113 protein-coding genes and 1 pseudogene (1 of these 114 only partly in view) are annotated in these 112,179 nt (G+C 64.3%); 54 read left to right on the forward strand and 60 right to left on the reverse strand.

Translation table 11 applies throughout. From position 1 onward, the window contains the following. Positions 1–38: 38 nt before the first annotated feature. A complete protein-coding gene (locus ACFWB0_RS08500) occupies positions 39–1,679 on the reverse strand; it encodes an ABC-F family ATP-binding cassette domain-containing protein (RefSeq protein ID WP_378489998.1) in 1,641 nt (546 codons plus the stop codon). Positions 1,680–2,128: 449 nt separating this feature from the next. On the opposite strand from ACFWB0_RS08500, the gene ACFWB0_RS08505 reads away from it, so the two are divergent. Then, a complete protein-coding gene (locus tag ACFWB0_RS08505; RefSeq protein ID WP_378489999.1) occupies positions 2,129–2,977 on the forward strand; it encodes an alpha/beta hydrolase in 849 nt (282 codons plus the stop codon). A 22-nt stretch (positions 2,978–2,999) separates the two neighbouring features. Next, on the forward strand, positions 3,000–3,845 hold the full coding sequence (ygiD, locus tag ACFWB0_RS08510) for a 4,5-DOPA dioxygenase extradiol (protein ID WP_378490135.1): 846 nt from the start codon (positions 3,000–3,002) through the stop codon (positions 3,843–3,845). A 44-nt stretch (positions 3,846–3,889) separates the two neighbouring features. Here the strand turns inward: ygiD and ACFWB0_RS08515 are convergent, their stop codons facing one another. From ACFWB0_RS08515 to catA, 5 genes are all read right to left on the reverse strand, one after another. Then, complete coding sequence (locus tag ACFWB0_RS08515; protein WP_378490000.1) at positions 3,890–4,873, reverse strand: alpha/beta hydrolase; 984 nt, start codon at positions 4,871–4,873, stop codon at positions 3,890–3,892. Between the two features lie 87 nt (positions 4,874–4,960). Further along, complete coding sequence (locus ACFWB0_RS08520) at positions 4,961–6,097, reverse strand: alkaline phosphatase family protein (RefSeq protein ID WP_378490001.1); 1,137 nt, start codon at positions 6,095–6,097, stop codon at positions 4,961–4,963. Between the two features lie 198 nt (positions 6,098–6,295). Further along, positions 6,296–6,577 (reverse strand): muconolactone Delta-isomerase, encoded by a 282-nt coding sequence (catC, locus tag ACFWB0_RS08525; RefSeq protein WP_378490002.1) that lies wholly within the window; start codon positions 6,575–6,577, stop codon positions 6,296–6,298. A 49-nt stretch (positions 6,578–6,626) separates the two neighbouring features. Next, positions 6,627–7,754 carry a muconate/chloromuconate family cycloisomerase gene (locus ACFWB0_RS08530; RefSeq protein WP_378490003.1) on the reverse strand — a complete coding sequence of 376 codons (1,128 nt, stop codon included), beginning with the start codon at positions 7,752–7,754 and terminating at the stop codon, positions 6,627–6,629. Between the two features lie 112 nt (positions 7,755–7,866). Then, on the reverse strand, positions 7,867–8,718 hold the full coding sequence (gene catA, locus ACFWB0_RS08535; RefSeq protein ID WP_378490004.1) for a catechol 1,2-dioxygenase: 852 nt from the start codon (positions 8,716–8,718) through the stop codon (positions 7,867–7,869). Positions 8,719–8,924: 206 nt separating this feature from the next. On the opposite strand from catA, the gene ACFWB0_RS08540 reads away from it, so the two are divergent. Then, a complete protein-coding gene (locus ACFWB0_RS08540) occupies positions 8,925–9,722 on the forward strand; it encodes an IclR family transcriptional regulator C-terminal domain-containing protein (RefSeq protein ID WP_378490005.1) in 798 nt (265 codons plus the stop codon). 19 nt (positions 9,723–9,741) lie between these two features. Here the strand turns inward: ACFWB0_RS08540 and ACFWB0_RS08545 are convergent, their stop codons facing one another. After that, the gene (locus tag ACFWB0_RS08545) at positions 9,742–10,677 is read right to left on the reverse strand and encodes an AraC family transcriptional regulator (protein ID WP_378490006.1); all 936 of its coding nucleotides are present in this window, start codon (positions 10,675–10,677) and stop codon (positions 9,742–9,744) included. A gap of 198 nt (positions 10,678–10,875) precedes the next feature. Between ACFWB0_RS08545 and ACFWB0_RS08550 the strand changes: the two genes are divergently transcribed. The 3 genes from ACFWB0_RS08550 (at position 10,876) to ACFWB0_RS08560 (ending at position 13,675) form a co-directional block, all read left to right on the forward strand. Then, positions 10,876–11,439 carry a flavin reductase family protein gene (locus ACFWB0_RS08550; RefSeq protein WP_378490007.1) on the forward strand — a complete coding sequence of 188 codons (564 nt, stop codon included), beginning with the start codon at positions 10,876–10,878 and terminating at the stop codon, positions 11,437–11,439. Positions 11,440–11,487: 48 nt separating this feature from the next. Further along, a complete protein-coding gene (locus ACFWB0_RS08555; protein ID WP_378490008.1) occupies positions 11,488–13,101 on the forward strand; it encodes a 4-hydroxyphenylacetate 3-hydroxylase family protein in 1,614 nt (537 codons plus the stop codon). Between the two features lie 91 nt (positions 13,102–13,192). Beyond that, entirely contained in the window at positions 13,193–13,675 is a 483-nt protein-coding gene (locus ACFWB0_RS08560; protein WP_378490009.1) for a hypothetical protein, read from the forward strand. 64 nt (positions 13,676–13,739) lie between these two features. Here the strand turns inward: ACFWB0_RS08560 and ACFWB0_RS08565 are convergent, their stop codons facing one another. The 3 genes from ACFWB0_RS08565 to ACFWB0_RS08575 all read right to left on the reverse strand — a co-directional run bounded on the left by ACFWB0_RS08565 (position 13,740) and on the right by ACFWB0_RS08575 (position 15,312). After that, positions 13,740–14,000 (reverse strand): Txe/YoeB family addiction module toxin, encoded by a 261-nt coding sequence (locus ACFWB0_RS08565; RefSeq protein ID WP_378490010.1) that lies wholly within the window; start codon positions 13,998–14,000, stop codon positions 13,740–13,742. 2 nt (positions 14,001–14,002) lie between these two features. Continuing rightward, positions 14,003–14,263, reverse strand: coding sequence for a type II toxin-antitoxin system Phd/YefM family antitoxin (locus tag ACFWB0_RS08570; protein ID WP_378490011.1), 261 nt, complete (start codon positions 14,261–14,263; stop codon positions 14,003–14,005). A gap of 122 nt (positions 14,264–14,385) precedes the next feature. Then, positions 14,386–15,312, reverse strand: coding sequence for an AraC family transcriptional regulator (locus tag ACFWB0_RS08575; protein WP_378490012.1), 927 nt, complete (start codon positions 15,310–15,312; stop codon positions 14,386–14,388). Between the two features lie 162 nt (positions 15,313–15,474). On the opposite strand from ACFWB0_RS08575, the gene ACFWB0_RS08580 reads away from it, so the two are divergent. The 11 genes from ACFWB0_RS08580 (at position 15,475) to ACFWB0_RS08630 (ending at position 29,433) form a co-directional block, all read left to right on the forward strand. Continuing rightward, a complete protein-coding gene (locus ACFWB0_RS08580) occupies positions 15,475–16,686 on the forward strand; it encodes a cytochrome P450 (protein ID WP_378490013.1) in 1,212 nt (403 codons plus the stop codon). Between the two features lies 1 nt (position 16,687). Beyond that, the gene (locus tag ACFWB0_RS08585) at positions 16,688–17,680 is read left to right on the forward strand and encodes a 2Fe-2S iron-sulfur cluster-binding protein (RefSeq protein WP_378490014.1); all 993 of its coding nucleotides are present in this window, start codon (positions 16,688–16,690) and stop codon (positions 17,678–17,680) included. A gap of 313 nt (positions 17,681–17,993) precedes the next feature. Beyond that, positions 17,994–19,373 carry a benzoate 1,2-dioxygenase large subunit gene (benA, locus tag ACFWB0_RS08590; protein WP_378490015.1) on the forward strand — a complete coding sequence of 460 codons (1,380 nt, stop codon included), beginning with the start codon at positions 17,994–17,996 and terminating at the stop codon, positions 19,371–19,373. Between the two features lie 14 nt (positions 19,374–19,387). Then, on the forward strand, positions 19,388–19,891 hold the full coding sequence (benB, locus tag ACFWB0_RS08595) for a benzoate 1,2-dioxygenase small subunit (protein WP_378490016.1): 504 nt from the start codon (positions 19,388–19,390) through the stop codon (positions 19,889–19,891). A gap of 33 nt (positions 19,892–19,924) precedes the next feature. Further along, positions 19,925–21,544 (forward strand): benzoate 1,2-dioxygenase electron transfer component BenC, encoded by a 1,620-nt coding sequence (gene benC / locus ACFWB0_RS08600; protein WP_378490017.1) that lies wholly within the window; start codon positions 19,925–19,927, stop codon positions 21,542–21,544. Next, positions 21,541–22,338, forward strand: a complete 798-nt coding sequence (locus tag ACFWB0_RS08605) for a 1,6-dihydroxycyclohexa-2,4-diene-1-carboxylate dehydrogenase (RefSeq protein WP_378490018.1) — start codon at positions 21,541–21,543, stop codon at positions 22,336–22,338. Before benC ends, ACFWB0_RS08605 begins: the two co-directional genes overlap by 4 nt. A 120-nt stretch (positions 22,339–22,458) precedes the next feature. Continuing rightward, positions 22,459–23,802: an MFS transporter gene (locus tag ACFWB0_RS08610; RefSeq protein ID WP_378490019.1), complete on the forward strand. Its 1,344-nt coding sequence runs from the start codon at positions 22,459–22,461 to the stop codon at positions 23,800–23,802. An 11-nt stretch (positions 23,803–23,813) separates the two neighbouring features. Further along, positions 23,814–26,501, forward strand: coding sequence for an AAA family ATPase (locus ACFWB0_RS08615; RefSeq protein WP_378490136.1), 2,688 nt, complete (start codon positions 23,814–23,816; stop codon positions 26,499–26,501). A 12-nt stretch (positions 26,502–26,513) separates the two neighbouring features. After that, entirely contained in the window at positions 26,514–27,776 is a 1,263-nt protein-coding gene (locus ACFWB0_RS08620; protein WP_378490020.1) for a benzoate/H(+) symporter BenE family transporter, read from the forward strand. A gap of 92 nt (positions 27,777–27,868) precedes the next feature. Next, positions 27,869–28,387, forward strand: a complete 519-nt coding sequence (locus tag ACFWB0_RS08625; RefSeq protein ID WP_378490021.1) for a polysaccharide deacetylase family protein — start codon at positions 27,869–27,871, stop codon at positions 28,385–28,387. Between the two features lie 38 nt (positions 28,388–28,425). Further along, on the forward strand, positions 28,426–29,433 hold the full coding sequence (locus tag ACFWB0_RS08630) for an NAD(P)H-dependent glycerol-3-phosphate dehydrogenase (protein WP_378490022.1): 1,008 nt from the start codon (positions 28,426–28,428) through the stop codon (positions 29,431–29,433). Positions 29,434–29,437: 4 nt separating this feature from the next. Here ACFWB0_RS08630 and ACFWB0_RS08635 read toward each other — a convergent pair whose 3' ends face one another. After that, on the reverse strand, positions 29,438–30,277 hold the full coding sequence (locus tag ACFWB0_RS08635) for an arylamine N-acetyltransferase (protein WP_378490023.1): 840 nt from the start codon (positions 30,275–30,277) through the stop codon (positions 29,438–29,440). 256 nt (positions 30,278–30,533) lie between these two features. Between ACFWB0_RS08635 and ACFWB0_RS08640 the strand changes: the two genes are divergently transcribed. Together ACFWB0_RS08640 and ACFWB0_RS08645 are read left to right on the forward strand one after the other, a co-directional pair. Continuing rightward, entirely contained in the window at positions 30,534–31,211 is a 678-nt protein-coding gene (locus ACFWB0_RS08640) for a nitroreductase (RefSeq protein ID WP_378490024.1), read from the forward strand. 81 nt (positions 31,212–31,292) lie between these two features. Then, positions 31,293–31,877: a sigma-70 family RNA polymerase sigma factor gene (locus ACFWB0_RS08645; protein ID WP_378490025.1), complete on the forward strand. Its 585-nt coding sequence runs from the start codon at positions 31,293–31,295 to the stop codon at positions 31,875–31,877. On the opposite strand, the gene ACFWB0_RS08650 is transcribed toward ACFWB0_RS08645, so the two are convergent. Then, positions 31,831–33,018: an AAA family ATPase gene (locus tag ACFWB0_RS08650; protein ID WP_378490026.1), complete on the reverse strand. Its 1,188-nt coding sequence runs from the start codon at positions 33,016–33,018 to the stop codon at positions 31,831–31,833. The two genes, ACFWB0_RS08645 and ACFWB0_RS08650, sit on opposite strands and share 47 nt — an antisense overlap. Before the next feature lie 126 nt (positions 33,019–33,144). Here ACFWB0_RS08650 and aztD point away from each other — a divergent pair, with 126 nt between their 5' ends. Both aztD and ACFWB0_RS08660 read left to right on the forward strand, forming a co-directional pair. Continuing rightward, positions 33,145–34,365, forward strand: a complete 1,221-nt coding sequence (gene aztD / locus ACFWB0_RS08655) for a zinc metallochaperone AztD (RefSeq protein ID WP_378490027.1) — start codon at positions 33,145–33,147, stop codon at positions 34,363–34,365. A 169-nt stretch (positions 34,366–34,534) separates the two neighbouring features. Continuing rightward, a complete protein-coding gene (locus ACFWB0_RS08660; RefSeq protein WP_378490028.1) occupies positions 34,535–35,446 on the forward strand; it encodes a hypothetical protein in 912 nt (303 codons plus the stop codon). 80 nt (positions 35,447–35,526) lie between these two features. Here the strand turns inward: ACFWB0_RS08660 and ACFWB0_RS08665 are convergent, their stop codons facing one another. Further along, positions 35,527–37,347: an NAD(P)-binding domain-containing protein gene (locus tag ACFWB0_RS08665; RefSeq protein WP_378490029.1), complete on the reverse strand. Its 1,821-nt coding sequence runs from the start codon at positions 37,345–37,347 to the stop codon at positions 35,527–35,529. Between the two features lie 142 nt (positions 37,348–37,489). Here ACFWB0_RS08665 and ACFWB0_RS08670 point away from each other — a divergent pair, with 142 nt between their 5' ends. Continuing rightward, on the forward strand, positions 37,490–38,767 hold the full coding sequence (locus ACFWB0_RS08670) for a transcriptional regulator (RefSeq protein ID WP_378490030.1): 1,278 nt from the start codon (positions 37,490–37,492) through the stop codon (positions 38,765–38,767). Between the two features lie 257 nt (positions 38,768–39,024). Further along, positions 39,025–40,263: a glycosyltransferase 87 family protein gene (locus ACFWB0_RS08675; RefSeq protein WP_378490031.1), complete on the forward strand. Its 1,239-nt coding sequence runs from the start codon at positions 39,025–39,027 to the stop codon at positions 40,261–40,263. Here the strand turns inward: ACFWB0_RS08675 and ACFWB0_RS08680 are convergent. Both ACFWB0_RS08680 and ACFWB0_RS08685 read right to left on the reverse strand, forming a co-directional pair. After that, the gene (locus tag ACFWB0_RS08680) at positions 40,233–40,562 is read right to left on the reverse strand and encodes a branched-chain amino acid transporter permease (RefSeq protein WP_378490032.1); all 330 of its coding nucleotides are present in this window, start codon (positions 40,560–40,562) and stop codon (positions 40,233–40,235) included. The genes ACFWB0_RS08675 and ACFWB0_RS08680 overlap by 31 nt on opposite strands. After that, entirely contained in the window at positions 40,555–41,253 is a 699-nt protein-coding gene (locus ACFWB0_RS08685; RefSeq protein ID WP_378490033.1) for an AzlC family ABC transporter permease, read from the reverse strand. Before ACFWB0_RS08685 ends, ACFWB0_RS08680 begins: the two co-directional genes overlap by 8 nt. 58 nt (positions 41,254–41,311) lie before the next feature. On the opposite strand from ACFWB0_RS08685, the gene ACFWB0_RS08690 reads away from it, so the two are divergent. Continuing rightward, positions 41,312–42,052: a M50 family metallopeptidase gene (locus tag ACFWB0_RS08690; RefSeq protein WP_378490034.1), complete on the forward strand. Its 741-nt coding sequence runs from the start codon at positions 41,312–41,314 to the stop codon at positions 42,050–42,052. Between the two features lie 50 nt (positions 42,053–42,102). Here ACFWB0_RS08690 and ACFWB0_RS08695 read toward each other — a convergent pair whose 3' ends face one another. After that, positions 42,103–42,543, reverse strand: a complete 441-nt coding sequence (locus tag ACFWB0_RS08695) for a thioesterase family protein (RefSeq protein WP_378490035.1) — start codon at positions 42,541–42,543, stop codon at positions 42,103–42,105. Between the two features lie 216 nt (positions 42,544–42,759). On the opposite strand from ACFWB0_RS08695, the gene ACFWB0_RS08700 reads away from it, so the two are divergent. Further along, entirely contained in the window at positions 42,760–43,452 is a 693-nt protein-coding gene (locus ACFWB0_RS08700) for an ArsR/SmtB family transcription factor (protein WP_378490036.1), read from the forward strand. A 20-nt stretch (positions 43,453–43,472) separates the two neighbouring features. On the opposite strand, the gene ACFWB0_RS08705 is transcribed toward ACFWB0_RS08700, so the two are convergent. Both ACFWB0_RS08705 and ACFWB0_RS08710 read right to left on the reverse strand, forming a co-directional pair. Next, positions 43,473–44,123: a cyclase family protein gene (locus ACFWB0_RS08705; RefSeq protein ID WP_378490037.1), complete on the reverse strand. Its 651-nt coding sequence runs from the start codon at positions 44,121–44,123 to the stop codon at positions 43,473–43,475. A 25-nt stretch (positions 44,124–44,148) separates the two neighbouring features. Beyond that, positions 44,149–44,964 (reverse strand): acyl-CoA thioesterase domain-containing protein, encoded by an 816-nt coding sequence (locus ACFWB0_RS08710; protein WP_378490038.1) that lies wholly within the window; start codon positions 44,962–44,964, stop codon positions 44,149–44,151. Between the two features lie 66 nt (positions 44,965–45,030). Between ACFWB0_RS08710 and ACFWB0_RS08715 the strand changes: the two genes are divergently transcribed. Both ACFWB0_RS08715 and ACFWB0_RS08720 read left to right on the forward strand, forming a co-directional pair. Beyond that, positions 45,031–46,119, forward strand: a complete 1,089-nt coding sequence (locus tag ACFWB0_RS08715) for a nucleoside hydrolase (protein WP_378490137.1) — start codon at positions 45,031–45,033, stop codon at positions 46,117–46,119. A gap of 34 nt (positions 46,120–46,153) precedes the next feature. Next, positions 46,154–46,555, forward strand: a complete 402-nt coding sequence (locus tag ACFWB0_RS08720) for an Lsr2 family protein (protein WP_378490039.1) — start codon at positions 46,154–46,156, stop codon at positions 46,553–46,555. On the opposite strand, the gene ACFWB0_RS08725 is transcribed toward ACFWB0_RS08720, so the two are convergent. Next, complete coding sequence (locus ACFWB0_RS08725; protein ID WP_378490040.1) at positions 46,494–47,984, reverse strand: FUSC family protein; 1,491 nt, start codon at positions 47,982–47,984, stop codon at positions 46,494–46,496. The two genes, ACFWB0_RS08720 and ACFWB0_RS08725, sit on opposite strands and share 62 nt — an antisense overlap. 70 nt (positions 47,985–48,054) lie before the next feature. Here ACFWB0_RS08725 and ACFWB0_RS08730 point away from each other — a divergent pair, with 70 nt between their 5' ends. Then, positions 48,055–48,567 carry a MarR family winged helix-turn-helix transcriptional regulator gene (locus ACFWB0_RS08730; protein ID WP_378490041.1) on the forward strand — a complete coding sequence of 171 codons (513 nt, stop codon included), beginning with the start codon at positions 48,055–48,057 and terminating at the stop codon, positions 48,565–48,567. A 96-nt stretch (positions 48,568–48,663) separates the two neighbouring features. On the opposite strand, the gene ACFWB0_RS08735 is transcribed toward ACFWB0_RS08730, so the two are convergent. After that, positions 48,664–49,137, reverse strand: a complete 474-nt coding sequence (locus ACFWB0_RS08735) for a hypothetical protein (protein WP_378490042.1) — start codon at positions 49,135–49,137, stop codon at positions 48,664–48,666. Positions 49,138–49,513: 376 nt separating this feature from the next. Between ACFWB0_RS08735 and ACFWB0_RS08740 the strand changes: the two genes are divergently transcribed. Beyond that, positions 49,514–50,101 (forward strand): HdeD family acid-resistance protein, encoded by a 588-nt coding sequence (locus ACFWB0_RS08740; RefSeq protein WP_378490043.1) that lies wholly within the window; start codon positions 49,514–49,516, stop codon positions 50,099–50,101. A 25-nt stretch (positions 50,102–50,126) separates the two neighbouring features. Here the strand turns inward: ACFWB0_RS08740 and ACFWB0_RS08745 are convergent, their stop codons facing one another. Together ACFWB0_RS08745 and ACFWB0_RS08750 are read right to left on the reverse strand one after the other, a co-directional pair. Then, positions 50,127–50,537 carry a pyridoxamine 5'-phosphate oxidase family protein gene (locus ACFWB0_RS08745; protein WP_378490044.1) on the reverse strand — a complete coding sequence of 137 codons (411 nt, stop codon included), beginning with the start codon at positions 50,535–50,537 and terminating at the stop codon, positions 50,127–50,129. A gap of 94 nt (positions 50,538–50,631) precedes the next feature. Beyond that, a complete protein-coding gene (locus ACFWB0_RS08750; protein WP_378490045.1) occupies positions 50,632–51,030 on the reverse strand; it encodes a PPOX class F420-dependent oxidoreductase in 399 nt (132 codons plus the stop codon). A gap of 205 nt (positions 51,031–51,235) precedes the next feature. Between ACFWB0_RS08750 and ACFWB0_RS08755 the strand changes: the two genes are divergently transcribed. Continuing rightward, positions 51,236–51,556 carry a GYD domain-containing protein gene (locus ACFWB0_RS08755; protein WP_378490046.1) on the forward strand — a complete coding sequence of 107 codons (321 nt, stop codon included), beginning with the start codon at positions 51,236–51,238 and terminating at the stop codon, positions 51,554–51,556. Here ACFWB0_RS08755 and ACFWB0_RS08760 read toward each other — a convergent pair. From ACFWB0_RS08760 to ACFWB0_RS08790, 7 genes are all read right to left on the reverse strand, one after another. Next, positions 51,535–52,689: a CoA transferase gene (locus ACFWB0_RS08760; RefSeq protein ID WP_378490047.1), complete on the reverse strand. Its 1,155-nt coding sequence runs from the start codon at positions 52,687–52,689 to the stop codon at positions 51,535–51,537. The two genes, ACFWB0_RS08755 and ACFWB0_RS08760, sit on opposite strands and share 22 nt — an antisense overlap. Beyond that, positions 52,686–53,915, reverse strand: coding sequence for an acetyl-CoA C-acetyltransferase (locus tag ACFWB0_RS08765; RefSeq protein WP_378490048.1), 1,230 nt, complete (start codon positions 53,913–53,915; stop codon positions 52,686–52,688). The genes ACFWB0_RS08760 and ACFWB0_RS08765 overlap by 4 nt, the downstream gene beginning before the upstream one ends. Beyond that, entirely contained in the window at positions 53,908–55,620 is a 1,713-nt protein-coding gene (locus ACFWB0_RS08770; protein WP_378490049.1) for an AMP-binding protein, read from the reverse strand. Before ACFWB0_RS08770 ends, ACFWB0_RS08765 begins: the two co-directional genes overlap by 8 nt. Beyond that, positions 55,617–56,492 (reverse strand): alpha/beta fold hydrolase, encoded by an 876-nt coding sequence (locus tag ACFWB0_RS08775; RefSeq protein WP_378490050.1) that lies wholly within the window; start codon positions 56,490–56,492, stop codon positions 55,617–55,619. The genes ACFWB0_RS08770 and ACFWB0_RS08775 overlap by 4 nt, the downstream gene beginning before the upstream one ends. Continuing rightward, positions 56,489–57,235 carry a hypothetical protein gene (locus ACFWB0_RS08780; protein ID WP_378490051.1) on the reverse strand — a complete coding sequence of 249 codons (747 nt, stop codon included), beginning with the start codon at positions 57,233–57,235 and terminating at the stop codon, positions 56,489–56,491. The genes ACFWB0_RS08775 and ACFWB0_RS08780 overlap by 4 nt, the downstream gene beginning before the upstream one ends. After that, positions 57,232–58,428: an acyl-CoA dehydrogenase family protein gene (locus ACFWB0_RS08785; RefSeq protein WP_378490052.1), complete on the reverse strand. Its 1,197-nt coding sequence runs from the start codon at positions 58,426–58,428 to the stop codon at positions 57,232–57,234. Before ACFWB0_RS08785 ends, ACFWB0_RS08780 begins: the two co-directional genes overlap by 4 nt. Positions 58,429–58,515: 87 nt before the next feature. After that, positions 58,516–59,118, reverse strand: a complete 603-nt coding sequence (locus ACFWB0_RS08790; protein WP_378490053.1) for a TetR/AcrR family transcriptional regulator — start codon at positions 59,116–59,118, stop codon at positions 58,516–58,518. Positions 59,119–59,243: 125 nt separating this feature from the next. On the opposite strand from ACFWB0_RS08790, the gene ACFWB0_RS08795 reads away from it, so the two are divergent. The 3 genes from ACFWB0_RS08795 to ACFWB0_RS08805 are packed head-to-tail and all read left to right on the forward strand — an operon-like array spanning position 59,244 to position 61,722. Next, positions 59,244–59,741: a nuclear transport factor 2 family protein gene (locus tag ACFWB0_RS08795; protein WP_378490054.1), complete on the forward strand. Its 498-nt coding sequence runs from the start codon at positions 59,244–59,246 to the stop codon at positions 59,739–59,741. Then, on the forward strand, positions 59,738–60,109 hold the full coding sequence (locus ACFWB0_RS08800) for a DUF485 domain-containing protein (RefSeq protein ID WP_378490055.1): 372 nt from the start codon (positions 59,738–59,740) through the stop codon (positions 60,107–60,109). Before ACFWB0_RS08795 ends, ACFWB0_RS08800 begins: the two co-directional genes overlap by 4 nt. Beyond that, positions 60,106–61,722 (forward strand): cation acetate symporter, encoded by a 1,617-nt coding sequence (locus ACFWB0_RS08805; RefSeq protein ID WP_378490056.1) that lies wholly within the window; start codon positions 60,106–60,108, stop codon positions 61,720–61,722. Before ACFWB0_RS08800 ends, ACFWB0_RS08805 begins: the two co-directional genes overlap by 4 nt. Positions 61,723–61,839: 117 nt before the next feature. On the opposite strand, the gene ACFWB0_RS08810 is transcribed toward ACFWB0_RS08805, so the two are convergent. Continuing rightward, entirely contained in the window at positions 61,840–62,370 is a 531-nt protein-coding gene (locus ACFWB0_RS08810) for a DinB family protein (protein WP_378490057.1), read from the reverse strand. 59 nt (positions 62,371–62,429) lie between these two features. Beyond that, a complete protein-coding gene (locus tag ACFWB0_RS08815; protein WP_378490058.1) occupies positions 62,430–62,612 on the reverse strand; it encodes a hypothetical protein in 183 nt (60 codons plus the stop codon). Between the two features lie 116 nt (positions 62,613–62,728). Here ACFWB0_RS08815 and ACFWB0_RS08820 point away from each other — a divergent pair, with 116 nt between their 5' ends. Then, entirely contained in the window at positions 62,729–63,187 is a 459-nt protein-coding gene (locus ACFWB0_RS08820) for an ATPase (RefSeq protein WP_378490059.1), read from the forward strand. Then, positions 63,174–63,512: an ArsR/SmtB family transcription factor gene (locus tag ACFWB0_RS08825; protein ID WP_378490060.1), complete on the forward strand. Its 339-nt coding sequence runs from the start codon at positions 63,174–63,176 to the stop codon at positions 63,510–63,512. Before ACFWB0_RS08820 ends, ACFWB0_RS08825 begins: the two co-directional genes overlap by 14 nt. A gap of 39 nt (positions 63,513–63,551) precedes the next feature. On the opposite strand, the gene ACFWB0_RS08830 is transcribed toward ACFWB0_RS08825, so the two are convergent. Then, on the reverse strand, positions 63,552–64,031 hold the full coding sequence (locus ACFWB0_RS08830; RefSeq protein WP_378490061.1) for a TspO/MBR family protein: 480 nt from the start codon (positions 64,029–64,031) through the stop codon (positions 63,552–63,554). Between the two features lie 112 nt (positions 64,032–64,143). On the opposite strand from ACFWB0_RS08830, the gene ACFWB0_RS08835 reads away from it, so the two are divergent. Continuing rightward, positions 64,144–65,139, forward strand: a complete 996-nt coding sequence (locus tag ACFWB0_RS08835) for an MBL fold metallo-hydrolase (protein WP_378490062.1) — start codon at positions 64,144–64,146, stop codon at positions 65,137–65,139. On the opposite strand, the gene ACFWB0_RS08840 is transcribed toward ACFWB0_RS08835, so the two are convergent. The 3 genes from ACFWB0_RS08840 to ACFWB0_RS08850 form a co-directional block, all read right to left on the reverse strand. Next, positions 65,136–67,496 (reverse strand): FdhF/YdeP family oxidoreductase, encoded by a 2,361-nt coding sequence (locus ACFWB0_RS08840; protein WP_378490063.1) that lies wholly within the window; start codon positions 67,494–67,496, stop codon positions 65,136–65,138. The genes ACFWB0_RS08835 and ACFWB0_RS08840 overlap by 4 nt on opposite strands. A 261-nt stretch (positions 67,497–67,757) precedes the next feature. Further along, on the reverse strand, positions 67,758–68,444 hold the full coding sequence (locus ACFWB0_RS08845) for an NAD(P)H-binding protein (protein ID WP_378490064.1): 687 nt from the start codon (positions 68,442–68,444) through the stop codon (positions 67,758–67,760). Beyond that, the gene (locus tag ACFWB0_RS08850; protein WP_378490065.1) at positions 68,441–69,325 is read right to left on the reverse strand and encodes an alpha/beta fold hydrolase; all 885 of its coding nucleotides are present in this window, start codon (positions 69,323–69,325) and stop codon (positions 68,441–68,443) included. The genes ACFWB0_RS08845 and ACFWB0_RS08850 overlap by 4 nt, the downstream gene beginning before the upstream one ends. 91 nt (positions 69,326–69,416) lie before the next feature. Here ACFWB0_RS08850 and ACFWB0_RS08855 point away from each other — a divergent pair, with 91 nt between their 5' ends. Continuing rightward, positions 69,417–69,914, forward strand: coding sequence for a CGNR zinc finger domain-containing protein (locus ACFWB0_RS08855; RefSeq protein ID WP_378490066.1), 498 nt, complete (start codon positions 69,417–69,419; stop codon positions 69,912–69,914). Positions 69,915–70,307: 393 nt separating this feature from the next. Continuing rightward, positions 70,308–71,180 (forward strand): aldo/keto reductase family oxidoreductase, encoded by an 873-nt coding sequence (locus ACFWB0_RS08860; protein WP_378490067.1) that lies wholly within the window; start codon positions 70,308–70,310, stop codon positions 71,178–71,180. A 102-nt stretch (positions 71,181–71,282) separates the two neighbouring features. Here ACFWB0_RS08860 and ACFWB0_RS08865 read toward each other — a convergent pair whose 3' ends face one another. From ACFWB0_RS08865 to ACFWB0_RS08875, 3 genes are all read right to left on the reverse strand, one after another. Then, positions 71,283–71,942: a tellurium resistance protein gene (locus ACFWB0_RS08865; RefSeq protein ID WP_378490138.1), complete on the reverse strand. Its 660-nt coding sequence runs from the start codon at positions 71,940–71,942 to the stop codon at positions 71,283–71,285. A gap of 91 nt (positions 71,943–72,033) precedes the next feature. Next, positions 72,034–73,119: a DUF475 domain-containing protein gene (locus ACFWB0_RS08870; RefSeq protein ID WP_378490068.1), complete on the reverse strand. Its 1,086-nt coding sequence runs from the start codon at positions 73,117–73,119 to the stop codon at positions 72,034–72,036. Between the two features lie 115 nt (positions 73,120–73,234). Further along, a complete protein-coding gene (locus ACFWB0_RS08875) occupies positions 73,235–73,810 on the reverse strand; it encodes a TerD family protein (RefSeq protein WP_378490069.1) in 576 nt (191 codons plus the stop codon). Between the two features lie 240 nt (positions 73,811–74,050). Between ACFWB0_RS08875 and ACFWB0_RS08880 the strand changes: the two genes are divergently transcribed. From ACFWB0_RS08880 to ACFWB0_RS08910, 7 genes are read left to right on the forward strand one after another with little or no spacing between them, the layout of a single operon-like run. Continuing rightward, on the forward strand, positions 74,051–75,172 hold the full coding sequence (locus ACFWB0_RS08880) for a hypothetical protein (RefSeq protein WP_378490139.1): 1,122 nt from the start codon (positions 74,051–74,053) through the stop codon (positions 75,170–75,172). A 29-nt stretch (positions 75,173–75,201) separates the two neighbouring features. Next, on the forward strand, positions 75,202–76,359 hold the full coding sequence (locus ACFWB0_RS08885; RefSeq protein WP_378490140.1) for an HpcH/HpaI aldolase/citrate lyase family protein: 1,158 nt from the start codon (positions 75,202–75,204) through the stop codon (positions 76,357–76,359). After that, a complete protein-coding gene (locus tag ACFWB0_RS08890; protein ID WP_378490070.1) occupies positions 76,356–77,651 on the forward strand; it encodes a phosphoribosyltransferase family protein in 1,296 nt (431 codons plus the stop codon). The genes ACFWB0_RS08885 and ACFWB0_RS08890 overlap by 4 nt, the downstream gene beginning before the upstream one ends. Beyond that, positions 77,648–78,754 (forward strand): cysteine protease StiP family protein, encoded by a 1,107-nt coding sequence (locus ACFWB0_RS08895; RefSeq protein WP_378490071.1) that lies wholly within the window; start codon positions 77,648–77,650, stop codon positions 78,752–78,754. Before ACFWB0_RS08890 ends, ACFWB0_RS08895 begins: the two co-directional genes overlap by 4 nt. A gap of 38 nt (positions 78,755–78,792) precedes the next feature. Beyond that, a complete protein-coding gene (locus ACFWB0_RS08900; protein WP_378490141.1) occupies positions 78,793–79,590 on the forward strand; it encodes an HAD family hydrolase in 798 nt (265 codons plus the stop codon). A 48-nt stretch (positions 79,591–79,638) separates the two neighbouring features. Further along, the gene (locus tag ACFWB0_RS08905) at positions 79,639–80,856 is read left to right on the forward strand and encodes a TerD family protein (protein WP_378490072.1); all 1,218 of its coding nucleotides are present in this window, start codon (positions 79,639–79,641) and stop codon (positions 80,854–80,856) included. 2 nt (positions 80,857–80,858) lie between these two features. Next, positions 80,859–82,382, forward strand: a complete 1,524-nt coding sequence (locus ACFWB0_RS08910; protein ID WP_378490073.1) for a TerD family protein — start codon at positions 80,859–80,861, stop codon at positions 82,380–82,382. Between the two features lie 13 nt (positions 82,383–82,395). Here ACFWB0_RS08910 and ACFWB0_RS08915 read toward each other — a convergent pair whose 3' ends face one another. The 3 genes from ACFWB0_RS08915 to ACFWB0_RS08925 are packed head-to-tail and all read right to left on the reverse strand — an operon-like array spanning position 82,396 to position 84,277. Beyond that, positions 82,396–83,514 (reverse strand): CaiB/BaiF CoA transferase family protein, encoded by a 1,119-nt coding sequence (locus ACFWB0_RS08915; RefSeq protein ID WP_378490074.1) that lies wholly within the window; start codon positions 83,512–83,514, stop codon positions 82,396–82,398. Beyond that, complete coding sequence (locus ACFWB0_RS08920; protein ID WP_378490075.1) at positions 83,511–83,948, reverse strand: nuclear transport factor 2 family protein; 438 nt, start codon at positions 83,946–83,948, stop codon at positions 83,511–83,513. Before ACFWB0_RS08920 ends, ACFWB0_RS08915 begins: the two co-directional genes overlap by 4 nt. Beyond that, positions 83,945–84,277, reverse strand: a complete 333-nt coding sequence (locus tag ACFWB0_RS08925) for a nitroreductase family protein (protein ID WP_378490076.1) — start codon at positions 84,275–84,277, stop codon at positions 83,945–83,947. Before ACFWB0_RS08925 ends, ACFWB0_RS08920 begins: the two co-directional genes overlap by 4 nt. A gap of 100 nt (positions 84,278–84,377) precedes the next feature. Here ACFWB0_RS08925 and ACFWB0_RS08930 point away from each other — a divergent pair, with 100 nt between their 5' ends. Both ACFWB0_RS08930 and ACFWB0_RS08935 read left to right on the forward strand, forming a co-directional pair. After that, a complete protein-coding gene (locus ACFWB0_RS08930; RefSeq protein WP_378490077.1) occupies positions 84,378–85,112 on the forward strand; it encodes an IclR family transcriptional regulator in 735 nt (244 codons plus the stop codon). A 165-nt stretch (positions 85,113–85,277) separates the two neighbouring features. Beyond that, positions 85,278–85,898: pseudogene (locus tag ACFWB0_RS08935) on the forward strand (alcohol dehydrogenase catalytic domain-containing protein); the annotation flags it as partial. A 149-nt stretch (positions 85,899–86,047) separates the two neighbouring features. On the opposite strand, the gene ACFWB0_RS08940 reads toward ACFWB0_RS08935, so the two are convergent. The 3 genes from ACFWB0_RS08940 to ACFWB0_RS08950 form a co-directional block, all read right to left on the reverse strand. Next, complete coding sequence (locus ACFWB0_RS08940; protein ID WP_378490078.1) at positions 86,048–87,277, reverse strand: DUF222 domain-containing protein; 1,230 nt, start codon at positions 87,275–87,277, stop codon at positions 86,048–86,050. Positions 87,278–87,359: 82 nt separating this feature from the next. Beyond that, positions 87,360–87,824, reverse strand: a complete 465-nt coding sequence (locus tag ACFWB0_RS08945; protein WP_378490079.1) for a MaoC/PaaZ C-terminal domain-containing protein — start codon at positions 87,822–87,824, stop codon at positions 87,360–87,362. A 76-nt stretch (positions 87,825–87,900) separates the two neighbouring features. Beyond that, positions 87,901–89,445, reverse strand: a complete 1,545-nt coding sequence (locus ACFWB0_RS08950; RefSeq protein ID WP_378490080.1) for a class I adenylate-forming enzyme family protein — start codon at positions 89,443–89,445, stop codon at positions 87,901–87,903. Positions 89,446–89,557: 112 nt separating this feature from the next. Here ACFWB0_RS08950 and ACFWB0_RS08955 point away from each other — a divergent pair, with 112 nt between their 5' ends. Further along, a complete protein-coding gene (locus ACFWB0_RS08955; RefSeq protein WP_378490081.1) occupies positions 89,558–90,256 on the forward strand; it encodes a TetR/AcrR family transcriptional regulator in 699 nt (232 codons plus the stop codon). Between the two features lie 140 nt (positions 90,257–90,396). Here the strand turns inward: ACFWB0_RS08955 and ACFWB0_RS08960 are convergent, their stop codons facing one another. From ACFWB0_RS08960 to ACFWB0_RS08975, 4 genes are all read right to left on the reverse strand, one after another. Further along, entirely contained in the window at positions 90,397–91,260 is an 864-nt protein-coding gene (locus ACFWB0_RS08960; RefSeq protein ID WP_378490082.1) for an SDR family NAD(P)-dependent oxidoreductase, read from the reverse strand. Between the two features lie 62 nt (positions 91,261–91,322). Next, the gene (locus ACFWB0_RS08965; RefSeq protein WP_378490083.1) at positions 91,323–92,120 is read right to left on the reverse strand and encodes an enoyl-CoA hydratase-related protein; all 798 of its coding nucleotides are present in this window, start codon (positions 92,118–92,120) and stop codon (positions 91,323–91,325) included. Between the two features lie 34 nt (positions 92,121–92,154). After that, a complete protein-coding gene (locus ACFWB0_RS08970) occupies positions 92,155–93,795 on the reverse strand; it encodes a class I adenylate-forming enzyme family protein (protein WP_378490084.1) in 1,641 nt (546 codons plus the stop codon). Between the two features lie 119 nt (positions 93,796–93,914). Then, complete coding sequence (locus ACFWB0_RS08975; protein ID WP_378490085.1) at positions 93,915–94,367, reverse strand: MaoC family dehydratase; 453 nt, start codon at positions 94,365–94,367, stop codon at positions 93,915–93,917. Between the two features lie 294 nt (positions 94,368–94,661). Here ACFWB0_RS08975 and ACFWB0_RS08980 point away from each other — a divergent pair, with 294 nt between their 5' ends. Beyond that, positions 94,662–95,816, forward strand: a complete 1,155-nt coding sequence (locus ACFWB0_RS08980; RefSeq protein WP_378490086.1) for an acetyl-CoA C-acetyltransferase — start codon at positions 94,662–94,664, stop codon at positions 95,814–95,816. Positions 95,817–95,828: 12 nt separating this feature from the next. Then, a complete protein-coding gene (locus ACFWB0_RS08985) occupies positions 95,829–96,977 on the forward strand; it encodes an acyl-CoA dehydrogenase family protein (protein ID WP_378490087.1) in 1,149 nt (382 codons plus the stop codon). Positions 96,978–97,052: 75 nt separating this feature from the next. On the opposite strand, the gene ACFWB0_RS08990 is transcribed toward ACFWB0_RS08985, so the two are convergent. The 12 genes from ACFWB0_RS08990 to ACFWB0_RS09045 form a co-directional block, all read right to left on the reverse strand. Beyond that, complete coding sequence (locus tag ACFWB0_RS08990) at positions 97,053–98,126, reverse strand: ABC transporter ATP-binding protein (protein ID WP_378490088.1); 1,074 nt, start codon at positions 98,124–98,126, stop codon at positions 97,053–97,055. A 39-nt stretch (positions 98,127–98,165) separates the two neighbouring features. Next, complete coding sequence (locus tag ACFWB0_RS08995; RefSeq protein WP_378490089.1) at positions 98,166–98,603, reverse strand: h domain protein; 438 nt, start codon at positions 98,601–98,603, stop codon at positions 98,166–98,168. A 95-nt stretch (positions 98,604–98,698) separates the two neighbouring features. Then, the gene (locus ACFWB0_RS09000) at positions 98,699–99,301 is read right to left on the reverse strand and encodes a hypothetical protein (protein ID WP_378490090.1); all 603 of its coding nucleotides are present in this window, start codon (positions 99,299–99,301) and stop codon (positions 98,699–98,701) included. Between the two features lie 14 nt (positions 99,302–99,315). Then, a complete protein-coding gene (locus tag ACFWB0_RS09005; protein WP_378490091.1) occupies positions 99,316–100,536 on the reverse strand; it encodes an MCE family protein in 1,221 nt (406 codons plus the stop codon). Beyond that, positions 100,533–101,687, reverse strand: a complete 1,155-nt coding sequence (locus ACFWB0_RS09010; RefSeq protein ID WP_378490092.1) for an MCE family protein — start codon at positions 101,685–101,687, stop codon at positions 100,533–100,535. The genes ACFWB0_RS09005 and ACFWB0_RS09010 overlap by 4 nt, the downstream gene beginning before the upstream one ends. Beyond that, entirely contained in the window at positions 101,684–102,793 is a 1,110-nt protein-coding gene (locus ACFWB0_RS09015) for an MCE family protein (protein WP_378490093.1), read from the reverse strand. Before ACFWB0_RS09015 ends, ACFWB0_RS09010 begins: the two co-directional genes overlap by 4 nt. Then, positions 102,793–103,782, reverse strand: coding sequence for an MCE family protein (locus ACFWB0_RS09020; RefSeq protein ID WP_378490094.1), 990 nt, complete (start codon positions 103,780–103,782; stop codon positions 102,793–102,795). The genes ACFWB0_RS09015 and ACFWB0_RS09020 overlap by 1 nt, the downstream gene beginning before the upstream one ends. Before the next feature lies 1 nt (position 103,783). Next, on the reverse strand, positions 103,784–104,791 hold the full coding sequence (locus tag ACFWB0_RS09025; RefSeq protein ID WP_378490095.1) for an MCE family protein: 1,008 nt from the start codon (positions 104,789–104,791) through the stop codon (positions 103,784–103,786). Then, the gene (locus tag ACFWB0_RS09030) at positions 104,788–105,969 is read right to left on the reverse strand and encodes an MCE family protein (protein WP_378490096.1); all 1,182 of its coding nucleotides are present in this window, start codon (positions 105,967–105,969) and stop codon (positions 104,788–104,790) included. The genes ACFWB0_RS09025 and ACFWB0_RS09030 overlap by 4 nt, the downstream gene beginning before the upstream one ends. 4 nt (positions 105,970–105,973) lie before the next feature. Next, a complete protein-coding gene (locus ACFWB0_RS09035; protein WP_378490097.1) occupies positions 105,974–106,852 on the reverse strand; it encodes an ABC transporter permease in 879 nt (292 codons plus the stop codon). Between the two features lie 25 nt (positions 106,853–106,877). Then, complete coding sequence (locus ACFWB0_RS09040; protein ID WP_378490142.1) at positions 106,878–107,627, reverse strand: MlaE family ABC transporter permease; 750 nt, start codon at positions 107,625–107,627, stop codon at positions 106,878–106,880. Between the two features lie 288 nt (positions 107,628–107,915). After that, complete coding sequence (locus ACFWB0_RS09045; protein WP_378490098.1) at positions 107,916–108,464, reverse strand: TetR/AcrR family transcriptional regulator; 549 nt, start codon at positions 108,462–108,464, stop codon at positions 107,916–107,918. A gap of 146 nt (positions 108,465–108,610) precedes the next feature. On the opposite strand from ACFWB0_RS09045, the gene ACFWB0_RS09050 reads away from it, so the two are divergent. The 4 genes in view from ACFWB0_RS09050 to ACFWB0_RS09065 are tightly spaced (at most 34 nt apart) and all read left to right on the forward strand, a layout consistent with a single transcriptional unit that may run on beyond the window. Further along, the gene (locus ACFWB0_RS09050; RefSeq protein ID WP_378490099.1) at positions 108,611–109,012 is read left to right on the forward strand and encodes an SCP2 sterol-binding domain-containing protein; all 402 of its coding nucleotides are present in this window, start codon (positions 108,611–108,613) and stop codon (positions 109,010–109,012) included. A 29-nt stretch (positions 109,013–109,041) separates the two neighbouring features. Further along, positions 109,042–110,310, forward strand: coding sequence for a cytochrome P450 (locus tag ACFWB0_RS09055; RefSeq protein WP_378490100.1), 1,269 nt, complete (start codon positions 109,042–109,044; stop codon positions 110,308–110,310). Between the two features lie 34 nt (positions 110,311–110,344). Then, on the forward strand, positions 110,345–111,136 hold the full coding sequence (locus ACFWB0_RS09060; protein ID WP_378490101.1) for a coniferyl-alcohol dehydrogenase: 792 nt from the start codon (positions 110,345–110,347) through the stop codon (positions 111,134–111,136). 12 nt (positions 111,137–111,148) lie between these two features. Next, on the forward strand, positions 111,149–112,179 hold the 5' portion of the coding sequence (locus tag ACFWB0_RS09065; protein WP_378490102.1) for an aldehyde dehydrogenase family protein. It continues 376 nt past the right edge of the window; the window shows 1,031 of its 1,407 coding nt (coding positions 1–1,031); it begins with the start codon at positions 111,149–111,151; its stop codon lies beyond the right edge, outside the window.

Below are 112,179 nucleotides of genomic sequence, written 5' to 3' on the forward strand. Positions count from 1 at the left end.
GCCCGGAATAGCGGATTCCGGGCTCGACTCCACACCGTTCACGGGAGCGCCAAGGTCGGCCACTCGGCGATGTCGCGTCGCAGTTGCCGGTCGTGTGTCGCGAGCACCACCACCGCGTCGGTTGCCCCGAGTGCCTCGGTCAACTCGTCCACGAGCGTGATCGACAGATGGTTGGTCGGCTCATCGAGAAGCAGGACGTGCGGGCGGGACGCGAGTACCAGCGCCAGATCGAGCCTGCGCTGCTGCCCCATCGACAGATCTCGAACTCGTTGGTCGAGATCATGATCGGTGAACAGACCCAGATCTTCGAGTGTCACCGATTCCCCCTCCGGCACAACGCCGGAGGACGCGAGCACTCCCACGTGCCTGTCGTACACCTCGCGCACACGTGCCCCCGAGGGCGCGGGTGACTCCTGCGCGAGCCGTCCCACCCGCACGAGCTCCGCGATATCCACATCGCCGGAGGTGGGCTCCAGTTCACCTGCCAGCACAGCGAGGAACGACGACTTTCCAGCACCGTTGGGCCCGGTGACCGCAAGCCTCGCGCCCGCGCCGAGCGAGAGGGACACCGGTGCGATGAGCCGACCCGACACTTCGACATCCGCCGCTCGGATCAACGGCGCATCGGGATCGATCCCGTCCAGTGCGACACCGAGCGCAGGCATCGAGAACCGTAGGGGTGGTGGTGGAGTGGTCACCGCATGTTCGTCGAGTGCTTCCTGTCGCCGGTGCACCGACTGCACGAGCGCCGGTGCGCGAGTCGCGCGCTGATGCTTGCCGGTGCCCTTGCCCGGCCGCCACCCCGTGACGAGCCGGTCTTGCGCCGCCTCCAGATCGACGGCGAGACGCGCATGCTCGACCTGCTGTCGCGCGTATTGATCGACCCATCGATCATATTCGGCGACACGACCTTTGCGATATCCGGCGTACCCTCCGCCGTACAGGCGAGGGCGACCGTCCACGCTGGGATCCAAATCGAGGATCGACGTCGCGACATCCGTGAGGAGCGCCCGATCGTGGCTGACAAGCACGACACCGCTGCGGGTCTGCTGCAGCCGTTCGGTGAGATATTCGAGCCCCGACGCATCCAGGTGGTTGGTCGGCTCGTCGAGGAGCAGGAAATCGTGCTCTGCACCGAGCAGCGCAGCCAGCCGGACGCGATAGCGCTGCCCCACCGACATCTCTGCGAGCAAACATGATCGGTCGGTGACCGCACCCAGCGCCTCGAGTGCGGTATCGACGCGCCGGTCGGCGTCCCACGCATCGAGTTGTTCGGCTGCATCCAGGGCGTCGGCATACGCATCCGCAGCACCGGGCTGTTCCTCGGCGAGAGCCTCTGTTGCCTCGTCGAGCAGGCGCAACGCCTCACGGACATGGACGAGTTCGATGTCGATGAGATCGCCGACCGTGCGACTCTCGGTGACTGCCATTTCCTGCTCGGCAACACCGAGCGACCCGAAGCACCGCACCGTGCCCTGATCGGGTTCGAGCCGGCCCGCCAGCACATCGATCAGCGTCGTCTTACCGCGACCGTTGTCGCCGACGACTCCGAGCCGGGATCCGGGCGTCACGGCAAGGTCGACGCCCTGCAGCACGGGACGACCACCGCGTGCGATGTGCACGTCGATCGCGCCGAGTTGCGCCCGAGCTCGTTGGGGCAGGGTCATAGTGATGGACATTCTTCCTCCGAATGGAGGCGCGTCGTCCACGAATGGTGGAGGACTGCGCTTCTGACGAACAGCCGGATGAACGGCCTCTGGACACACGTCGGCCCCCGCCCGGCTACATCACGGGTTGCGGGGCCGGTGTCGTCAGTGGAAAAGAAGCGCTTGAATCACGTCGTCCAGGATACCGACGCCCCGGACGACGTCAATCGATTTGTTCACGGCGTCATGCGGACGCCTTGGAGCGCAGCGGTGAACCGCTCCTCGTAGGCCGCAGCGAGTCCGCCGAGTGCCGCACCGCAGTCGCCTTCGAAGGCCGGCGCATGCATCGGCGCGAGGGTGCGCGGTTGCAGGTCCGCGAGTGCGCGAATGCTCCTCGGGTCTCTTCCAGTCCACAAGCCCGCAGCGTGTCCTCGTGCAAGGATGCGGAGGACAGCAGGTCGACTACCCGGCAGGAGACGCCCATGCAGCACACCGAATCCTCGTTCAGCGGGGGCAACGACACTCGGATCGTGTACGACCTGTGGTCGCCCGACAACGCCGAGCTCGTCGGGGTGCTCGTGCTGTCACACGGGCTCGGCGAGCACGCGCGCCGCTACGACCACGTCGCTGAGCGCCTGACCGAGCTGGGATTGGTCGTGTTCGCACCCGACCATCGCGGTCACGGCCGTTCCGGCGGCAAGCGGCTGCACGCCCGCGCGATGTCGGAGTTCACCGACGACCTCGACGCCCTTTTCGATATCGCAACGCAGGCCTACCCCGGCCTGCCGGTGTTCCTGCTCGGGCATTCGATGGGCGGGGCCATCGCCCTGGCGTATGCACTCGACCACCAGGATCGTCTGACCGCGCTCGCGCTGTCCGGACCAGCGGTGGTCGTTACGTCCGGCACTCCGGGCATCGTCGTGGAGATCGGCAAGATAATCGGCCGCATCCTCCCGGACGTGCCGGTGCAGAAGCTCGACAGCAACGCCGTGTCGCGCGATCCTGCGGTCGTCGCGGCGTACCAGGCCGATCCGCTCGTGCATCACGGGTTGGTTCCGGCGGGGATCGCACGGGTATTGATCGACAACGAGCAGAGTGTGGCGTCGCGGCTGCCGTCCCTGACACTGCCGGTGCTGGTCCAGCACGGCACTGCGGACACTCTCGCAGACCCGGCCGGTTCACAACTGATCGCCGACCGTGCCGGCTCGGAAGATCTGACATTGAAGCTGTACGACGGGCTGTTCCACGAAGTGTTCAACGAGCCCGAGAACGACCGGGTACTGGGCGATCTCGTGGAATGGTTGCGCCCCCGCATCTCCCCTGAAAGGTGAGTGATATTCCATGACGACACGCATGCCTGTCGCGTTCATCGGCCACGGCAGTCCCCTCAATGCACTCGAATCGAACCGGTACACGCAGTCGTGGGCCGCATTCGGCCAATCGGTGTCTGTTCCCCGCGCGATCCTGTCGATCTCGGCGCACTGGTTCATCAATGCCACCGCGGTCACCGCGATGCCGTCGCCGCGCACGATCCACGACTTCTTCGGGTTCCCGCAGGAATTGTTCGACGTCGAGTATCCGGCACCCGGTCTCCCCGAACTGACCGAGGAGATCGCCGATCTTGCCCGACCGAAATGGGTGGGCGGCGATGTCGATTCGTGGGGAATCGACCACGGTACGTGGTCTGTGCTCACCCACATGTTCCCCGATGCGAACGTGCCGGTGGTGCAGTTGAGCCTCAACGCGTACAAGCCCCTCGAGTATCACGTCGAGCTCGGCGCTTCGCTCACCGCACTGCGGGATTCCGGCGTGCTGATCGTCGGCAGCGGCAACATCGTGCACAACCTGCGCAGCATGGACCCGTCGAAGCCGAGTGAAGGGTTCGACTGGGCCCAGCGTTTCGACGAGACCGCCGGCGAACTCCTACGTGACCGGCCCGGCGACGCACCCGCATTGCAGGAACATCCCGATTTCGCGAAAGCCGTTCCGACACCGGACCATTTTCTGCCGATGCTGCATTTCGCGGGCTTGCTCGCTGCATCCGGAGAGCAGCCCGACACTCTCGTCGGCGGGGTCGACTACGGATCGTTGTCGATGACCTCCTATACGGCGGGTGCGCAGTGCCCGCCCGGTGTCGAGAACGGCGACCGCGGTGCGGGCCTTCCCGATTCGACGGATCCGTTGAACACGAACCTGTAGTGGATCAAGCGGCCCTGTCGTACATCAAGCAGCACAGTAGTACATCAAGCGGCACGGTCGTCGTCGACTGCGACGACGGCACGCCGCGCGAACCGGGTGCTCAACCCGATGAGTTCCATCGCCTCGGGCAGGGCTCGGGCGAGGACCGGCCACGCGTGGATCTGCTCGCGCCACAGGTGCGTTTCCACCGTCTTACTCGCATCGGTGAGTCGCTCGGTCATGTCCTCGACGTCGGGTCGGGTCAGCTCGAATTCGGCTGCACACAGGAACATCGGAGGGAAGAGCGCCGGGTCGGCGTCGACCGGGTTCATCTCGCCCTCGATCGCTTCCTGCCCCGCCAGCCAGCGCGGTCGCAACTTTTCGAGGGCCTCGATCGGCAAATAGGCATCCTTCTTCATGTACTCGAGGTCGTGGCCGGAGTCGTCGAGGTCCAGACTCAGCAGCGGCGAGTAACCGATGACAGCGGCCGGTCGCTGGATGCCGCGCCTCGCCGCGATCTCGGCGACCTTGACGGCAAGATATCCACCGGCCGAGTCACCGCCCACGATGATCCGGGTGGGATCGACGGCCGTCTCGAGCAGTGCTGTGTACGCATTCATCGCGTCGTGGACCGATCCCGCGATCGGAACGACGGGGACCTGCCGATAATCCATCGAATACACGGGTGCACCCGAGTCGAGCGCAAGTTGCACGCACAGCTGACGGTGCGTCGAGGGCCCGCAGAAGATGAAGCCGCCGCCGTGGAAATACAGGATGGTGGCGTCTTCGAGCGGGTCGTCGACGGGTTTGGGCGAGATGATGCACTCGCCGGGCACCCCACCGAGATCGGTGTCGACGATCTGGACCGATCGCGGTCTGGGCGTGACCTTGTCGACCACCCAGGAGAGACGACCGAGGAGGCCGATCCCGAAGTCGTTGCTCGGCCAGATGCTCAGGATCGGCTTGACGAGGATCCGGACGACCCAGAGCAGGATCAACGCGATCCGACTCGTCCGATCGTGCCAGGTCACAGAAGCACTCGAGCTCATGTGCACACACTATGCGACAAATTCGGGCGCAGGTACGCGACATTGCACACGTCACGACCCCCTTTGCGGCTCACCACACTTGGCCTGTCACTGGAGATGCAGAAGTGGCACGAGTAGTTCATCATCGGTAAGCGCACCGTGTTGCCCGGGCAATTCCGACATCACACGCTCGCCGTCGGTGCGGATCACGGACGACTCTCCCCGACCGATGGCGACGATGTCGCCGATCCGGCCGACGAGCGACGGCGTAGGGTCGGGGCCGAACAGACCGGCGGTGAGCACGTCGTCGCGGGTGCCGACCCACATGTCGTCGCCGAGTTCGTTCCGCCAGCGTTCGAGCACCGCGCCGACGCTGCCGGTGTAGACGTGCCTGCAGCGCGGTTCACCGGCGATGACGCTCACCCCCTCACCGAGCCCGGGAGTGTGGTCGAAGTCGACGCGGCGCCCGCGCGAGGCGTCGACCATGCCGTGATCTGCGGTGACGAGCAGGCGGGCGTCGCGGGGAAGCGCTCCGGAGAGTTGCTCGACGAACCGGTCGACGATGGTGAGTTGCGCGAGCCACGCATCCGATTCGGGCCCGTACACGTGGCCGAGCGTGTCGACCTCGCCCAGATAGCAATAGACGAGACTGCGTTCGTCGGCGCCGATCGCCGACACCACGCGGGCGAGCAGGTCACCGTATGCGGAAACCCCGACGAACGCGCCGCCGCGGAGAACTGCGCGGGTGAGGCCACTGCCGTCGAAGAGTTTCGGCACCACGGTGGTGACAGCGACGCCTGCATCACTGCCTCGTTCGAATGCCGTCGGATGCGGCTGTACGTCCTCGGGAACGAAGTCGTCCCGTTTGTCTATGGAAGTGCCCGCGAGGGTCCAGCGCAGCCAGTTGACGGGTGCTTCGATCTCGTCGATGTACGACTGGTAGCCGGTGATGCCGTGGCGTCCCGACGGCAGACCGGTACCGAGCGACGCGAGGCTCACCGCAGTGGTGGTGGGAAACCCGGCCCGCATCGAATGTCCGGGGACGGAGGTGAGGAACGGTGCAGCCTTCCTGTTCCGTTGCAGTAGTTCCCACCCCATACCGTCGACGAGCAGGACGACGGTCCGGGAACACTCGGCAAGTCCGAGACGGTTCACCTCGCCGGCAACGCCGGCGGAGGCGAGCACCGACGGCAGGAGGTCGGCGAGGGTGGGCTCGGCATACACGTCGCGAAGCGGCAGGCTCATACCCCGAGTATGGCCCCGACCGCCGCGCTCTGTCCGCACCCGCACAGATTCTCGTCGTGATTGTCCTCGCGAGAACACCACCCGCTGCTGTCACGATCGAGCGTGCAGTTATTGTCGGTTTCAGTGAAGAAACACGTCAAGAACTGCACACTCGAAAGGATCTCGCGACGAACAAGCGGCGCGAATTGTGGGAGGCGACTACTTGACGTCCGACCCGTGCTTCGTCAGCGCCATGACCTCGATGTCCATGTACGGGAACAGCGGCAGATTGAACAGGATCTCGTGCAGCTCATCGGCCGAGTCCACGTCGAAGATAGAGATGTTGCTGTACTTTCCGACGATGCGCCAAATCTCGGGCCACTTTCCCGACCGTTGGAGTTCCTGGCTGTAGGCCTTCTCCTTGGCGAGCGTCTCGGCGCGCACTTCGGGGTCGAGGTCGCGCGGAATATTGACATCCATCCGAACGTGGAACAGTGCCATGGGGTTTCTCCTTCGAATCCAATGTGACTCTGACAAAAGGGGTGCGACGTCAGTCGCGTGCGTACTTCTTCACGACATCCATGTCGAGCTCGACGCCGAGGCCGGGGCCCTCGGGGAGATGTACCTGTCCTTCGGAGTATTCGAGCGGCTTCTTCAGTAACTCGACCGCGAACAGCTGCGGGCCGAACAGCTCGGTGCCGTAGTTGATTCCGGGCTCGGAGCACGCGAAGTGAATGGACGCGGCGGTGCCGATGGGGCCTTCGATGGACGTCGCGCCGTGGCAGCGCAACCCGGCAGCCTTCGCGACCGCAACTACTTCCTTGCTCCGCTGCAGGCCACCGCATTTCGTGGTCTTGAGGGCAATGACGTCGGCCGCGGCGAGCTTGGCGACCTCGTACGCGTCGTGCGGGGTCTGGACGGATTCGTCGGCCATCACCGGCGCGGAGACACGGCGGTTGATCTCGGCGAGGACGTCGAGCTGGTCGGCCGGGGTGGGCTGCTCGATGAGTTCGACACCGCCGTCGACGAGTTGCGGAACCTGACGCAGTGCGGTGAAGCGATCCCAGCGGGCATTGACGTCGATGCTGAATCCGACCTTGCCGTCGAACGCTTCCACGATCTTCACGACACGCTCGGTGTCGACAACGGGATCGAGGGCACCCATCTTGAGCTTGAAGGAGAAGTTGAGGCGCTGCTCCATCTTGTGGGTGACCTCGTCGACGATCTCCTCGAGAGGTGCCGCGCCGAGCGCCCAGCGCACGTCGACTCCAGTACGGAAAGCACCGCCGAGCAGCGACGCGACCGGGATACCGAGGCTGCGACCCCACGCGTCGTGCATGGCCACGTCGACCGCGGCCTTCGCGAAACGTGCATTCGCGACGATCCGTTCGATGTCGAGCATGACGCCGCTGATCTCGTCGACACCGCGACCGATGATGTACGGGCCGATGTAACGATCGACGATCTGCTTCATCGTTTCGACGGATTCGCCTCCCCACCACGGGCCTCCGGGCACGACGCCTTCGCCGTAGCCGGTGACTCCGCCGGCGGTGGTGACGGCGACGAACAGGATCGGCTGCACTTCCGAGGTCGTGGTCGCGAACTTGTGCGGACGAATCAGGGGTACGTCGACGATCGTCGATTCGACGGAGACGATCGCCAGATCGGGGTCGGACATCTTCGGTCAGCTCACAATCAGTTCTGGGTGTGACGGTCGATACGGCGCAGGTGCACTCGCGGCGAATGCCGGCGCCCCCTGCGGGACACCGGCATTCGAGGTCAGATGTGGATCACGCTTCGGGATCGAGGGCGAAGTTGTACGTCACCTCTGCGATGCCGTCGGCGTTCGTCTCCGGATCCAGGATCAGCTCCGGCTTGGTCGCGGTCGCGACATCGTTCTCGACCCATTCGCCACCCTGGAAGTAGAGCTGAGTGGTGACGGCACGCTTGCCCGGGGCCGACACCAGCAGGTGCAGGTGGGCGGGACGCCACGGGTGACCACCGTAGGACTTGATGAACCAACCGGTCGGGCCGTCGTTCGGAATCTGGTACGGCGCCGGCTTGAGCGTGGTGATCTCGTAGTTGCCGTCTTCGTCGACCTCGATGGTGCCGCGCAGGTTCCACTCCGGGATATCGGGGGCGAACTGCGAGTAGAAGCCGTCCTCGTCCGCGTGCCACAGTTCCACGGTGGCACCGGGGATGCCGTTGCCTTCGAGGTCGGTCACCTTGCCCTTGAAGATCAGCGGAGGCGCAACCTTGTCCTTCTCACGCATCGGCATGGTGCACTTCGACGGCAGCTTCGGGGCGTTCGGCACGTAGTACGGGCCTTCGATGGATCCCTTGGTTCCGGTGAAGTGCTTGCGGTTGTAATGCACTTCCTCGACCTCGTGCTCGAGGAAGACGTCCAGCCACAGCGGCCACTCGCCGTACTCGCCGACGTCGATCATCCACTGCTTGAGCACCCGGTACTCGTCGTACGTCACCTCGTGCTTGTGGACGATGCCGGCGAGAGCCTCGAGCACGTCCTTGTAGATCGCGGCCGCACGCTCGACGGACGTGTCGGACGTGGCCCGCTCGGACTTGAACTTGTCGGTGGCGGCGTTGCCGGAACCGTGAGCGGTGGGGTTCTCGGTGGTGGTCATGGACTCTCCTCGTCGGGGCTGAGAACGGTGTGGAAAGCAGGTAGCAAAAGCACTGGTCCGGTCGGTTCCGGGGCTGCGGACTGACCGAAAGTACGCTGTGCGTACTTGTGGATCGCTGTGCGTACACCACATACTGTGCGTGTTGTCACATCGCTTGTCAACACCGAATAGGGCAACATCGACAAGTCCCGCAGGTAGGAGATGCAATGCCGAGCACCGGCCTAGGCAACAACCGGAGTAACGACCGCGACTTCGTTCAGAGCATCGAACGCGGATTTGCGGTATTGCATGCCTTCGACGACAAGGATCCGAAACCGACGTTGGCCGAAGTTGCAACCAAGACCGACCTGTCACGGCCGGCAGTGCGTCGAATCCTGCTGACGCTGCAGCGCCTAGGTTACGTCACTTCGACCGGAACGCGCTGGTCACTGACTCCGCGCGTCCTGAGCATAGGGCAGCACTACACGGCTTCGCACACCCTCGTGGATTCTGCCCTGCCCAAATTGGTGGAGATCGCCGACCACACACACGAATCGGCGTCGCTTGGTGTGCTCGACGGGACCGAAGTCGTGTACGCGGCACGCGTACCGGTGCGACGGATCATGAGCATCAACGTCTCGGTCGGCACCCGCGTACCCGCATATGCAACCTCGATGGGTCGTGCCCTGCTCGCCTGGTCACCACGCGAACAGGTCGACGCCGTGATCGCGGAGACCCGATTCGAGAAACTCACCCCCACCACCATCGACAACGCCGACGCATTCCGCGTCGAACTCGCGGAGGTGCGCAGCCAGGGTTACGCCATGGCCTCTGCGGAGCTCGAGGAGGGATTGATCTCGATCGCAGCACCCGTATTCGATCCTGCGGGTCGCGCGGTCGGCGTGCTCGCATGTTCGACCTCGACGGGACGGCACACCCTCGACTCGTTCCGCGACCTGTGCGCGAAGCGCGTGATGGAGTGCGCGGAAACCTTGAGCGCCGAACTCGGATATCGACACCGCTGAACATCGCAGATACGCAGGATCAGGCGCGCAGCGTCGCCGACGGCGCTTCTCCGTACTTGCGCTTGTAGGCGGCCGAAAATCGGCCGGTGTGTGTGATTCCCCATTTCAGCGCCACATCGGTCACCGACAGATTCCCACCGCTTCCGGCAGAGAGTTCCTCGTGGATGCGCGACAACCGCAGGTCGAGCAGGTAGTCGCGAGGGCAGACACCGAGGTACTCCCGGAATCCCTCCTGCAGACGACGCACGCTCACCCCGGCGACCTCGGCCATGTCCGCCGACGTCCACGGCAGTGACGGATCGTCGTGCACTCGGTCGAGGACCCGCTTGATGATCCGAGGCCGCGCACCTCCCGTCGGGTCAGCGTCGTCGGGCATCACCGCGAGAATGAACGACGAGGTCAGGGCACCGGAGAGTTGATCGGCGACCAACGGATTACCCCAGAGCGACTCATCGGACTTGAGCTGCTCGATGATCGAACGCAGCAACGACATCCAACTCTGCCCCGCGTCGGTCGACAGGTCGACCTGAGGGGGAAGGCGCAGGTCGGGGCGCCCGAGGATACGGGCCATCTCCCGGTGCAGGTAGTCGCGCTCGAGCTTGACCCCGACGATCTCGCAGTCGCCACTCCACCGACGGATCGTCGCGTCGATGTCCGGCTCGAACACGGTTGCCTGCCCCACCCCGGACTCGGTCTCGACGCCACTGGCGATCGACTCGATCGTGCCCGACAAGGGAATGTTCACGGCATAGGCGCCCGGGTGCGAACTGTGCACCGACGCCTCGGCACCCCAGCCGATCCGGGCCAACCGGATCGGCCCCAAAGGCAATGTGCGCAGGTTCAGGCGAGGTTCGACCTTCTCGAGGGGAGTGAGGTCATGCGAGAAGTACGCATGCGACACCACCTCTTCCACCTCGTCCCAGTCGGACGGGTGTCGAGTCGAATCCTCTGCCATCTGTGATCCACCCTCGTTTTCGGATACCGGGGACCTTGATTCCAGTGTGATCAGGGACACGTCCCCTGGCAAACAAGGACTTTATACCTACCCGCCGCGCTAGGTGGATAGTGACCGCGCTCACTGGATCGCACATCCCCTCCAGTGTCCATATGGTCTGTGTCACACCAGATCGAACCGGACAGGGAGGACGCAGACATGGAACAGCGAGACCTGCGAAACATCTTCGGACAGTTCGCAAGTGGCGTCACCGTCATCACCTGCGCCAACCATGACGGCGAGCCGCACGGCGCCACCGTCACCGCATTCACCGCGGTCTCGCTCGAGCCCCGGCTGTGCCAGGTCACCTTGACCCGCACTTCCAAGGCCTGCGGATTCCTGTCGGGCGCGCCGTTCGCCGTGAACATCCTCGCCGCCGACCAGATCGATACCGCGATGCACTTCGCGGGCCGGCCGCAATCCCCCGAGCCCATGTGGGAAAACGGCCCCACCGCCCCCGTCCTCGCCGGCACCGCCGCAACACTCTCGTGCATCCCGTGGCGTGAATACGACGGCGGCGACCACGTCATCTACATCGGCGAGATCGTCGACGCCTCCAGCCGCGAGGTCGATCCTCTGCTCTTCTACCGCAGCACTTTCCATGATCTCGGAACTCCCAGCGCATCCGCCGCGTGGAACGGCTCGATGGACGACCCGCACAGCGGCTGGTTCGACGCCCAGACCAAGTTCACCCCACTTCACCTGGCCACATCCCCGGCCTGACACCACTGACACAGCGAATCCCTGCCCCACCGGACTAGGAGAAATTCCATGACCACCACCGAACCGCGTCCCGACACTCTCGACCGGTCCAAGGTCAACGTCGCCGCAGAGTGCGAAGCGAACCAGACGAAGAATTTCGCGACCCGCCCCATGACCGGCGACGAGTACATCGCCTCGATCGACGACGGCCGCGAGATCTTCCTGCACGGCGAGAAGGTCAAGGATTTCACGAACCACCCGGCGTTCCGCAACTCCATCCGGATGACCGCGCGCCTCTACGACGCGCTGCACACCGGTGAGCACGTCGACGCGCTCACCACACCGACCGACACCGGCAACGGCGGCGTCACGATGCCGTTCTTCCGCACCCCGAAATCCTCGGCCGACCTGGTCAAGGACCGCGATGCCATCGCCACCTGGGCACGCCTGACCTACGGCTGGATGGGCCGCTCCCCCGACTACAAGGCATCCTTCCTCGGCACACTCGGCGCAAACGACGAGTTCTACAACCCGTTCCAGGACAACGCGAAGCGCTGGTACCGGGAATCGCAGGAGAAGGTCCTGTACTGGAACCATGCGATCATCAACCCGCCTGTCGACCGCCAGCTGCCGCCGGACCAGGTCGGCGACGTGTTCATGAAGGTGGAGAAGGAGACCGACGCCGGCCTCATCGTCTCCGGTGCGAAGGTCGTCGCGACCGGCTCGGCCATCACCAACTACAACTTCATCGCTCACTACGGTCTGCCGATCAAGAAGAAGGAATTCGCGCTGATCTGCACGGTGCCGATGGACGCACCCGGCATCAAGCTGATCTCCCGCGCCTCCTACTCGGAAAACGCCAACATCGTCGGCTCGCCGTTCGACTACCCGCTGTCGAGCCGGATGGACGAGAACGACGCCATCTTCATCTTCGACAAGGTCCTCGTCCCGTGGGAGAACGTCTTCATGTACGGGGACGTCGAGAAGATCAACCAGTTCCTGCCTGGTTCCGGCTTCCTCCAGCGCTTCACGCTGCAGGGCTGCACCCGCCTCGCCGTGAAGCTCGACTTCATCGCCGGCCTGCTCATGAAGGCGCTCGACGCCACCGGCGCCGGCGGATTCCGAGGAGTTCAGACGCGCGTCGGGGAGGTCATCGGCTGGCGCAACCTGTTCTGGTCGCTGAGCGACTCGATGGTCAAAAACCCCGAACCGTGGATCGGCGACACCGTCATCCCGAAGCTCGAATACGGCCTGACATACCGGATGTTCGCAATGCAGGGCTACCCGCGCATCAAGGAGATTATCGAGCAGGACGTCGCCTCGGGCCTGATCTATCTGCCTTCGTCCGCCGCCGACTTCAAGAACCCCGAGGTACGCCCCTACCTGGACAAGTACGTTCGCGGATCCGACGGCATCCAGGCCGTCGACCGAGTCAAGGTCATGAAGGCACTGTGGGATTCGATCGGATCCGAGTTCGGTGGCCGCCACGAGCTGTACGAGCGGAACTACGCAGGCAACCACGAGAACGTCAAGGCAGAACTGCTGTTCGCCGCCGAGACCCGCGGTGACGTGGCCTCCATGAAGGGCTTCGCCGAGCAGTTCATGAGCGAGTACGACCTCGACGGCTGGACGGTGCCCGACCTCATCGGCAATGCCGACGTGAGCGCCTTCTACAAGAAGTAACACCCCACCCCACCACCGCGCGCGGGCGGACGCCCCCCCCTACCCGCCCGCGCGCGGATCCAACCACCTCTCACGCGAAGGAGCGTCCGAGATGTCCGCTGCCTCGAATTCCGTTGCCCCTGCCCCCATCCCGGAGTTCGACGCAGTGATCCTCGGGCGCTCCTTCGCCTCCCAGCGTGCGGCGATCCGCCTGCACGACGATCTGCATCTGTCCGTCTGCGAGTTGATCAGCGCAACCGCGGCCACGTACGACGACATCAACAATCGCTGGGAGATCCACGTCGGACGGTTCGTCATCGCCCGCGCCAAGTTCGTGATCGACGGCGACGGGAAGATCCACCTTCTGGGTCGTGAGGCCACCGATATCGATCCGGCTGCCGTGACGGCACACGGATTCCCCAACCTGTTCCGCCCAGCAGGCACCGATTCCGTCGGCTACACCGTGGCGTGCATCGAGTACATGCGCACACACGGCCACGACTACGTCGAGCGGCGGTTGCGGACACCTGTCGCCGACGACGACTATCCCGAGTTGTCCTTCGACCGCCCGACCCCAGCCATGTGGGTCGGGTAGGAGACAGTATTCATCCCGGACGGAATTCAGTTGCCGTCCGGGATACGTGTTGTTCCACGTGCGGTCAGCGCCCGTAGTGGTAGCGGCACGCCGCGATACGCACTTCGGTGCCGGTGACCTTGTAGACGAGGCGATGCTCGTCGGTGATTCGCCTGGACCAGTATCCGGCGAAGTCGTGCTTCAGCGGCTCCGGTTTACCGATGCCGTCGTTCCCGTGACGCACTATGTCCTGCGCGAGAGAGTTGATGCGCTTCAACACCTTACGGTTCTGACTCTGCCACCAGAGGTAATCCTCCCAGGCGTTGACATCCCACACCAACCGCATCGTCAGTCGTCACTGTCGATCAGCTCGTGCGGCTGACCCTCTCCGGCTTCGAGTCGCTCCATCGCGTCGAGCAGGCGTCGCGCATTTGCCGGTGAACGCATCAGGTAGGCGGTCTCGCGAAGCGACTCGAAATCCGCCAACGACACGATCACCACGGGTTCGTGGCCCGATCGGGTGATCACGATTTCCTCGCGGTCATTCACCACCGAGTCCAGAACTTCGGCGTAACGAGCACGGGACTCGCTGTAACTCATGGTCCTCATGACAACCTCCTGCGTGTACAGAAAATTGTACGTCTTATCGGGCATCGCAGCAATGACCACGACACACCGGCACCGATTCCGCCCAGACGCCCGCGATCGGCTCGAATGGCGCATTCCTGCCATCAGGAGTCGCGCAATGCTTGACTCGGCGTCATCCCGTACCGCTTCTTGAACGCCGCCGCGAATCGGGCGGGACTGCTGAAACCCCACCGGAACGCGACGTCGGTCACCGTGACGCCGGAGCCGCCGGCCGCGAGTTCTGCGTGCGCGCGGTCCAATCTGATGTCGAGCAAGGTGGCGGACGGACTGCTTCCCACATAGTCCGCGAACGTCTCCTGCATGCGCCGCACACTGGTGCCGGCGATCTCTGCCATGTCCGCAGCGGTCCATGGGCGTGACGGGTCGTCGTGCAACGCATCGAGGACCCGCCGGACCATCCCCGGCCTCGGCGCCGGAGCTGTCTCTTCGGACGGGGGAGACACCGCCAGCACGAACGCGGCGGTGACGGCACCCGCAAGCTGCTGCGACACAAGGGGGTTGGTGAGCGTCTCTGCACCTTCGAGCTGATCCGACAACGAGGCAACCAGGCGGCGCCAGTCACCGGCCGCCCCGGTGAGGTCGATCTGGTCGGGCAGCACGAGCCGGGACCGCAGCGGCGCACCCAGAATCCGGTCGGCCTCGCGTTCGAGGTGGTCGCGATCGAATTTGACACCTAATACGGAACACGTTGCATCCCAACGTGTGATCCGATTCGGTGTGTCAGCGCTGAACACCGAGGCCTGACCTGGACCGGAGACGACCGCACCGCCGTCGCCCCTGGATTCGAGAACGCCCGCGAGCGGGATGTTGATCTCGTACGACCCGGGATATTCGCAATCGATGGCGACATCGACACCCCAGGTGATCCTGCCGATCGTCACAGGACCGAAATCCACCGACGACAGCTGCAATTCAGGCCGATCGGTACCGGAGAGAACGGTCAATTCGTGCGGGAAATACACGTCGGCAACCACCCGGGAGGCGTCCTCCCAGTCCTCGAACTCTGCCACCTTCTCACCTCCCGACTCCTGCCCGGCGACATTTCCGCGCGATGCGTATCGACTCCGCGCAATCGGCGTAGAACTCCGAGTGACCTGGATCATATGGTCCTCATCACAGCGTACGGAAGGCCCCGCGAGACAGGGCCCACGACCCATCCCGAGGAGCATCCGATGACGAGCACTCTCTCCTGGATCGACGACATCACCATGACTGAACTCGAACGCAACCCGTACCCGGTCTACGAGCGACTGCGGGCCGAAGCACCCATCGCATTCGTGCCCGTGCTGGGGGCATTCGTCGCGTCGACAACGGAAGCGTGCCGCACGATCGCGAACAGTGACGACTTCGAAGGGATCATCACCCCGGCCGGTGGCCGCACATTCGGGCATCCGGCGATCATCGGTGTCAACGGCGATATCCACGAAGATCTGCGGTCGATGGTCGAGCCGGCGCTGCAGCCGAGCGAAGTCGATCGGTGGGTCGAAGACCTCGTCCGACCGATCGCCCAGCATTACCTCGAGGAGTTCGAAGCGGACGGGAGGGCCGATCTCGTCACCCAGTACTGCGAACCGCTCAGCGTCCGCGCACTCGGCGATCTACTCGGTCTGAAGGACGTCAGCTCCGCCACACTTCGCGAATGGTTCCACAAGCTGTCCGACTCGTTCACGAATGCCGCAGTCGATGCCGACGGCAACTTCACCGACCAGAAACGATTCGACGAGGGTGACGCCGCCAAGGCCGAGATCCAGTCGATCGTCGATCCGCTGATCGACCATTGGATCGAGCATCCGGACGACAGCGCCATCTCGCATTGGCTGCACGACGGCATGCCCGAGGGGAAGACCCGCGACCGCGATTACATCTACCCGACGCTCTACGTGTTCCTCCTCGGCGCCATGCAGGAACCGGGGCATGCCATGTCGTCGACACTGGCCGGCCTGTTCACTCGCCTCGAGCAGTTCGAGGCCGTCGTCGACGAACCCGATCTGATCCCCCGTGCCATCGCCGAGGGAATGCGCTGGACCTCGCCGATCTGGTCGGGAACCGCCCGAATCGCCAAGCGCGACACCGTGGTCTCCGGAACAGAGGTCGCCGAAGGGTCGGTCGTCATCCTCTCCTACGGATCGGCCAACCACGACACCGACACGTTCGAAGCCCCCACCGAGTACGACATGACGCGACCGCCGCTACCCCACCTCGCGTTCGGCACCGGCAACCACGCCTGCGCGGGCATCTACTTCGCGAACCATGTCTGCCGTATCGGGCTCGAAGAACTGCTCGAAACCATCCCCAATCTCGAACGTGACACGAGCGAGGACGTCGAGTTCTGGGGCTGGGGCTTCCGCGGTCCCACCTCGCTGCACGCAACCTGGGAGGTCTGACATGTCGTACACCGTCACTACCGGCGCCACATCGGTCGACTGCGGCCCCGATCAACCCCTTCTGGACGCGTTCCTGCGCAGCGGCGTGTGGATGCCCAACTCGTGCAACCAAGGAACATGCGGCACCTGCAAGATCAAAGTCCGATCCGGATCGGTCGATCACCGGGACTCGCCCGAGAACACGCTCTCGTCGGACGAACGCTCAGCCGGCTTCGCACTGGCCTGCCAGGCCACGCCCTGCAGCGATACCAGGATCGACCCGCCGATCGCAGAGGAGCTCACGTCCACGCACGTGCTACACGACTTCGTTGCCACAGTCTCCGAGGTGCGCGATATCGCCGCAGACACACGACGAGTGCTGCTGACGCTCGACGAACCCCTCACATTTTCCGCGGGGCAGTACGTCGATGTCACCGTGCCGAAGACCTCGACGAAACGCCAGTACTCCCTCGCCAACCCGCCGACGGAACCGAAACTGCTCGAACTGCACGTGCGACGGCAGCCCGGCGGAGTGGCCTCCGAGTGGCTGTTCGGATCGATCGAGGTGGGTGATCGAGTCGACATGACCGGCCCGTACGGCGATTTCACCTTCGACGAGGAGAGCACCGGACCGATGGCGCTACTCGGTGGCGGCACCGGTCTCGCACCACTCAAGGGCATCGTCCGTCATGCGCTCGCGCAGAATCCGGATCGGGAAATCCTGCTGTACCACGGGGTGCGTACCTGCGCCGATGTGTACGACGCCGATTTCTTCCGCGAGGTCGAGAGCAGGCATTCCGGGTTCCGGTATGTCACGTGTGTGAGCCGCGAGAACGGTGGAGACCGGGAAGGGTACGTCACCGACGCTTTCGTGGAGGACGTCGCGTCGGCGAAGGAATTCACCGGATACATCTGCGGATCGGAAAGGTTTGTGGAAGCGTCGGTGAAGTCGTTCAAGCGACGCCGCATGTCGCCTCGGCGGATCCGGCGGGAGAAGTTCACCGCCGCCAAGTAGGCTCCCGCTCGCCGAACGGCCGAATGGCACCTTCATGCGCCTCGAATGTATGAAGGTGACTTTCGGCCGTTCAGGGCTGCCCAGGGCTGTCCAGGGCACTTCGTCCCTCGGGCCTCGGGTCCTAGGTATCACTAGGCAATTGCCCGGTGTGACCGCGAACACAGCCTGTCAGGGTAGTAGTAATGCCGGACACTGCCCGTCCGAACCCCACCGGACACGGCATGTCTCCGAGTCCCGCACGACAGCCCGTCCGGGACTTCCTCGGACAGCAACCCTGTTCGTCCCGGGAACTACGCGACACTGGAGGATCCCCATGACCGACACCGTGGAACACGTGCGCAACAACCTCGAGGGCGCCCTCGTCGAAGACCCCGCAACCGGGCGCTACCAGGTCCGCCGCGACGTCTTCACCGACGAAGAGATCTTCGAGCTCGAGATGAAGCACATCTTCGAGGGCAACTGGGTGTACCTCGCGCACGAGAGTCAGGTGCCGAATGTCGGGGACTACTTCACCACCAACATCGGCCGTCAGCCCGTCGTCATCAGCCGCGACAAGGAAGGCGAACTGCACGCCCTGATCAACGCGTGCAGCCACCGTGGCGCGATGCTGTGCCGCCGTAAGACGGACAACCGCACGACGTTCACATGCCCCTTCCACGGCTGGACGTTCCGTAACAACGGCAAGTTGCTCAAGGTCAAGGACCCGCGCGACGCCGGCTACCCGGAGCAGTTCAACACCGACGGCAGCCACGATCTGACGAAGGTCGCCCGGTTCGAGAGCTACCGCGGGTTCCTGTTCGGTTCGCTCAACCCCGACGTCAAGTCGCTGGAAGAGCACCTGGGCGACACCACGAAGATGATCGACATGCTCGTCGACCAGTCCCCCGAGGGTCTCGAGGTACTGCGCGGATCGTCTACCTACACCTACGACGGCAACTGGAAGCTGCAGGCGGAGAACGGCGCCGACGGCTACCACGTGTCGGCGACCCACTGGAACTACGCCGCCACCACCGCACGCCGCGGCGCCGGTGAGTCCGCCAACGAGACCAAGGCGATGGACGCGGGCACCTGGGGCAAGCAGGGCGGCGGCTACTACTCGTTCGACCACGGACACCTGTTGCTGTGGATGTGGTGGGGCAACCCCGAGGACCGCCCGCTCTACCCGCGCAAGGACGAACTCGCGAAGGAGCACGGCGAGAAGAAGGCCGAGTTCATGGTGGGCGCGTCGCGCAACCTGTGCCTGTACCCGAATGTGTACATCATGGACCAGTTCTCGTCGCAGATCCGGCACCTGCGGCCGATTTCGGTCGACAAGACCGAGGTCACGATCTACTGCATCGCCCCGAAGGGCGAAAGCGCCGAGGCTCGCGCCAACCGCATCCGCCAGTACGAGGACTTCTTCAACGCCACCGGCATGGCGACTCCCGACGACCTCGAAGAGTTCCGATCCTGCCAGAAGACGTACATGGCGACGACCGCACCGTGGAACGACATGAGCCGCGGCGCCACCCACGTGCTCACCGGACCGGATCAGGTCGCGAAAGATCTTGGTATGAAAGATGTCCTGTCCAGCGGCGTGAAAACCGAAGATGAGGGCCTCTACCCGATCCAGCACAGCTACTGGCTCGAGACGATGCGCAAGGCCGTCGACACAGAGCTGGCAGCCGAGTCCGCCAAGACCACCGCGCACTGAGAGGAACCGGAACAATGACTACTGCAACAGAATTGACGCAGACCGACATCGAACAGTTCCTCTACAAGGAAGCGCGGCTGCTCGACGACCGCGAGTTCGAGAAGTGGCTCGAGTGCTACCACCCCGAAGCCGAGTACTGGATGCCTGCCTGGGACGACGACGGGCGGATCACCGAAGATCCACAGTCCGAGATCTCGCTGATCTACTACCCCAACCGGGGCGGGCTGGAAGACCGCGTGTTCCGCATCCGCACCGACCGCTCGTCGTCGACGTCGCTGCCCGAACCGCGCACCGGCCACAACATCACCAACGTCGAGATACTCGAGCGTCGCGGCACCGAGATCGACTTGCGCCACAACTGGTTCTCGCTGTACTTCCGGTACAACACGACGGACACCTACTTCGGTACGACGTTCATCACCCTCGACGTCTCGGGTGATCAGCCGGTGATCAAGAAGAAGAAGATCATCCTGAAGAACGACTACATCCACCACATCGTCGACGTCTACGTCGTCTAGCACCCCCGAATCACGAAAGGAGGCTTGGACACCATGACGTACCAGGTGGCATTGAGCTTCGAGGACGGGGTCACCCGCTTCATCAAGGTCAAGCCGAACGAGACCGTCGCCGATGCGTCGTACAAGGCGCGGATCAACATCCCGCTCGACTGCCGCGACGGCGCGTGCGGCACCTGCAAGGCATTCTGTGAATCCGGCACTTTCGACGGCGGCGACTACATCGAAGACGCGCTGACCGACGAGGAAGCCGAAGAAGGCTACTGCCTGCCGTGTCAGATGATGCCCGAGTCCGATCTGGTCGTGCAGATCGCCAGCACCTCGGAGGTCGCGAAGACCGCGGCCGCTTCGTACACCGCGACGATCACCGAACTGAATCGTTTCTCCGAGAGTGTCGTCGGGTTCACTGTGGAGATCGAGAACCGCGACGACCTGGTGTTTCTGCCCGGGCAGTACGTCAACATCGGGGTGCCCGACAGCGACGACGGCACCGGTAAGCAGGCGACGCGCTCGTACTCGTTCAGCACCGGCCCGCACGACAATTCGCTGGCGTTCCTGGTGAAGATCACCGAGGGCGGTCTGATGTCGGAATACCTGCGCGATCGCGCTCAGGTGGGCGACACCCTCGAGTTCACCGGCCCGTTCGGCAGCTTCTTCCTCCGCGAACGCAAGCGCCCGTCGTTGCTGCTCGCCGGCGGCACCGGGCTCGCTCCGCTGCTGTCGATCCTGTCGAAGGTCCAGAGCGAGGGCACCGACCATCCGGTGCACCTCATCTACGGTGTCACGTTCGATCACGACCTCGTCGAGCTCGAGAAGCTGCAGGAATACACGAAGGCGTTGCCGAACTTCTCGTTCGACTACTGCGTCGCCGACAAGGACTCGTCGGCCCCGAACAAGGGCTACGTGACGGGCCTGTTCGAGCCGCAGCACCTCAACGACGGAGATGTCGACATCTACCTGTGCGGACCTCCGCCGATGGTCGAAGCGGTGCGTAACCACCTGTCGGACAACGACATCACACCGGCAAACTTCTACTTCGAGAAGTTCAACACGTCGGCGACCTCGGGTGGCGCGACCGCACCGGCACCCACAGATGCCGAAAAGGCCGCCGCAGAGAAGGCTGCCTCCGAAACGGGACGGCCCGTCGCGCTCGAGACCCCCGCATCGCCGGGTAATTACGAGATCGGCGAGGAACACCCCCCGCTCGCGGAATCGGACGAGCAGTTCGACGCGCGCATGGCGCTCGAACTCGGCGTCCTCGAACTCACCATCGGCCGGCTCACCCCGGAGCAGCTCGTCGAGTTCCGGATTCTCGCGGAGGCATCCGGCGCATCCGTCGAAGGCGACCACTTCACCGACGCCGCGGCGTTCACCGACACGACCGCCGCGTTCCACGAGTTCCTGTTCCGCTGCTGCACCAACCCGGTACTGCTCGAGGCATACAACCGCCTCGAGGTGACGCAGCTGATGTACCAGGTCTTGCGCGATGCGCACTGGATCGAAGGGCACATCGTGGACGAGCACATGCAGCTCGTCGAGGCGTACGAGAAGAACGACAAGGCCGCGGCCCGCGAGCTGATGATCGCCCACGCAGGCCACGCCAAGGAGACCATGCGTCGGGCGATCGCCGAGGGCGCGACAGCAGGTGCGCGATGAGCGAGGCGAAGATCTTCCCCGGCCGATTCGACGGCAAATGCCTGACGATCACCGGTGCCGCGCAGGGCATCGGCCTCACGGTCGCGACCCGTGTCGCGGCAGAAGGCGGGGAGGTCGTCCTCGTCGACCGTGCCGAGCTCGTCCACGAGGTCGCAGAAACCCTGCGGGCCGATGGCGGCAAGGCCCATTCGGTGACAGCCGACCTCGAGACCTTCGAAGGCGCCGAGGAAGCACTCGCGTTCGCGGTCCGCGAAGCGGGTCGGATCGATGTGCTCATCAATGTGGTCGGTGGAACCATCTGGGCCAAGCCGTACGAGCATTACGCGCCCGACGAGATCGAGAAGGAGATCCGCCGGTCGTTGTTCCCCACTCTGTGGTCGTGCCGCGCGGCGGCTCCGTATCTCATCGGCCAGCAGTCCGGGACGATCGTCAACGTCTCCTCCGTGGCGACCCACGGCGTCAACCGTGTTCCGTATGCGGCGGCGAAGGGCGGCGTCAACGCAATCACCTCGGCACTCGCGCTGGAGCTGTCGCCGTACGGCATCCGCGTGGTGGCCACCGCTCCCGGCGGCACCGTCGCACCGGAGCGGCGGGTCGCGCGCGGGCCTTCCCCACAGTCCGAGCAGGAGAAGGCCTGGTACCAGCAGATCGTGGACCAGACCGTCGACTCCTCGCTGCTCAAGCGGTACGGCTCGCTCGACGAACAAGCCGCGGCGATCACCTTCCTGGCCTCCGACGAGGCCTCGTACATCACCGGATCGGTCCTTCCCGTTGCCGGAGGCGACCAAGGCTGACAGCCGGAACATTCCGACCGTCCCAACATCGCCGGGCCTCACCAGTGGGCCTTCCCTGCTGGTGAGGCCCCTTTTTTGCCCGAGAACATTTGTGACCCCTCACACAAACCGGAGCCCGCCATGACCCAAACCACACAGACCTGGGCCAGTCCACAGCACAAGCGAAGCGTCATCTGGATTGTCGCTCTCGCCACCCTCGCGATCATCTTCGACGGCTACGACCTCGTCGTGTACGGAACCGTCCTCCCGACCCTGATGGCCGACCCCACCCAACTCGGAGAGATCTCGGCTCAGCAGGGCGGTGCGCTCGGCTCCTACGCCCTCATCGGCGTCATGGTCGGCGCCCTCGTCACCGGCGCATTCGGCGACCGCGTCGGCCGCCGCCGGATGATGCTCATCAACATCGTGTGGTTCTCGGTCGGTATGGGCGCCGCAGCCTTCTCCACCAGCATCGCGACGTTCGGTGGTCTGCGCTTCTTCACCGGTATCGGTGTCGGCGGCCTCGTCGCCACCGCGGGTGCCGTCGTCGCGGAGTTCGCCCCGCCCGGCAAGCGCAACCTGTTCAACGCCATCGTCTACAGCGGTGTCCCCGCCGGCGGTGTGCTCGCCTCGCTGCTCGCGATCCTTCTCCGTGACGCCATCGGATGGCGCGGCCTCTTCCTCATCGGTGCCCTGCCGCTGGTGATCCTGCTTCCGATCGCGCTGGTCAAACTCCCCGAATCCCCGGCGTGGCTGGTGTCCCGCGGCCGCCTCGACAAGGCACAGACCATCTGCGATAAATTCGGTTTCCCGATGCCGACGGCTGCACCTACAGCTCCGACCGAGAAGATCGGCTTCCCTGCGCTCGCCACCAGGAAGTACGCACTCGGCACCGGCCTGCTGGGCATGATGAGCTTCGCCGGCCTACTCCTGACCTACGGCCTGAACACCTGGCTGCCGAAGATCATGGCCGACGCCGGCTACAACGCCGACGGATCGCTCGCATTCCTGCTCGTCCTCAACGGCGGTGCGATCGTCGGCGGTCTGATCGCCTCGAAGATCGCCGATGGCCGTGGTCCGCAATCCGTCATCGTGACCACCTTCTTCCTCGCCGCAGTCGCACTGGTGATGCTCACCCTCGGGTTCCCGCTGCCCGTGCTCCTCACCGCCGTCGCGATCGCCGGTGTCGGCACGATCGGCACCCAGGTGCTCGTGTACGGGTTCGTGTCCAACTACTACGACACTCCCGCTCGCGCAGCAGGTGTCGCATGGTGCGCCGGATTCGGCCGGCTCGGCGGCATCGTCGGCCCGATCATCGGCGGCCTGCTGATCGGCGCGGGTTTCGCAAACAACGTGAACTTCTACATCTTCGCGGTGATCGCCCTCGCAGGTGGGCTCGTCACGCTCTTCGTTCCCCGTCCGCTGCAGCACAACAGGCGGATCGACCTTCCGGCCGCTCCTAGCGGTACTACCGTGGATGCGTGACGGACAATTCGATGCTGGTCGGACGTGAACACGAGCTCTCTCAGCTCGATCGACTCCTCGACGGGGCGCGAGCCGGATCTTCCGCGCTCGCCCTCGTCGAGGGGCCGCCGGGCATCGGAAAAAGCTCACTCGTACGCGGTTTCACCGATCGCCACCGAGATCTGTCAGTACGCAGCGCCTCCGGTGCGACATGGGAATCAGGCCATCCCTGGGGTGTGCTCGAACAACTGATGCAGGCATCGGTGACAGGCGACGATGCCATCGACGCTGCACACACCTTCCTCGAGTCCGTCCACACGCCCACGATCATCGTCGTCGACGACGCACACTGGTCGGACACCGAATCCCTCCAGGCACTCTCGTCGATGATCAGGCGCGCACACCGGCATTCGATCCTGATGTTGTGGATCGTTCCGGATGTGTTTCCGGAGGGGGTCGTCGACGCCACCGTGCACATCCTGTCGTCGCACCGCGCCGATACCGTCTACGTGGGTGCGCTCGCCTCCGCCGACATCGCACAACTCGCACTGCTCCGTGTCGGAGTGGATCTGTCACCGTGGACCGCGCAGCGCCTGCGCGATCACACCCTCGGGAATCCGCGGGCCATCCTCCAATTGCTGGACGAGATTCCCCGCATCCAGTGGCAACGGTGGCAAGCCCGCTTCCCGGCACCGCAACAACACGCCACCACGGTCCGTCGAGCACTGATGGGCTGCACGGCCGAAACACGGTCCCTCGTCGAGGCAGCTGCAATCCTCGGCAGCGGGACACCGCTCGCTCCGGCCGCAGATCTCGCCGACATCGACGACCCCACACCACTACTCGACGAGGCCGGCGGCGCAGACCTGCTCATGATGCGCGAATATCGAGGAGTCGTCACCCTGTCGTTTCCCGATCCGATGACGGCTGCCGCGATCACCGACGACATCGGGCCTGCGCGCTGGCGCGAACTGCACCTGCGCGCAGCGGCCATCGTCGACGATGAGGGTGAAGCCCTGTTCCACCTGGTGTCGGCGACACCTACTGCCGACCGCACTCTCGCCGATCGACTCGATCAGTATGCGCGCCAACGTGCGAGGGACGGCGCGTGGTCGCAGGCGGCCGAGGGTCTCATCACAGCGAGTCGTATCACGCCCGAACGCGAACTTCGCACGTCGAGGCTGATCCGCGGGGTCGACGCACTCACCGGCGCTGCGGACCTCCCCCAGGCCCAGACCTTCATTCCCGAGATCGAAAGCGTCCCGGGTGGACCGAGGCGCAACGCGGTGCTCGGCTATCTGGCCATCCAGCGAGGACGCGCGGCCGAAGCCCACGATCTCCTGACCGAGGCATGGGACATGTTGGAGGATCCGGCATCCGACCCCGAACAGGCCGCGATGATCGCTCACCGGATGGTGCTCCACTCCCTGGCCCGGATGCGCGGTGGGGACCTCGTATGGTGGGCCGACCGCGCGTCGGAACTCGTACCGGAGAACACACCGGCGTCGGTGGAAGCACTGGCGATCCGTGGCCTCGGCTTGGGCATGACCGGGCAGATCGTCGAAGCGCGTGAGTCCTACGCCGCGCTGTCGGACCAGACTCGTCTCGGCGCACAAAGCCAACGAATCCGCATGGCGGAGGGGTGGCTTGCGCTCGCACTCGACGAACCCGACCGCGCCCGCACAGAATTGGAGGCCGCCGAACCCACAACCTTTCGCGGCGGGTCGTTACGGATCTCACTGTGGGCGCAAGCGTGGCTCGCGCGCACTCAGTTCACACTCGGGGCATGGAGTGACGCGATCAGGACTGTCGACCGTGCTGCGGCACAGTTGGATTCGACCGGCCTTGACCTCCTTCGGCCCCTCGTGCACTGGACCGGAGCTCAGGTCCAGGCGTTGCGCGGAAACTGGCCCGCCGCCGTCGAGCATCTGCGTCGCGGCAGGTCGGGCCCCAACGACTACTCGATCATGCTGGTGCCGTCCTGCATTGCAGCAGCACAGTGCGCAGAGGTTGCGGCCGACTACGAAGGTGTGCTGCGCCAACTGCAACCCCTCGTTGCGCTGCAGCACCGGGAGGCGGTCGACGAACCCGGCTTCTGGCCCTGGGCAGACCTGCACGGCAACGCTCTGGTCATGACGGGTCGCGTGGACGAAGCCGATGCCTTCCTCGTGCCCCACGAGGAGCGCGCCGCCGACCGGCAACACCGTTCGGCTCAGGCACGACTCGGATACGTCCGCGGACGCATCCACGGCTCGCGCGGCGACATCGATTCCGCGCGCGAGAGTTTCGAATCCGCGCTCGACAAGATCGCCACACTGCCGACGCCGTACGAGCGTGCGCGTATCAACTTCGCCTACGGGCAGACGCTCCGTCGAGCCGGCCGGAGGCGCGACGCCGACGCCGTGATCCGTAGCGCCCGCGAATTGTATTCCACGCTCGGCGCAACCTCGTACGTCGAACGCTGCGACCGCGAACTCAAGGCCGGCGGGCTGAAAGCAGGCGACAACGACTCCCCCCGCGGGAAGGCACACGTGTCGACGCTGACCCCTCAGGAACGCGCCGTCGCGACCCTGGTCGCATCGGGCCACACCAACAAGGAAGTGGCCGGGGAGTTGTTCCTGTCGGTGAAGACAGTCCAGTACCACCTGACCCGCGTCTACGCGAAGTTCGGCATCCGCTCACGCAGCGAACTCGCCGCCCGCTTCCGGCAAGAAGAATAAGGAGACAACCCGGTGACTGCCGTCGACGAAGCCACGCATCCCGATACGGATCTGTTCGAGCGACCGTCTCGGCCGTGGATCCGACCGTCGGAAGTGTTGCGCGACTTCGGACCCAAGTACGCATCGAACGGCCTCATCGGTCTGATCTTCTCGTGCACAGGCCCGGTTGCGGTCATTCTCGCCGCCGGCGCCGCCGGCGGACTGTCGCAGGCAGAGTTGGCGTCGTGGATCTTCGGGGTCTTCGTTCTCAACGGCATCCTCACGATCGCGATGAGCCTGGCCTACCGGCAGCCGCTGGGATTCTTCTGGACCATCCCCGGCACGATTCTCGTCGGTGGCGCCCTCACTCATCTGAGCTGGGCCGAGGTGGTCGGAGCCTTCTTCGTCACGGCCGCGTTGATCACCGTGCTGGGTGTAACGGGCCTCGTCCGCCGCGTCATGGAGGCGCTTCCCATGCCCATCGTCATGGCGATGGTCGCGGGTGTCTTCCTGTCGTTCGGCACGAACCTGGTGAAGGCACTGGGCTCCGATTTCGCGATCGCCGTGCCGATGATCGTGGTGTTCCTGCTACTCAGCGCCGTGGGTGCGCTCGGCCGGTGGATGCCACCGATTCTGGGTGCTCTCTTCGCAGGCGCCATCGCGGTCGCGTTCTCGGGCCGGTTCGAACCCGAACCCGGTAGCGGAAACGTCCTCGCCGCACCGGTGTTCACCGCACCGGTGTTCACCTGGTCGGCGATCGTCGAACTGGTTCTGCCCCTCGCGATCACCGTCATCGTGGTGCAGAACGGGCAGGGCGTCGCGGTGCTGCGGTCGGCCGGTCACAACCCTCCGATCAACATCTCCACGATCATGTGCGGACTGTGGTCGTTCCCCGCCGCGTGCGTCGGAGCGGTGTCGACGTGCCTGACAGGACCGACCAACGCGCTGTTGACCGCGTCGGGTGAGCGGTCCCGCCAGTACACCGCGGCGTTGGCATGCGGCGGGCTGGCGATCGTCTTCGGTCTGTTCGCGCCGTTGTTCGTGCGGTGGATGATCGCGGCACCCGCGTCGTTCGTGGCGGTGCTCGGTGGTCTGGCGATGCTCAAGGCCCTACAGGGCGCGTTCGTCGCAGGGTTCGGCCGCCGCTACACGATGGGCGCGCTCATCGCGTTCATCGTCACCGCGTCCGACGTGATGTTCTTCAACATCGGTGCAGCCTTCTGGGGGATCGTCGGCGGCGTGGCAGTGTCGTGGCTGCTCGAGCGCCAGGATTGGACCGATCCCCACGCCGCGTAGCGAATCGGGCTCTGGCACCATGCCCGCATGACACCGCGCGCACGAGTCAAGACGCCGATGTACCGGCCACCTTCTATGTGACGGGCCGTGAGATGACCGAGCAGCCGGAGTTGGGTCATGCGATCGTCGAGTCCGGTCATGAACTCGGCAATCACACCGAGACGCATCGCAGGATGGTATTCGTCGGAGGCGACACCGTCGCACAGGAGATCGAGAGCACCGACACCGCGATCCGCGCTGCCGGCTACGACGGAGAGATCACCTTCCGGCCTCCCTACGGGAAGAAACTCCTCGCGCTTCCCCGATATCTCGACTCGCACGACCGCACCACGGTGATGTGGGACGTCGAACCGGACTCGGCCTCGTCCGATACCGACGAGATCGTCCGCATCGCCCTGGACGAGACGCGTCCCGGCTCGATGATCCTGCTGCACGTGATGTATCCGTCGCGGGCGTCGTCGCTCGAGGCGATCCCCGGGATCGTCGACGGCCTGCGCGCCGCAGGGATACCGGTTCGTGACGGTGTCGGAACTACTCGGCCGGTGACAACACGCCGATGTTTGTCCGACACGGAGTCCGGCAATCATCCCGCACCTCGATACGGCAGGTGAGAGTCTGTTCTGAACATCACTGACGAAGGGATCACCCCATGGCACGCCCGGTTCGCGTCGTCGTACTCGGCTCAGGATCGTGGGGCACCACGGTCGCGGGACTCGCTGCGCGCAACACCCCGACCCTGCTGTGGGCACGTAATCCCGACACGGCTGCCGAGATCAACGAAACCCGCCGCAACAGCCGATATCTCGGCGACCGTGAGCTTCCGGAGGGGCTACGCGCAACGTCGGACATCGCTGAGGCCGCGCAGGAAGCCGACGTGCTGGTGGTGGGCGTGCCGTCGCACGCGGTCCGCACGGCGCTCGAGCAGATCGCCGATCGGCTACGCGCCTGGGTTCCGATCCTGTCGCTGGCGAAAGGTCTCGAACCAGGCACCCGATTGCGGCCTACCCAGGTGGTGGCGGAGTGCCTGCCCGGCCACCCCGTCGGTTTGTTGTCGGGACCGAACATCGCCGGCGAGATCGCCGACGGCATGGCGGCGGCGTCGGTGGTGGCGATCCAGGACGATTCGGTGGCGACTGCGTTGCAGCCGCTGTTCGCATCGAAAGTGTTTCGCGTGTACCGCAACACCGATGTGCTCGGATGCGAGCTCGGTGGCATCCTCAAGAACATCGTCGCGATCGCTGCGGGCATGGCCGAAGGTCTCAGGGTGGGCGACAACACGCGGGCGATGGTCCTCACCCGAGGGCTTGCCGAGATGACACGGCTCGGGGAGGCGATGGGCGCCGACCCGCGTACGTTCGCGGGTCTGACCGGGATCGGAGATCTGATCGCCACGTGCACGAGCCCAGCGTCGCGGAACCGGCGGGTGGGTGAGGCGCTGGCACGCGGCTTGACCCTCGACGAGGCACTCACAGAGCTCGGTCAGGTCGCCGAGGGCGTCAAGACCGCACCGACGGTGATGGAACTCGCGCGCGAGTACAACGTCGAGATGCCCATCGCAGCCGAGGTCGAGGCCGTGGTCGCGGGCCGTCGTTCGCCCGCCGAAGCGTATCGCGGGCTGCGCAGGGTTGCGGCCGGGCACGAACAGGACATCGTCTGACGTTTCACCCGTTCTTCCGCAGCCGTGTCACCACGGTGGTCAGCGCGTCGACCTCCTCCTCATCCAGCAGGATTCCGAGCTCGAGGACGGTGTCGACGACTTCGGCGACCGACAGTTCTGTGTGCTCGGTTTCCCTGCCCGGGGCTCGGACCGTGCGCGCGCTCTCGGTAAGTGTCACGTGGGCGTACGGCATGTGTCGCATCACCATGAGGTGATTCACGAACGGCGAATTCTCCTCACGCGACGTGACGAAATGCCCGGCCCTGACGTCGGCGGGATGCACCGGACTCTCGTCGGCGTAGTGCTCGGCCTTGCCGCCACGGTTGAGTGCCCAGACGGTGTTGCCCTGATCGGTGAGTTCTCGCATCCCGAACTCGCGATCTCCCTCGACGCGGACGGCACCGTCCTTCAACGCGATCGGCCCGGTGATGCTGAATCCAAATCCCGGGTCGCACAGCCATCTATCACCGGCAATCGTCACGATCACCGTCATGTGCGTGCGGGCGTTGCTCAGGGCGTGGACGCGGCCCAGTGACCGACGTACCGAGAACCCGAGGTGTTCGAGCGCCGCCGCGAAGATCTGCGAGTGCTCGAAGCAGTATCCGCCCCGACGTCGTCGAATCAGTTGGTTCTGGACGACGTCCGGCGCGACACCGGGGTGGGCACCCAGCAACACGTCGACGTTCCCGAAGGGAAAAGTACGAACGTGTTTCCCGTGTAGCTCCTCGAGTAGTTCGAGTGTCGGTTCGGCGGGGTGGACATCGACAGCGCTCAGATAAGCAGGGATGTCGAAGAGGTCCGTACGCCACGATTCCCCGAGAAGCGGCTGATCGGTCGTTCCCATTCCTGCAGTCTCACACGCCGGTGAGGCGACCGGTGTGGAGCATGACGATCAGCGGATTATCTCCATCTCTCGGAAAGCCACTAGAACGATGTAGAGAACACAATCCTGCTCGAATCGAGTCCCGTGCACCGTCGCGATATACGCATCGGGCGAACGTGGGCCGACGATGATCCGAAGGTCGGTGGCACGTCGGTGACGGACGTGGTGCACGCCCCTGAACGATCGCTAACTCCTGACCTGTGTCATTGTGATCTGCATGACCAGCAATGCAGAGATGTTGTCGACCCTCCTCGACTCCCGCTACAGCTGCCGCGGCTTCCTGGACAAGCAGGTTCCGCGCGAGGACATCGAACGCATGCTGCAGATGGGGCAGCGCACTGCGTCGTGGTGCAACTCCCAGCCGTGGCGTGTGCACCTGATCAGCGGAGATGCAATCGAACGCCTTCGTGAGGCACTCCACGCGCAAGCCTCGTCCGGCGAACTCGACCCCGACATCCCGGGACCGGTCGAATACCGGGGCGAGTACGCAGAACGTCGTCGTGGCGCCGGATATGCGCTGTACAACGCGCTCGGCATCGCCCGCGACGACTACGCGCGCCGCACCGAGCAGATGCTCGAGAACTACCGATTCTTCGGCGCACCGCACGTCGCCATCATCACCACCGACAAGGCACTCGGGGTGTACGGCGCGGTCGACTGCGGCGGCTACGTCTCGACCCTGTTGCTCGCCGCCCAATCTCTCGGGATCGCGGCTGTCCCGCAGGCCGCTGTACCGATGGCCGGGACCGCGTTGCGGCGCGAGTTGAACATCGGCGACGACCGCGACGTCGTCTGCGCCATCGCATTCGGCTACGCCGACGGCGCACATCCGGCCAACACCTGCCGCACCGATCGGGCATCACTCGACGCCACCGTGGAGTGGGTGGACGAATAACCCACCCGAGGGTCGGTAGTGCGCGGCCACTCCGCGGCGGAAGGTGGTGTGACATCCACACCACCCGAGAGGACCACCGCCATGGCCGACAAAGACACCGAACTCCTGCTCCGCCACTGGGTGCCGCGCGCCGTCGCCGGTGAACCGCACGCGATCGGCACCGTGGTGAGCTGTGTACGCCCGCACGTCCTGCAGTTCTGCACCGCACGCATGGACGAGCAGACCCGGGCGCACACACCCGCCGAGGACGTCGCACAGGAAACCTGTCTGGCCCTGGTCCGCGCGCTCCCCCGATACGACGATCGAGGTGGGTCGGTGCTGCGGTTCGCGTTCGCGATCGCGGCGAACAAGGTCGTCGATGCGCGGCGCAACGCCGTACGTCCAGTGGCGTCGGTCCACGAGATACACGAACCTGCACCCGACGAGGACATTCTCGACAGCGAACTCGCCTCAGCTGCACGCCGTTTCGTCGAACTTTTGCCAGAACAGCAGCGGCAGATCGTGATTCTACGGATCTTCCGCGGCTACAGCACCGAACGCACCGCGCTCATGCTCGGCACCACACCCGGCGCCGTGCGGGTGGCACAACACCGCGCATTGACGCGGCTACGTGCGCAGCTCAGTCTGTTTGAGCACGAAGGTACTTCCCGAAGTGCGGCACGGTGAATCCGATGGATCCACGTTCGGCCGAGTAGATCAGACCCTTCTTGATGAGGCCGTCGCGTGCCGGCGACAGCGACGCCGGTTTACGGCCGAGTTCCACCGCGATCTTCGCGGTGGGAACCGGGCCGTCGTCGCCGGAGAGTTCGGCCATCGCGCGCATGTATTCACGTTCGGCCGGAGTGGCCCGCTCGTAACGGGATCCGAAGAACCCGACGGCGAGTTCCTCTTCCGCGTCGGGCGCACCGACCCGCACGTCGTCGGGGGTGATCGGACTCGACGCGGCGACGTCCCACGTGGCCTTTCCGTATGCCTGCACGAAATACGGGTATCCGTCGGCCATTTCGTACAGCACGTCGAGTGCTTCCCGCGTGAACTCGACCTCTTCGCGTTCTGCGGGCGCTATCAGGGCATGGTCGGCGGCGGCGCGGTCGAGACGGTCGATGCGGTGGTAGGTGAACAGCCGCTCGGAGTACGACTTGGACGCCGACAACACGGCGGGCAGGTGCGGCAGTCCCGCGCCGACGACGATCAGCGGCGCGGCGTCCTGGCTCAGTTCGTGGCACGCGCCGCAGATGGCGGAGACGTCGTCGGGATGGAGGTCCTGCATTTCGTCGATGAACAGGGCGATGCCGACACCCACGTCGCGGGCGAGACCGGCGGCGTCGACGAGCAGTTCGACGAGGTCGATCTCGATGTCGCCGGAGTCGGCGCGACCCTTGACGGCCGGGGCGTCGATGCCGGGCTGCCAGCGTTCACGCATGCCCTTGTCCGCGGTGGCGCGCAGCGCGAACGACTTGAGTACGCCGAGGAAGTAGTCGACGGATTCCGGATCGGGATGTGCCGCGGCGATCTCGCGGACCGCCATGTGGAGTGCAGACGACAAGGGCCGGCGCAGGCCTTGATCGGGGCGGGCTTCTATCTTGCCGGTGCCCCAGCTCTTGGCGATCGCAAGGGAACGCAGGTGGTTGAGCAGCACGGTCTTGCCGACCCCTCGGAGGCCGGTAAGTACGACGCTGCGTTCGGGCCTTCCCCGCGCGATGCGTTCGAGCACCACGTCGAAGGCCGTGAGCTGCTTCTCGCGGCCTGCGAGTTCGGGTGGGCGCTGCCCCGCGCCGGGGGCGTACGGGTTGCGGACCGGGTCCATCGGTCGATGGTAACGACGATGTCAGGGGATTCTGAGTTCCTCTAGCGCGTGTCGTAGAGACACGAATGCAACAGTATGCATTATCTACTTTGACATTCATTTTCATTACTGGCTGAATTCCTCACCATGAAACCGATCCACCACGGCAGCCTCGCGCTGTCTGCAGCGCTCGCGGCCGCACTGGTCGCGGGATGCTCCTCGTCGACCCAGCCCTCCGATGCCGCACCGGCCAGCACACCGAAGGCAGCCGAGGTCACCTCACCCGAGCCGCGTCTGGCCCTCACCTACGACGGCGGCATCCTTGTCGTCGACGCGACCGAACTCGACGTCGTCGCAGATCTTCCCCTCAACGGGTTCAACCGTCTCGGCCCCGCAGGCGACGACCGCCACGTGTTCGTCTCCACCGCCGGCGGCTTCCGCGCCCTCGACACGGGCAGCTGGAGCGACACCCACGGCGATCACAGCCACCACTACGCAGGCGCACCCGCTCTCACCGACCTCACCTATTCCGCCGATAAACCCGGACACGTCGTCGTGCACGCCGGCACCACCGCGCTGTTCGACGACGGCACCGGAAACATCGCACTGCTGGACCCCGACGACCTCGACCCCGCCGGCCCGCTTCCCGAAACCGACACCTACACCACACCGGACGCCCATCACGGTGTCGCAGTGCCGATCGACGGCGGATCGCTTCTCGTCACCGAGGGCGACAGCGAAAGTCGCAGCAGCGTTGTCCTTCTCGACCAGAGCCGCAACGAAGTTGCTCGAACCGACGAATGCCCCGGAGTACACGGCGAAGCCGTCGCAGCCGATTCCGTGGTGTTCGGGTGCGAGGACGGCATGGTGATCTTCCGCGACGGCACCTTCACGAAAGTCACCGCGCCCGACCCGTACGGACGGCTCGGGAATCAGGCCGGCTCCGACGAGTCACCGATCGTCCTCGGCGACTACAAGACCGACCCCGACGCCGAGCTCGAACGCCCGGAACGGGTCGCGCTCGTCGACACTCGCACCGCACAACTTCGACTCGTCGATCTGGGGACGAGCTATACGTTCCGGTCGCTGGGGCGGGGGCCGCACGGCGAGGCCCTGGTACTCGGCACCGACGGCGCTCTGCACGTGATCGACCCGGAAACAGGTGACGTCGTCGACCGCATCGACGTCCTCGACCCGTGGACCGAGCCCGACGAGTGGCAGTCGCCGCGCCCGGCTTTGACCGTGGAGGGGCATACCGCGTACGTCACCGATCCGGCCAACGACGAGTTGCACGCCGTCGACCTCGAGTCGGGCGGGATCCGCACAGCCACCCTGCCGCGCACACCGAACGAGATCAGCACCTCCTGATCCACCGCAACCGCGCGGAACGAAGGCAGACACACCGCGTCGACCCGGTGTTCGTACCTCATTCCCGCGCGGTTGCAGGTTGTCCACAGGCGCACACTTCATCCACAGAATTGTCGCCCGGGCACGAAACCGCCGGAAGTCGGTGCAGTGGGCTGCGACGCTGCCAACCATGAACGAACCGAAACTGTTGATCCGCTCCGAACTCCTGGCGTCCGGAACGACCGTCGACGAGATCCGTCAGGCACTGCGAATCGGGGCATTGCGGCGTGTCGCGCGGGGTATCTACATCGATGGCACGACCGAGCTCGATCCTGTAGCCCTGCATCGCGTTCGGGTGCTCGGCTTTCGAGGCAACTTGTCCGATGGCGCTGCCGTCAGCCACGTCTCCGCTGCAGCGATGCACGGTCTGGCCCTCTGGGACGTCGACCTCTCTCGCCTCCACATCAGCCGCAATCGCGCGTCGGGTGGCCGACGCCTCGACACCGTGCACGTCCACACGACGTCCCTCCCACCCGACGAAGTCGTCAGTGTGGCCGGGGTACCCGTGACCTCCGTCGCGCGGACCATCGTCGATCTGGCACGAACGCTGCAGACCGATCACGCGGTGGTCGCGGGGGATTCGGCGCTGCGGATGTATCCCGACGCGCTACCGCTCCTGGCCGACGCGGTGAGCACCGCCCGCACGCGGACGGGTATCGCGGCGGCGCGTCGAACAGTGGAGTTTCTCGACGGGCGGAGCGAGAGCCCCGGCGAATCGCTCAGCCGCCTGCGAATCGCCGCCGCCGGGCTACCCACCCCGGAGTTGCAGTACGAACTGCACACCGATTCCGGAGCATTCGTCGCTCGGCCCGACTTCTACTGGAAGGACGTCGGTGTCGTCGGTGAGTTCGACGGCCGAGGCAAGTACGGGGCCGACGAACCCGGAGCGACCGCGGAGACCGTCCACAAGGAGAAGCTGCGAGAGGACGCACTTCGCGCACTGGGCCTCGAGGTCGTGCGGTGGACGTGGCCGGAGCTGTTTCGCTTCGACACCGTTCGAGTTCGCCTCGCGGCCGCGGCGGGGCGGGCACGTCGCCGATGACCGCGCGGTGCGCGGACAGGTACACGAGGTCGACCGACGGTATCTGCCCGCGCGCCGCGCGGTTGCGTAGCTTCCAGGCGTCAACTCAGGTGGTGGACTTCCTGAAGGCCGTAGACGGGGGTCGGAATTCCCTCGTACCGCGCCTTGAGCTGGAGAGCGAGGTAGAGCGAATAGTGCCGCGACTGATGCAGATTGCCGCCGTGGAACCACAACCCGTCCTGCTGCGTGGGCTTCCACATGTTGCGCTGCTCGCCCTCCCACGGGCCGGGGTCCTTGGTGGTGTCCGAGCCCAGGCCCCAGCATTTTCCGACCTTGTCGGCGACATCCTGACCGATCAGGTCGGCGACCCACCCGTTCATCGAACCGAAACCTGTTGCGTAGACGACGAGGTCGGCGTCGAGTTCGGTGCCGTCCTCGAGGATCACGGAGTTCTCGGTCAGCTCCCGCACATTGCCGTGCGCGAGCTTGACATCGCCGTTCGCGACAAGCTCCGAGGCACCGACGTCGATGTAGTAACCGGACGCGCGTCGCAGGTACTTCATGAACAGTCCCGACCCGTCGTCGCCCCAATCATGAAGAAAACCGGCCTTTTCCAGACGTTCGTAGAAGTCGGCGTCGCGTTCGGCGATCTTCTGGTACACGGGGATCTGGAACTCGTGCATGATCCGGTACGGCAGCGAGGCGAACGTCAGATCCGCCTTGTGTGTGGTCACTCCGTTGGCCAGGGCGCGTTCGGAGTAGAGGTCGCCGAGGCCGAGGTCCATGAGGGAATCGGATTTGACGATGTGCGTCGACGAGCGCTGCACCATCGTCACATCGGCGCCGACTTCCCACAGTGCGCCGCAGATGTCGTGGGCGGAGTTGTTGGCTCCGATCACCACAGCCTTCTTTCCGGCGTAGGCGTCCGGCCCGGGGTGCGCGCTCGAATGATGCTGGTCGCCCCGGAAGCGGTCCATGCCCGGAAAGTTCGGCACGTTGGCCTTGCCCGACATCCCCGTCGCGATCACCAGCTGCTTGGGCCGCAGCACGAGCGGTTCTCCGTCGCGCTCGACGTTCACGGTCCACTCGCCGGCCGCATCGTCGTACGACGCCGATGTGCACAACGTCTTCGACCAGTACGGCACTTCCATGATGCGGGTGTACATCTCGAGCCAGTCACCGATCTTGTCCTTCGGCGCGAACACCGGCCAGTTCTCGGGGAACGGCAGGTACGGGAGGTGGTCGTACCAGACCGGGTCGTGCAGGCACAGCGACTTGTATCGGCCGCGCCACTGGTCGCCGGGGCGGTCGTACTTGTCGAGTACGAGCGCCGGGATCCCGAGCTGACGCATCCGCGCGCCGAGCGCGATGCCGCCCTGCCCGCCACCGACGATGACGACGTACGGCTGTGTCTCGTAGCCGAGGTCACGCTCCTCTGCGTCCCGTTGTTCCGACCACGTGATGCGGTCGCGGTCGGCGCCGTGCTTCGTGCCGCGCGGGCGACGTTCCTTCTTCCCCTCCTCGTGCCCCTTCAGCTCCTGCAGCGTGGTGAGGAGGGTCCACGCGCCCTCATCGTTCAAACGCAGATGGCCCTCGCCGCGACCGACGGCTGTCTCGAATGCGATCCAGGCGCTGACCACACCGTCGTCCTCCGTAGGAGTCTCTGTGGTGCGGAAGCCGCTGGGGTCGGTGTCGTCGAGACGTTCGCGCAGCATCCCGGCGACGCCGTCCCGGCCCTCGACGGTCTTGAGGTTCCAGGTGAAGGAGACGAGGTCTCGCCAGAAGCTGTCGGTGGCGAACATGCCTGCCGCCGCCTCGACGTCACGGGCCGCGAGCGCTGCTTCGAAATCTCGCAGCCACACGTCCACACGCTGCTGCGGGTCGGTGGTGCGCTCGGTGGGCTGCTCGAGAATATCGGTCATGGCCGATCCCTTCCGGTCGTTGTTGTGATCCAGCACACACCGGGGGTGAGGGGGACGCAAGCGTTGCATCACGTTGCGTTGTGGCGCACGACACAGCGCTGGACCTATGCTGCGGAGACCAGCAGGGTGACACGGAGGGCCAGTGAGCACGTTCAGCGCGATCGAACCTGGCACCGACCTGTCCCGTCACGCCCGCAACCTGGTGCGGATGCACGACACGATCATCGGCGGCGGCACACCGACGATGCGGCCGCGCAGTGTCGTCGCCCGGTCCTGGTCGCGGGCACTGCGCACGGGTCTCGATCCGGCGGGCAGCAACGCGCGCGTGCCGTACTCGTTCGAAGAGATCGAACAACGTCGCAGGTCGTCGCCGCTCGCCGCGATCATCGGCGACCTCGAGCAAGTGATCTCGCCGGTAGCCGACGCATCGCAGATGCTGCTCGTCGTCACGGACGCGGACGGCGTCATCCTGTGGCGCAGCGGTTCGGCGCGTGTGCGGTCGCGGGCCGACACGCTGGGTTTCTGCGTGGGCTCCGTCTGGACGGAAGAGAAGGTGGGCACCAACGCGATCGGCACCGCACTGGCCGAGGCCGCACCCGTGCAGTTGTTCTCCGGCGAACATTTCGAACAGTCACAACACCCCTGGTACTGCACCGCGGCACCGATCCACGACCCGATCAGCGGTGATCTGCTGGGCATCGTCGACGTCAGCGGCCCGGCCATGACGCTGCATCCTGCGATCGGCGCGCTCGTCGACACCGCTGTGCGCCTCGCCGAGTCGCAGTTGTGGCGGCAGCACGAACACCGACTCGACCGACTGCGCACCGAGGCCGCACCATTGCTCGCGTCGGTGAGCGGACCGGTGCTGCTGGTCGACGACCACGGGTGGGTCGCGCACGCCTCCGGCGTCGCCGCGGCCCGTCGCATCGGATCTCCCCGCACCGATCGCGCCCTGACGGTGCCCGGACTCGGACTGTGCGTACCGGAACAGTTGTCGCACGGCTGGCTGATCCGGCCGTCCGAATCGGCGGCGACGATCCGGATGACGCTGCAGTTGTCGTCGTCGCCTTCGGTCGAGGTGACGGGCACCGGACGCCAGTGGCGCAGCGCCGTGACGGTTCGACACGCCGAGATCCTGCTGCTGTTGCACATGCGCGGCCGCGCCGGGATGTCGGTGACCGAGTTGAGTCACACACTGTTCGGCGATGCCGATCATGCCGTCGCAGTGCGCGCGGAAGTGTCGCGGTTGCGACGCGCTTTGGGCTCGGTGGTGGAAAGCCGGCCGTATCGACTGGCGGAATCGGTGGAGTTGACGCTGGATCTCGTTGGTGCCGAAGGTCTTTCCGAGTGCGCATTCGTGCAGCACTGCGCGAGTTCCGGCGTCCGAACCACGGCTTCAGGGCAATATTCCGGAATCTAACGTTTCTTCGATAGATCCGAATACCCATGGGTCGAACGTGCTCGATTCAGTTATCTACAGATATCTACCAGAATCCCAAGAGAGCGATATAGCTTCATGTGCACTGGACCGGGAAATACCCAAAAGGGATAAACAGCCGATTCTATCCGCAGAATGCGCTTCAGGACGGGCTACGCCGTACAACGTTTGTGTAACGTGACGACGGGTCGCCCCGACCGGGCCCCTGAAACGTTGCCGACCACCCGGAGGTCCCACCCGTGCTGTTGTCCGAAGTCCGCGCCAGGCCCGTGCACTCCGCACTGATCGCCATCGGACTACTGGTCACGGCATACGCGGTGGCAGGATACGTGCAGGACGCGTTCACCGAATACCTCATGGACCTCGACGTCTTCCGCGATGCCGGGTACGCGTTCCTCCATCACACCCCCCTCTACACAGAGGGCTTCTACACCCACTCGGGCTTCCGATTCATCTACCCGCCGTTCGCCGCATTCCTGTTCGCGCCGATGGCCCTGATCGGCAGCACGACACTGCAGGTGTTGTGGACTGCCCTCCTCATCGCACTCGTGTGGTGGATTCTCAAGGTCGTCTACCAGCGACTGGACGTCACCCGCGCAAGCCTCGTCGCCTCGGCGACCCTTGGCGTGGTGCTCCTGCTCGAGCCGTTCCGATCGAACTTCGCGTTCGGCCAGATCAACATCATTCTCATGGCGCTCGTCGTCGCAGATGTCCTCGGTGTGATCCCCGCGCGCTTCCGCGGCGTGGGTATCGCGGTCGCGGCAGCGATCAAGGTGACGCCCGCGGCATTCGGGCTACTGCTCCTGCTCCGCAAGGACATCCCGTCGGTGGCCCGAGCGTTCGGCGCCTTCTTCGCGACCGTGGCATTCGGATACTGGCTGCGGCCCGACTCCTCTGTGTTCTTCTGGACCGACGAGTTCTTCGCAACCGATCGCGCCGGCGACCAGGGGTTCTTCCGCAACCAAGCACTCACCGGCCTGATCGCCCGATTCGGGTTCTCCGAGGGCACCAGCAAAATCCTCTGGATCGTCGGTGCCGCGCTGATCGTCGCCGCGACCGCGTGGGCAGCACACCGATTCCTCCGCGCCGGCGAAACCGTCCCTGCCCTCGCGCTGGTCGGTCTCGCGACGCTGCTCGCCGCCCCGATCGCCGTCACCCACCACTGGGTGTACTCACTGTTCCTGGTGCCGCTGCTCGTCGCCCCGCGCTACCGCGGCTGGTGGCCCGTACTCGTGCCCGCCACACTGATCTTCCTGTTCGGACCCAACAAGCTACTCACCGATGCGTCGTCGCGCGGCTGGGTCGAACACGTCGTGCTCGAGGCACTCGGAAACTCGCAGGCCATCATCGCCGTCGTCGTCTTCGTCGCCGCGGTCTTCGCCGCCCGCACCCGCCACGGCGAGATCATGACCCCGATCCCGCCGGTAACAGCCTCGCCGGTAACAGCTCAGCCCCAGAAGGCCGACGCCACCAAGTAGAGGCCGGTACCCACCACGGTGCTCAGCGCCGCATTTCGCCGCCACAAGTGCATGGCGATCGTGCCGCACAACCCGATCGTCGCGGGCAACCACGTCGTCGCGCCCACGTCGCGCAGCGTGTACATGACGAGGATGATCATGACGCCGACCGGCATCGTCCTGCCCAGGAAGTCCACGACGGCGGAGTTCTTCAGCCCCGACAGCGCCAGGAACGGCGCCGCGCGCAGCGCAACGGTCACGGCGAACATCACCAGCAGAGCGCCGAGAACGTATCCGGCGTCGGGCACCGACTCAGGCACTTGCGGTCCTGTTCCGGTAGACGAATCGTGCGAGCAGGCACGCGACGAACAACCCGAGTCCGACGACGAGCATCTGATCCTTCGCTATCAGCATCGCCACGAGGCCGCACACCACGGCGAGCACCGTGGCGGGCACATCGCGGTTGGTACGGAACGCATCGATCGCGAGCACCGTGAACAGGGCGGTGAGCGCGAACTCGAGACCCGTGAGGCCGGCGGGCAGCACCGCACCGATGAGCGCGCCGACAGTGCCCGACACCACCCACATCGACTGGCACAGCACCTGCACGGTGAGCACTCGGGTACCGGACAGATCCTGACCGGCCTTCGGCGCGACGATCGCGTAGGCCTCGTCGGTGAGCGCATAGACGGCGTAGAGACGGCCGATCCGGCTGCGGATGGACCGCAGAGGAAACGACAGTCCGTAGAAGACGTGCCGGAAGTTCACGAGCAACGTCGCCGCGGCGATCGACGCGAACGGTGTCACCGCACTGATGAGACCGATCGCCAGGAATTCCATCGAGCCCGCGTAGATCACGATCGAGAAGATCGTCGCCCACCACCAGTCGAAGCCGGCCTGGGTGAGCACCACGCCGAACGCGAGGCCCAGCGGGATCAGGCCGAGTCCGACGGCCCACGAGTCGGCGATACCCGCGCGGATATCGATGGCACGACTGTCAGGCATGCTCATGAGGCTATCGAGGCCGACGACGTGTCGTGCCTCACCCATACCCGACGAAAGGTGATCAGTGGCGTCGAGCCTCGACTCGTTCACGAACGCAGCGGAGTCCGCGTGGCAGGCCGTCTCGGCCGTCGACGCACCCGCGCCGACCGCCCTGGTATTGGTCACAGCGGCGATCGCGCTGATTCTCGTGACGGTGCAGCCGTTGTGGCGCAAGACCCGCAACGTGATCACGCAGGCGCACGAAGGGTCGCACGCGCTCGTGGCCGCGTTGGTGGGGCGCAAACTGTCGGGCATCCGCCTGCACAGCGACACGTCGGGCGTGATGGTGTCGTCGGGGAATCCGCGCGGCCCCGGCATGGTCGCGACGGCGTTCGCCGGGTACACGGGCCCGGCGGTACTGGGGTTCGCGGCGGCGACCCTGCTCACGATGAACCGACCAGCTGCGGTGTTGTGGTCGATCCTCGCAGCCCTGGCGTTGCTGCTCCTGTTGATCCGCAACCTGTACGGCTTCGTGTCCGTCGTGATCGCGGGCGCTCTCGTGGGTGCCGCGGCCTATCTCGGTGACCCGGTCGTGCGGTATGCCGCCGCGTACCTCATCACGTGGGTACTGCTGCTCGGCGCCACACGTCCGGTGTTCGAACTGGCTCGCACCCACATGCGTGGCCGCGGCCAGGGTTCGGACGCCGACCAGTTGAGGTGGTTGACGAAGATTCCCGCGGGGGTGTGGATCGTGCTGTTCGGTCTGGTCACGGCCGGGACCGCGGTGTACGGGACGGCACGTGTCGTGGTGACGCACCTGCCCTGATCGGTTGAGGCATCTCGACACGATGACGCCCGAACTCCTCGACCGCGCCGTCATACTGTCGATCGGCCGGCCAATCGGTCGGCTTTGGCATCCACTCGACGCTGGAAGCGTTCAGTGATGATGATGTTGCGGCCGTGGCGGCCCGATGCGGCGATGTCGCCCTCACCGTCGACCGCAGTGACATCCCATTCGTAATAAGGCGGTTCGACTTTCGTGCAGACTGCGGTGACGGTTAGTTCGGCTCCGGCCGGCGTCGGAGTGGAGTGCCGGATATCGACGAGGGTCCCCAGACTTCCCTCTCCTTCGTCGAGGACGCGGCGCAGCGCGATGATCGCGCACCATTCGAGCAGTCCGACCATGAAGCCGGTGGCAAAAACACGCGGCATGATCCGATAGTCCGCGGACTCGACGTAGAGATTCGGGACCATCTTGTCGTCACGGACGACGTAACGAAAGATCTCGATATCCCCTACGGTGATCGCGTCTTTCATGAGTTGAACCCCTTGTGTATGCGAAGCGCTGGCCTGCATTCCGGTCGGGCGAAGGTACATCGGACCCTCAGCCATTCATTCATAGTTCACTGAAGCATGAATACTCCCAGATCGCACAACACTTGGGAAGAGCCGCAGACAACAACGCTTCAGCAAGACGTAAACTGTGAATTCAGGTTCATAGACTGATCGCACACTGCGCGAAGGAGGCAGAAGATGGACACAACCGACGATCCTGTGTCACGCGCCGCCGACCTCGCGCGCGAACTCAGCTCACCAGTGCGCGTGTCCATCTTCCGACACCTCGCCACCGAAGGCCCGACCCGCATGCGCGACCTGGCCGAACACCTAGATCTGCCCGAGCCTCTACTGTCGAACCACTTACGCCGACTGCGCGACAAGCACTACATCGATGTCGACAGGAACGGCCGCACCGCCACCTACCGCATCACAGATCCCAGCATCCGCGACGCCGTCGCAGCCCTACTCACCGCCGTCGGTGCACCTAGGCACGATCCCGAACCGGCCGTCGACGACAATCCCGGCCTGACGTTCGCCCGATCCTGCTATGACCACGTCGCCGGTGAGCTCGGCGTGAGGCTGCTCGAAGGGCTACTGGAGGACCGCGCACTCATCCGGATACCCAAGGGAGAACTCGAACCCGGACCAGCTGCCGAACCGTCGTTTGCCGCCCTTGGATTAGGAATGACCTCCGTCCCGAGTCGCCGCAGGCTCGCCTTCGCATGCTCGGATTGGAGCCACGATCGTGATCACCTCGGCGGCGCACTCGGAGCTGCGTTGATGACGGGCCTGATATCGAAACGCTGGGTCGAACCTGTCGAACACTCTCGGCGACTCCACCTGACCGACGCCGGACGAGAAGGACTCGCACGCTATCTCGCCGCGTGAATCTGCAGCCAGCGGACCGATCAGGGCTCGACGTGCATTGCGGCCGCGCGCACGGGTGCCCCGTCGGCGCCCACGAACGGAATCGGCAGCAGGCTCACCAACGGATCCGGGAAGTCGATCGACGCGAGGTTGGTCAAGTTCTCGCAGATCACACCACCCGCGTCGGCGATCATGTGGTGCGCGGGGAGCTCCTCGTCGCCTGTGGGGTCGATACTCGGGGCGTCGATGCCGACGGTGCGCACTCCGCGGTCGAGCAGCCACCGGCACGCGTCCACGCTCAGCACCGGATGGTGGAAGTACTCGTCGGTGCCGAAGTGCTCCGACCACCCGGTGTGCACGAGAGCGATGTCGCCCGAGCCGAGGTCGGCCTCATCCCACGCATCCGGACCGATCAGCTCGCCCCGACCGACGCGGCCGCGCACATCGAGAACCACTCCCCTGCCCACGAACGCCGTGGGCGGGAGGCGGTCGACGGAGTCCCCGTCGTCGCGGATGTGTCGCGGCGCGTCGACGTGGGTGCCGGTCTGCGATCCCATCGCGACGTGCAGCAGGTTGTAGCCGTCGCCGCCGATGGTCGCATGCGGAGTGAACACCGGCGTCGGATCTCCCGGATACACCTGCGTGCTCGGCGACACGGGATGGCTGAGATCGACGATCCGCACTACTCGCATGGCGCACATGCTAGTTCGGAAAAGATCATGCTCCGCCGAAATCCACCTGCCGGTGCGGATCGGCGAGTGCGGTCACCGTTCCGGAACCGAACGGCCCGAGCCGGTCGAACAGTACCGACGTGCCCACGGAGATGCCGTCGGCACTGATGTGGTGGTCGGCCTCGACACCCACCTCCGGACCGACAGGCAACCGTGACAGGGTCAAGGTGAGGTCGGCGTTGATGAAGCCGACGCCGCGGTCGCTCCAGTTGGTCACCAAACTGGTCGCTTCCCCGACTGTCGCGGTGCGCACGAACGGCGACATCTCTTCTCCGACGACGACGGGCAGTTGACGTGCCCACAAACGCTTGCGGCTCGCATTCTGGTGTTCGGCTCGGTTCGTCGACCAGCCTTCGGGGTGGGCGTCGCTGCCGAACCAGGTGGGGAAGACGAATCCGGTCTCCGGGTCGGCGGGAGTTTCCGCGGGCGGTTCCGGACGGTCCTCGCGCACCCACATCTCGCCCGGCGGTTGCGCCGACGGTCGCAGGAAGACGACGGTTGCGCGAGCCGAGACGTCGTCGCCCTGCATCAGCAGCGCGTCGGCTACGCGAATCCGTTTTCCGTCGCGGACACGCGTCGTGGTGAATCGGATCTCGTCGTTGCGGACCGGCTTGAACAGGTCGACGGTCAGGCGCGCGGGCACCATCGCGTCGTCGCCGTGCCGATTCTCGAGTTCGCGGGCGATCAGGCCGCACACGCACGGGCCCGCGAGCATCGTGGACGACCATGGGCTCACCGCAAATTTGGTGGGCCGATACGCACCGTCGGCGTCCGTGAAAAAGCCCCAGACATTGTTCTGCATCCTCGAATGTTCCCAAGCCGAGGTTTCACGGGCGAGTGGGACCCCGTGGTGCGCGATGCGGACGCGATGTCGCAAGATGTGTGCGTGGGCTCCCCCGACCTCCCGATCACCTCGACTCGACTCATCGTCGATGTCGACACCGGCATCGACGATGCGCTCGCGTTGCTGTACCTGCTCGCGAGTCCGGAGGCCGATATCGCCGCGGTACTGTGCACGGCCGGCAACGTGCCCGTCGATCAAGTGACCGCGAATACCCTTGCGGTGCTGGACATGTGTGGTCGCACCGACATCGAGGTCGCGGCCGGGGCGCAGGTTCCGCTCGTCGCACCGCTGATGACCACCGAGGACACTCACGGACCACTGGGTGTCGGGTATGCCGAGTTTCCGGCGACATCGCGGGCGCCGTCGTCTCGCACCGCGGCGCAGGCGTGGGTCGAGCTCACACGCGAGCATCCGGGCGAGTTGACGGGGTTGGTCACCGGACCGATGACGAATCTCGCACTGGCCGTGAGGATGGATCCGGAGCTGCCGCAGCGACTGCGGCGCCTGGTGATCATGGGCGGCTGTTTCAACCACCCCGGCAACACGACACCGACGTCGGAGTGGAACGTGGCCGTCGACCCGGAGGCCGCGCGCGAGGTGTTCGATGCGTTCTCCGGCCTGCCCGCCTCTCAGCATCCGATCGTGTGTCCACTGGACATCACCGAGACCATCGAGATGTATCCCGTGCACGTGGACCGTATCGCGGAGGCGTCGGAAAGCACTCCCGCCGAAGCATTGTCGCCCGACGACCCGCGAGAGATGCGATCGTGCGCATCGAATCCCGTGGTACGACACCTGTCCGACGCGCTGCGCTTCTACATGGAGTTCCATCGCGATCAGAATCTCGGTTATCTCGCTCACGTTCACGATCCGTTCGCGGCAGCGGTGGCGTTGGGGACCGTGCCGTACACGACGACACCCGCAACGGTGGACGTCGAGCTCGAAGGGCGGCTCACGCGGGGCACCACGATCGCAGATTGGACAGGCATCTGGCGGCGCGAACCGAATGCCGCTATCGTCACGGCGACCCATCCTGAGATGTTCTTCGAACACCTCACCGCCCGGGTTGGTGCATTCGCCCGAAATTTGAAGCTACCCTCCAGTAACAACTAGCGTTTAGTTGAAAGTTCGGGGACAAGGAGACAGTGTGGCACAGCAGGTGCGTGTCGAATATTACGACGACATCGACGGCGAACCGATTACCGATGGTCTGGCGCAATCGTTCCGGATCACCGTCGACGATATCGAGTACGAAATCGATCTTCGTCCCTCCAACGCAGACAAGTTCTGGGCAGTTCTACAGCCGTGGCTGAACGAGTCGAAGCGCAACCGGACACCGAAACTGCCGAGCATTCCCCCGGCAGCGCATGCAACCGCCCCCACCCCGATTCGGACGCGAAAGCCCCGCAACCGCAAGGTGATTCCCGGGCGTTCCCCCGAGCAGCTGGCAGCGGTGCGCCACTGGGCCCGGGGTCAAGGATTCGACGTCAGCTCACGCGGGCGCATTCCGTCGCACATTCTCGAGAGCTTCGAGGCAGCTCACGTGTGACCTCGGTCAGGTGAGCACGGTCGCCGCGCTGGATGGTCAGCGCGGCGACAATCACTCCGACCACCACGCCGATGAGGGTGTCACCCACACGGCCGGCCGCCACATCCGGCCCGATGCTGCTGCCCAACCCGGTGAGCATCAACGCCATGGCTGTGACGAAGACGGACGCGAGAGCGTAATTGCGGGTGACGACCATTTCCGTGACGGTCTGTAGCACCACGATCACGACGACCAGCGGCCAATAGCCGAGGTCGAGAACCAGCAGCACCACCGCGAGCACCGCACCGAGCGCGTTGCCGATCAGTCGCTGGATCGCACGCTGCACGGTGTGCCGATAGTTCGCGCCCTGCAGCGTGGCCATCGCACCCATCGTGGCCCAGAGTGGATGCGCCATACCGAGTGCCGCGGCGATCCCCCCGGCGAGCAGCGAGGCGATCACGACCCGCGCGACGCCGATCACAATCGCCCGGTCGCTCAATCGCTGCACACCCTCGCCGAAGAATCCGAAGAACTTGTCGGTCCGGCTCACGCGTCGAGCACCGCGAACGGGTGTTCCGGATCGGGGAATGTCGATGTCGCGCCGCACCTTGCGCAATTCCGCTTCGAACCGGTGGAAGTCGGCGCGGCGCTCGGACAGCGTGTCGTGCGACCCACCGTCGACGGTCTTCTCGGCGGCATCGAGCAGCGCGAGAAGCTCGTGCCTGTGGGAGCGCATCCGTCGATCGCCACCGAGTGCGATCACCTCACGAGCCCGGGTGATGTTCTGGCGAGCGGTCGTCACCCCCGCTGAACCCTGGGATTCGAGCGCGGCGACGGAGGCGAGCGCACGTGCGACCGCGACTCGGGCGGGGCTCTGCGGATGAGACAGCGCGGGAAGCATGGCCACGATCCAGCCGATGACCGATCCGCTGGCAGCTGCCGCAGCGGCGAGACGCACGTCGGCGGCGCTGTCGGCGAAGCCAGCGGCACCGGCCGCGGCGAAGATGAGAATCACGGGGCCCGGCCCGGTGATCCGGAAGGCGGTAAGAAGCCAGAACGACACACCTGCAGCTATGGAGAGCAGGAGGATCTGCAGCCATATGGTCAGCCCGACGGCACCGAGCACGGCACCGAACGCGGTGAAGGCCATGACACCGAGGCCGACACCAGCCAGCTTCGTCGCGAGCCGCGGGAAGGGCTCGTAGCGCAGGAACGCCGACGACAATGCGCCGAGGGCGGCGAATCCCGCAACTTCCGGATGGCCGAGGAGGCCACCTCCGATCAGTGCGATCAGCGTGGCCACGCCGACACGGATCGCCACGGCGACAGTGGGATCGGCCCGGCGCATCTCGAGGGATTCCCGCCACGCGGAGGCCGACAGCGAATGCGCCAACGCGCCGCCCGTGTAGCGAAGGCGGTCGTGATCGGTGTGTCGGCGCGGTCGAAGCATTCTTCCAGGATAATACTTCGTAGGTAAATTATCTATGAACTTCTTGGATTCCAGCCGTTAGAATGCACACATGTCCACGTCCTCTGCCCGCTCCGACTACGTCGAACGCATCCGTCACGCGTGGGCGACCCGCTACCCCGAACTCGATGTCCGCCCCATCGACGTGATCGGCCGCATCACCCGCATCGGCTCCCTCGCCCTGAACCGACTCGATCGGGAACTCGAATCGAGCCGCGTCGGCCGCACCGAGTTCGAGGTACTCAGCGCACTCGCCCGCAGCGACGTCCCACTGCGAGCGAGCGAGGTCACCTCCGTCACCGGCATCTCCGGCGCATCCACCACCAAGCACACCGAACGGCTCGTGAAGATCGGATTGGTCGAACGTCAGCGCCTCGAACGCGACGGACGCGTGGTGCTGCTCTCCCTCACCGATGCGGGGCGCGAACTCGTCGAGCGGGAGCTACCACGCCGACTCGAGAGCGAAAGGCAGATGCTCGACGGACTGAGCGACGACGAACTCGACGTCCTCACCGAACTACTGCAACGCATCGCGCGCAACGTCGAAGACCAGACGCTGCCCTGACCTACAACGCGGTCAGTTTCCTCCGCCTCTACGGGTTTCCGTGGGTCGTCGACCCACGGAAACCCACAGGAGCGGAGGAAGGTTCAGCGCTCGTCCTCACGGCATCTCCATCGTCTCGGACCGCTCGATCTCTGCGACCGCGCGTCGCAGATAAGGGCCCGGAGCGGAGGTGCGCGCGGCGAGGAGATCCGCGAGTACCAGCAGACCTGCCGTCAGATAGTCGCCCGGCCGTACCTTAGGGGCCTCGTCGTCGTGTACACCCAACGTGCCGGTGAGCACCGCGACCACCGCGTCGGGTTGCAGCGACGGCAACCAGCGCATGCCGTTCCGAAGCGCTCGTTCGAGCACTCTCTGCACATCCTCACCGGTCAGCCCATCGGGATGCAGTTCCTCGAGCAGTTCACGCAGCATCGCCGCATGCACCGCGGTGACCTGCTCGTACGGCAACGCGATCAGCTCGTCGAGCGCCTCATCGAATGCGGGCACCGCCTCGGTGCGGGCTGCGCCCAGCGCGGCGTCGGTGGTCGTCGCGACGCGTCGGGTGATCGTCGGCCAGTGATCGGGCCACACGTACTACTCCTCCAGCTACTCGGTCCCGGATGCTCCGGGTCGCAGTCGGCGCTGAAGCGCCAGCGCGTCGTACGGTGGAAATTCTTTCATGTTCCGCGCACGGCATCGGGACCTGTATCTGTCGGATCATCCGGCTCCGCTGCAAAGCTTTCCTCCGCTCACACGGGTTTCCGTTGCCTCATGACCCACGGAAACCCGGACAACGCGAGGAAAGTCGTTGTCGAACCGGAAATACCGATCCGTACCGATGCCACCTTCCGCGACTACGGCCGCATTCGTCCCTCGGGAAAACGACGACGATTTCCCCTGCGGATCAAGGTAAGCCGACCTATTCTGAAGGCCATCAAGATCGCGCAGTCATACGCAAGGAGTCGTCATGTCCGCGAACCCCGAGTCAGCATCCGATCTGTTCCGGTCGGTCTTCAAAACAGTCTGGTGGGTGGTGCTGATCCGCGGCATCCTCGCCGTCCTCTTCGGCATCGTCGCTCTGGTGTGGCCGGGCATCACAGTGTGGGCGCTCGTCGTCGTATTCGCGGTGTATGCCATCGTCGACGGCGCCGTGCTCGTATGGCATTCCATCCGAGATCGCGCAACCCTTGACGGCTGGGGGCTGTGGCTGGCGATGGGTGTCGTCTCCGTCCTCGCCGGCCTGGTCGCGCTGTTCTGGCCCGGGATCACCGCGTTGGTACTGCTGTACCTGATCGCGTTCTACGCAATCCTGTTCGGCATCATCGGCATCGTCGGCGCTCTGCGGTTCCGGAAGGTGCCCGATTCGGGCTGGGTGTGGTCGCTGATCGCCGGCGTCGTCGCGGTCCTCTTCGGCGTACTCCTGCTGATCTTCCCCGGCTCGGGCATCCTCGGTCTGATCGTCCTGCTCGGCATCTACGCGATCCTGTTCGGCATCCTGCTGATCGTCATGTCGTTCCAGGTGCGCAGCGCGGCGAAGAAGGCCGGCATCATGTGAGCCGGCCGTTCTCCGCGCGGCAGGATCAAGAGACGTTCATCAACCTTCCCCACGCGTGCCAGCGGTCGATCTCGATCCACGCGCTCACACGCCTGCGGTCGCGCACGTAGTAGGGCTTCCCGGTGTAGTGCCGGGCGATCCGGTCGATGTCGGCCAGGTCGGGGTCGTCTACGAACTCGACGACCCTGCCCTGGAGACTCACGTGCGTGACCCAGTCCTCCGGATCCATCGCGCTCAGCGCCACGCGCGGATCTTTGCGGAGGTACTCGAGACGCTTACGACCCTCGTCCATGTTCACAAGGATCCGGCCGTTCTCGTAGAGGTACCAGGTGGGCACCGACACGGGTTGGCCGCTGGTGCGCAACGACGTGATCGTCGCGTGGTTGGCGTGGGTCAGAAGTTCTGCGACGGCCTCGGGGAGTGGTGGCTTCGGCACGGCGATCCTCTCGTCACGGATCCATGACGCTCATCATGGCCCGGTATGTACTCGTCGACCACCGACGCTACCGCCGACCGATGGGGCGCCGAAGTCACTGCTTCGTCGACCGCTCGATCGACATCACCAGCACCACCCGATCTGCCTTGTCCGGCGGCGGGGTCGTGTCGGGATTCCCGTAACGATTGTTCAAGCGAACGAAGAACGCACCGTCGGGATCAGGGACGACATCGACGAGTCTGCCTGCGACCTCGAGGTAGCGATGGGGCTCATCCGGATTGATCACCGACAGCGCCATCGACGGATTGTGTTGCAGATTGCGAAACTTCTGACGCTTCGTGGTGTGGGTGAACCGTATGTGCTCGCCGTCGAACTCGAACCACATCGGGGTCACCTGCACGGTGTCGTCCGGGCGGATGGTCCCCAGATGGCCGAAGAGAGGTTCGACCAGGAGACGACGATAGTCGGCGGGAATGATCTCGGTCTGCGACATATTCGACATTCTCTTTCGGACGTACGGGGCGGGTGGACATGCGACGGTCGCTGTTGTCCATGGTCCACCGTTGTCCGGGTACGCGGGCGTGCTTCCCCCTGATTCACAGGGACACAACACGGACGCGTTTGCACGAAAGCACCGCGCAACCCAACCGTTCGACCGACCATGGAGAAAACCGACAGCATCCCGGAAGGGACACAACATGCCTAGATATCTCTGGCAGGTCACCTACACGGCAGAGGGCGCACAAGGACTGTTGAGTGACGGCGGCAGCGCCCGCCGCGACGCGATCGTCGCGATGGTCGAAAGCGTCGGCGGCAGCGTCGAGTCCGTGCACTTCGCACTGGGCGGGCACGACCTGTACGTGCTCGGTGAAGTGCCCGACGAGATCGCCGCCGCCACTTTGGAACTCCGCACCATCGCCTCCGGTGCCGCGAGGTCGAAGCCGATCGTGCTCCTCACCCCGGAGCAGGTCGACGAAGCCGCTCGGCGAGATGCGTCCTATCGAGCACCCGGCAGCTGACCCGCCCCGAGGACCTCGTCGGTGTGCTGCCCGTGCCGAGGGGCGGACATCGCGTCGGTGTAGCGACCGTTCCAGCGCAGCGGCGACCGCGCGGTGAGAACAGGGCCGATGCCGGGCTGGTCGACGTACTGCACTACCGAGTCGGGACGTGCCGCGAGATCGGCCGCGACCTCGTCCATCGTCCGATACGGCGCCCACAGCACACGCGTGCCCGCGAGGCCCGTTTCGACCTGCTCGAGGGTTCGCGCAGAGAACCACGGCGCCAGAATCGCGGTGATCGCGTCTCGTGCCGCGTAGCGATCGCCTTCGTTCTCGAAATCGAGACCGCGTTGCGCGGCGAGTGCAGTGAACACGTCGGTGGTGCCGGTGACCTCGACGAGTGCCCGCCACTGCCCGCGCGTCAGACCCACGATCATGACGTAGCGGCCGTCGGCGGTTGCGAACTCGGAGCCGTAGCTGCCGTACAGCGCGTTGCCCTGCAGCTCCCGTCCGGATCCGCGCGCCTGGGCCTCGGCGAGCCAGCCCATGCTCGCGACCGCGGAGTTCGCGACGTCGTCGAGCGCGAGTTCGAGATACGCACCCTCACCCGTCTGTTCGCGGCGACGAAGCGCAGTGACGATACCGAGCGCAGCGTGCACCCCGGTGAGCAGATCCCACGCGGGCAGCACATGGTTGATCGGTGTACCGAGACCGGTCGGACCGGTCATCAGCGGAATCCCTGCGGCAGCGTTGACGGTGTAGTCGACAGCGGGACTGCCGTCGGCGTTGCCCGCGATGTGCAGGTGGATCAGATCAGCGCGATGTGCGACCAGTTCTTCGTGGGCAAGCCACGGGGCGTGTGCGGCGTTCTCGAGGACGATGCCGGCATCGGCGATCAACTCGACGATGCGGGCACGGCCCTCGTCGCTGCGCAGATCCACCGCGACCGAGCGTTTCGCCTGGTTGAGCCCCGTCCAGTACAGGCTCGCACCGTCGCCGGTGAGCGGCCAGCGGCCACCGTCGACGGCGCCGCCGATCGGGTCGACGCGGATGACGTCGGCCCCGAGTTCAGCGAGCATCCGGCCTGCAGTGGGGCCGGCGACGAAGCTGGACAGGTCGACGACACGGACACCGTCCAGCGGACGCGCGGTCACTCGACCCTCTCGAAGATCGCGGTCAGGCCCTGGCCGCCGCCGATGCACATCGTCTCGAGGCCGTAGCGCGCGCCGCGGCGGTCGAGTTCGCGCAGCATCGTCGCGAGGATCCGCACGCCGGTCGCGCCGACGGGGTGGCCGAGGGAGATCCCGGATCCGTTGACGTTGGTGCGATCGAAATCCGCTGCGGTGAACTTCCATTCGCGCGTCACAGCGAGCGCCTGTGCGGCGAAGGCTTCGTTGAGTTCGATGAGATCGATGTCCGAGAGGTCCAAGCCCGCGCGGTCGAGGGCCTTCGCGGTCGAGGGAACCGGTCCGATGCCCATCTCGGCGGGCGCCACACCGGCGGCCGCCCACGTGACGAGCTTGCCGAGCGGACGCAGGCCTAGCCGGTCCGCGGTCGCGCGGTTGGTGACGATACATGCAGCGGCACCGTCGTTCTGCCCGCTGGCATTGCCTGCGGTGACGGTGGCGTCGGGATCCTGCTTGCCCATGATCGGGCGGAGCTTCGCGAGCGTCTCGACGGTGCTGTCGGCGCGCGGGTGCTCGTCACGGTCGATCGTCTTCGGATCGCCCTTGCGCTGCGGCACCTGCACGGGCACGATCTCGTCGGCGAACTTCCCCGACTCGATCGCGGCGACCGCACGCCGGTGCGACTCGACGGCGAGTTCGTCCTGTTCCCGCCGTGAAATGTCGTACTTGCGACGCAGGTTCTCAGCGGTCTCGAGCATGCCACCGGGCACCGGATAGTTGCGACCGCCCGCGGTGACACGGCCGCGTGCGAGGCGGTCGTGCAGCGCGGCGGGAGCTCCCTTGGCTCCCCAGCGCATCGATTCGGTGTAGTACTCGGAGCGGCTCATCGATTCGACACCGCCGGCGATGACGATGTCGGCGACACCGGTCTGCACGCGCATCGCGGCGTCGAGTACCGCCTGCAGTCCCGAGCCGCAACGGCGATCGAGCTGCAGACCAGGGACGGTGACGGGAAGACCGGCATCGAGCGCCGCGACACGGCCGATCGCAGGTGCCTCACCATTGGGGTAACACTGTCCGAAGATGACGTCGTCGATCGTCCCGGGGTCGATCGCTGTGCGCGCCAGTAACTCCGATATGACGCGGGCAGCCAGGTCGGTGGCAGGAACGTCGATGTACATGCCGCCGTACCGGCCGACGGGGGTACGTATCGGTTCGCAGATCACTACATCGTTCGCGTGGGAATCAGTCACGGCGGTAGTCCCTTTCACGGTCTGTCCAGTTCTGCGCCCATTCGCGCAGTTCTACGGCCCGGATCTTCGAGCCGTTGCCGCCCACAGTGGTGGGCATGCGGTCGATGATGTGGATCGCGGACGGCACCTTGAACGCGGCGAGTTCGTCCTTGCACCACGCCTTCAGGCTTTCGGCGTCGGTGTCGGCAGGTGCGTCGTCGGTGGGCACCACGAACCCGACGGCCTGGGTGTAGCCACCGTCGCCGGTGATCCCGACGACCTTCACGACTCCCACGCCCGGATGCCGAGCGAGGCGTCGTTCGATTTCGGCGGGGTCGACGAGGAACCCGCGCAGACGCAGTACGTCGCCCATGCGGCACACATACCGGTAGCCGCCGTCACCGAGCGCCACGGCGAGGTCGCCGCTACGGAACCAGCCGTCCTTGGTGAAGGCGCGCGCCGCGGCCTCGGGATTGCCGAGATATGCGTCGACGACGTTGGGCCCACGGAACTGCAGTTCGCCCTGTTCGCCGTCGGCGACCGGGGTGTCGTCGAGCGGATCCGCGACACGCAGCTCGATCGCGGATTCCACCGCACGGCCACCGCCGTTCCAGCGCACCGATTCTGGGTCATCGGCGTTCCAGAGCATCGCGAGCGCGAACACTTCGGACGATCCGAACACCCCGGAGGTGTGGGTGCCGAACTCGTCGCGGGTCCAACGCGCGATCTCGTGCGACCGTCCGAGGAAGTCGGCGATGCCCAGCCACCGCAGCGCCGACAGGTCGATGCGCTCGGCTGCGCCCCGCGAATCGGCAAGGTGCCACTCGTCGTACAGCCGGCCGAACAGGTCGTCGGCGCCTACCGCATGGGTGACCTTCACCCGCTGCATGCGGCGCAGCACTGCCGCCGGGTCGAACACGGTCTCCATGAGCAACGCGCCACCACCGGCGATCATCGCCATGGCGGTGCTGAAACCGAACACACCCGAAACGGGTAGGACACACAGGCCCACGTCGCCTTCGCGAACCTGCATGATCTCGGCGTCGGCATGTCCGTGTCGCACGATGGCGCTGTGACGGTGCGCCGCGAGCTTCGGAACACCGGTCGAACCGGAGGTCGTGAAGGCAACGGCGAGGCGATCCTCGGGATCGTCATCGATTCCGGCTGCGGTGAGCGTGACCTGGTCGGGGGTCTCGGGTACCCGGATGTCTCCGGTGTCGCCGCTCCCCGCGACCCATGCGCCCCCACCGAGGTCGAATTCTTGTGCAGTCGCTTCGGTTTCGGATGGTCCTCGCACCACGGCCACGGTGGGAGTCGCGACACCGGGAACCGATGCGGCGGCTTCGGTGAGGCGGCCGAACAGATCCAGTCCGTGGAACGCTGCCGGGACGGCGACCACGGCGGGTCGGGCGGCGGTGAGGATGTGTGCGACCTCGCCGGTGTTGTAACGCGTGTTGACGCCGATGACATGGGCGCCCACCGCGGCGGCGGCGAACTGCCAGACCAGGGCATCGGACCAGTTCGGCAGCATCACGGCGATGCATTGCCCGGGGCGCACTCCGACTGCTTCGAGTTCGGCACGCAGAGCTTCGGCGCGGTCGCGGATGTCGGATCTACGGCTGACGATCACGTCGTTGTCGACCACGTCGTACGTGATCGCTGCTGCGGGGTTCTCGGCTACGAGAGTGTCCAGCAGCGCAGACAGAGTCTCGGTTCGGGTCGTCACAGCGCTACCTCCTCGGTCCGGGCCGACTGCTTCAGCTCGCCGATCCACGTGTCGACGAGCGTGGCGAAGCCGTCGATCTCCTCCATCGGGTAGTGCCCGATACCGTCCAATGCGGTGAATCGTGCACGTCCGGGTGCGGTCTCGTTGACCGTCTCGGCGATGCGGGCGATCTCGTCGACGACGATCCACGGATCGTCGCGCCCCGCGATCACATGCAAGGGGGCAGTGACCTGGTGCAGGCGATCGCGCACGTCGTGGGTTCCCCAGCCGATCAGGTCGGACGACGAGATCTCCGGGTCTTCCCGCTTGTGCATGAGCGCCATCAGATGGGCCTTACCCTCGGGAACCGAACGCCCCACCGAAGCAAGAGTTCCCAGGTAGGTACGTTCGGCGCGGGCAGGGCCGGCGACGTCTTCGAGTTCGCGACGGAGTCCGTTGACGTTGACCCGGCCGGGGCCGGCTTCCGCCTCCATTGCGATGGCGCCGGACAGGGGTCGCTCGGGACGGGTTGCGAGTTCGAGGGTGAGTTTGCCGCCGATGGAGCAGCCGATCACATACGGACGTTCGATCTCGAGGGCGTCGAGCACGTTGCACAGCCAGTCGCCGTAGTCGACGATGCTGGTCACCGGTCCGGACGGTGCGGGCTCGGAGCGTCCGTGGCCGGGCAGGTCGGGCACGATCACTCGGTAGCCCCGGTTCGCGAGGTCGTGGGCGACGTGCCGCCACTGCACGCCGCTCTGGCCTGCGGTGTGGATGCACAGGATTGCGGGCAATGTCTCGACGTCGCGGTGGTCGGTGTTGCGATGATCGGGGGTGACGATTTCGACGAATCCGAGAGCTCCCCCGATGTCGAGATAGCGGGCCTCGATCATGAGTTGGCCTTCCTTGCGATGAGTCGGGCATGCGCGATGATCGTGTTGAGCGGTTTGGTCAACCGCAGATACTCGTATCCGTCTCCGGTGGAGGAGAATTCGCCGCTGATGGCCCTGCGCATGAAGTCGTCGGTGTCGGACAGGACGAGGTCGACCCAGGTGTGGGCGGGCGCGACGAAGGTGAACGTGGCGCCGTGCGGCGTCCGCCGGGTGACATCGATGATGGTGCCCTTGTAGATGCGCAGATGTAGTTCCCGATCGCTGCAGCGCAGCCCGATGGTGCCGTCCCACGTCGACAGAGAGGAGGTGAAACCGCGGTCGTCTTCGAGACTTTCACTCAGCAGGTTGCCCCATTCGACGCTGCAGAAGTCCAGTTCCGGGGCCGCTATCGCAGTAGCGGGGTCCTCGAGAACCCAGGTTTCGGTGCCACTCTCACGAATGACGCCCGTGTGGTCACGCAGGGCCAGGTAGCGTTCGACGCGGTCGCCGGTGATGCGGACGATCACCGTTTCGACCGAGACACTCTCGGTCTGTTCGACGACTTTCTCCGCATTCCACTGGGACCCGATCCGCCGCGCTCCCGGAACTGCAGGAGCGGACACGCATGCGACAACAGCACCAACCGACGTGGAACCGGCAGGCAGGGATACCCCTGCCTCGGTGAGAGTCTCGGCAGCAGCCTGCGTCGGACTCACGGTTCGGTCTCCGACAGCGACAACCTCGTGAGTAGTCTTGATGCTCATGCTTTTTCCGACCTTCCGAGCAGCTCATCGGAGATGATGCGCATCTGAATTTCGCTGGTACCTTCGAATATCTTCGTCAGACGCGCGTCGCGCCAATGGCGCTCCACCTGGAAGTCTGTGGTGTATCCGGCACCACCGTGGATCTGTACCGCTTCGCTGGTGACCTGCTCGGCCATCTCGGTCGCCACGAGCTTGCACATCGACGCCTCGAGCGAGCAACGACGTCCGGTGTCGATATCGGTGGCCACCGAGTACATGAGCTGACGGGCAGCTTCGATATCCGCCGCCATCTTCGCAATCTTGAAACGCAGATGCTGAAAATCGCCGATGGGACGACCGAACTGGCGGCGGGTGTGCACGTATTCGATGGAGTCCTCGAGGGCCGCGCGTGCCAGGCCGATCGCGCGGGCTGCGGTATGGGCGCGGCCCACCTCGAGACCGGACACGGCGAGGTAGAAGCCCTTTCCTTCTTCGCCGAGCATCTTGCCTGCCGGGATGCGGTAATTGTCGAACGACAACTCCCAGGTGCTCCAGCCGAAATAGCCGATCTTACGGATCTTGGTACCCGAGATGCCCTCCGGGAATCCCCCACGCTCCTTTTCGATGAGGAACGCGCTGATCCCGCGGTGCGGCTTGGCCGGGTCCTTGTTCGGATCGGTGCGGGCGAACAACACCATGTAGTCGGCTTCGTCCGCGTAGGTACACCACATCTTCGTGCCATTGACGACCCATTCGTCGTCGTCGCGCACGGCACGGCAGGAAATGTTGGCGACGTCGGAGCCGGCTTCGGCCTCGGACAACGCGTAAGCGCCGAGGTACTCACCGCGGGCGACCCGCGGGAGCAATGCCTGCTCCTGCTCGGGCGTGAAGCCGCCGCCCATGCCGTTGCCGCGGGCAAGCAGACCCGACACGCTCATCCACGCACGGGAGAGTTCTTCGGCGACGAGGCAGTATTCGAAAACGCCGAGGCCGAGGCCACCGTATTCCTCGGGGATCATGATGCCGAAGAAGCCGATTTCGGCCATCTCCTTCTTCAGCGAGTCCGGGATGGTGCCTTGGACGGGGTCCAATTCGTTCGCCACGGGCAGCACCCGGGTCATTGCGAAGTCGCGGGCCAGGTTGCGGATCTCGAGCCGTTCCTCGGTGAGGTAGCGCGGCGAGTCGGTGCGGGGCTGGGACGGCCGGTGTGTCATCGACACTCCTTCGATAGACCGGAGTAGGTCATTAACGCTTGTTCACCCCAGTACAGCATGATGCCCGTCACCCGTCAACGTCTTTCGTCAGACTTTGCGGTATCCCACCAGGTTGAGTGCGTAATCGCCGTAGTCATCGGCGACCTCCTGCGCGGTGAGCGGGCCGTCGGGACGGAACCACAACGGGATCCCCGAACACATCGTCAACACTGCCGTCACTGCCTGGTGCACATTCGAGATAGCGAATATCCCCAGGTCGACAGCCACCTCGGCGATGTCGACGAACAACTGCTCCTGCGCGTCGCGCGACCCCACGACCCGCTTGCGGTTCATGTCGTCGAGGTACCTGAGCTCAGTGTTCGCAACAAGACAGGCGCGCGGATTCCGCGCGGTGAACAGAGAATGCGCGACCACAGCGGCACGCCAGCGCACCGCCGGATCAGCCCCCGCCTTCCGCAGTGCGTTGCGAGTTGCAGTGAACTGCTCATCGCTGGCCCGGCGCAGAATCTCGACCAGGAGCTCGGACTTGTTCTCGAAGTGGTTGTACACGTTCGCAGCGCTACAACCTGCACTGTTGGCAATATTCCGCATGGTCGCCCCGTGAAATCCGGACGCATAGAACTCGTCGAGGGCGGTCTCGAGGATCCGCTCACGAACGGACGGCAGAGCCGCAGTTGACCGCGTGTTCATCTCTCGAAGAGTAGTGGCACACGCCACCACCAGCAACAACGGCGGCGTTGACCACACGATCCGGCCTTGCTATGGTTCCGATCACATGAACATGCGTTAATCCAGACGCTCCCGGAGGTTCCCCCGTGACCACTACAGAATCCGATCGATCTCTCCTCGAGCGCATCGCACGCCTCGAAGATCTCGAAGTGATCCGCACGCTCGACGCCCGGTACTGCCGCCACCTCGACGACGGGAACTGGGATGCCCTGATGGACCTGTTCACCGACGACGGTGAATTCGACGGGCTGTCACATCCCAAAGGCAAGGAGGAGATGAAGACCTTCTTCGCCGGCCTCGCCGACGGCGGACTCACCGCGTTCTGGCACTTCATCACCAATCTCGAGATCGACCTCGACGGAGACCGCGCCACCGTCCGTTCGTTCCTGTGGCAGCCGTGCGTCACCGACGGCACCGCGAGCATCGCAGCCGGACGGTACACCGACGAGGTCGTCAAGATCGACGGCCGCTGGCTCTACAAGGTCAAGCAGGTCCGCTTCCACTTCTTCGGCCCCCTCGAAGCCGGCTGGGACGAGAACCTCTTCGCACTCGAGACGGCACGCCGGGCGGCGGTGCAGGCATGAACGACACCGTCTCCGAGAAGGGCACGTTCGCTGCGGACGATCTGATCTGGTCGCGGATGTTACAGCTTCCCGAGGTCGCCGAACTGCGGCATCGACGCAAGATGGTCACCAACACCCTCGGTGGCATCACCATCGTGTTGTTCACCAGCTTCCTCGTGGCCTGGATCGGCTTCCCCGACCAGCTCGGCTCCCACTCGATCCTGGGTGTCCCGTTGTCGCTCTGGGTGGTCTTCAGCCAGTTCGCAGGCACCTGGGTGATGGTGTGGGCATATTTCCGGTTGTCCCGCACATACATTCAGCCCGCCGCCGACGCCGCGATCCGCGCTGTCGCCGATAACCGGCCCGACTCCGAGGAGGTCGTCGCATGACCGGCGACGCCGATTACCTGGCCATCGCAATCTGCAGTGCCGTCATTTCACTGACCCTGTGGGTGACGTTCGCGGCGTCCCGTCGCGCCAAGAGCGCCGACGGCTTCTTCGCCGCGGGTCGCTCGATCTCGAGCTGGCAGAACGGATTCGCCATTGCCGGTGAATTCATTTCCGCCGGTAGCTTCCTCGGCACCACTGGCCTGATCTTCTCCAAGGGCGTCGACGGCACTGTCATCCTGTTCACGTCCGTCATCTCGTTCCTGCCGGTGCTGTTCCTGCTGGCAGAGAAGATGCGCAACCTCGGCAAGTACACCCTCGCCGACGTGCTCGTCTTCCGCACCGAATCACGTAATGTGCGTGTCGTGGTGGCGCTCAGCACCATCACAACCGGCACATTCGTCCTCCTCGCGCAGCTCGTCGCCGCCGGCGTGCTGCTCGAATCGGTCTCGGGGATCCCCTTCTGGCTCTCGGTGATCGTGGCCGGTTCGCTCATGGGTATCTACGTGTTCGTGGGCGGCATGCTCGCGACGACCTGGGTACAGGTCATCAAGTCGTCGATCCTGTCGGTCCTCGCGCTCATCGTGTGCTTCGGCATTCTCGCGCAGTTCGGGTTCAGCTTCCCCAAGGTTCTCGGCGACGCCACCGATAATGCCGTTGCGGGCGAAGCGATCCTGTCGCCCGGCCTGATCTTCGGCGAGACCAGCGCGATCAACCTCGTCTCGTACGCCCTGGCGTTCGCGCTCGGCACCGCAGGCATGGCGCACATCCTCATCCGGTTCTTCACCGTCCCCGAGGCACAGACAGCACGACGCTCGCTCGGCTGGACCGTTGCACTGTGCAGCATGTTCTACCTCATCGTCATCGTGATGGGCTTCGGTGCCGCGGCGCTGCTCGGCCCGAACGGCACCGATCTCGTCGGCCCCGGCGGCAACCTGGCCGCTCCGGTCCTCGTGACCGAACTCGGCGGCGGCATCGGCACCACCGGCGGCTCGATCGCACTCGCGCTCGTCGCAGCGGTTGCCTTCGCGTCCATCATCGCGGTCGTCGCAGGTGTGGTCATCTCCGCCGCAGGCACATTCGCACGCGACGTGTGGCCGGCGCTGACCCGCAAGGAACCCGTCGAGCACCTCGACGTCGAGGACCGCAACCGCGAGGAACTCACGCAGGCACGGATCGCGCGCTACGGTGCGGTCGCGTTCAGTGTCATCGCCATCGGCCTGACGATGCTCATCGGCGACGACACCAACATCACGTTCTTCATGGGCATGGCGTTCATGGTGGCCGGAAGCGCCCATCTCCCCGCCCTGGTCCTGAGCTTGAACTGGCGACGGTTCAACAGCACCGGCGCCGTATGGGGTGTGCTCACAGGCTTGATCTCCACCGTCGTGAGTCTCATGTTCACCGAGGCACTGTGGATGGGCAGCGGGCCGGCGCCCCTGACGATCCAGCTTCCGGTGATCTTCACGATGCCGCTCGGCCTGGCCGCCTGCATCATCGGCTCGCTCGTTGCCGAGAAGCGTCGCGGCCGCGGAGTCCACGACGACGAGAAATTCGCCGAGATGCTCGTCCGGGCAGAGACCGGCATCGGCGCGGAGGTCGCCGAAGTGCACTGACGTTGTCGCACCCGCTTCCGCGATCTGAGCGAATGTACCCTTCACTCTACTGAACGAGACGAAGGGTACATTCGCTCAGAGGGGTTGGGGCACAAGAGCACACGAGCAGGCAAACCCTCAGTCGAAAGTCATGCCGGCATCGGCGCCGCGTTGCATGGTGGTGTTCGCACCATCGAGCGCCTCGCGGATGATGTCGGCATGGCCGCTGTGGTGGGCCGTCTCGCGAATGATGTGAAGCACCACTTTTCGTGCGCTCCACCATTCCCGCTCCGGCGCCCACGGCGCGGTCGGGAGGGGAACCTGCAGGTCGAGGTCGAGGCCCGCGACGAACTCCTCGGTCACGGCCGCAACCTTCGCGTACTCGTCGAGAAGATCGGCGAGGGTGTCGTCGTCGCCCATGTAGTACGACACCATCGCGGAGTCCATGTCGAAGGTCGCGTTCTCGTCGAGCTGACGGATCCTGTCGATCCAGCCGCTTTCCGTGGCCGATACGTGCTTGATGAGCCCGCCGAGGGTGAGGTCGCTGGCCGTACTTCGGGTGCGCGCGCCCGCGTCGTCGAGTCCGCGCACGGTGATCAGGAGCATGTCACGCTGTTCCGCCAGCATCGCCAGAATATCGGCGGCTTCGACGGTGATGTTTTCGGTCATGTTCCTACGGTAGAAGCGATCGAGGACAGTTGTGGTCCGCAATGACAGATCGGTAAAAATCAGGCGGCGAAACCCACCGCGCCGATCACCGGAATGACCGTCATGAACACGATCGCCACGACGAACAGGGCGATCGTCAGCTTCCTGTCCCACTTGGCGCGCGCCCCGGTCGCGGCGGCGAGGAAGAAGACGAAGCCAACACAGATGGACGCGATTCCGATGATCACGGATGTCTCGAGCATGACACCATCATCACCTACTCTCGACCCCCTTCGTCGCCGTGCCCCATTTGCAACCCGAGGGTTGCAAGTAACTCCCGCGAGTGCAACCATGGAGTTGCACCCAACGAGGAGGAATCATGGCAGACGAACTCGACCGCATCGAACGACAGATCACCATCGACGCCCCGGCCACACGGGTATGGGAACTCGTGGCCGAACCCGGGTGGTACATCAACGACGCGTTGATCACCGAGCACCGACTCGAATACAACGGCGATCTCACCGTCGTTCACGATCCCGTCCACGGTGCCTTCACCTTCCGCACCGTCACACTGGACGAACCGCACTACGCGGCATTCCGCTGGCTTTCCGACCACGCCGACCCCCACAGCCCATCCACGCTCGTCGAGTTCCGGCTCGACGCCGTGTCCGATACCTCGACCGTCTTGAGCGTGACGGAATCCGGATTCACCTCGCTTCCCGGCGACTCCGCCGAGCGCCGCGCCAAGTACGAGGGGAACGCCGACGGCTGGGCCATCGAACTGAATCTCGCCAGGAACCACCTCGAGAAAGGGAAAACGGTTGCCGCACACTGAGTCGGACGAGGTCTCCGACACCACGCGCGTGTTTGCGGCACTGGCCGACGACACGCGGTGGCAGATCCTGCAGCGCCTCGGACGATCACCCGCATCCGCTTCGGCTCTCGCGTCGGAATTCACGGTGTCGCGTCAAGCGATCGCGAAACATCTGGCGGTCCTGGAAGCATCCGAGCTGGTGACCTCCGAACGCGTCGGTCGCGAACTCCGGTTCTCCGCTGCCGGTTCGAGATTGAGTGCGGTGGGCCGCACACTCGATGCCGTGGGCTCAGGATGGGACCGCCGGCTGGAGGCCATCAAGAATGCTGCCGAGCAAAGCCGGTGACCTCGCCCCATGCGCGGAACGGCCGCTCGGCGCACTGCATCACCGATTGAGTTGTGCAATCCGTCCGCTGAGCACTGTCGCAAACGAGGTCCACACCGGGTACGGCGCCAGCGCCAGCCCGGCGACAGGGTTCGCCGATGCGGTGCGACGCGCGAGATCGGCACTACTCACGGTGAGCAGTGCGGCGACGGCCGTCGCAGGCACAGGCCGGTGCCCCTTGAAGAACACCCACGACCACGCCCCGTTCAACACCAGATTCGTCACTAGCGCACCGACGTAGTTCCGGCGTTCCTCGGTGGCACCCCGCTCGGTCAACTCGTCGATCGCCACTGCGGACGTGACCGCGATGTCGGCGTACAGAGCCGTCCACACCACCGGAAAAGCCGCCGCCGGAGGTTGAAAATCCGGCTTGCGCAACTTGCGGTACCACCGTGAATCGACGTCGCGCGATGCGATCGACCCGATGAGCGCGGTCGTCGCCGTCGCCGCTACGGTACCCAGAACGGTTGTAAGCTTCATTCCCGGACACACCTCTTCCCGATTCACTGTGTGCGTGTGGGTACCCGGGAGCACGAGTCCGAAACGCGGCGCACGCCGAAGGCCGTGAACGTTCAGCAGGCAACGGGGAGCGATGGAACAGAGCGGACTGACACAGCTGGGCGACGGAGTATGGGCCTTCCTGCGCCCGTCGGGGGGCTGGGGCGAAGCGAACACCGGGCTCGTCGTCGCGCCCGGCGCGGCGTCGCTCGTGGTGGACACCATGTGGGACGTCGCGTGGGCGAAACGTGTCGCCGACGTGCAGTGGCCGCTCGTGGTCGACGCACCGATCACTGAGGCAGTCAACACCCACTCCGACGGCGATCACTGGTGGGGCAACGACGCACTCCCCACCGCGACTCGGATCACGACCAGCGCGGCAGCACTCGAAGGAATGCACGAAGACCTTCCGCCGGCTGCCTTGACCGTGATAGCCACGGCCGGTGAGATGATCGGGCGGATCCCCGGACCGATCGGCGCTGCCGGCAGCTACATGGCACGCGTGCGGGGCGACGCCCGGTTCCCGCGCCGCACACCGCGCTTCCCCGACCACACGTTCGACGAGACGCATCGACTGACCATCGGAGACCGGGCGGTCGACCTCGAGCGGCTCGGACCGTGCCACACCGCCGGTGATCTCGTCGCGCGCGTGCCTGACGCGGGCGTGGTGTTCACTGGCGACATGCTGTTCATCGGGACCACACCGATCCTCTGGCACGGTCCGCTCGAGAACTGGATCGCGGCGCTCGATCGCCTACTCGCGTGGGAAGCCGACGTCTACGTTCCGGGTCACGGACCACTGTGTGGGACCACCGAGATTCTCGAGCTACGCGAATACTGGGTCTGGTTGCGTGACGCAGGCCGGGCACAGTACGACTGCGGAACCGGAATCAGGCAGGCAGCACGAGAACTTGCGCGCAGCAAAGAATTCGATCGGTGGAACAACTGGAGTTCACCCGAGCGAATCGTGCTGAGCTTGAGCACCCTGTTCCACCAGTGGCACGGCAATCCACCCGGGCCACCGACGGTATTGCGTCGCGCCCGGGCGTTCGCCGATGCCGGAACTCTGTTGCGCGACGGCGTGTTCTAGGACAGGTGCTCCGGTGCCGGATGCGACTTGTGCGACCGATCCGATCCCACCGGTTGCTGGCTGTGCACGTCGGGACACGTGTGGTCCCGAGTGCCCGCGGCGGACAGAGAGATGACGATCGACTTGTATGTCGGGCAATTGCTGTGCAGAGCTGTCGAATCCAGCGGCACCAGGGCGTTCGTCTCGGGATAGTAGGCGGCCGCGGACCCTCGCGGGACGTCGTATTCGACGATGCGGAACTGCAACGCGCACCGCACGCGTTCGTCACCGTCCCAGAGAGTGAAGAGATCGACCATGTCACCGTTGTCGAATCCGAGCGCGGCGATGTCGTCGCGGTGCAGGAACACGACGCGGCGCCCACCCTCGATTCCCCGGTAGCGGTCGCTGAGCCCGTAGATCGTGGTGTTGAACTGGTCGTGACTGCGCAGCGTCTGCAACAAGAGGTGACCCTCGGGCACGTGCAGGACCTCGATGGGTGAGACCGCGAATTCGCCTCTGCCCGATTCGGTCTGGAAGGTTCTGCTGTCGCGCGGCGGATGCGGAAGGATGAACCCGCCGGGTCGCCGTACGTTCACCTCGTATCCTTCACAACCCGCGACCACCCGCGAGATGTGGGTTCGAATGTTCACGTAGTCGTCGCGCATCGACTTCCAGCCAATCCCATGCCGGTCGCCCAGTGTGGCTTCGGCGATGCCGGTGAGGATCGCAACCTCGGACTGCAAATGCGTGCTCGCAGGCTTCAGAGGCCCACGCGATGCGTGCACAGCACACGCGGTGTCCTCGACACTGATGAACTGCTCTCCCGACTTCTGGACGTCCTTCTCCGTGCGACCGAGCGTGGGCAGTATCAGCGCGGTATCGCCGCACACGAGATGCGATCGGTTGATCTTCGTGGAAATATGCACCGTCATCGCGGTGCGGGACAGCGCTTCCGCGGTGACTGCGGTGTCGGGCGCGGACTGCACGAAGTTGCCGCCGAGGCCGAGGAAGAACTTCCCTTTGCCGTCGCGCATGGCACGAATGGAATCGACCGTATCCCAGCCGTTCTCACGAGGAGGATCGAACCCGAACTCGCGCTCGATAGCGTCGAGGAAGTGCTGTGGCACTCGTTCCCAGATACCCATCGTGCGATCGCCCTGGACATTGGAATGTCCACGCACCGGCATCAGCCCGGCGCCTCGCTTTCCGATGTTTCCCTGCGCCAGAGAAAGATTGACGATCTCCTTGATGGTTGCCACAGCGTTGCGGTGCTGTGTCAGGCCCATCGCCCAGCAGAACACCGTCGCCTTCGACCGCCGCAGCATCTGCGCGGCTTCCGTGATCTGCTCGCGCGACAACCCGGTCGCCGAGGTGACAAGATCCCAATCGAGAGCCTCCACGTGCAGCTTCCACGCGTCGAAGCCGTGGGCGTGGCGATCGAGGAACTCATGGTCGAGCGCATCCCATTCGACGAGCAGCGCTCCGAACGCCTGCAACAGCGCCAGGTCGCCGTTGACTGCGACGGGAAGGTGGAGATCCGAGAGATCTGTACCGTGGCCCACCACTCCCCGAGGCGCCTGCGGATTGCGGAAATTCATCAGACCGGCTTCTCGCAGCGGATTGATCGTGAGGATCTTCGCGCCGCGACGTTTGGCCGTCTCGAGTTCGGTGAGCATGCGCGGATGGTTGGTGCCCGGATTCTGCCCCTGCAGAATGATGAGTTCCGCGTTGTGGATGTCGTCGAGCGTGACACTGGCTTTTCCGATGCCGATGGATTCCTGCAGTGCAATGCTGGTGGATTCATGGCACATGTTCGAACAATCGGGCAAATTGTTGGTGCCGTACGCGCGTGCGAACAACTGGTAGACGAAGGCTGCCTCGTTCGAGGCCCGGCCCGAGGTGTAGAAGATCGCTTCGTCCGGGCTGTCCAGCGACCTCAGTTGCTCGCCGACCAGTGCGTATGCAGAATCCCAGGTGATCGGGGTGTAATGCGTCGCCCCCGGGTGCTTGACCATCGGATGCGTGATGCGCCCCTGCTGTCCGAGCCACATCTCACTATGGCTCGCGAGGTCGGCGATGCTGTACCGCGCGAAGAAATCGGGATCGGCACGGTCGCGGGTGGCTTCCTCCGCCACCGCCTTGGCGCCGTTCTCACAGAACTCCGCGATCTTCCGGTGTCCCGGGTCCGGGTCCGGCCACGCGCAGCTCATGCAGTCGAACCCTTCGGCCTGATTCAGCTCACGCAGAGTCTCGGCAGACCGGACCAGCCCCATGTGCTCGTAGGAACGTTTCAGCGCGACCGCGACACCGCGGACTCCGGCCGCCCACTCCTTCTGCTCCCCGACCGTCAGGTCACGTTCGTCATAATCGTCGCGCATCGATTGCTCCTCACCGGCCCGGTACACAGTCCACGCACTGCGTACCCATGCGGCGGGTGAGGAAACATCCGTGGGGTCCTACTTGCGGCCGGGGATTCCACTGGAGATATCGGAAGCGATCGGTCTTACTTCGGCGCGGCATCAGCGCGGTGGATGTCTCGTAGGTGCGGTGGGTAGGCGAACTTTGACGGATGGGATGGCGGGAGGTCGGAGCATGCTGCGAACTTCGGAGACCATGCTCCGATCTTCCGTCCGACTGCGCTAAGAGCGGATGGAGCCGTTCTCTGTCCTTCCCGGTTCCGCACCGGCACGCGACACCGCTACGTCGATGCGCGTGTCACCCTCGTTCAGTTCGAGGATCTTCCTGCTGATGCGGGGTTCGTACAGGATGTGGACGAGTGTCGCGGCGACGTCGCCCCGACTGATTTGTCCGTGCACTTCAGCAGGCCCGAGGGCGACGAGCCCCGTTTCTGCCTCGTCTGTCAACAAAGAGGGGCGCAGGATGACCCAGTCGAGGCCGCTGTGGGTGAGTGCGACCTCCGCTTCCTTCTTTGCGGCGAAGTAGTACTCCTCGTCGGCGGGAAGTCGACGTTCTCTCCATGCCTCCGGGAAGACCGACACGACCGCGACCCGACGAACGCCGGCCAAATGCGCTGCTTCGATGGTCTTGGCGACACCGTCTCGGTCGACAGATTCGGTGACTCTTCGTTCTCCACCGTTCGATCCTGCGGTGAACACGATCACATCCGCGTCGTCGACGGCTGCCGCGACGTCGTGCGGCGTCATCGCGCCCAGCTCGGCGACGTATGTCTCGATACCGGCGGCGGCGAACTCGGCCTGGTCGCGGGCCGACCGCGTCAAGCCCCTGACCGTGTCGCCTCGACCCGAGAGGTGATCGGCGAGTAGCCGACCGATTCTCCCGGTGATTCCGATGACGAAAATGTTCATTGGAGTACCTTTCCGATCTCAGGAGTCTCACTGCGCCACTCATCGATGATGCGGACGACGTCATCGAGGTGGGACTCGAGAAGGAAGTGGCCGCCGTTCATCAACTCGACGCGCGCATCGGGTACGTCGTTTCGGAAGGCTTCGGCACCGGCAGGGCCGAAGATCTCGTCATTCTTCCCCCACACTGCGAGTACGGGGATCCGAGTGGTGCGCAGCCAGTCGTGGACCGCGGGGTACAGCCGTCGATTGGTTGTGTAGTCGGCGAACAGGTTCAGCTGAGCGCGGTCGACCCCCGGACGACCAAGTAGTGCGAGGTCGTGTTCCCAGGAGTCAGGGTCGATGGCCGTCACGTCGGCGACCCCGTGCTTGTACTGCCATTCCACCGCCTCTCGCCCGAGGGCCGGCCGCAGGGCCTCTTCGTTCTCGACGGACCGGTCGGCTCCGTAGTTCCAGATCGGTTCCCAGAACGCCGGTACGAAGCCTTCCTCGTACGCATTACCGTTCTGTGAGATGACGGCCTCGACGGACTCCGGCTCAGCCAGTGCCAGGCGCCAGGCGATCGGCGCGCCGTAATCCTGCACGTACACGGTGTATCTCGTAATACCGAGCTTCGCAAGGAAGGTACGTGTCACCTTTGTGAGGGACTCGAAGGTGTAATCGAAGTCGTCCGCCGAGGGAGCCGACGAGCGACCGAACCCGATGTGGTCGGGCGCAACGACGCGGTACCGGTCCGCAAGGGCCGGAATGAGATGTCGAAACATGTGCGAGCTGGTCGGATATCCGTGCAGCAGAAGAAGAACGGGCGCATCCGAGGATCCGGACTCGCGGTAGAAGACCTCGAGGTCGCCGACGGCGACGGTGCGGTGGTGCACAGCAGACATAACTAACCTCTTAACGTAGTTTTAGTGGTTAGTTCGACGGTAGCATGAGACGGATGCGGTAGCGATCGAGTGGCCGGCGGAAAGGGTGCACATGATTCAGGACGAGGATCTGCTGTTGGCGTTGCTGAACAGCGCACCGATCATCGACGGAGTGAAGGTCGACGGCCTGCAAGGTTCGGCCGGTCGCGAGTTTGTCCAGCGGTTCGGCGGAACGGGCTCGAAGACCGAGATCGCGCACCTCCAGCAGATGCGGAGCGCCCTGCACGAGGTGATTCGCGACCGGGGCGACGCCTACGCCGCCCTCGGTTCACTGATCCGCGACGCGATCCTCACACCCGAGGTCACCCCCACCGGTATCCGATGGGAGCTGCACACTCCCCCGGCCGAGAGACTTGCGGTTCGTGCGGCGATGGCCTGGTCCGACGTCATGGAGAGAATGCCCGGCCGGCTTCGCCCCTGCGCCAACACCGAGTGCAATCTCTTCCTCATCGACCACAGTCGCCCCGGCAGCGCCAAGTGGTGCTCCATGACCACTTGCGGGAACAGGATGAAGGTGCGCACCCACGCGCACCGCAGACGGGAACGATAGCGCCCTTCTGGGTCGCAAAGGGAATCAGATTCGGCACCGTGCACGGTCCGCGAATCGCGTTGGCCGAGTCGCGCTACGCCCCTCAGATGTCCGACTCACCGCTCGGGGCTGACGGCAACAATGCCGCCGCTGGTCAGACATCGCGCTCGGCGTATCCGGAGATACGTTCCAGCAGTTGATATCTCGGGCACTACGCCAGGAACGCGTTGTACTGCACCTTGTCCAACGCTCGCTTCTGAGCCGCACTCGTCGTCGCCACTTCGATCACGCCTTCTCCCCGGGGTGTGTTACGCACTTTCAGGTGCCTACTTCCCCACGGGGAAACGGTTCCCCAATGATGGTCCTACGGTGGCGATAAGCGCCCCCGTAGGACCAAGGGGTAAAGCGAACACGATGGAAGCACTCAGCACTTCACTTCCCGGCGGCACCTGGACTCTCGGTGACTCTCCCGTCACCAGGTTCGGTTACGGGGCAATGCAGCTTGCAGGCCCGGCAGTCATGGGCCCGCCCGCCGACCAGGCCGGCGCCCTGGCCGTACTGCGCGAGGCCGTCGAGGCCGGGATCACCCACATCGACACCAGCGACGCGTACGGGCCCACGGTCACCAACGAGCTGATCAGCGAAGCCCTTCGCCCCTACCCTGATTCGCTGCTCGTCGCCACCAAGGTCGGGGCGAACCGCGACGCGCAGGGCGGCTGGCCCACCGCTCGGCGGCCCGAAGACCTCCGCAAGCAGGTCCAGGGAAATCTCCGATCCCTCGGGGTCGAAGTCCTCGATCTCGTCAACATGCGGATGGGCGACGCGACCGGACCGCAGCCCGGCTCCCTCGAGGAAGCGTTCGGGACACTCGCCGAGCTTCAGGCGCAGGGTTCGATCCGACACCTCGGGGTCAGCAACGTCACCCCCGAGCAGGTCGCAGAAGCCCAGAGCATTGCCCCGATCGTGTGCGTACAGAACATGTACAACCTTGCGCACCGCCACGACGACGCCCTCATCGACCAACTCGCCATGCAGGGCATCGCCTATGTTCCCTTCTTTCCGCTGGGAGGCTTCACGCCGCTGCAGTCCGAGACGCTCTCCGCGGTAGCCGAACAGCTCGAGGCAGCGCCGATGTCGGTGGCACTCGCATGGCTTCTGCAGCGTTCCCCGAATATCCTGCTGATCCCCGGCACATCGTCATCGGCGCACCTGCGCGAGAACATCGCAGGCGCCGGCCTTTCTCTCCCCGAAGAGGCCGTGGCCGAACTCGACAGGATCGGTCGCTGACACCCGGCTACGAGGAGAAGGGCTTCCTCGCCGCAGGCGTGCAGACCCGAACGCCCGCCACAGCGATACTTGCTCTGGCGGGCGGAAAACGGGTGAAGATGCCTACTTGCGGCCGGCCTGCCACTTCATGCCCCAGTCGTACTGGCGGTCGAGGTCGGACTGGCTGCCGTTGACGTATTCGACGAGACGCTGCACGGTCACGCCCTGCGGGGTGCTCTGCAGCATCGCGATAGCGCAGATCCGGGCGCCGTTGTTCGGCGAATCGAGGCGCACCTCGATCTCCTGTCCCGAGGGCTGAGTAAGTGTGACAACACCGTCGACTGCGGCCCAGTTGGCAGCACCCTCGTAGATCATGGCGAAGATCAGCACGCGCTTGATCAACTCGGGACGTTCGAGGTTGATGTGCATGTTCTCGCCGCCCTGAGCGGAACCGGTGCGATCGTCGCCGTCGAGGTGGATGTACGGCGGGGTGTTCAGTGCCCCGAAGCTGTTGCCGAGCGCCTGGATGACGCCTTTCGACCCGTCGGCCAGCTCGAACAGGCACCCGAGGTCGAGATCGACGCCGCCGGCTGCACCGGTGAGCTTCGCGAGGAATCCCTTCTTCTGTTCACCGCGTGACCAGTTGAGATTCACCCGGATCACACCCTGCCCCGCGCTGCCCTTGGTGAGGCTGACCGAGGGGGAGTCCTTCGTCAGGTTGATCTTGCTGAGGTTGACTCCGCCGGATCCCTGCTCGGGCTTCTTGCTGTAGTCGATGGCCATGTACTTGCCTTTCATGAGGTGGTGCCCGGATATGAAGACGGGAGCCTCCGGCCCGAGAACAGGGTCGAAGGCTCCCATCGGTCGATCTCGATCAGACGGACACTTCCGCCTTGCCGTGCTTGCGGTTCCGGTAGATGCTCGACGCGAACGCCGCACCGATCAGGACGATGCCGACCATTCCGGTGATGAGCTCGGGAACGTGCGTGCCGATCGAGTACAGCAGGATCAGCGCGAGCGCACCGATCGCCCAGTGAGCACCGTGTTCGAGGTAGACGTACTCGTTGAGCGTGCCCTTGCGGACCAGGAAAATGGTGATCGAACGGACGAACATGGCGCCGATGAAGCCGAGCCCCAGCGCGATGATGATCGGGTCGGACGTGATGGCGAACGCACCGATGACACCGTCGAACGAGAACGATGCGTCGAGGACTTCCAAGTAGAGGAACAGGAAGAATCCCGCTTTACCCGTGGCCTTGGCCAGACCTGACGGGCCACCGCTGGGCTCCTCGCCCTCCTCGGGGATGTGGAACATCTCGCCGAGACCGTTCACCGCAATGTACGTGATCATGCCGAGCGCACCGGCGATCATCACGGTCGACACCGCGTCGTCGGGAGCGATGACCGTGGCGGTGATCAGGAGCAGGACGATCGCGATGACGACCTCGAGCTGGTCGAGCTTGCCAGCCTTCGCCAGCGGACGCTCGATCCACTGCAGCCACTTGATCTCACGCTCTTCGAGGATGAAGTGGAGGAACAGCATCAACAGGAACATGCCACCGAATGCCGCGATCTGCGGGTGCGCGTCGGTGATCAAGGTTTCGTAACTCGGATCCCCGTTGGGGAAGTAGGGGGCGCCGTCCGCCGGTGGGTTCAATGCCAGGTCGAGCGCGGCGACCGGGCCGAGACCCGACGCGACCCACACGATGAGCAGCGGGAACACCAGGCGCATGCCGAAGACGGCGATGAGGATGCCGATGGTGAGGAAGATCTTCTGCCAGAACTCGCTCATCCGCCGCAGCACGGTCGCGTTGATGACCGCGTTGTCGAACGAGAGCGACACCTCGAGAATGCCGAGGATCACACAGAGAAACAGGGCTTCGGGACCGCCATACAGGAAGGCGACCACCAGGGAGACGACGGTGACGGCGAAGGACGCACCGAATATTCGCAGAACCACGAAGCGTGGCCTTTCTTCTCGGAGTCAGGGCTATGCAGGGTGGTTACTGCAATTCGGCAAATGCAGATCCGGTCCCGGCATCGAGGCCAAGGACCGGATCCGATTCGAACGGTTCTTAGACGTTGACACCGTAGTCGCGGGCGATGCCCGACAGACCCGACGCGTAACCCTGACCGATTGCGCGGAACTTCCACTCTGCGCCGTTGCGGTACAGCTCACCGAACACCATGGCGGTCTCGGTGGAAGCGTCCTCGCTCAGGTCGTAGCGGGCGAGCTCGGTGCCGTTGGAACGGTCGACGACGCGGATGTAGGCGTTGCGGACCTGGCCGAACGACTGGCTGCGCGCGTCACCGTCGTAGATGGAGACGGGGAAGAAGATGGACTCGATGTTCGCCGGAACGGCAGCCAGGTCGACGTTGATGATCTCGTCGTCGCCGTCGCCCTCACCGGTCTTGTTGTCGCCGGTGTGCTCGATGGAGCCGTCGGGCGACTTCATGTTGTTGAAGAAGATGAAGTGCTGATCCGAAACGACCTTCTTGTCGGCACCGGTCGCGATCGCACTCGCGTCGAGGTCGAAGTCGGTGCCGGTGGTGGTGCGCACGTCCCAGCCGAGGCCGACGGCCACTGCGGTCAGGTTCGGAGCTTCCTTCGTGAGGGAGACATTGCCGCCCTTGGTCAAGCTGACGCCCATGCGGGGTCCTTTCGATCGGTCGGTCGACGCACCGGAGAGGTACGCCCGGTTTCGTGCGTATCCCCCACAGTAATAGGTGGGAATGAAGTACGCCCCTGTCCACTATGCCCAGTGTTGTGGGCCACGGCGCCGTCGGCCGCGCGACCAGTACCATTCGGTCTTGTGGCGAGCCGATGGACACGCCGCCTCTTCGGCGGCGGGCGCACCGAAGATCCCGCGGCTCGTCGTGCCCATGACACGATGGTGGCCGCGTTCCTCGACATGGACCGGCGCCAGTCCGTCGCCGAGGCCGGGGTCGCCGAATCACATGAGATCGCGCCCGAACGGAATCTGCTCCGGCAGTGGGAACCGATCCGGCAGACCTGCTATCGAGCAGCCGAAGGGTATCTGCAGCTCGCACACACCGATCCCGACCAAGCTCTTGCTCCCGCCGCAGCGTATGACCAGGTGACACGTCAAATATCGGATGCAACAAGAATTCTCGATGAATTCTATGAGAACAATCGGGGACACCTCGAGCATGCGACCGCACTTGCCCAGACCGCTCCCCAACTCGCGCATCGAGTTCGGGCAGACGCACAGGTGGCTCTCGAAGCCCTGCAGGCCCCCGAACGCATGTCCTTCGCGCATTACCCGTCTGTGCGCACAGCCGCCGACCAAGTCGGTGCTGTGCTGCGCACGCTCGACTCCGCTCGCGGCACCGGCGCTGTCCGCTCGGCTGCTCATCAGGTAGAAGAAGCGACGAAAGCCCTACGCCAGGCCCTTTCCGAAGCACCTGGCCGGCAGGCCGAGGCACGCAACACCGTGGCATCGGTCACGACTCGATCGAGCGCCGTACGCACTCGGGCTTCGGGCCTACCACCGGCCTACTCCGCGTTGCTCCGAGAGTTCAACGCCGCGAGTTCGGCCGATCTGTCCGGCAACGAACAGCAGGCCCACGCACTGCTCGAACGCGCTGAGGCACGGCTCGACGAAGCGCGCCGGGCAGCCGCAGACGCCCGGCCCGAACTGGCACTCGACCTCGCGACCGAAGTACGCGCAGAGCTTGCAGCGGCAGAAGACCTGGTCGACGCGGTGACCGATCGACTCGCGACGCTGCGCGCCGTGCGCGAGAATCCTCGGGCGAAGGTCGACGAGGTGCGGTTCCGCCTGCGTGATGCGCAACTACTCGCGGTGCAGCGCGACCTGGCTGCAGAATGGGGATCGGTCCTCGACGCCCAATTGGACCGGATCGACAGAGCCGTCGACGCTCTCACCGGGGTTCACCCCGATTACTGGGCATACGTGCGCGACCTGGATGCCGTATCGGATTTCATCGCTGGAGTGGTTGAACGAATGAGAGGACGGACAGACCGCACATGACAGGGGCGACCTACACCGAAGTGCGCAACATGCGCCACTTCCGCCATCTGGATCAGGCCACCCTGGACAGACTGTTTCTCCACGAACCGGAGCCGTTCGGTCACACCGACGAGCGCGAGCGTCTCGCACTCGCGCTCGGTGCGACCCTGTATGTGCCCGCTACCCGCGCCGACCTCGCGGCAACAATCCAGCGGCGTGCCGCCGAGGGCGTCACCTCGATGGTCCTCGATCTCGAAGACGCCGTCGCCGACGACGAGGTCGAGTTCGCTCTCAGCAACGCAGTGGCCACGCTCGACGAGCTCGCCGCCGATGACACCGGCCGGATGCTGCTGTTCGTGCGGGTCCGCACCGCCGACGGTATCGGCCGTATCGCCCGCGGTCTCGGCGCCGGCACCGCGGTCCTCACCGGGTTCGTAGTCCCGAAGTTCACTGCTGAATGCGGCCGCGACTTCCTCGACGCTATCGTCGACGCGTCGACGTTACTCGGCAAACACCTGTATGCCATGCCCGTCCTCGAATCCACAGCGATCGTGCATCGCGAAACCCGCGACGACGAACTGCGCGCGATCTCGCAGTTGCTCGCCGAATACCGGTCTCGAGTACTCGCGGTGCGGATCGGTGCGACCGACATGTGCAGTGCGTTCGGCATCCGCCGCGACCGCGACCTCACCATCTACGACGTACGTGTCGTCGTCGACGTCATCGCCCATATCGTCAACCATCTGGGCCGGACCGACGGCACCGGCTTCGTCATCACAGGCCCGGTCTGGGAGTACTTCGCCGACCACGAACGGATGTTTCGGCCGATGCTGCGCGCTACCCCGTTCGAGGAGCAGGACGCGGTGCTGTTCCGGCAGCAGCTCGTCAGTCGCGATCTCGATGGGCTGCTGCGCGAGATCGCGCTGGACCGAGCAAACGGTATCCAGGGGAAAACCGTCATCCATCCGTCGCATGTCGCCGCGGTGCATGCACTGTCCGCGGTGACCCACGAAGAATTCCACGATGCCGTCGACATTCTCGATACCGACACCGGCGGGGTTCAGGCGTCGGGCTACGGCAACAAGATGAACGAACGCCGACCGCATCGCACCTGGGCGCAGCAGACCCTGGTGCGCGCCTCGGTGTTCGGAGTCACCAACAAAGGAGTCTCGTTCGTGGACCTACTGACGGCGTTGGTGGACCGGTGACGGATACATTGCAGACCTTATGGGCCACAGAGACATTCGGTCTGGTCCTGCATCATGATGCCACGTCGACGGGGTACACCGTGCCCGAACTCGTCGAACCGGGCCTGCGTCGTAACCCTCGACGCGCGCATCTGCTGGTCTCGACGGTCCTCGGCAAGCACCTGCCGACAGATCCCGAGGTGGTGCTGGCTGCGGGTCGCCGACTCGGACAACTCGTCGCCGACGTACTCGGACCGATCGCCTCCGATGCTGTCGTGCTCGGATTCGCAGAAACAGCAACGGGGCTCGGTCACTGCGTCGCCGACAGCCTCGAGGCCGCATGCTATCTGCACTCCACGCGCCGCCACGTTCCCGGCGCCGACGTCTTCGCCGGGTTCGAAGAAGGTCACTCCCACGCGACGTCGCACCTGCTGCAGCCCACCTCGCCCGAGTTGTTCGCGAACACTGCGCCACTGGTGCTCGTGGACGACGAGATCTCGACGGGCGCCACCGCGCTCGACGCGATCCGCGCTCTGCACCGGCAGCAACCCCGCGACCACTACGTCGTCGCCTCCCTGGTCGATATGCGCGCGGACGAGCACCGCCTGCTCACCGTTGCCACCGCCGACGAACTCGATGCCCGCATCGATCACGTGAGCCTCGCCGGTGGGCACACGGAGATCCCCGACGGCCTGACCTCCCGTGTGACGGCGCTCCCCGACCCTGCTCTGAATCCTGTTGCATCGCAAAGGGGAGAGATTCGTTTCGTGCAGCTGCCATGGCCGGGCCACGTTCCCGACGGTGGCCGCCATGGGGTACTGAACTCCGATGTCGCGGGGTTCGATGCCGCCATCGACGCCGCCGTCGACGCGATTGTGGACGTCCTCGATGTCGCGCGCCCAGCGATCGTGATCGGCCACGAGGAACTGATGTATCTACCGCTGCGGCTCGCGAACGCGCTCGTCTCGCGCGGAACACCGACGCGGTTTCAGACCACCACGCGTTCCCCGGCGTATGTCCTCGATGTTCCCGGGTATCCCCTTCGTCGCGGATTCACCTTCACCGCACCGGAATACATCGACATCGACCTCGAGCCCGAGTCACCACGATTCCTGTACAACGCACAGTGGGCCGGCACCGACACACGACCCGAACTGATCCTGGTGATCGACGGCCCGGCCGACACCGAACGCCTGCGCGCCCCGGGCGGTGTGCTCGACGTGCTCTCGGCCGCGGGAGAGGACGTGCTCGTCGCCGTCGTGCCGTCCACGGATCCGGTGGCACTGCGCCACTTCAGGGAGGAAGCCCGATGACCACGCCGCTGACCGGACCCGAGTTCGGGTCGTACGCAGCCGACGAAGTGAGCTGGCTCCTCAAAGACCTGTCGCATCTCGACCTCGAAGGCAGCATCGCCGAGCGCGAAGCCCGAATCCAGGCGGGACTCGCGCACTACGCCGAGTCCCTGCCCGTCGAGTACCAACCCGACGCTGCGTACCGGGAACTGTTCGACAAGGCCCTCGCCACCACAGCGCCCCGTCTCGCGCAGGCCGTCGGCACCGTCACCGAACTCCTGCTCGCCGAACGCGGCACCGATCTCACGCTCGTGTCGCTGGCCCGAGCCGGAACCCCCGTCGGGATCCTGATCCGACGCTGGGCGCAGCAGCACCACGGCCTCGATCTTCCGCACTATGCGGTCTCGATCGTGCGTGGTCGCGGGATCGACAGGGCTGCACTCGATTACATTACCGAGCATCACAAGCCGGAGACTGTGGTCTTCGTCGACGGCTGGACCGGCAAGGGCGCCATCGCGCGGGAACTGTCGGCGGCGCTCGCCGAATACGCCGCATCCGGTGGGCCGTCTCTCTCGAGCGATCTCGCAGTCCTCGCCGATCCCGGACACTGCGTGCGCACCTTCGGCACCCGAGATGATTTCCTCATCGCGTCGGCATGCCTGAACTCGACCGTGTCGGGCCTCGTGTCGCGCACCGTGCTCAACGACGACTTCATCGCACCGGGTGAGTTCCACGGCGCCAAGTTCTACGCCGAACTCGCCGGTGACGACGTCTCCGGCGAGCTTCTCGACACCGTGGCCGCCGAATTCGGCGATCGCACACCCGCCGTCGCGCAGGCTCGGCAGATTCTCGGGTCCGACCGGCGACCCACCTGGGCGGGCTGGGAATCGGTCGAGAAGATCCGAAAGCAGTTCGACATCTCCAGCATCAACTTCGTCAAGCCCGGCGTCGGCGAAACCACCCGCGTGCTGCTGCGCCGAGTGCCGTGGAAGGTTCTCGTACGCGACAGCCACGCCGACGAGCATGCTCACATCCGGATGCTCGCCGCCGCCCGCGACGTTCCGGTCGTGGAAGTACCCGACCTCGCCTATTCATGCATGGGCCTGATCAAGGACATGCCGTGACCGCCACCGCACTCATCGCCACCGATCTCGACCGCACGATGATCTACTCGCGCGGCGCGATGGGCGAGGACAGGTTCGCCGCGGGTGGTCTCCTGTGCGTCGAATACTACGAAGGTGCCCCGCTGTCGTATGTGAGCGAGTCGGCAGCGCTCGGGTTGCGCGACCTCGCTGCGTCCCACCCCGTGGTGCCCACCACCACGCGCACCCCCGAACAGTTCCGTCGTATCGACCTTCCCGGCGGTCCGTGGCCGTACGCGATCACGAGCAACGGCGGAGCGATCCTCGTGGACGGACAAGCCGATGCGAGCTGGCGACGCGGCATCGATGCCACGGTGCGCTCTGCCTCCGCGAGCCTCGACGAGGTCACCGCCGAGCTGCGGCGACGCATCTCGACCGAGTGGGTGTCGAAGTTCCGGATCGCCGAAGACCTGTTCTGCTATCTGGTCGTCGACGTCGACGTACAGCCCCGCGACTTCATGAGCGAGTGGAGCACGTGGTGCATCGACCACGGATGGAACGCCTCGCAGCAGGGCCGCAAGATCTATTCGATGCCGGATCCCGTGTGCAAGAGCCGCGCGGTCGCGGAAGTGCACCGACGACTGACCGAGGCGGGCCTACTCGCTTCAGGCTCCCCGGTGCTCGCGGCAGGCGACGGTGCGCTCGACGCCGAGATGCTCGCGTCCGCCGACGCAGCCATCCGTCCGCGACACGGCGAACTCGAGTCCATCGGCTGGCAGCATCCGACGCTCACGATCACGGAACACACAGGTATCGCGGCCGGTGAGGAAATCCTGGACTGGTTCACCCGCTCCGCTTCCGTACCGGTGGCTTCGTAGAGTTGATATCCACCGTCCACCTATCGCCGACACAGTGAGGTCTTCGATTTGTCCAGCTCGCTCGCCAAAGGCCAGAACGGCCCCCTCAGCGCACACGACGTCGTCGTTTCTCTGGAACTGACGACACCGGCAGATCTGTCTGCGCTGCTGGTCAAAGCCGACGGCAAGGTCCGGTCCGACGCCGATTTCGTGTTCTTCAACCAGCCCACGGGTCCCGGCGTCAACCTCGTGCCGGGCGCACCCGGGCAGGCCGCGTCCCTGTCGGTGTCGCTCGGTTCGGTGCCTGCCGACATCGAGCAGGTGCGCGCGGTCATCACGCTCGACGACGCGTCGAGCAGCTTCGGGCGCTTCGCTCCGCCCACGGCTCGGGTGTCCGATGCGAACGGCACCGTGCTGTACGAGTACCGGGTCGAGGGTCTGAGCAGCGAATCCATCGTGATCGCCCTCGAGCTGTATCGCCGCCAGGGCGCCTGGAAGGTTCGGGCGGTCGGACAGGGCTACGCCGGAGGGTTCGCTGCATTGGTCACCGATCACGGTGTGTCCGTGGACGATGCACCGGCGGCCCCCGCCACCCCGCAACCTGCCGCACCTTCTCGGCCCGCACAGCCCGTCGCTCCGCCGCCGCCGGCCTACACCCCGCCGCCGGCGGCGCCTGCCGGTCCTCCGGAGGTGAGCCTGACGAAGAGTCGTCCGGTAAGTCTCGTCAAGGGGCAGAAGGTCACTCTCCGGAAGGACGGCGGTGTCGCGCTCACGTTCCTGCGGATGGGACTGGGCTGGGATCCCATCGAGAAGCGCGGACTGTTCGGCAACCGTGCCCCGAGCATCGACCTCGATGCGTCAGCGGTGCTGTTCGCCGACCAGAACATCGTCGACGTCGCCTACTACGGACAGCTCACCTCGAAGGACGGCTCGATCCAGCATCAGGGCGACAACCTGACGGGCGAAGGCGCGGGCGACGACGAGGTCGTGCTGGTCGACCTCTCGCGTATCCCCCCGCACATCAACACGGTGATGTTCATCGTCACGTCGTACAAGGGACACACGTTCGAGCAGATCCAGAACGCCTTCTGCCGACTCGTCGACGGCTCCACCAACGACGAGCTCGCCCGCTACACGCTGCAGGGCGGAATGCCGTTCACCGGCATGGTGATGGCGAAGGTGTACCGCCAGGGCAGCGAATGGAAGCTGCAGGCCATCGGCGAGGGCATCCAGGCCAAGCATCCGGGTGAGGCTGCGCCGCAGCTCGGCCGCTTCCTGGTCTCGTAGCCGTGAACGGAGTGTTCTCGTCGGGGCAGAACGCTCCGTTGACGGCGCACACCGTCCGCTTCACCGCCTCGGCTGCCGCGCCGATCGACCTGTGCGCGTTCGTGGTCGACGACCGCCTGCAGGTCGCGTCGTCGGGCGACGTGGTGTTCTACAACCAGCCCCGGACGCAGGGTGTTCGACTCGACGGCGACACGATCGTCGTCGAGTTGGCCGCCCTGCGCACCGGCGCTCGCGTGTTGTTCGCGGCGGGAACGGATTCGGCCGTGTCCGTCTCCACCTCGCTGACAGATCCGTCGGGTGCACCGCTCGCCGCATTCGATGTGGAACCGTCCGGAACCGAAACCGCACTGTTGTGCTGGGAGATCTACCCGCACAACGACAACTGGAAAGTGCGGGCCCTCGGCCAGGGATACGCGGGCGGCCTCGGTGCGATGTTCACCGCGCACGGCGTCGAGGTCGACGACGAAGCTGCCCGTGTCGCACCTTCCGTCCCCGAGATGTCGGTGCCGGACGGCCCCGCACCCTCCTTCGAGTGGTTGTGGAAAATCTTCGAGGACGCCGCCCGATCCGCGACGGCCTACCTGTCGGCACACGAATACGCACAGCACCGCCTCGACGATGAACTGTCCGCAGCCGTCGCCGACCCCGCGACCCGCACCGGCGTTGCCGCGGAAGCCGCACGTGCTCGAGCACACCGACGCTGTGAAGAGTTGAACTCTGCTGCAGAACAACGACACCGGGACGATTCAGCACGACTCACCGACGAACTGAACACCATCGACAGCCGATTGCCCGCATCGTTGTCGACATGGACGTCCACTTCCTGGAATACGCTGCGCACGCCCAGCGACGGAATCCGAGTGGGTGAACTCTCGGCTCCCGAACGCGGAACTCTCCAGGTGCCACTGTGTGTGCCGCTTCCGATGCATCGGCCACTGTGGATCGACGGCGGCGACTCAGAGATCCAGCAGGACTCGGCGACACAACAGGTTGTCACCGCGCTCGCACTGCGCCTTCTCGCCGCACGACCCGGTGCGCGCGTCGATATCGTCGACCCCGCGAGAGCGCTCGTCGAACTCCGGGAACTGGCCGCACCTGTACTCGCCGGACCACCCGTCCTCGATATCGGTGGTGTCGCAGCCAAACTGAAGGGCCTGGCCGACAGTGCCGATCTGACGACTCTGGCGATGTCCACGGACCCTGCTGCGGCGCACCTGGAACCGCGCGTCCTCGTGCTCGTCGGCGTGCCCCACGGTTACAGCAGCGACGACCTCCTGCAGGTCATCCGGCTCACCCGCCTTCCCGGCGCGCAGCACATCTCGATTGTGATCGCCGGCGCAGCCGACACGGTGGTGGACGATCCGGCATTCCAGATTCTGCTCGAGCAATCCCAGCATCTGCCGTCGAGCGCCGATGGACATTTCGCGGACCCGTGGACCGGAAGCGACTGGACCTTCACTCCCGATGTGATTCCCGCCGACGCGGTCCTGCTGCAACGTGTGATCACGACCCTCGGAGCCGTCTGACGTCGCTCCCCGTTCAGCGAACCAACTCGTCCCCTCGTTCGAGAGCCCACGCACGAAGCACCTCGTCCGTGTCCTGCCCCGGTGTAGGTGGCGGAGTCCCCAATCTCGTTCTGGTAGCAGAGAACCGCGGAGCAGGAGCCGCTTGCAGAACACCGTTGTGTTCGATGAGCGTGTGACGCTCGACCATGTGCGGATGGTCCGCAGCCTCGCGCAGGGACAACACCGGAGCAACGCACGCGTCGGTTCCCTCGAACACGGCAGCCCACTCATCGCGGGTTCGTGTCGCGAACACCTCCGCGAGCAGGCGTCGGGTGGCCGGCCACGCACTGCGATCGTGTTGTTCCAGCGGGTCCAGGTCGAGTTCGAGGATGCGCATCAGCTCGGCGTAGAACTGCGGCTCGAGCGCACCGACCGCGATGTGCTTGCCGTCCGACGTCTCATAGACCGCGTAGAAAGGAAACCCGCCGTCGAGCATGTTCGTGCCGCGTTCGTCGCGCCATGCGTTCGCCGCCATCATCATGTGTGTCGAGGCGAGCAGATGCGATGCTCCGTCCACAATTGCAGCATCGACGACCTGTCCCTCACCGGTCCGGTCGGAGTGCCGTAGAGCCGCCAGAACACCCATCGTCAGGTAGTTCGCTCCCCCGCCGAAGTCGCCGACCAGATTGAGCGGAATCCGAGGTGGCCCATCGACCTCACCGATTGCGTGCAGCGCACCGGTCAGCGCGATATAGCCGATATCGTGCCCTGCGCTGTGAGACAGCGGGCCTTCCTGGCCCCAGCCGGTCATTCTCCCGTACACCAGTCGGGGGTTACGAGCGATACACACTTCGGGACCGAGCCCGAGTCGCTCGGCAACGCCTGGTCTATAACCTTCGATCAGGATGTCTGCCTGCTCGACCATCGCGAGGACCGTCTCGACGTCGCCTTCGCTCTTGAGGTCGAGGGCGACGGACTTCTTGCCTCGGTTCAGGATGTCGAGATGCTCGAGGCCGGGGAAGAAGCCGCTGCCACTCGGCCGTTCGACCCGGACGACCTCCGCTCCCATGTCGGCAAGGGTCATGGCGGCGAACGGGGCCGGTCCGAGGCCGGCCAGTTCGATCACCTTGCAGCCGTCCAACGGACCACTCATCTGCCGTCCTCCATGTTCGTCTCGGATCCGTTGGTCTCAGGTTCGAGTGCGTGAGCCCAACGGGCACTGTCGGTCAGTTGGGTGAGTTCGACGATGCGGTCACCGTCGAACCGAAGGATGTGAACGAATTCTGCGTCGAATTCGGTGCCGGACTTCTTCCCTCGTCCGCGGTACACACCCCGTACGAGGAGACGATCGTCGTCGAGTGGAAGGTATTCGCTCGGGTAGGCCGCCGCGATCCACGAACGCGCGATTTGTCCCCAGAAGTCGCGCAGCATCGTTTGCGGTGACCCGTAGACGCCGCCGAGACCGAGCGGAAGCCCCGCGGTGGTGTGTCCACTGAAGGTCGGATGCAGCCGGGAGAGAATGTCGCCCCGATTCCCCTCCGCAAGCGAACGATACAGGCCCGCAGCGACCTCGGCGCGATCCGTCACGAGATCACCGTCGCAGCAGTGTCGATGTCCGCGCGATTCGTCCGGAACGCGTTGGCGGGGTGCTCGCGGTCGGCGAATCCGAATGAAATGCCCAACAATATTTTTCGGTGTTCCGGAAGACCGATTCGCGCTCGTAGGAAGGGAGCGTGCGAAGCGAGCGTGAGATGCCACGGTTGCGTGTTGCACCATGAAGGGCTGCCCTGAGCCATCGTCAGAAGCTCGTCGAGTAGGTCGCGTGGCACCGGCGCATCCGAGAGCGCGCGGCAGCTCTGCCTCTCGGTGAGCAGATCGTCCAGAACAGCGGCGCGCTCACCGGTTGATGCGGTCACTACACAACCTCCTTAATTGAATCTATATTAGAACTGTAGGTCGCGTTCCTGACAGATGCAATGCGACCGCCTGTCGTCACTGGAATGAAAGGTCGTCAGAATGCTCTCCACCGTCGCCCGCACCGGAAGTGTCCTCAACCTGTTCACCATCGACAAGCCCGAGTGGGGCGTGCGAGAAGCAGCCGACTACTTGGGACTTCCCAAATCCAACACGCACGAACTGATGGCAAGCCTGAGCCGGATCGGCCTGCTCAGGAGGACCCCCTCGGGCAGGTACCGGCTGGGGTGGCGACTGCTCACCATCAGCGCCGATCTGCTCGGTGGATCAGGGTTCGAAGCCCGCGCGCACCAAGTGGCGGACGAGTACGCGGCACGGCTCAACCAAACCGTGACGGTGGCCGCGTGGGACGGCCTACACGTCGTATGCGTCGCCAGTGCGGCAGGGCGGCGTGACGGTGAGGCAGTAGCTGACGGCGCCACTCTGCCGGGCCATGCCACCGCACTCGGCAAACTACTGATGTCGAGCATGCCCTGGGAGACGACGATGAGCATCATCGATCGTTACGGACTGCCACGCTGTACAGCGGCGACAGTCGCCAGCGCCTCCGAGCTCGAGAGTCAACTGGAGGCGGCGCGTCGGACCGGCCTTGCACACGAATACGGCGAACATACCGAAGGTCTCGCATGCGTGGCCACTGGTATCCACGATCGCGGCGACCTGGTGGCGGCGGTGTCGGTAACCGCACCCGTCGAGAGGATGCAGGTGCGGCGCGAGGAATACACCGCTGCTGTGCGCGGCGCGGCACGTGCTCTGCTCCGACCGAAGTCCAGATGATTCCGGCCCGATCAACCAGCGGTCGGGAAGGCGGCTCCGACGCACTCAATGCCTACACCGAGCCGAAGTTCATAGCACTGAATCGCTCGGCCCGGCCCTGAACAGAGCGCTTTCGCCCTGGTCCTCGACCCCACATGACATTGTTCTCGACCACAAGGAATGCATGTGAAGATCGAAGCTGCCGTTCTCTGGGAACAGAATGCGAATTGGAGTGTCGAGGAAATCGGACTCGTCCGCCCCAGCGAAGGCGAGGTGCTCGTTCGCTACGCCACAAGCGGCTTATGCTATTCGGTTGACCACTGCCGGGTTGGTGACGTCCCCGTGAACATGCCCACCGTGGGTGGACATGAAGCGGCCGGGATCGTCGAAGATGTAGGTCCGGGAGTTCGCACCCTGAAGGTGGGTGATCATGCAGTTGCCTCGTTCATCCCGTCGTGCGGGCGGAGTCGATGGTGCTCTACCGGCCACTCCAATCTCTGTGACCTCGGCGCATTCATCATGGCCGGCTCGATGCCCGACGGCACGTACCGCCGACGCACGAATGGGACCGACCTCGGCGCGCTGTGTCTTCTCGGGACGTTCGCGCCGTACGGGACGGTGCTGGAAGCTTCGCTGGTGAAGATCGACGACGACATCCCTTTGGACGTGGCGAGTCTCGCCGGCTGCGGAGTCACGACCGGCTGGGGCTCCGCAGTCAATTCGGCACGCGTGTCCCCGGGAGATACCGTCGTGGTGATCGGAGCGGGCGGGATCGGGTCGGGGGCCATCCAGCGCTACTCTCTCGCCGAGGTCAACACCGACTACGAGAACATGTTGGCCGGTAAGAACATCCGAGGAGTCATCGAACACCGCCACTGACCGAAAACATACGCAGCCACCGATGCCAGGGCACACGGGTGCCCTGGTGACGGTGGCTGTATTCGTCGATCTGTAGGTCAGGCGACCAGATCCGGCCTGCTCCCCGGAATCGGCTTACGGAACACATCCACACTGGCCGGTGGAATGAACTGCGGCCGACGCTCGTCGGTCATCTCCACTTCCCACTGCGTGTGGTGCATCAACCGGTGATGATGACCGCACAGCATCACCAAGTTGTCGAGATCGGTGTCGCCGCCATCGACCCAATGGGTCAGGTGATGGGCATCGGCCCACGCCGGGGGTGTCGAACACCCGGGGAAGGCACATCCGCCATCTCGGACGGCCAGCGCTCGACGTTGCGCCGTCGCAGTCCGGTGCGTCCGCCCGTGTGCCAGCGGCACGCCGTGTTCGTCGAGCAGGATCCGGGTGACCTGACAATCGCACGCGAGCATCCGGGCGGCATCGATCGAGAGCGGCCCGGCCCAGAGCTCGGTCGCATACCCATGTTCGGGTGAATGGGTGAACAGTTCCTTCACCGCAGTGTTCGTCGTCAGATCTTTGATGGAGGCGGTGACCGTCACGTGCGGCTTCACGCCGCCTTCGACGGGGACGAGGCCGGCGGCTTCGACGAACTGCAGGAGTTGATCGAAGGCATCGGCGGTGCGTTTCGATGCCGGCCGATCATCTTTGATGCCGTTTACCTCGGGCCTCGGCGCGGCCAGCGGGGAGAGCAGATGCCGCAGGCGGGCACCGGTGACCGCGTCGAACTCCCCTTTGATGACGACCCGGCCGTGCCAGGTGGTGGAGACGAACAGTTCGTTGCGTGAGGAGTCTTCGCCCGGTGGTGGTCCGTCGCCGGTGTTGTAGAGGTGTTCGAGTCTGCGGATCAGGGCCCGAACGGTGGCTTTGGTGGCGACCTTATCGGAGGCGTGGTCGATGAGGATGGTGCGGGCTTTCTCGAAGTCGCAGGGGTTCATGGTGCGGGGGTAGTGCTGGCAGAAGTAGGCGATCTGCCGAGCTTTCTCCGCATCCAACAGCCCGGAGGAATAGGCTTCGCGTACTTCCGGTTCCAGTCGCAGTAGCCGTGCCAGTGTTTCGATGCGGTGGCACTCACCGATCTCGAGGTTCGTCGCGGCGCACAGCCAGTGGGCGGGGCTGCGGTAGCCGTGTTCTTTGACGGTGTCGCGTTCGATCATTTCGATCATCAGGTCGACGCGGTGTACCTGCCAGGTATGGATTTCGGCGGAGACGGCGAGTGTCTCGGCCATGAGTTGTGTGTTGTCGAGTTTCCAGGCATCCCCACCCATGACGAAATTCTACCGAACAAACTTTCGATTCGCAAGGATTTTCGAATGGCCATTCTCTTGCTGCGCCGCAATGCTCGCGCAGTCAGGATTCGATACTCGACCGGACGTATACCTCGGATATGCTTGTAAACAAGGGCTTTCCGTCACCGATGAGTTCACCTTGCACGACCACAAGAGTGCGACCCGGTTTGTCGTTGTCGACTTCGGTCACACGCAGATGCCCGGAAACCGTGGTCCCTGGCCGCAGAGGCCGCAGGAACCGCACATCACGAAGCCTGCGCCCGGCTATGACATGCCAGTGACGGAACGCAGCCACGACGGAAAGCCTCTGGAAGATCGCTATCGTCTGCACACCGCTGGCAATCAGGCCGCCGTACGGCCCTTCGTCCGCAGCGTCGGAATCGATGTGGAACCATTGGGGATCCCACTGTTCGGCGAACCGGATGATCTCGTCCTCCCCGACTGTGTATTCGGAAAAGTCATAGGTCGCCCCGACCTCAATCTGGTTGCCCCACATATTGTGAGCCTGCACTACCTTCGAATCCATTCCGCACCTCTCCGAAAGGCGCGACCGCCGACGGAACCAACTCCATCGACGGCCACACTGAATTTCTCAGTTCGAATCACGCACCTCCGATTGCGCGATCCTGCCCTTCCCAGTGGCCCTTCTTGACCTCGCGTCGCAGGATCTTGCCGACCCCGGACTTCGGAAGCGTATCGACAAACTCGACGGACGTGATCTTCTTGACCGAACCGACCGCTGCGCGCGTGACCTCGATCAACTCCTCCTCCGTCACTTCAACGCCCGGCTCGAGCACTACGAATGCCCTCGGCGTCTCGCCCCACTTCTCATGCGGAACACCGACAACGCACACCTCACGCACTGCCTCGTGCGAAGCGACAGCGTTCTCCAGCTCAGCAGGCCAGATGTTGTACCCACCGGAGATGATCATGTCTTCTTTTCGATCCGCGAGGAAAAGGAATCCGTCCTCATCCAGATACCCCATGTCGCGAGTGAGCAGACGACCGTCGGACAAATGCCGCTCCGCGTTGGCTTCCGGATTCTTCCAGAGCTCGTTCATCTGCCCAGGTGCACTGACGGCGATCTCACCGACCTCACCCGCCTGCAGGGTGTTGCCATCGGCATCGACGATCGTGATCTCGGTGTTCGGCGTAGCACGACCGACCGAGCGCAGATACTTGTCGGTGTGCTGATGCGGCTGCAGCATGGTGACCGTGATGCATTCGCTCTGCGCGTACAGCTGGTAGAGCACCGGCCCGAACTTGTCGAGTGCCCGTTCGAGGGTGCGCTCCGCGATCGGCGAAGCCGCGTAGTTCAGGCATCGCATGCTCGACAGATCCCGGGTATCGATGTCGGGGTGCGCAAGCAGAGCGGAGATCATCGTCGGGACGACGAGGGTGCACGTCGCCCGCTGCTGCTCGATCAGTTCGAGTGCGCGGCCGGGTTCGAAGGACGGCATGACGATGATGCGTCCACCGACCTGCAGGACGGGCCACAACCACAGCGATGCCGCATGCGTGAGCTGTCCCGCCGCAAGATATGCATCACGCTCATCGATCTGCGGCGTGACCCAACGGTATTCATCATCATTGGCAAGCCAGCGCTCGATCGTGTGGACGATCCCCTTGGGCCGACCGGTCGTCCCAGCCGAGAACCGGATGACATGAATGTCATCAGGACGGGTTTCGACAACGGGGGCCTTCGGTGACGCCACTGCGAGTGCGTCCTCATAGGAGGTAGCACCCTCCGGCGCCTCACCCCCGAAGACGAGGACCCGTTCGAGCTTCTCGAGGCCCGGAAGCTGGGGTGCGATCGTGTCGTACAGATCGGCATTGACGATGAGGACACGCGCGTCGACCAGCTCGAGGAGGTACGAATTCACTTCGCCCGTCTCGTGGGCGTACAGGCCCGCCCGAACGAATCCGCCGAGAGCGCATCCTGCGATCAGCTCGACGGTCTCGAACGCATTCGAGCTCAGCAGTGCGACACGATCGCCCTTGTTGAGACCGATATCGGTCAGCGCGTTCGCCAAGCGGCTACCACGCTCGTACAGCTCGGTGTAGGTCTGTTCGCGTCCGTCGCACCAGACAGCGACGTTGCCCGAGAACTGGGATGCGGATTTCGAGAGGAGAGCGCTGAAGTCCATGTCCGAGATTCTCCCCATGCCAGTGATGCACGTCACCCCCCCGTCCGGATATGGCGGACAGAAGACGCAGCTGGCATACCACCTCCGTGAAGAGACCGATACAATTTGATTCGTGGCTAGAAAAACGCGATCGGTCGAAGACAGCAAGAGTGCTCGTACCCGCGAGCGCATTCTCGACTCGGCTGCGTACGTCCTCAGCCGCAAAGGATTTGCGGGAACACGACTGACCGATGTCGCTGAACACGCCCAGCTCCAGGCACCGGCCATCTATTACTACTTCAAATCCCGCGAGGAGCTCATCGAAGAGGTCATGGTCGTCGGAGCGCAGCGCATCTGCGCGCATGTTGTGGAAGCGCTCGACGCACTCCCCTCCGACATACGGCCCATCGACCGGATCCTGACAGCTGTCGAAGCGCACCTGCGATTCGTTCTCGTCACCTCCGAGTACACGACTGCCGCGACACGCAACGGCGGGCAGTTGCCCGATCACCTGCGCGACCGGCATGAAGCCGAGCGTACGGCCTATGGTGACGTATGGCGCGAGCTGTTCACCGACGCCGCCGCAGCGGGCGAACTGAAACCCGATCTTGACGCAGGCGCTACCCGAATGCTGGTGATCGGTGCGCTGAACTGGACCGTCGAGTGGTGGGATTCCACACGCGGTTCGATCGACGCACTTGTCCGCACCGCCCAATCGATCGTCATGGGTGGGATCAGCGCACCAGAAACGACGTCGGGCATAATCGATACTTCACCCGCGAAGCCGGCTCGAACCCGGAGTCCGCGTCGCAAGAAGACCGTTACGGCCTGACCCAGGAACGTCTGCGCATCCGAGCGGTTCATGCACTCCGCGTCGGTCACATCCAAGAGTTAGGACTGCGGCGGTGTTGCCACGCGTGGGAACACCGCCGCAGTTGCACCACGTCGAACAGTAGTGCGGCAGCGACGCGCTCAGCCGACCGGGTTTGATCCCGGAACGGCATTCGAGAGGTCGACGATCTCGTCCCAGCGCGCAGCAACCTCGTCAACTGTCGGCGGCTCGGCGAACGTCACGCCCTTGTTCTGGAACTGCGCGACTCTCTGGACTTGTCCCCCACCGACGACGAAGACCGAACCGGTGTCGGTGCAATCCTCGCTCACCAGATGCGCGACCACTGGAGCGACATGTGACGGCGGGAGCTTGGCCAGGAAATCGGCGGGAGCGATATCCTCCGTCATACGCGTCGCCGCGAGTGGTGCCACCGCATTCGCGGTGATGCCGAACTTCGCACCCTCAATTGCGAGAGTGTTGATCAGCCCTACGAGGCCGAGCTTCGCTGCACCGTAGTTCGACTGCCCGAAGTTGCCGTACAGCCCACTCGTCGAAGTCGCGACGACGACACGGCCGAACTGCTGTTCACGGAAGTGCGGCCACGCTGCGCGCGTGACGTGATAGCCGCCGTATAGATGCACCTTCATGACCGCGTCCCAGTTGTCGTCGGTCATCTTGTGGAACGCCCCGTCACGCAGGATTCCCGCGTTGTTGACGACACCGTGTACTGCACCGAATTCATCGATGGCGGTGCGAATCAAACTTTCGGCTCCCTCAGCTGTGGCGACGCTATCGTAGCTCGCGAAGGCCAGCCCGCCCCCAGCGCGGATCTCCTCGACGACAGAATCCGCCATCGCAGAGCCCGAGCCGGAGCCGTCGCGTGCCCCACCGAGATCGTTGACAACGACGCGCGCACCCTCGCGAGCGAGCATCAGCGCGTATTCCCGACCGAGGCCTCCACCGGCTCCGGTGACGACGACGACGCGGTCTGCGAGTCCGGACATGTTCTTCTCCTCCAATAGCATTGAACGGTCGATGATCTTCGATGAACGAACCAGAGGTTGAGCTAGCGCCCTTCGAATTCAGGCGCCTGCTTGGTGACGAAACTCCGGAAGGCTCGGGTGGCGTCGATCGTTCCGGCGATCCGCCCGACTGCCGCTGTCTCTTCGGCGAGGTGGGCGTCTCGTTCTGCGGTGGCAGAGCGCCGGAAAAGTGTGCGCATCGTGCCGTAGGCTCGGGTGGGTCCGGAAGCGAGACGACGGGCGATGCTGGCCGCGTTGACGGTCAGGTCCTCAGCGGAAACAACACGGGTGATCAGGCCCCATTCAGCGGCCTCGGTCGCGTCGAGGACTCGGTCTTCGAAGTACAGCTCCGCCGCTCGTCGCACGCCGATGAGCCGGGGCAGGAACCACGAGGTACCGCCGTCACCGGTCAGACCGATGCTGCCGAAGCCCAAGGCGAACTTTGTCTTCTCCGAGGCGATGACGATATCCGAGATGTACAGCAGGCCCAGTGCACCACCGGCGACCGCTCCGTGCACAGCGCACACGACCGGCACCTCGAGCCGCGCGAAGCGCCCGAGCGCATCGTGATAACGGGCGGCCATCCTCGAGAGTGTCTCCGGCAGCGCCTCCACAGCAGTGGAGGCGAACACACCGACGTCGCCGCCGACGGAAAAGACCGGGCCGCGCCCCTCGATGAGGACCGCTCGCACCGACTTGTCGTGGGTGAGACGGATCGCAATGTCGTACAGGGCGTCGGCGACCTCCTGATTCATGCCGTTACGAGCGTCGGGGCGGTTCAGGATGATCGTTGCAATACCCTCTGCCACAGTACATTCGACGGAAGCAGCTTCGGTTGTCATTTGGTTCTCTTCCTCATTGCCGGATCCGGACGCATCACGGAATTTGGGTGAAGCCGCCCGATTTCAGCGCGTCACGCAGCAAGAATTTCTGGATCTTGCCCGACGGGGTGATCGGCAGCTCCGTTGCCAGGTACCAGTCACGCGGAATCTTGAACCTCGACAGGCGATCCGCGCAGTGGTCGAGCAGCGACTGTTTCAGACCGAGCACCGCGGCGCCGCGTGGCACGACAATGGCCGCAACGGCCTCGCCCCACTTCTCGTCGGCCACACCCACCACTGCGACCTGCAGAACACCATCGTGCGAAGTGAGGCACGACTCGATCTCCGCGGGAGCGATATTCTCGCCGCCGCGGATAATGAGATCTTTGAGCCTGCCGGTAATCCGCAGGACTCCTCGCGAGTCGAACGCGCCCAGATCCCCGGTGTGCAGCCAACCGTCCGGGTCCACGGTCGTCGCGGTCGCCTCGGGGTTGCCGAGGTATTCGATCATCTGCTGGAATCCACGGGCACAGATCTCGCCGGACTCTCCGAGCGGAACAACGTTGCCGTCGATCGGATCGACTATCTTCACCTCGACTTGCGGGATCGGCCGGCCGCTCGTGTTCACCTGGTCCTCGCGACTGTCCGCCGTCCGGGTCAACGTGAGCACCGGAGCCAGTTCGGTCTGCCCGTAAAGGTTGTGCACTGTTGCACCGAAGATCTGCTCGGTCGCCTCGATCATGGACCCCGGAACATTGGCGCCCCCACCGAGAACGCGCACGAGTTGCGGTGCGGGCTCTTCAGACGTGCGTGCGGCTTCAAGAACAGCACCGAGGATCGTCGGGACGTAGTAGAGCACCGACGCGGCCTCATCGCGCAGCGCCTTCAGTGCGGCAATCGGCGTGAACTGCTCGAGGAGGATCATCGTGCCGCCCATCCAGATCGTGCCGAGCGTTCCGATGACGCACGACGCCGTGTGGAACATCGGCAGAGGATTCACTGCCACGGGGTTCGGCGGCGATTCGATGCCTTCGAGAGTGAATCGCGCGACATTGACAAGGGAACGATGCCGTAGCAATACGCCTTTGGGGAGCCCGGTCGTGCCCGATGTGTACTGGAGCATGACGGGTGCGTCCGCGTCGGAAGCGTCGGGACCGGCCTCGGCAGGGTCGATGGGTGTGTCCGCGATCCATCGGCCCGTCTCGGACAGGCTGACGATATGCGTGAGCGATCCGCATCGGGACGCGGCCGCGGCAGCAACGGTTGCCATGTCGTACTCGCGGCTGACATCGGCATGAATCAGAGCGGTCGAGCCGGAATGATCGAGCGCGTAAACGAGTTCGTCTTCACGTAGGACCGGGTTCAGGGCGACGAGCCGGACTCCGGCGAGTGCAGCCCCGAACATGACGATCGGCCACTCCACGACGTTCGGAGCCCAGAGTGCGACGAAGTCCCCAGGCCGGGCGAGCTGCAACAGTGCGGTCGCAACTCGAGAAGCCTCGTCGTGCAGTTGCCTGTAGGTCAGACGGCGGGTCTCACCGGTGCCGTGCGTGACGCCGACCAGCGCTGTTCGCTCGCCGAACTCCAAGGAACGCTCACGGAGAACGTCACCGACGGTGTAGTCGACGAGGGGCACGCTGTCATCGATGGGCCAGTGGGACTCGGTCAGATTTCGGATATCGAGAGCGGATGTCATCGAATGTCTCCATGGGTGGGCGGTCGGCGGCTGGCCGGTCCGGGTGGGAAGTATTGGTGCCGACATCATCGATGCGGGCCGGGCTGGATCGACCCCGTCTCCCGGTGATGTCGTTCCGGTCAGGCAACAAAGCGCGCAATGGATTCGGCAATGCACGCCGGCCTGTCGGATCCCTCGACCTCGAAAGTGGTGTGCAGTTCGATCTGTAGAGCGCCGTCGAGTGGGGTCACGGTGCCGATACGCGCACGTGCCCGAATACGAGCACCGACATGCACAGGAGTCACGAATCGAACCTTGTTCAACCCGTAGTTGACGGCCATCGTGATGCCGTCGACCCGATAGAGCTGCTGCTGCAGAACCGGCATCATCGACAAGGTCAGGAAGCCGTGGGCGATCGTGCCGCCGAATGGCCCGTCCTTCGCACGGTCCGGATCGACATGGATCCACTGGTGATCCCCGGTGGCCTCGGCGAAGAGATCGATCCGCTTCTGATCGACCTCGATCCACTCGCTTGCACCCAGATCCACCCCCTCTGCAGCAGACAATTCGCCAAGACCGGTGAAGACCTTCATGAGAACTCCTCGTGAGGACGGGAAAGGGGTTGACCCAGAACGGATCGCAGTCGCAGCATGAGCTCGTCCGCGATGATGCGATGACCTTACTTCTAATTGCGGTTAGAAATCTAGACCCCGCAGCTCCCCGGCGCCACAGGCCTGCTCCCACCGCACGGATGCTTGAAATTGAATGTAAATTAGATAAGATCCACCTCGAGCGTTACGGATCACCGCGGTCCGGGATTCGATAAGCCCCGCATTTGTCGCAGAGTCCAGCGCCCACCACCGAAACCCACCTCACAGGAGGACCCCGTGCCCGAGGCCTACATCGTCGATGCCATCCGACTCCCGGTCGGCCGCCGAAAAGGTGGATTCGCCGACAGCCACCCGGCCGACATGGCCGCGCACGTCATCTCGTCCCTCGTCGGTCGCCATGACTTCGACCCTGCCGACATCGACGACGTCGTGCTCGGATGCCTCGACAACATCGGGTCCCAGGCCGGCGACATCGCACGAACCGCCGCTCTCGGCGCGGGACTTCCCGAGTCCGTCCCCGGCGTCACGATCGATCGCCAATGCGGCTCCTCGCAGCAGGCCGTCCATTTCGCCGCCCAGGGCGTGATGAGCGGCACTCAGGATCTCGTCATCGCCGGCGGCGTGCAGAAAATGAGCCAGTACCCGATCCTGTCGGCTTTCGGCGCGGGCGAACCGTTCGGTTCATCCGACCCTTGGACCGGGTCCAAGTCCTGGCACGCCCGCTACGGCGACGAGGAGATCTCCCAGTTCCGCGCCGCCGAACTCATCGCCGACAAGTGGGGACACACTCGCGAGCGATGCGAGGAGTTCGCCTTCGAAAGCCATCAGCGCGCGATCCGTGCGATCGACGAGGGCCGTTTCGAGCGGGAGATCATCTCGTTCGAGGGAACATCCGTCGACGAGGGGCCGCGCCGGGACACCACCCGCGAGAAAATGGCGGGCCTGGATCCCCTGACCCCCGGAGGCAAGGTTACCGCCGCGGTATCGAGCCAGATCTCCGACGGCTCCGCCGGCCTCCTCATCGCATCCGAAACCGCTGTACAGCGATACGGTTTCACCCCGCGTGCCCGGATCCACCACATCTCCGTACGCGGCGCCGACCCCGTGATGATGCTGACCGCACCGATTCCCGCGACCCAGCACGCGTTGAAGAAGACCGGCCTGTCCATCGACGACATCGACGTCACCGAGATCAACGAGGCCTTCGCACCCGTCGTCCTGGCTTGGCTCGACGACCTCGGCGCCGACCCGGCCAAGGTCAACCCCAATGGCGGCGCCATCGCGCTCGGCCACCCCATCGGCGCGACCGGCGCTCGCCTGATGACGACCATGCTGCACGAACTCGAGCGTACGGGCGGCCGCTACGGACTGCAGACCATGTGTGAAGGCGGCGGCCAGGCCAACGTCACGATCATCGAACGACTCGGCTGAGCGGGAACCGGCATGGATCGCAACTTCTATACCGCTGACCACGAGGCATACCGCGAGACCGTCCGCGAATTTCTTCAACGCGAGGTGGTTCCGAACCAGGATCATTGGGATCGCGAGCACATGATCGACCGCAGCGTCTTCGCTCGCGCGGCGAAGAACGGGATCTACGGCCTGCAGATCGGAGAAGAGTACGGAGGATCAGGCGAATCCGATTACCGGTACCGGATGATCGTGTGCGAGGAGGTCGCCCGTATCAATGCACTCTCCTTCGGGCTGACAGTCGCCCTCCAAGACGATCTGGTCCTGCACTACCTGCTGGACCTCACCACAGAGGAACAGCGGCAACGCTGGCTACCGGGCTTTGCGGCCGGCGAAGTCATCGGCGCACTGGCCATGACCGAGCCGGGCGCAGGCAGCGACCTGCGAGGAATCCGGACCAGCGCCCGGCGCGACGGGGACAGTTGGATCTTGAACGGGCAGAAGACCTTCATCTCGAGCGGCATCATGGCCGACCTCGTCGTCGTAGCTGCCCGCACGGATCCGGACGGAGGCTCGCGCGGATATTCACTGTTCGTCGTCGAACGAGACATGCCCGGCTTCGTCCGGGGCCGGCAGCTGGAAAAGATGGGTCTTCCCGGGCAGGACACCGCCGAACTCTTCTTCGAGGACTGCCGCGTGCCGGCGGCGAATCTACTCGGAACCGAGGGATACGGTCTCCAGCACCTCATGAGTCACCTGCCGCGGGAACGTCTCGGGGTCAGCGCGACAGCGATAGCGACGGCGCGAGCAATCTTCGAGCAAACCCGCGAATACTGCAAGCAGCGCCAGGCATTCGGGCAGTCCATCGCCGATTTCCAACACACACGCTTCGAGCTGGCCGAGATGTCGACCGAGATCGACATCGCCGAAACCTATGTGGATCGCTCCGTCCTCGCGTACAACGCGGGCACGCTGAGTCCAACCGATGCAGCGAAGGGTAAGTGGTTCGTCAGCGAACTGCAGAAGCGCGTGCTCGATCGGTGTCTGCAACTCCACGGTGGATACGGCTACATGATGGAGTACCCCGTTGCGAGGGCCTACGTCGACACCAGAATTCAGACGATCTACGGTGGTACCACCGAGATCATGAAGGACCTCATCGGCAGGGAACTCATCCGCTGAGTCCCCTTCCCTGTGTGGAGGTTTCGGATCATCTGCCGAAACCTCCACACAGGACGATCGGTCGGTTGACCGGACTCAGTCGACCATCCCGGCCTGCATCACCGGAAGCACCTGGGTATCGTCCTCCCACCCCGCCCGATCCGACGTGTCGTGCCGATATCCGCCCCCGTTCGACGCATCGAAATCCTCGAGGATCGCGGCCTGCGCAGCCGGCGGCAACGTGTGCAGGATCTGCCGCACCCGCCCCTGCCGTCGCGCCACCGCCTGCCGAAACGGCATCCCCGGCGTCGCCTGCATCTGCGGCACGATGCCCTCGACGTCCTCGACACCACCGGCGTGGTGACCGGCGTCCACGAGCGCCTGCTCGTGCGCCATCTGAGCCTCGTCCTTCTCCTCCGACATCCCGATCGGACCGATCATCGAGCCACCCAGGAACTGCTTGACCACCGGCTCGTCGGAGGTCAACAACACCTCCCGAGGACCGAACATCACCAACTCCCGACGGAACAACATCCCGATGTTGTCGGGCACCGTCCGCGCCAGGTTGATGTTGTGCGACACGATCAGAATCGTCGCGTCGATCTCGGCGTTGATATCGATCAACGTCTGCGAAATATAGGTGGTACGAACCGGATCCAGACCCGAGTCCGGCTCATCCACCAGAATGATCTGCGGATCGAGCACCAACGCCCGCGCCAGCCCCGCACGCTTGCGCATACCGCCGGAGATCTCCCCCGGAAGCTTGTCCTCCGCACCGATCAAACCCACCAGTTCGAGCTTGCTCATCACCACAGCCCGAACCTCGGACTCGGACTTCTTGGTGTGCTCACGCAACGGGAACGCGACGTTGTCGTACAGGTTCATCGAACCGAACAGTGCGCCGTCCTGAAACAGGACGCCGAACAGCTTGCGGATCTCGTAGAGCTCCTTGGACGAGCACTGCATGATGTCGGTGCCGTCGATGACGATCGATCCCTCTTCGGGTCGCAGCAGCCCGATCAGCGACTTGAGGAACACCGACTTACCGGTACCCGACGGACCCAGCAGCGCACTGACTTCACCGGCCGGAAGTGTCAGCGACACGTCCTTCCAGATCCGCTGTGACCCGAACGACTTCGTCAATCCTGCGACGGATACTTCGACACCCACGAATTCTCCTAGGAACTTTATGGCCGAGCCTGATTCGGATCAAACCGACTGAACTTGGTTTACCTTCCATCGACCGTCGACCTGCCTCAGGGAGACTTCGACGCGGCTGCTGTCGCGTCGAGTGCCCGGTTCATCGACCGAAGTCGTTGTCTGATCCATGAACAACAGAACGGTGACCGTGTCTCCGTCCGAGCCGGCAATCCCGGACCGGACGACGTGTGCAGTTGTCGAGATCTGACGTTCCCGGGCCACAGGCACGATCACCTCGTCTACAAGTGTTCGGTAGTCGTCTGCGAATGGCCCGGCAACGCCCGTCAGCGCCTCCGAAAGATCTGTATCCACGCTCGTATGGTCGTAGGTGAGCAGATCGACCATCACCTGTTCAGCCGCCGCACGTGCCTCGACTTGGTGATCAACGGCGGCATGCCCACGTTCGACCTGCCACCAGCTCAGAGACGCCCCGACGACAGTCGCCAACGCCACTGCCGCGACCCCTATCCGGGGCACGAGACTTCGCCTGTTCGCAGGGGTGACCTGAGGATTCTCCCGCGCGGCCGGTTCGGCAGTGTCGCTCACGGCAGTACCTCCATCGTGGCAACGGCCCACCGGCCATCGCGATGTTCGAGTTCAAGTTCCATCCGATAGACGCGGCGCTGCCCATCGGGCACTTCGGTGTTGCTGACAGTCGAGACGACTGCCGCGATCACCGTGGCACGGTCGTCATCGGCATCGACGATCGCCACCGAAGGAACCTCTCCGACTGCCGAAACCTCTCCCCTTCCGAGAACTGTGGTGAAAGCTTCTGCGGCGTCGGCAAACTGTTGGCGGAGTGTTCCTGTGGTTCCCTCGAGGATTCGTTCGAGGCCGCCCTGCGGATCCTCGCTTCCCACCGTCACCAGATCCGTCGCAACTGTCCGAGCGGTATCGAGCACCTGCCGATCACGCGAGGACTCGAGCTCCGTTCCACGCCACTCCCAAATACCGATCATTCCGACCAGGAGCGCGACCAGAACGACTACCGAAGCCGCTATCGTGAATCCACGGCCCAACCGAGTGCCCGAACCCGATCGGCGTGTCACGCGGGAACCATCGCCGGCTTCGGTATCCGAGTATGCGGCGCTCCGGTCATCGAGCATTTCGTCCGCTGTTTGCGGCAGAGAATCAATATTCGTCATTCGCGCAGTCCTCCTCAGTTTCCGGGGCGAGACAGAAGGGACGGCCACTTGGAAGGCGGTCCACCGGGGCACTCCGCGATATCACCTGTGCGTACGATCGGGTCGGCCGCACAGGGGATGTTGCGCGCGCCGCGCACCGATGCCGGGTGGTCCTGCGGAAGCTTGCACCACATACCGGGTGGAGTTTCGGCGGCAGAGAGATCGAATGGATCCCGGCGTTGCATCGATTCGTAACCTGTTGTACACGGATACATCTGAGTGTTTCCGAGTTTGAGGTCCAACGGCGAGTGCGGCTGGTTCGGATCGTTGTTGATCTCGAAGTCCTTATGCGCGTGGGTGAACGTCGCGGCAATCTCGGGATAGACGGTGAGAAGGTGCCTGAGATTGTCGCTGTACACCCCGGTCAATGTTCCCAACGATTGCAGGTCGGCTCCCACATTTCCGACCGGAGTCGCGAGATTGTCGAGCGCTGTTGCAACCGTGCCGGAGAAAGCGGGGGCTGCATTCAGCGCACTGCGAATGGCGGCATCGCTGTCGCGCAACTGTTCGGTGACCTCGGACAGAGAACGTCCCGCCGTTGCAATGGGGCCTCGGACCTCGAGGCCCACATCGAGGAGGGTTTCTCCATCTCGGACGAGCGAAACAGTCTGGTCCAGTGAGTCATAGGCCCGATCCGCGAGGCGCTGCGACGTATCCACAAACCGGCCGACATCGTCGCCCCTGCCGGACAGTGCTGTCGAAGTCTCGGACAGTAGGGTCCGTACCGACTCCAGTGGAAGAGAGTCGAACAGTTCATCCGCCGCTGTGAGCAGTGTGCCCGCAGAGGTGGGGACCACCGTGCGGTCCACGTCGATGACATCTCCGTCCGATAGGTAGGGGGCCTCGGCGGTTCGCGGTTGTAGATCGACAAACTGTTCTCCGATTGCCGACATACTTCGCACCACAGCACCCGTATCCGCCGGAACATCCGAACCAGAACGGATCTGTAACACAGCTTCCGCCCCGACGTGCGAAGTCCGGATCCGAGAGACGGTACCGATGTCGACGCCGCGATAAGTCACAACCGATCCGACGTACAGACCGGACGCATCTACGAACTGCGCGGTCACCGAGTAGGTCCGCCAGCCGGTCAGACGTTGCACTCCGACGTAACTGGTGGCTGCGTACGCCAGCGCGATCACGGTCAGGAACGCGAACACGACCAGTTGGCCTCGAACGAAACGTGTCAGAGTCACGGTTGACCTTCCGAGGTTGCGGTGGTGGAGTCACCGAAAGCGGTGAAGTCGCTCCCGGGCACCAGAGTGTTGAAAAGATTCGTCAGGGGCGCGGTGAGGGGATCGACCGGCGCGGACGCCGGAGCGGGTGCGGTCCACGCCAAGCCTGGAAAGCTGTCGAGAACATCATTGGCGAGCGTCTCGGCGCTCAGGTCCAACGTCATGTAGATGTTCAGGTAGTCACCACGGACCATGTTGCCGAAGGTCGAGACAGGGAACGGCATGGAAGCAAGCAGATACAACGATCCGGCGAGATGCGATCCCGCCCCTGCAAGCTGATCGAGCACGGGGCGTAGCGATTCGAGGTCAGCCGCGATCGAATCCGCACTTACATCCAGTACCTCACGGCCCTGACCGGCAAACCGATTCATCGCATCGAGCATTCCGGTCAGCGACTCCTGCTGCCCCCGTACGACTCCGAGGGCAGGTGCCAGAACGTCTACCCCGTCGGCCACGGTATCGGTGTTTCGCGCGAGGACATCGGCCAGGCGATCGACGCTGTCGATCGCACGCTGAACTTCGGCGCGCTGATCGTCGAGGGCAGAGATCAACGTGTGCAACCTTTCCGCAGTTGCAACCGCGGTATCCTCCCGGCCGTTCAATGCCAGCCCCCATTCCTCGGTGACGGTACGAATCTGATCGAGTGCACCACCGTTGAGCAACAAGGACACACTCGCCAAAACCTGCTCTGTCTCCGGGTATCGAGATGTGCGCTCGATACCGATCACATCCCCGTCGCGCAGCGTTCCGACATCTGCACCCGCAGCCGGTGGATCCAGTTGCAAGTACTGCGCACCCAGAAGAGATTTCTGCGCCAGACGCGCAGTCGTTCCAGCCGGCAATCGCACTGCCGAGTCGAGATCGACAATCAGTTGCGCTATACCGTTCTCGACACGTACCGACCGCACGGCCCCGACCGTGACATCGCCGGACTTGACCACCGAATTTCCTACGAGGTTTTGGACATCCTCCATTTCGACCGTGATCCGATAGTTCTCCGCTCCCGAAACATTGCCAGGCAGTTGAAGCGAATTCACTCCGTCGAATCGACACCCTGCTGTAGCCAGCACGGAGGCAATGAGCAATATCGTCATCACAATCCGGCGGCTCATCGGACAGCTCCAGCCGTGGCGACCTCGGCGAGGGAACGGGCCGGAGACCCGAATCCCGTCAGTGCACCCGAGATGGCATTGCACTCCGCCGGCGCAGCTCCGACGGTCAGAGCCAGACCACACAAGAATCCGAGCGGTTCGACCGGATCAGCGATCATCAGCGCGCCGGTGACGGAATTGGCATCTCGGTCATAGATGTTGTAGATGTTCGACAAAGCCGTTGGGGCGGTATGCAGCAGCTGAGCAAGATCGTCGATGTGACCGACCAACTGCCCCGTGGTGTCCGTCAAATTGCGCGTCTCGGTCGCGAACGCCTGTTCGTTGTCGTCCACGAACTTCTGAATCTCGGTCATCGTCGGCGCGAGAACTTCGAGTACCGCAGCGAGATCGTTTCGACTGTCTGCAAGCGTGCCGGATACACCGGCGAGACCCGTGGCGAATCCAGCGACGTCGCGGTCGGAAGCGGCGAGCGCCGACACGACCCGCGAGAACCCGTCTACAGCGGTGAACAAATCGTCCGAACCTCGGTCGAGGGTGGCCCCGGCATCGGCAAGCGATCGCAATGTCTCGTTGAGATCCGCTCCGCGACCGGTGAGCGCTGCCGCTCCGGCATCCGCGAGTCTCGACACCGATCCCGCAGTGTTTGCACCATCTGGACCCAAAGCCTGAGCAAGAGCAGCCATCTGCTCCTTGATCTCGTCGAACTCGACCGGATTGACTGTACGGTCGACATCGATCACCGCGCCATCAGCGAGGACATCCCCTCCCTGATAGGGCGGGGTGAACTGGACGAAGCGACCTGTAACCAGCGTCGGTGACACGATCGCGGCTCCCACATCGGCGGGCAACGCGACATCCGCATCGTAGGTCACCTCGACTCGGACGCGCTCACCGTCCGGCACGATACTGTCCACCGTTCCAACCGGCACCCCTCGCACAGTCACCGGGTCACCCTCGTAAAGTCCGGCAGCATCAGCGAAATACACGGTGGCGGAATTATTTACGACGGAACTAATAAAGAATGTAGCGACGATCGCCATAACCGCAGCGATCACCGAGCCGGCGATGAATACCGGGTAGATACGCGATCTCGAGTGAAGAGCCATCAGTTGTCTCCTCCGTAGCTGTGACCGGTGGCGTCCAGATCGGCCGGGACGACATTCTGGAGGATGACGCCGAAGTACGGGCCGGAGCTGACGGCTTCAGGAAGTTGCCTTGCGTAATCCGGCGCCGACGTCAGAATCTGGTCGATGTTCTCGCGGTTGCGATCGAGAATTTCGGAGACATTCCCGAGCTTGTCGAGTAGCGGTCCGAGGGTATCGACGTGTTCACCAGCCACCGCACGCAGTTGCTCTGACATTGCCCGGACGGTGACCAGTAGACTGCGGATAGTCGCGGACCGCTGATCGAGCGCGGCGAGCAGTGTGTTGCCGTCGGTGATCATGGTTCGGATCTGGTCGCTACGTACGTTGAGCACGTCACCGAGTGAGCGAACGTGAGTGAGCAGACTGCGGACTTCTTCATCTCGCGATCCGACGGTGCGCGCGAGTCCGGTCAGACCTTCGAGAGTCCTTTCCAGCTCCGGGGAGATCTCGTCCATCACCCCAGCGGCGGTATCGAATGTCTCCGTCATCGAGTCCAGATTCGTGGCCTCCACAGTTGCCGCAGTGTCGCCGAGCGCATTGGACAGGTCGTAGCCGGACGCCGTGCGCTCGACCGGGATAGTGGATCCCGCTTCGAGTCGTCCGCCACCGTGGGAAGCGAGGTCCAGATAGCGCCGGCCCAGCACGGTGTGCACCTTCACGGCTGCGCTTGTCCCGGCTCCGAGCTCGACGTTGCCGAGGTCGGCTGTGAAAGTGACCTCCACTGCATCGTCTGCGAGTTCGATGTCGGTCACCTTCCCGACCGGAACACCGGCGACCTGCACCTCGTCACCGGCGCGCAGGGCACTCGCGTCACTGAAGTAGGCATGGTATGTGGAACCGCCGACGAAAGGGATCTTGTCGGTGTTGAACGCAGCCACCAATGCGGCGATGAGGACCGCTGTGCCGATCACCCCGATCGGGCCGGGATCGCGTTCGAGGAAGGACTTCACGTCAGTTGCACCTCTCGACGGGGGAGACGAGCATAGGAGTATCGGAATGACCGCTTCCGTCCGGATAACGGATTGCAAGTCCGCACAGGTAGAAGTTGACGAAGTTGCCGTAGGACATCCGACCGACGCTTCGATAGAACTTCGGCAGTTCGGTCAGTGCATCGTCGATCGTGCCCTGATCCGTGATCAGATTGCCGGCAAGCACCGCCAGAGTATCCATATCGGCCTTCAGATCCGGCCGAGCCCGTGCAAGCAGATCGGCAGTGGACGACGCAGCGGCATCGACCTGGGTCATCGCAGAGATCACCAGCTCACGGTCGGCGTTCACGTGGCCGGTGATAGCACTCATGTGATCGATGACTTCCGAGAACTGAGTATCTCGATCAGCCAGTACGGTGAGCACCTGGTCGAGGTTCGTCACGAACGTTCCTATTACCGCGTCGCGGTCGGCAACCGCGGAACCCAGAGAACCGATCTCGGCGAACAGGTCACCGATCAGCTCTTCCTGCCCGTTCAGAACGCCGACCAGGGACGCAGTGACCCGATTCGCTTGCTCGGGATCCAGGCCACGCAGAAGAGGACGGAAACCGTTGACTAGAGAGTCGAGATCTACTGCCGGGCTTGTATTCTCAGGCCCGATCGTCGAGCCGTGGGCGAGCGGCGCGGACGGGTCGCCGGACACCAGCTCGAGGTAGCGGTCTCCGATGAGGTTCTTGTAACGGATCGCTACCCGGGCACCGGCGTAGAGCGTTTGCTCCGAGTCGACGGTGAACTCCACGATACTGTCGGTGGGTGAGTTCAAGCGCACGTCGGTAATCTTGCCGACCGGCACACCTGCAATTTTGACGTCCTCTCCTGCAGCAAGCCCTGACGCCGAAGTGAAAACTGCCGAGTAGGTGTTCTGAGGGCCGAACCGCATGTTGCCCACCACTGTTGCCAATATTGCTGTTGTGAGGGTGGTTACGAGGATGAAGGCGATCAGTTTCAACCCTGGGTAGCGTGCGTTCATCTCTCTCCCGAGAACAGATGGTCGGGTCCGTACAGCAACTGCCACAGCGGCGAGGTCGCGAGTTCGTCGAGCCCGAGTTCCGAGTGGTAGGCGCCTGATCCATCGGCAAAGTTGGTCTGAGGTGGCTGTTGCCCACCGTTATAGGTGTCCGCGTAGCACTTTGCCGGGCCGTCCGCAGTATTGAGGGGGAGGTTCTCTCCGTTCTTGTACGCCGGATCTCCATAGAGAATCGTCGAGAGCACATTGAACCCGGGACGGGATCCGCCCAGGGTCGGCTCGAGATATTTTCGCGTGGTGTCCATCCCGTACAGGAAGCACCCGAACGAAGGCGACTTTTCCTGGAGCAGAGCCAACGTCGGCTCGAGGGAAGTCACGGCTCCGACGATCGGCTCTCCCGCGACATCCAGGAATGCAGCGCCGCGTCCACCCAAGTGGGTCAAACTTGCCAGGAAGGCGGCGAATTGCGCCTTCTCCTCGATAAGCGTCGTTCCGGTCGTCGTTACGTGGTCGAGCGCGTCCAGGTAATCCTGGGAAGCGTCACCCCACAGGTCTGCATTGTCGGCGACCTTTCCGATGTCTCGCGTCAGGGCCGGGATCGAGTCCTCGAACGCCGACAAGTACTCTGCGGCGGTGTCCACAAGCACACCGAACGTGTCGCCACGCCCCTCGGACGCGGACGCCAACTGGGTCAATGTGGTGTTGACCTGCGTGGGGTCGACCGATTCCAACAGTCCTTCCAGAGCCGAGAACAGGTCGTTCATTTCCACCGTCGACGTCGACACGTCGAGAACGTCACCGGGTCGCACGGATCCAACGGACTCTGCAGATGGAACGAGGGTGACAAATTTGCGCCCGAACAGCGTGCTCGGTTCGATAACCGCGGTCGCATTGGCCGGGATCCCCGACAACTCGTCCGGATTCATCGCCAGTGCCAATTCGACGTGGTCGTCGACCCTCCGCACGTCGTCGACCGTTCCCACGACAACACCCGCCACCTTGACATCCGAACCCTTTTCCATGAGCAGGCCAGAACGGTCGGTGAGCAGGGTGATCCCTTCCGACTGGGTGAATACCTGCGCGTAGGTGGCAACCGAGAGGGTTCCGGCAGCAGCAAGACCCGCGACCAATCCGAGGCCGCGTAGCGCGAGTGCCTTCGTCGATGGTTCGAAACTGCTCATACCGTCACCCCGAGATCCGCACAGAGGAAGCAGGATTGCCGTACACCGCGATACCGATGAGAAGATCGACCACCATGATGGCGATCAGCGACGTGCGTACCGAGCGGCCCACGGCCATTCCGACACCGGCCGGACCACCCGACGCATTGAACCCGTGATAGCAATGCACGCACATCACGACCACCGCCATCACCACCACTTTGAGCAACGACCACAGTACGTCGGTGGGTACCAAGAAGACGTTGAAGTAGTGGGCGTAGGTGCCCGAGGACTCCCCCGCCAGCCACACCGTGACGATCCGGGTGGAGGCGTACCCCATGATCAGGGCAATGGCATACAACGGAACGACCGCAACACATCCCGCAATGATTCGAGTGGTAACGAGATACGGAACCGAGGGCACGGACATCGATTCGATGGCGTCGATCTCTTCCGACACACGCATTGCGCCGAGCTGAGCGGTGAACCCGGCTCCGACAGTCGCGGTCAGGGCCACTCCGGCCACTACAGGGATAGCTTCACGGGTATTGATGAACGCCGACACGAAGCCCGCCATTGCGGAGATACCGACGCTTCCGAGCGTCTTCGTTCCCTGCTGGCCGACCTCGTAACCGGCTGCGGCTGTCAAGAACCCGATGACCATGACGCTTCCGCCGATCACAGCCAGCGCGCCCGTACCGAGTGACACTTCGGCGATGAGACGGAGGGTCTCTTTCCTGTAGTGCACAACGGCATAACGGACGTGGGCGACCGCGCGGCCGTAGAATGTCAGCTGACGCCCCCATTCTGCGAGGATACCTACCGGACGTTCGACGGCCCGGCGGAGTAATTCGCCAACCCTGGATTCACCCACTCTCGACCTCGGGTGTGCGGCAGTACTCATCGTACGATCCCTACTTCGCCACCGATCAGCGCATTTGCAGCGCAATGGTGGTGATAATCGAATTGGCCAGGAACAACAACACGAAACTGAAGACCACGGTCTGGTTGACCGCGTCGCCAACGCCTTTCGGGCCACCTTTGGCGCCGAGCCCGAGATGGCAGGCAACAAGACCGGCCAACATGCCGAACACTGCCGCCTTGATCTCACTGACGATCAGATCGGTGACATTCGTCAGCACAGGAATGCTCGTGATGAACTGTCCGGGCGTTGCCCCCTGCAGATACACCGCGAAGACATAGCCGCCGACAAGTCCGACCGTCGTCACCAATCCGTTGAGGAACAGTGCGACGATGGTCGAGGCCACGACGCGAGGAACGACAAGCCGTTGAATCGGGTCGATGCCCAGAACCTGCATTGCGTCGATCTCCTCGCGGATCTTTCGTGATCCCAGATCGGCGCAGATTGCCGTGGCACCGGCGCCTGCCACAACGAGAACTGTGACCACCGGACCGATCTCGCGTACCACGGCCAGCCCTGCGCCCGCACCGCTGTAGTCGATCGCACCGATCTCGGTGAGCAGGAGGTTGATCTGAAAAACAACGATGACACAGAACGGAATGGACATGAGCAGAGTCGGCACGATCGACACGCCGGCAACGAACCATGCCTGGGTGACGAATTCGCGGAATCGGAAGCGCGTCGTGAGGCCGACGCGAAGCGTCTCGAGCGCTGTCGCGTAGAACGATCCAACTGTCCGGGCAGTCGCATTCGCGATGTGACGACCGCGTTGCGAAGCGGTCGCAAGCCGTGAGTTAGACGGCCTCGGTGTAGTTGCAGACACGATTTACGAGGCTCCTGATGGTCAGGGAGTGAGGACGCAGCCCAGATACGGTGGGCGAAGATATTGGCTTGCAGAAGAAGTCACGACACTGTGACGGTCGCCACGAGCATCCTGCCATGCGATGCCGAATCCCACAAGAACACAGTAGAAGTCAAGTGGCTATGGACCCTTTCGCCCTGGGTCGTATGCCCCATCCCAAACCTGACCGAGCGGACGAAGAGCCTAGCGATCAGACGAAGCGCCGACATTCGCGACAATGTCGAGCAAACTCTCGCGAAGGAAATCGATATCCCGGCGGGGCGCCAGGTGTTGGTATCCGGTCAGGAAGCAGAGCGCGAAGGCCGCGACGCGCTCCGCCCTCTCCCGATCCTCGAATACTCCGACGAGGACGTCGGTCGCGATGGCCAGGCGCATGTCGTCGACAACCGTCAGCGATCGAGCGACATCGTCATCGCTCACCGACCACGAGCGGATGGCAGCCTCCGCGCGATGCGGTAGGGCACAAGCAAAATCGACAAGGAGACCCAATCGAGCCTCTGGATCCGGCTCTTCCTGCGCAAGCTGGGCAAAGTGTTCCGTCAGGTGTGCGGACCAATAGTCGAGAAACTCCAGCTTGAAGCTCTCCCAACCATCGAAGTAGTGGTAGAACGCGCCCGTCGTCACGCCTGCATGACGGCACAGCGTCGTCACCTTCAGGCGGCCGGCACCGTTCGCGGCAAGCATGTCGATCGCCGCGTCGTAGAGTGCGACTTTCGAAGTAGCCCCTCTCATCCACCACCTCCATTCTCGGATTCCGATTGTCTCATCCTTACGAGCCCATTGACCGCGCGTCGAACATAATCTAGATTCTGTTCAAAAGATGATCCAGTTCACATCGCCCCGTGATGGCTCACTCCACAACACGAAGGAACCAGAAAATGGCTTTCACCTCCTCTGATGAGGTCCGTCTCTACATCGGCGGCATCTTCGAGTCCGCATTTGCCGATGACGCACTACGGGCGAAGCTCGCGGCGACAGGCGTCGTCCTTCGCTCGACGTTCACCGACCCCGACACCGACCTGATCGTCGATCTCGGTTCCGGAGCGGTGCTACCTGCCGGCACAGACGCTGCCCCGAACGCGACGATGACGATGACCGCCGAGACCGGGAATGCCTACTGGCAGGGCAAGGTCAACCTCCCCCTCGCCATGGCGAAGGGCAAGATCAAGGTCGACGGCAACGTCGCCAGCCTCCTCAAACTCGCACCGCTCAGCAAGCAGCTTTTTCCTGCATACATCGACGCCCTGAAGTCCCACGGCCGCAACGATCTTCTCGTCTAACCCATGACCGAACCTCAGGAGCGCTACCGATGAGCACACAATCGGCCGATCGCGAGTACGACTCGGTTGACGTATCGAGCTTGCAGTTCTGGGCAATGGGCCCACAGGAACGAGACGTTCGACTGGCGGAGCTGCGTCGGAACAGGCCGGTGAGCTGGCAACCGCCGGCCGAGGGCGGCATGATGGCACCCGAGAACGACGGGTACTGGGCAGTGACATCTCACGAGCTGATCAAACATGTGAGCACACACCCGGAACTGTTCTGCTCTGGTGAGGGAATACAGATGGAGGAGATTCCGCAGGACATCCTCGAAGCTGCATCCGGATTTCTCGCCATGGATGGCGAAAAACACATGACCATGCGCAAACTCGTCAGCACTGCGTTCACTCCGAAACAGATCAAGAAGCTAGATGAGAGTATCCGCGAACGCGCGGTCGGCATCGTCGATCGTCTGCTCGATCTGGGCGAAGGCGACTTCGTTCAGAACGTATCGAAGCAGATGCCGATGAATACATTTTACGAAATCGCCGGACTCCCTGAGCAATACAGAGACCAGGCCGCGCACAACGCGGACGAGATGGCCGGATGGAACGACCCCGATGTCGCAGCCGGCAGAGAACCCGCTCAGGTTCTTGCAGATGGAACGATCGGGAACCTGACCATCGGGTACGAGTTCGCAGAGTTGACACGATCCTGCCCACGCGATGACGTGTGGTCGAACATGATCGACGCCGAGATAGACGGCAAGAGCCTGACCGACGAGGAACTTGCCACCATGTTCGTACTGCTGTCCTTCGCCGGAAACGACACGACTCGTACATCGATCAGCTTGGGTACCAAGGCGTTTCTGGAGAATCCCGACCAGCTGGCATACCTCCTCGAAGACTTCGACGGACGCATCGCGAACGCCGTCGAGGAAGTGTTGCGCTGGGTCAGCCCCATCATGACCTTCCGGCGGACCGCTACCCAGGACACGGAACTCGGCGGCAGGCAGATTCGCAAGGGTGACTGGGTGGTGATGTTCTACGCCTCCGGCAACCGGGACGAGACCGTATTCGCCGATCCGTGGACGTTCGACATCAGCCGGAAACCCCAAGGGCACGTTGCATTCGGTGGCGGCGGACCCCACTTCTGTATCGGCAGTTTCCTCGCGAAATCGATGCTGCGCCACATGTTCGACCAGATCTTCCATCGCGTCCCGGATCTCTCTCTCACCGAGCCCGAACTACTTGTGGGCAACTTCGCCGGCGCGGTCAAACGAATGCACGCAGCAACCGGTTGCCCTGTCGCGCACTGACGCGGCCCGAATCCAGCTTTTGCCAAGGAGAGTCATGTCCGATTTCACAGGCAAGCGCGTCATTGTCACCGGCGCTGCATCCGGCATCGGCGACGCCACCGTCCGTCGTTTGAAGGCGGGCGGCGCACACGTGGTCAGCCTCGACAGGAACGCCCCCACTGCTGAGGTCGATACCCACATCACCGTCGATCTGGCCGATCCCCACAGTATCGACAACGCGGTCGCTCAGCTCGACGGCACCTTCGACGCATTGCTCAACGTCGCAGGCGTTCCGGGGACGTCCCCGGCGGACACGGTCATCGCAGTCAATGTGCTGGGAATGCGACATCTCATCGAGTCCTCCCTCGGCTTGCTCGAACCCGGAGGTTCGGTCGTGGTGGTTTCCTCCAGTGCGGGCTACGGCTGGCCGAACCGTCTCGAGACCATCAAGGAACTTCTTGCAACCGACACCTTCGAGGAAGGTGCCGCCTGGTTCGCCGCGAACCCTCAGAAGGGCAACGCGTACAACTTCTCCAAGGAAGTGGCCACTGTGTACGTGATGACCATGGGCGTCGCGTTGAACGATATGGGGTTACGAATCAACGCGATTCTTCCGGGGCCGGTGCAGACCCCGATCCTCGAGGATTTCCGCGTCTCGATGGGTGAAGACAACATCGACGGCATCGCCACGCTTCTCGGGCGCCACGCCACCCCCGACGACATCGCATCGTCGATCCTGTTCCTTGCTTCGCCGAACGCCGGATGGGTCAACGGAACCTCACTGATTGTCGACGGTGGTATCAGTGGGGTCGTATTGACCGGCCTGGTTCCGACCCCTGAGATCTGACGGAGATCCCCGATGACAACGACAGAGATCGATACGACGGATGGCTCATCATCGAATACGTTCGGTGACCTTGTCGCCCGACTTCGGGACGTGCACGCGAGCGGCCGTACCCGCGGCGCTGCATGGCGGATCAGACAACTGCGCGGCCTCGAGCGACTGCTCGAGGAATGCGAGGGCGAGATTGCTGCCGCCCTACACACCGACCTCGGGCGTACCGCGGCCGAAGCGTGGCTCGGTGACATCGCGTCCACCAAAGGTGAAGCCGTATATGCCCGCAAGCGTCTTCGCGCGTGGATGCTTCCTCGACCGAAAACACTTTCCCTGAATCAACTTCCGGCTCTCGGATGGGTCCAGTACGAACCGCTCGGCATCGCCCTCGTCATCGGTCCGTGGAACTATCCTGTCTATCTCACTCTCGGTCCTCTCGTCGCTGCGGTTGCCGCCGGCAACTGCGCGGTGATCAAACCTTCCGAGCTGGCACCCGCTACGTCGGAACTACTCGCCCGACTACTTCCCCACTACCTGGACTCCGACGCGATCGCTGTGGTCCAGGGCGATGCCACGGTGACTCAGTCTCTGATCGCCCAGGGCTTCGACCATGTGTTCTTCACAGGTGGCACGGAGGTCGGACGCAAGATCATGGCCGCCGCTGCGCCGCTGCTGTCACCCGTTGTGCTCGAGCTCGGCGGCAAGTCACCGGTGATCGTCACGGCCGATGCAGACCTCGATGTCGTCGCACGCCGGGTCGCCTGGCTCAAACTCATGAACTCCGGCCAGACGTGCATCAGTCCCGACTATGTACTTGTCGAGCGCTCCGTCCGTGATGCACTCGTCGCCAAGATCACCGGTGCGGTACGCGAGTTCCGCTCCACAGAACCGGATCTCGCCTTGCGTGTGGTCAACCAACGACAATTCGATCGACTCCGGTCCTATCTCGCCACCACCGACGGCAGGATCGTGGCGGGCGGGGGTACCGATCGTCAGGCACTCACGATCGAGGCCACCATCGTGGTCGATCCCTCCCCGTCCGACGCCTTGATGAC

Source organism: Rhodococcus sp. NPDC060086, assembly GCF_042730275.1.
Classification (GTDB): Bacteria; Actinomycetota; Actinomycetes; order Mycobacteriales; family Mycobacteriaceae; genus Rhodococcus.

Excerpts from the sequence above, each read along its gene's own strand:
- ACFWB0_RS08750 (WP_378490045.1), bottom strand. The coding sequence starts at position 51,030 with ATGTCGCAGACCGAGATCATTCCCGCCGACTATCGTCGTCTCCTGGTC.
- ACFWB0_RS08615 (WP_378490136.1), top strand. The coding sequence starts at position 23,814 with ATGCTGGTCGGACGTGAACACGAGCTCTCTCAGCTCGATCGACTCCTC.
- ACFWB0_RS08860 (WP_378490067.1), top strand. The coding sequence starts at position 70,308 with ATGGAAGCACTCAGCACTTCACTTCCCGGCGGCACCTGGACTCTCGGT.
- ACFWB0_RS08570 (WP_378490011.1), bottom strand. The coding sequence starts at position 14,263 with ATGAGGACCATGAGTTACAGCGAGTCCCGTGCTCGTTACGCCGAAGTT.
- ACFWB0_RS08645 (WP_378490025.1), top strand. The coding sequence starts at position 31,293 with ATGGCCGACAAAGACACCGAACTCCTGCTCCGCCACTGGGTGCCGCGC.
- ACFWB0_RS08865 (WP_378490138.1), bottom strand. The coding sequence starts at position 71,942 with ATGGCCATCGACTACAGCAAGAAGCCCGAGCAGGGATCCGGCGGAGTC.
- benA (WP_378490015.1), top strand. The coding sequence starts at position 17,994 with ATGACCGACACCGTGGAACACGTGCGCAACAACCTCGAGGGCGCCCTC.
- ACFWB0_RS08530 (WP_378490003.1), bottom strand. The coding sequence starts at position 7,754 with ATGTCCGACCCCGATCTGGCGATCGTCTCCGTCGAATCGACGATCGTC.
- ACFWB0_RS08640 (WP_378490024.1), top strand. The coding sequence starts at position 30,534 with ATGACCAGCAATGCAGAGATGTTGTCGACCCTCCTCGACTCCCGCTAC.
- ACFWB0_RS08970 (WP_378490084.1), bottom strand. The coding sequence starts at position 93,795 with ATGACATCCGCTCTCGATATCCGAAATCTGACCGAGTCCCACTGGCCC.
- ACFWB0_RS08695 (WP_378490035.1), bottom strand. The coding sequence starts at position 42,543 with ATGAAAGACGCGATCACCGTAGGGGATATCGAGATCTTTCGTTACGTC.
- catA (WP_378490004.1), bottom strand. The coding sequence starts at position 8,718 with ATGACCACCACCGAGAACCCCACCGCTCACGGTTCCGGCAACGCCGCC.
- ACFWB0_RS08945 (WP_378490079.1), bottom strand. The coding sequence starts at position 87,824 with ATGGATTCGAAGGTAGTGCAGGCTCACAATATGTGGGGCAACCAGATT.
- ACFWB0_RS08810 (WP_378490057.1), bottom strand. The coding sequence starts at position 62,370 with ATGACCGAAAACATCACCGTCGAAGCCGCCGATATTCTGGCGATGCTG.
- ACFWB0_RS08975 (WP_378490085.1), bottom strand. The coding sequence starts at position 94,367 with ATGAAGGTCTTCACCGGTCTTGGCGAATTGTCTGCTGCAGAGGGGGTG.
- ACFWB0_RS08900 (WP_378490141.1), top strand. The coding sequence starts at position 78,793 with ATGATCTACTCGCGCGGCGCGATGGGCGAGGACAGGTTCGCCGCGGGT.
- ACFWB0_RS08815 (WP_378490058.1), bottom strand. The coding sequence starts at position 62,612 with ATGCTCGAGACATCCGTGATCATCGGAATCGCGTCCATCTGTGTTGGC.
- ACFWB0_RS08835 (WP_378490062.1), top strand. The coding sequence starts at position 64,144 with ATGGAACAGAGCGGACTGACACAGCTGGGCGACGGAGTATGGGCCTTC.
- ACFWB0_RS08650 (WP_378490026.1), bottom strand. The coding sequence starts at position 33,018 with ATGGACCCGGTCCGCAACCCGTACGCCCCCGGCGCGGGGCAGCGCCCA.
- ACFWB0_RS08520 (WP_378490001.1), bottom strand. The coding sequence starts at position 6,097 with ATGAGCCTGCCGCTTCGCGACGTGTATGCCGAGCCCACCCTCGCCGAC.
- ACFWB0_RS08625 (WP_378490021.1), top strand. The coding sequence starts at position 27,869 with ATGACCGAGCAGCCGGAGTTGGGTCATGCGATCGTCGAGTCCGGTCAT.
- ACFWB0_RS08500 (WP_378489998.1), bottom strand. The coding sequence starts at position 1,679 with ATGTCCATCACTATGACCCTGCCCCAACGAGCTCGGGCGCAACTCGGC.
- ACFWB0_RS08725 (WP_378490040.1), bottom strand. The coding sequence starts at position 47,984 with ATGCTTCGACCGCGCCGACACACCGATCACGACCGCCTTCGCTACACG.
- ACFWB0_RS08580 (WP_378490013.1), top strand. The coding sequence starts at position 15,475 with ATGACGAGCACTCTCTCCTGGATCGACGACATCACCATGACTGAACTC.
- ACFWB0_RS08885 (WP_378490140.1), top strand. The coding sequence starts at position 75,202 with ATGCGCCACTTCCGCCATCTGGATCAGGCCACCCTGGACAGACTGTTT.
- ACFWB0_RS08845 (WP_378490064.1), bottom strand. The coding sequence starts at position 68,444 with ATGAACATTTTCGTCATCGGAATCACCGGGAGAATCGGTCGGCTACTC.
- ACFWB0_RS08665 (WP_378490029.1), bottom strand. The coding sequence starts at position 37,347 with ATGACCGATATTCTCGAGCAGCCCACCGAGCGCACCACCGACCCGCAG.
- ACFWB0_RS09030 (WP_378490096.1), bottom strand. The coding sequence starts at position 105,969 with ATGAGCAGTTTCGAACCATCGACGAAGGCACTCGCGCTACGCGGCCTC.
- ACFWB0_RS08785 (WP_378490052.1), bottom strand. The coding sequence starts at position 58,428 with ATGACACACCGGCCGTCCCAGCCCCGCACCGACTCGCCGCGCTACCTC.
- ACFWB0_RS08545 (WP_378490006.1), bottom strand. The coding sequence starts at position 10,677 with ATGGCAGAGGATTCGACTCGACACCCGTCCGACTGGGACGAGGTGGAA.
- ACFWB0_RS08930 (WP_378490077.1), top strand. The coding sequence starts at position 84,378 with ATGCTCTCCACCGTCGCCCGCACCGGAAGTGTCCTCAACCTGTTCACC.
- ACFWB0_RS08775 (WP_378490050.1), bottom strand. The coding sequence starts at position 56,492 with ATGATCGAGGCCCGCTATCTCGACATCGGGGGAGCTCTCGGATTCGTC.
- ACFWB0_RS08560 (WP_378490009.1), top strand. The coding sequence starts at position 13,193 with ATGTCCGCTGCCTCGAATTCCGTTGCCCCTGCCCCCATCCCGGAGTTC.
- ACFWB0_RS08855 (WP_378490066.1), top strand. The coding sequence starts at position 69,417 with ATGATTCAGGACGAGGATCTGCTGTTGGCGTTGCTGAACAGCGCACCG.
- ACFWB0_RS08630 (WP_378490022.1), top strand. The coding sequence starts at position 28,426 with ATGGCACGCCCGGTTCGCGTCGTCGTACTCGGCTCAGGATCGTGGGGC.
- ACFWB0_RS08830 (WP_378490061.1), bottom strand. The coding sequence starts at position 64,031 with ATGAAGCTTACAACCGTTCTGGGTACCGTAGCGGCGACGGCGACGACC.
- ACFWB0_RS08800 (WP_378490055.1), top strand. The coding sequence starts at position 59,738 with ATGAACGACACCGTCTCCGAGAAGGGCACGTTCGCTGCGGACGATCTG.
- ACFWB0_RS09045 (WP_378490098.1), bottom strand. The coding sequence starts at position 108,464 with ATGAGAGGGGCTACTTCGAAAGTCGCACTCTACGACGCGGCGATCGAC.
- ACFWB0_RS08965 (WP_378490083.1), bottom strand. The coding sequence starts at position 92,120 with ATGACAACCGAAGCTGCTTCCGTCGAATGTACTGTGGCAGAGGGTATT.
- ACFWB0_RS08755 (WP_378490046.1), top strand. The coding sequence starts at position 51,236 with ATGCCTAGATATCTCTGGCAGGTCACCTACACGGCAGAGGGCGCACAA.
- ACFWB0_RS08895 (WP_378490071.1), top strand. The coding sequence starts at position 77,648 with ATGACCACGCCGCTGACCGGACCCGAGTTCGGGTCGTACGCAGCCGAC.
- ACFWB0_RS09010 (WP_378490092.1), bottom strand. The coding sequence starts at position 101,687 with ATGAGCCGCCGGATTGTGATGACGATATTGCTCATTGCCTCCGTGCTG.
- ACFWB0_RS08610 (WP_378490019.1), top strand. The coding sequence starts at position 22,459 with ATGACCCAAACCACACAGACCTGGGCCAGTCCACAGCACAAGCGAAGC.
- ACFWB0_RS08820 (WP_378490059.1), top strand. The coding sequence starts at position 62,729 with ATGGCAGACGAACTCGACCGCATCGAACGACAGATCACCATCGACGCC.
- ACFWB0_RS08550 (WP_378490007.1), top strand. The coding sequence starts at position 10,876 with ATGGAACAGCGAGACCTGCGAAACATCTTCGGACAGTTCGCAAGTGGC.
- ACFWB0_RS09050 (WP_378490099.1), top strand. The coding sequence starts at position 108,611 with ATGGCTTTCACCTCCTCTGATGAGGTCCGTCTCTACATCGGCGGCATC.
- ACFWB0_RS08880 (WP_378490139.1), top strand. The coding sequence starts at position 74,051 with ATGGTGGCCGCGTTCCTCGACATGGACCGGCGCCAGTCCGTCGCCGAG.
- ACFWB0_RS08565 (WP_378490010.1), bottom strand. The coding sequence starts at position 14,000 with ATGCGGTTGGTGTGGGATGTCAACGCCTGGGAGGATTACCTCTGGTGG.
- ACFWB0_RS08515 (WP_378490000.1), bottom strand. The coding sequence starts at position 4,873 with ATGAGCTCGAGTGCTTCTGTGACCTGGCACGATCGGACGAGTCGGATC.
- ACFWB0_RS08915 (WP_378490074.1), bottom strand. The coding sequence starts at position 83,514 with ATGAGTGGTCCGTTGGACGGCTGCAAGGTGATCGAACTGGCCGGCCTC.
- ACFWB0_RS08985 (WP_378490087.1), top strand. The coding sequence starts at position 95,829 with ATGGATCGCAACTTCTATACCGCTGACCACGAGGCATACCGCGAGACC.
- ACFWB0_RS08505 (WP_378489999.1), top strand. The coding sequence starts at position 2,129 with ATGCAGCACACCGAATCCTCGTTCAGCGGGGGCAACGACACTCGGATC.
- ACFWB0_RS09000 (WP_378490090.1), bottom strand. The coding sequence starts at position 99,301 with ATGACGAATATTGATTCTCTGCCGCAAACAGCGGACGAAATGCTCGAT.
- ACFWB0_RS08540 (WP_378490005.1), top strand. The coding sequence starts at position 8,925 with ATGCCGAGCACCGGCCTAGGCAACAACCGGAGTAACGACCGCGACTTC.
- ACFWB0_RS08705 (WP_378490037.1), bottom strand. The coding sequence starts at position 44,123 with ATGCGAGTAGTGCGGATCGTCGATCTCAGCCATCCCGTGTCGCCGAGC.
- ACFWB0_RS08585 (WP_378490014.1), top strand. The coding sequence starts at position 16,688 with ATGTCGTACACCGTCACTACCGGCGCCACATCGGTCGACTGCGGCCCC.
- ACFWB0_RS09025 (WP_378490095.1), bottom strand. The coding sequence starts at position 104,791 with ATGAACGCACGCTACCCAGGGTTGAAACTGATCGCCTTCATCCTCGTA.
- ACFWB0_RS09055 (WP_378490100.1), top strand. The coding sequence starts at position 109,042 with ATGAGCACACAATCGGCCGATCGCGAGTACGACTCGGTTGACGTATCG.
- ACFWB0_RS08730 (WP_378490041.1), top strand. The coding sequence starts at position 48,055 with ATGTCCACGTCCTCTGCCCGCTCCGACTACGTCGAACGCATCCGTCAC.
- ACFWB0_RS08875 (WP_378490069.1), bottom strand. The coding sequence starts at position 73,810 with ATGGGCGTCAGCTTGACCAAGGGCGGCAATGTCTCCCTCACGAAGGAA.
- benC (WP_378490017.1), top strand. The coding sequence starts at position 19,925 with ATGACGTACCAGGTGGCATTGAGCTTCGAGGACGGGGTCACCCGCTTC.
- ACFWB0_RS08805 (WP_378490056.1), top strand. The coding sequence starts at position 60,106 with ATGACCGGCGACGCCGATTACCTGGCCATCGCAATCTGCAGTGCCGTC.
- ACFWB0_RS08790 (WP_378490053.1), bottom strand. The coding sequence starts at position 59,118 with ATGAACACGCGGTCAACTGCGGCTCTGCCGTCCGTTCGTGAGCGGATC.
- benB (WP_378490016.1), top strand. The coding sequence starts at position 19,388 with ATGACTACTGCAACAGAATTGACGCAGACCGACATCGAACAGTTCCTC.
- catC (WP_378490002.1), bottom strand. The coding sequence starts at position 6,577 with ATGGCACTGTTCCACGTTCGGATGGATGTCAATATTCCGCGCGACCTC.
- aztD (WP_378490027.1), top strand. The coding sequence starts at position 33,145 with ATGAAACCGATCCACCACGGCAGCCTCGCGCTGTCTGCAGCGCTCGCG.
- ACFWB0_RS08940 (WP_378490078.1), bottom strand. The coding sequence starts at position 87,277 with ATGGGTGGGGATGCCTGGAAACTCGACAACACACAACTCATGGCCGAG.
- ACFWB0_RS08740 (WP_378490043.1), top strand. The coding sequence starts at position 49,514 with ATGTCCGCGAACCCCGAGTCAGCATCCGATCTGTTCCGGTCGGTCTTC.
- ACFWB0_RS08635 (WP_378490023.1), bottom strand. The coding sequence starts at position 30,277 with ATGGGAACGACCGATCAGCCGCTTCTCGGGGAATCGTGGCGTACGGAC.
- ACFWB0_RS09060 (WP_378490101.1), top strand. The coding sequence starts at position 110,345 with ATGTCCGATTTCACAGGCAAGCGCGTCATTGTCACCGGCGCTGCATCC.
- ACFWB0_RS08715 (WP_378490137.1), top strand. The coding sequence starts at position 45,031 with ATGTCGCAAGATGTGTGCGTGGGCTCCCCCGACCTCCCGATCACCTCG.
- ACFWB0_RS08950 (WP_378490080.1), bottom strand. The coding sequence starts at position 89,445 with ATGGACTTCAGCGCTCTCCTCTCGAAATCCGCATCCCAGTTCTCGGGC.
- ACFWB0_RS08780 (WP_378490051.1), bottom strand. The coding sequence starts at position 57,235 with ATGAGCATCAAGACTACTCACGAGGTTGTCGCTGTCGGAGACCGAACC.
- ACFWB0_RS08840 (WP_378490063.1), bottom strand. The coding sequence starts at position 67,496 with ATGCGCGACGATTATGACGAACGTGACCTGACGGTCGGGGAGCAGAAG.
- ACFWB0_RS08710 (WP_378490038.1), bottom strand. The coding sequence starts at position 44,964 with ATGCAGAACAATGTCTGGGGCTTTTTCACGGACGCCGACGGTGCGTAT.
- ACFWB0_RS08555 (WP_378490008.1), top strand. The coding sequence starts at position 11,488 with ATGACCACCACCGAACCGCGTCCCGACACTCTCGACCGGTCCAAGGTC.
- ACFWB0_RS08700 (WP_378490036.1), top strand. The coding sequence starts at position 42,760 with ATGGACACAACCGACGATCCTGTGTCACGCGCCGCCGACCTCGCGCGC.
- ACFWB0_RS09035 (WP_378490097.1), bottom strand. The coding sequence starts at position 106,852 with ATGAGTACTGCCGCACACCCGAGGTCGAGAGTGGGTGAATCCAGGGTT.
- ACFWB0_RS08960 (WP_378490082.1), bottom strand. The coding sequence starts at position 91,260 with ATGTCCGGACTCGCAGACCGCGTCGTCGTCGTCACCGGAGCCGGTGGA.
- ACFWB0_RS08605 (WP_378490018.1), top strand. The coding sequence starts at position 21,541 with ATGAGCGAGGCGAAGATCTTCCCCGGCCGATTCGACGGCAAATGCCTG.
- ygiD (WP_378490135.1), top strand. The coding sequence starts at position 3,000 with ATGCCTGTCGCGTTCATCGGCCACGGCAGTCCCCTCAATGCACTCGAA.
- ACFWB0_RS09015 (WP_378490093.1), bottom strand. The coding sequence starts at position 102,793 with ATGGCTCTTCACTCGAGATCGCGTATCTACCCGGTATTCATCGCCGGC.
- ACFWB0_RS08850 (WP_378490065.1), bottom strand. The coding sequence starts at position 69,325 with ATGTCTGCTGTGCACCACCGCACCGTCGCCGTCGGCGACCTCGAGGTC.
- ACFWB0_RS08685 (WP_378490033.1), bottom strand. The coding sequence starts at position 41,253 with ATGAGCATGCCTGACAGTCGTGCCATCGATATCCGCGCGGGTATCGCC.
- ACFWB0_RS08660 (WP_378490028.1), top strand. The coding sequence starts at position 34,535 with ATGAACGAACCGAAACTGTTGATCCGCTCCGAACTCCTGGCGTCCGGA.